Annotated in this window: 101 protein-coding genes; 40 read left to right on the top strand and 61 right to left on the bottom strand. The window is 60.2% G+C overall.

Features of this window, described 5'->3' with window-relative positions:
- Positions 1-154: 154 nt before the first annotated feature.
- Entirely contained in the window at positions 155-967 is an 813-nt protein-coding gene (gene tcdA / locus FBY01_RS06930) for a tRNA cyclic N6-threonylcarbamoyladenosine(37) synthase TcdA (RefSeq protein ID WP_010462854.1), read from the bottom strand.
- Between the two features lie 217 nt (positions 968-1184).
- On the opposite strand from tcdA, the gene FBY01_RS06935 reads away from it, so the two are divergent.
- The 4 genes from FBY01_RS06935 to FBY01_RS06950 all read left to right on the top strand — a co-directional run bounded on the left by FBY01_RS06935 (position 1185) and on the right by FBY01_RS06950 (position 6386).
- A complete protein-coding gene (locus FBY01_RS06935; RefSeq protein WP_010462855.1) occupies positions 1185-3776 on the top strand; it encodes a glycosyltransferase in 2592 nt (863 codons plus the stop codon).
- Positions 3777-3972: 196 nt separating this feature from the next.
- The gene (gene dapE, locus FBY01_RS06940) at positions 3973-5124 is read left to right on the top strand and encodes a succinyl-diaminopimelate desuccinylase (protein WP_010462857.1); all 1152 of its coding nucleotides are present in this window, start codon (positions 3973-3975) and stop codon (positions 5122-5124) included.
- Positions 5124-5933, top strand: coding sequence for a putative RNA methyltransferase (locus FBY01_RS06945; protein ID WP_010462859.1), 810 nt, complete (start codon positions 5124-5126; stop codon positions 5931-5933). The genes dapE and FBY01_RS06945 overlap by 1 nt, the downstream gene beginning before the upstream one ends.
- Before the next feature lie 75 nt (positions 5934-6008).
- Positions 6009-6386, top strand: coding sequence for a hypothetical protein (locus FBY01_RS06950; RefSeq protein ID WP_010462860.1), 378 nt, complete (start codon positions 6009-6011; stop codon positions 6384-6386).
- A gap of 121 nt (positions 6387-6507) precedes the next feature.
- Here the strand turns inward: FBY01_RS06950 and FBY01_RS06955 are convergent, their stop codons facing one another.
- Entirely contained in the window at positions 6508-6717 is a 210-nt protein-coding gene (locus FBY01_RS06955) for a cold-shock protein (protein ID WP_010462862.1), read from the bottom strand.
- 167 nt (positions 6718-6884) lie between these two features.
- Here FBY01_RS06955 and plsB point away from each other — a divergent pair, with 167 nt between their 5' ends.
- From plsB to FBY01_RS06970, 3 genes are all read left to right on the top strand, one after another.
- On the top strand, positions 6885-9386 hold the full coding sequence (gene plsB, locus FBY01_RS06960) for a glycerol-3-phosphate 1-O-acyltransferase PlsB (protein ID WP_077748320.1): 2502 nt from the start codon (positions 6885-6887) through the stop codon (positions 9384-9386).
- Positions 9387-9463: 77 nt separating this feature from the next.
- Positions 9464-9838: a YbaY family lipoprotein gene (locus tag FBY01_RS06965; protein WP_145306821.1), complete on the top strand. Its 375-nt coding sequence runs from the start codon at positions 9464-9466 to the stop codon at positions 9836-9838.
- Positions 9839-9866: 28 nt separating this feature from the next.
- Positions 9867-10556, top strand: coding sequence for a DUF4197 domain-containing protein (locus FBY01_RS06970; RefSeq protein WP_010462869.1), 690 nt, complete (start codon positions 9867-9869; stop codon positions 10554-10556).
- A 69-nt stretch (positions 10557-10625) separates the two neighbouring features.
- Here FBY01_RS06970 and FBY01_RS06975 read toward each other — a convergent pair whose 3' ends face one another.
- The 3 genes from FBY01_RS06975 to FBY01_RS06990 form a co-directional block, all read right to left on the bottom strand.
- The gene (locus tag FBY01_RS06975; protein WP_145306823.1) at positions 10626-11015 is read right to left on the bottom strand and encodes a DUF6124 family protein; all 390 of its coding nucleotides are present in this window, start codon (positions 11013-11015) and stop codon (positions 10626-10628) included.
- 546 nt (positions 11016-11561) lie between these two features.
- Positions 11562-14627: an efflux RND transporter permease subunit gene (locus tag FBY01_RS06985; protein ID WP_145306825.1), complete on the bottom strand. Its 3066-nt coding sequence runs from the start codon at positions 14625-14627 to the stop codon at positions 11562-11564.
- A gap of 6 nt (positions 14628-14633) precedes the next feature.
- Positions 14634-15734 carry an efflux RND transporter periplasmic adaptor subunit gene (locus FBY01_RS06990; RefSeq protein ID WP_077748316.1) on the bottom strand — a complete coding sequence of 367 codons (1101 nt, stop codon included), beginning with the start codon at positions 15732-15734 and terminating at the stop codon, positions 14634-14636.
- A gap of 93 nt (positions 15735-15827) precedes the next feature.
- On the opposite strand from FBY01_RS06990, the gene FBY01_RS06995 reads away from it, so the two are divergent.
- Entirely contained in the window at positions 15828-16472 is a 645-nt protein-coding gene (locus FBY01_RS06995; protein ID WP_083374923.1) for a TetR/AcrR family transcriptional regulator, read from the top strand.
- A gap of 108 nt (positions 16473-16580) precedes the next feature.
- Here FBY01_RS06995 and FBY01_RS07000 read toward each other — a convergent pair whose 3' ends face one another.
- Positions 16581-17363, bottom strand: a complete 783-nt coding sequence (locus tag FBY01_RS07000; protein ID WP_010462878.1) for a class I SAM-dependent methyltransferase — start codon at positions 17361-17363, stop codon at positions 16581-16583.
- A gap of 93 nt (positions 17364-17456) precedes the next feature.
- Here FBY01_RS07000 and FBY01_RS07005 point away from each other — a divergent pair, with 93 nt between their 5' ends.
- Positions 17457-18077: an energy transducer TonB gene (locus FBY01_RS07005; RefSeq protein WP_077748315.1), complete on the top strand. Its 621-nt coding sequence runs from the start codon at positions 17457-17459 to the stop codon at positions 18075-18077.
- 16 nt (positions 18078-18093) lie between these two features.
- On the opposite strand, the gene FBY01_RS07010 is transcribed toward FBY01_RS07005, so the two are convergent.
- The 7 genes from FBY01_RS07010 to ppc all read right to left on the bottom strand — a co-directional run bounded on the left by FBY01_RS07010 (position 18094) and on the right by ppc (position 25425).
- On the bottom strand, positions 18094-18789 hold the full coding sequence (locus tag FBY01_RS07010) for an extensin family protein (protein ID WP_145306827.1): 696 nt from the start codon (positions 18787-18789) through the stop codon (positions 18094-18096).
- Positions 18790-18791: 2 nt separating this feature from the next.
- Complete coding sequence (locus FBY01_RS07015; protein ID WP_145306828.1) at positions 18792-19613, bottom strand: oxaloacetate decarboxylase; 822 nt, start codon at positions 19611-19613, stop codon at positions 18792-18794.
- Between the two features lie 33 nt (positions 19614-19646).
- Positions 19647-20507, bottom strand: coding sequence for a DUF72 domain-containing protein (locus FBY01_RS07020; RefSeq protein ID WP_145306830.1), 861 nt, complete (start codon positions 20505-20507; stop codon positions 19647-19649).
- Positions 20507-20812 (bottom strand): hypothetical protein, encoded by a 306-nt coding sequence (locus tag FBY01_RS07025; protein WP_010462890.1) that lies wholly within the window; start codon positions 20810-20812, stop codon positions 20507-20509. The genes FBY01_RS07020 and FBY01_RS07025 overlap by 1 nt, the downstream gene beginning before the upstream one ends.
- A 278-nt stretch (positions 20813-21090) precedes the next feature.
- A complete protein-coding gene (gene tsaB, locus FBY01_RS07030; protein ID WP_010462892.1) occupies positions 21091-21765 on the bottom strand; it encodes a tRNA (adenosine(37)-N6)-threonylcarbamoyltransferase complex dimerization subunit type 1 TsaB in 675 nt (224 codons plus the stop codon).
- Between the two features lie 93 nt (positions 21766-21858).
- Positions 21859-22506, bottom strand: coding sequence for an adenylate kinase (gene adk / locus FBY01_RS07035; protein ID WP_010462894.1), 648 nt, complete (start codon positions 22504-22506; stop codon positions 21859-21861).
- A 288-nt stretch (positions 22507-22794) separates the two neighbouring features.
- Positions 22795-25425 carry a phosphoenolpyruvate carboxylase gene (gene ppc, locus FBY01_RS07040; protein ID WP_010462897.1) on the bottom strand — a complete coding sequence of 877 codons (2631 nt, stop codon included), beginning with the start codon at positions 25423-25425 and terminating at the stop codon, positions 22795-22797.
- A 214-nt stretch (positions 25426-25639) separates the two neighbouring features.
- On the opposite strand from ppc, the gene FBY01_RS07045 reads away from it, so the two are divergent.
- From FBY01_RS07045 to FBY01_RS07055, 3 genes are all read left to right on the top strand, one after another.
- On the top strand, positions 25640-25984 hold the full coding sequence (locus tag FBY01_RS07045; RefSeq protein ID WP_010462899.1) for a hypothetical protein: 345 nt from the start codon (positions 25640-25642) through the stop codon (positions 25982-25984).
- Positions 25985-26360: 376 nt separating this feature from the next.
- Positions 26361-26774, top strand: a complete 414-nt coding sequence (locus tag FBY01_RS07050) for a DUF4398 domain-containing protein (RefSeq protein ID WP_077748311.1) — start codon at positions 26361-26363, stop codon at positions 26772-26774.
- Between the two features lie 55 nt (positions 26775-26829).
- Positions 26830-27618, top strand: a complete 789-nt coding sequence (locus FBY01_RS07055; RefSeq protein ID WP_083374928.1) for an OmpA family protein — start codon at positions 26830-26832, stop codon at positions 27616-27618.
- 195 nt (positions 27619-27813) lie between these two features.
- Here the strand turns inward: FBY01_RS07055 and FBY01_RS07060 are convergent, their stop codons facing one another.
- From FBY01_RS07060 to FBY01_RS07130, 15 genes are all read right to left on the bottom strand, one after another.
- A complete protein-coding gene (locus tag FBY01_RS07060) occupies positions 27814-28143 on the bottom strand; it encodes a hypothetical protein (RefSeq protein WP_010462905.1) in 330 nt (109 codons plus the stop codon).
- Positions 28140-29054, bottom strand: a complete 915-nt coding sequence (locus FBY01_RS07065; RefSeq protein ID WP_145306832.1) for an alpha/beta hydrolase — start codon at positions 29052-29054, stop codon at positions 28140-28142. The genes FBY01_RS07060 and FBY01_RS07065 overlap by 4 nt, the downstream gene beginning before the upstream one ends.
- 148 nt (positions 29055-29202) lie before the next feature.
- Positions 29203-30480, bottom strand: coding sequence for a flavohemoglobin expression-modulating QEGLA motif protein (locus FBY01_RS07070; RefSeq protein ID WP_010462909.1), 1278 nt, complete (start codon positions 30478-30480; stop codon positions 29203-29205).
- Positions 30481-30516: 36 nt separating this feature from the next.
- The gene (locus FBY01_RS07075) at positions 30517-31077 is read right to left on the bottom strand and encodes a hypothetical protein (protein ID WP_010462911.1); all 561 of its coding nucleotides are present in this window, start codon (positions 31075-31077) and stop codon (positions 30517-30519) included.
- Between the two features lie 157 nt (positions 31078-31234).
- On the bottom strand, positions 31235-31951 hold the full coding sequence (locus FBY01_RS07080) for a TetR/AcrR family transcriptional regulator (protein ID WP_010462913.1): 717 nt from the start codon (positions 31949-31951) through the stop codon (positions 31235-31237).
- A gap of 102 nt (positions 31952-32053) precedes the next feature.
- The gene (lysS, locus tag FBY01_RS07085) at positions 32054-33556 is read right to left on the bottom strand and encodes a lysine--tRNA ligase (protein WP_010462916.1); all 1503 of its coding nucleotides are present in this window, start codon (positions 33554-33556) and stop codon (positions 32054-32056) included.
- A 101-nt stretch (positions 33557-33657) separates the two neighbouring features.
- Positions 33658-34753, bottom strand: a protein-coding gene (prfB, locus tag FBY01_RS07090) for a peptide chain release factor 2 (RefSeq protein WP_102593528.1) whose coding sequence is annotated in 2 segments (ribosomal slippage) — positions 33658-34680 and positions 34682-34753 — 1095 coding nt in all. Because the reading frame shifts where the segments join, the coding sequence is not laid out codon by codon here.
- Positions 34754-35024: 271 nt separating this feature from the next.
- Positions 35025-36026 (bottom strand): diguanylate cyclase domain-containing protein, encoded by a 1002-nt coding sequence (locus tag FBY01_RS07095; protein ID WP_010462924.1) that lies wholly within the window; start codon positions 36024-36026, stop codon positions 35025-35027.
- Positions 36027-36074: 48 nt separating this feature from the next.
- Positions 36075-37085: a chemotaxis response regulator protein-glutamate methylesterase gene (locus FBY01_RS07100; RefSeq protein WP_010462926.1), complete on the bottom strand. Its 1011-nt coding sequence runs from the start codon at positions 37083-37085 to the stop codon at positions 36075-36077.
- Entirely contained in the window at positions 37082-39376 is a 2295-nt protein-coding gene (locus tag FBY01_RS07105) for a hybrid sensor histidine kinase/response regulator (protein WP_145306834.1), read from the bottom strand. Before FBY01_RS07105 ends, FBY01_RS07100 begins: the two co-directional genes overlap by 4 nt.
- The gene (locus tag FBY01_RS07110) at positions 39373-40056 is read right to left on the bottom strand and encodes a chemotaxis protein CheW (RefSeq protein WP_145306836.1); all 684 of its coding nucleotides are present in this window, start codon (positions 40054-40056) and stop codon (positions 39373-39375) included. Before FBY01_RS07110 ends, FBY01_RS07105 begins: the two co-directional genes overlap by 4 nt.
- The gene (locus FBY01_RS07115) at positions 40053-41312 is read right to left on the bottom strand and encodes a protein-glutamate O-methyltransferase CheR (RefSeq protein ID WP_145306838.1); all 1260 of its coding nucleotides are present in this window, start codon (positions 41310-41312) and stop codon (positions 40053-40055) included. Before FBY01_RS07115 ends, FBY01_RS07110 begins: the two co-directional genes overlap by 4 nt.
- The gene (locus FBY01_RS07120; RefSeq protein WP_145306840.1) at positions 41309-41845 is read right to left on the bottom strand and encodes a chemotaxis protein CheW; all 537 of its coding nucleotides are present in this window, start codon (positions 41843-41845) and stop codon (positions 41309-41311) included. The genes FBY01_RS07115 and FBY01_RS07120 overlap by 4 nt, the downstream gene beginning before the upstream one ends.
- Positions 41845-43467 carry a methyl-accepting chemotaxis protein gene (locus FBY01_RS07125; protein ID WP_010462936.1) on the bottom strand — a complete coding sequence of 541 codons (1623 nt, stop codon included), beginning with the start codon at positions 43465-43467 and terminating at the stop codon, positions 41845-41847. The genes FBY01_RS07120 and FBY01_RS07125 overlap by 1 nt, the downstream gene beginning before the upstream one ends.
- 263 nt (positions 43468-43730) lie before the next feature.
- A complete protein-coding gene (locus FBY01_RS07130; protein ID WP_145306842.1) occupies positions 43731-44453 on the bottom strand; it encodes a tellurite resistance TerB family protein in 723 nt (240 codons plus the stop codon).
- 176 nt (positions 44454-44629) lie between these two features.
- Between FBY01_RS07130 and FBY01_RS07135 the strand changes: the two genes are divergently transcribed.
- The 8 genes from FBY01_RS07135 (at position 44630) to FBY01_RS07175 (ending at position 54707) form a co-directional block, all read left to right on the top strand.
- Positions 44630-45544 (top strand): LysR family transcriptional regulator, encoded by a 915-nt coding sequence (locus FBY01_RS07135; protein ID WP_010462940.1) that lies wholly within the window; start codon positions 44630-44632, stop codon positions 45542-45544.
- 99 nt (positions 45545-45643) lie between these two features.
- Positions 45644-47131, top strand: coding sequence for a gamma-aminobutyraldehyde dehydrogenase (locus FBY01_RS07140; protein WP_077748302.1), 1488 nt, complete (start codon positions 45644-45646; stop codon positions 47129-47131).
- Between the two features lie 82 nt (positions 47132-47213).
- On the top strand, positions 47214-48365 hold the full coding sequence (gene ydcS, locus FBY01_RS07145) for a putative ABC transporter substrate-binding protein YdcS (RefSeq protein ID WP_145306844.1): 1152 nt from the start codon (positions 47214-47216) through the stop codon (positions 48363-48365).
- A 235-nt stretch (positions 48366-48600) separates the two neighbouring features.
- Positions 48601-49638 (top strand): ABC transporter ATP-binding protein, encoded by a 1038-nt coding sequence (locus tag FBY01_RS07155; protein ID WP_010462946.1) that lies wholly within the window; start codon positions 48601-48603, stop codon positions 49636-49638.
- 1 nt (position 49639) lies between these two features.
- Complete coding sequence (locus FBY01_RS07160) at positions 49640-50587, top strand: ABC transporter permease (protein ID WP_077748299.1); 948 nt, start codon at positions 49640-49642, stop codon at positions 50585-50587.
- On the top strand, positions 50577-51401 hold the full coding sequence (locus FBY01_RS07165) for an ABC transporter permease (protein ID WP_042932340.1): 825 nt from the start codon (positions 50577-50579) through the stop codon (positions 51399-51401). The genes FBY01_RS07160 and FBY01_RS07165 overlap by 11 nt, the downstream gene beginning before the upstream one ends.
- 169 nt (positions 51402-51570) lie before the next feature.
- Positions 51571-52995, top strand: coding sequence for a gamma-aminobutyraldehyde dehydrogenase (locus FBY01_RS07170; protein ID WP_077748298.1), 1425 nt, complete (start codon positions 51571-51573; stop codon positions 52993-52995).
- 227 nt (positions 52996-53222) lie between these two features.
- Complete coding sequence (locus tag FBY01_RS07175; RefSeq protein ID WP_010462954.1) at positions 53223-54707, top strand: APC family permease; 1485 nt, start codon at positions 53223-53225, stop codon at positions 54705-54707.
- Between the two features lie 50 nt (positions 54708-54757).
- Here FBY01_RS07175 and FBY01_RS07180 read toward each other — a convergent pair whose 3' ends face one another.
- Positions 54758-55384, bottom strand: a complete 627-nt coding sequence (locus FBY01_RS07180; RefSeq protein ID WP_145306846.1) for an RloB family protein — start codon at positions 55382-55384, stop codon at positions 54758-54760.
- A gap of 2 nt (positions 55385-55386) precedes the next feature.
- On the bottom strand, positions 55387-56637 hold the full coding sequence (locus tag FBY01_RS07185) for an ATP/GTP-binding protein (protein WP_102593534.1): 1251 nt from the start codon (positions 56635-56637) through the stop codon (positions 55387-55389).
- Positions 56638-57078: 441 nt separating this feature from the next.
- Here FBY01_RS07185 and FBY01_RS07190 point away from each other — a divergent pair, with 441 nt between their 5' ends.
- Complete coding sequence (locus tag FBY01_RS07190; RefSeq protein WP_145306848.1) at positions 57079-57588, top strand: Bro-N domain-containing protein; 510 nt, start codon at positions 57079-57081, stop codon at positions 57586-57588.
- A gap of 58 nt (positions 57589-57646) precedes the next feature.
- On the opposite strand, the gene FBY01_RS07195 is transcribed toward FBY01_RS07190, so the two are convergent.
- On the bottom strand, positions 57647-57832 hold the full coding sequence (locus FBY01_RS07195) for a hypothetical protein (RefSeq protein ID WP_010462962.1): 186 nt from the start codon (positions 57830-57832) through the stop codon (positions 57647-57649).
- A 391-nt stretch (positions 57833-58223) separates the two neighbouring features.
- Here FBY01_RS07195 and FBY01_RS07200 point away from each other — a divergent pair, with 391 nt between their 5' ends.
- Entirely contained in the window at positions 58224-59849 is a 1626-nt protein-coding gene (locus FBY01_RS07200) for a glucan biosynthesis protein D (RefSeq protein ID WP_077748293.1), read from the top strand.
- Between the two features lie 181 nt (positions 59850-60030).
- On the opposite strand, the gene FBY01_RS07205 is transcribed toward FBY01_RS07200, so the two are convergent.
- The 3 genes from FBY01_RS07205 to FBY01_RS07215 all read right to left on the bottom strand — a co-directional run bounded on the left by FBY01_RS07205 (position 60031) and on the right by FBY01_RS07215 (position 63723).
- The gene (locus FBY01_RS07205) at positions 60031-61137 is read right to left on the bottom strand and encodes an NADH:flavin oxidoreductase/NADH oxidase (protein WP_083374943.1); all 1107 of its coding nucleotides are present in this window, start codon (positions 61135-61137) and stop codon (positions 60031-60033) included.
- 267 nt (positions 61138-61404) lie between these two features.
- Complete coding sequence (gene recJ / locus FBY01_RS07210) at positions 61405-63114, bottom strand: single-stranded-DNA-specific exonuclease RecJ (protein ID WP_077748292.1); 1710 nt, start codon at positions 63112-63114, stop codon at positions 61405-61407.
- A 66-nt stretch (positions 63115-63180) separates the two neighbouring features.
- Entirely contained in the window at positions 63181-63723 is a 543-nt protein-coding gene (locus tag FBY01_RS07215) for a YaeQ family protein (RefSeq protein ID WP_008151638.1), read from the bottom strand.
- Positions 63724-63870: 147 nt separating this feature from the next.
- Here FBY01_RS07215 and FBY01_RS07220 point away from each other — a divergent pair, with 147 nt between their 5' ends.
- Positions 63871-65070: a CaiB/BaiF CoA-transferase family protein gene (locus FBY01_RS07220; RefSeq protein WP_145306850.1), complete on the top strand. Its 1200-nt coding sequence runs from the start codon at positions 63871-63873 to the stop codon at positions 65068-65070.
- On the top strand, positions 65018-65977 hold the full coding sequence (locus tag FBY01_RS07225) for a TIGR02285 family protein (RefSeq protein WP_083374946.1): 960 nt from the start codon (positions 65018-65020) through the stop codon (positions 65975-65977). The genes FBY01_RS07220 and FBY01_RS07225 overlap by 53 nt, the downstream gene beginning before the upstream one ends.
- A gap of 169 nt (positions 65978-66146) precedes the next feature.
- On the opposite strand, the gene FBY01_RS07230 is transcribed toward FBY01_RS07225, so the two are convergent.
- The 11 genes from FBY01_RS07230 to ffh form a co-directional block, all read right to left on the bottom strand.
- Complete coding sequence (locus FBY01_RS07230; protein WP_010462977.1) at positions 66147-66434, bottom strand: DUF3509 domain-containing protein; 288 nt, start codon at positions 66432-66434, stop codon at positions 66147-66149.
- A gap of 162 nt (positions 66435-66596) precedes the next feature.
- Complete coding sequence (locus tag FBY01_RS07235; RefSeq protein WP_145306852.1) at positions 66597-67952, bottom strand: transporter substrate-binding domain-containing protein; 1356 nt, start codon at positions 67950-67952, stop codon at positions 66597-66599.
- Positions 67953-68073: 121 nt separating this feature from the next.
- Complete coding sequence (gene thrC / locus FBY01_RS07240) at positions 68074-69483, bottom strand: threonine synthase (RefSeq protein WP_010462981.1); 1410 nt, start codon at positions 69481-69483, stop codon at positions 68074-68076.
- A 109-nt stretch (positions 69484-69592) separates the two neighbouring features.
- Positions 69593-70897: a homoserine dehydrogenase gene (locus tag FBY01_RS07245; protein ID WP_010462982.1), complete on the bottom strand. Its 1305-nt coding sequence runs from the start codon at positions 70895-70897 to the stop codon at positions 69593-69595.
- A 133-nt stretch (positions 70898-71030) separates the two neighbouring features.
- Positions 71031-71762: a bifunctional protein-disulfide isomerase/oxidoreductase DsbC gene (gene dsbC, locus FBY01_RS07250; RefSeq protein WP_010462985.1), complete on the bottom strand. Its 732-nt coding sequence runs from the start codon at positions 71760-71762 to the stop codon at positions 71031-71033.
- A 314-nt stretch (positions 71763-72076) separates the two neighbouring features.
- Positions 72077-72973 carry a site-specific tyrosine recombinase XerD gene (gene xerD / locus FBY01_RS07255; RefSeq protein WP_010462986.1) on the bottom strand — a complete coding sequence of 299 codons (897 nt, stop codon included), beginning with the start codon at positions 72971-72973 and terminating at the stop codon, positions 72077-72079.
- Positions 72974-73072: 99 nt separating this feature from the next.
- On the bottom strand, positions 73073-73423 hold the full coding sequence (gene rplS / locus FBY01_RS07260; protein WP_003175895.1) for a 50S ribosomal protein L19: 351 nt from the start codon (positions 73421-73423) through the stop codon (positions 73073-73075).
- 45 nt (positions 73424-73468) lie between these two features.
- Complete coding sequence (trmD, locus tag FBY01_RS07265) at positions 73469-74242, bottom strand: tRNA (guanosine(37)-N1)-methyltransferase TrmD (RefSeq protein ID WP_154503229.1); 774 nt, start codon at positions 74240-74242, stop codon at positions 73469-73471.
- The gene (gene rimM, locus FBY01_RS07270) at positions 74224-74760 is read right to left on the bottom strand and encodes a ribosome maturation factor RimM (RefSeq protein WP_123719424.1); all 537 of its coding nucleotides are present in this window, start codon (positions 74758-74760) and stop codon (positions 74224-74226) included. The genes trmD and rimM overlap by 19 nt, the downstream gene beginning before the upstream one ends.
- Positions 74761-74765: 5 nt before the next feature.
- Positions 74766-75017: a 30S ribosomal protein S16 gene (gene rpsP / locus FBY01_RS07275; RefSeq protein WP_010463010.1), complete on the bottom strand. Its 252-nt coding sequence runs from the start codon at positions 75015-75017 to the stop codon at positions 74766-74768.
- Positions 75018-75266: 249 nt separating this feature from the next.
- Positions 75267-76643, bottom strand: coding sequence for a signal recognition particle protein (gene ffh, locus FBY01_RS07280; protein ID WP_145306854.1), 1377 nt, complete (start codon positions 76641-76643; stop codon positions 75267-75269).
- A 210-nt stretch (positions 76644-76853) separates the two neighbouring features.
- Here ffh and FBY01_RS07285 point away from each other — a divergent pair, with 210 nt between their 5' ends.
- From FBY01_RS07285 to FBY01_RS07295, 3 genes are all read left to right on the top strand, one after another.
- Complete coding sequence (locus FBY01_RS07285; RefSeq protein WP_042932342.1) at positions 76854-77666, top strand: inner membrane protein YpjD; 813 nt, start codon at positions 76854-76856, stop codon at positions 77664-77666.
- Between the two features lie 12 nt (positions 77667-77678).
- Positions 77679-78911 (top strand): transporter associated domain-containing protein, encoded by a 1233-nt coding sequence (locus FBY01_RS07290; protein ID WP_145306856.1) that lies wholly within the window; start codon positions 77679-77681, stop codon positions 78909-78911.
- 309 nt (positions 78912-79220) lie between these two features.
- Positions 79221-80534, top strand: coding sequence for an MFS transporter (locus FBY01_RS07295; protein ID WP_010463018.1), 1314 nt, complete (start codon positions 79221-79223; stop codon positions 80532-80534).
- 104 nt (positions 80535-80638) lie between these two features.
- On the opposite strand, the gene purT is transcribed toward FBY01_RS07295, so the two are convergent.
- The 5 genes from purT to FBY01_RS07320 form a co-directional block, all read right to left on the bottom strand.
- A complete protein-coding gene (gene purT, locus FBY01_RS07300; RefSeq protein WP_102595431.1) occupies positions 80639-81820 on the bottom strand; it encodes a formate-dependent phosphoribosylglycinamide formyltransferase in 1182 nt (393 codons plus the stop codon).
- A gap of 99 nt (positions 81821-81919) precedes the next feature.
- The gene (locus FBY01_RS07305) at positions 81920-82387 is read right to left on the bottom strand and encodes a VUT family protein (RefSeq protein ID WP_077748287.1); all 468 of its coding nucleotides are present in this window, start codon (positions 82385-82387) and stop codon (positions 81920-81922) included.
- 226 nt (positions 82388-82613) lie between these two features.
- Positions 82614-82829: a DUF1289 domain-containing protein gene (locus tag FBY01_RS07310; protein WP_010463023.1), complete on the bottom strand. Its 216-nt coding sequence runs from the start codon at positions 82827-82829 to the stop codon at positions 82614-82616.
- The gene (locus FBY01_RS07315; RefSeq protein WP_007944857.1) at positions 82826-83350 is read right to left on the bottom strand and encodes a gamma carbonic anhydrase family protein; all 525 of its coding nucleotides are present in this window, start codon (positions 83348-83350) and stop codon (positions 82826-82828) included. The genes FBY01_RS07310 and FBY01_RS07315 overlap by 4 nt, the downstream gene beginning before the upstream one ends.
- A 54-nt stretch (positions 83351-83404) precedes the next feature.
- Positions 83405-84004 (bottom strand): CoA pyrophosphatase, encoded by a 600-nt coding sequence (locus tag FBY01_RS07320; protein ID WP_010463027.1) that lies wholly within the window; start codon positions 84002-84004, stop codon positions 83405-83407.
- Between the two features lie 218 nt (positions 84005-84222).
- On the opposite strand from FBY01_RS07320, the gene FBY01_RS07325 reads away from it, so the two are divergent.
- From FBY01_RS07325 to nagE, 7 genes are all read left to right on the top strand, one after another.
- Positions 84223-84774: an NUDIX hydrolase gene (locus FBY01_RS07325; RefSeq protein ID WP_145306858.1), complete on the top strand. Its 552-nt coding sequence runs from the start codon at positions 84223-84225 to the stop codon at positions 84772-84774.
- 64 nt (positions 84775-84838) lie between these two features.
- Complete coding sequence (locus FBY01_RS07330) at positions 84839-85342, top strand: murein L,D-transpeptidase family protein (RefSeq protein WP_083374948.1); 504 nt, start codon at positions 84839-84841, stop codon at positions 85340-85342.
- A gap of 445 nt (positions 85343-85787) precedes the next feature.
- Entirely contained in the window at positions 85788-86519 is a 732-nt protein-coding gene (locus tag FBY01_RS07335) for a GntR family transcriptional regulator (protein ID WP_010463034.1), read from the top strand.
- Between the two features lie 31 nt (positions 86520-86550).
- On the top strand, positions 86551-87657 hold the full coding sequence (gene nagA / locus FBY01_RS07340) for an N-acetylglucosamine-6-phosphate deacetylase (RefSeq protein WP_077748285.1): 1107 nt from the start codon (positions 86551-86553) through the stop codon (positions 87655-87657).
- Positions 87650-88660 carry an SIS domain-containing protein gene (locus FBY01_RS07345; protein ID WP_010463037.1) on the top strand — a complete coding sequence of 337 codons (1011 nt, stop codon included), beginning with the start codon at positions 87650-87652 and terminating at the stop codon, positions 88658-88660. The genes nagA and FBY01_RS07345 overlap by 8 nt, the downstream gene beginning before the upstream one ends.
- Positions 88661-88695: 35 nt before the next feature.
- Positions 88696-91212, top strand: a complete 2517-nt coding sequence (gene ptsP / locus FBY01_RS07350; RefSeq protein ID WP_145306860.1) for a phosphoenolpyruvate--protein phosphotransferase — start codon at positions 88696-88698, stop codon at positions 91210-91212.
- Positions 91213-91258: 46 nt separating this feature from the next.
- Positions 91259-92974, top strand: coding sequence for an N-acetylglucosamine-specific PTS transporter subunit IIBC (gene nagE / locus FBY01_RS07355; RefSeq protein ID WP_010463041.1), 1716 nt, complete (start codon positions 91259-91261; stop codon positions 92972-92974).
- Between the two features lie 81 nt (positions 92975-93055).
- Here the strand turns inward: nagE and FBY01_RS07360 are convergent, their stop codons facing one another.
- Both FBY01_RS07360 and purL read right to left on the bottom strand, forming a co-directional pair.
- On the bottom strand, positions 93056-93367 hold the full coding sequence (locus tag FBY01_RS07360) for a YqfO family protein (RefSeq protein WP_145306862.1): 312 nt from the start codon (positions 93365-93367) through the stop codon (positions 93056-93058).
- A 5-nt stretch (positions 93368-93372) separates the two neighbouring features.
- Entirely contained in the window at positions 93373-97269 is a 3897-nt protein-coding gene (gene purL / locus FBY01_RS07365; RefSeq protein WP_077748283.1) for a phosphoribosylformylglycinamidine synthase, read from the bottom strand.
- 274 nt (positions 97270-97543) lie between these two features.
- Here purL and mltF point away from each other — a divergent pair, with 274 nt between their 5' ends.
- Complete coding sequence (mltF, locus tag FBY01_RS07370) at positions 97544-99004, top strand: membrane-bound lytic murein transglycosylase MltF (protein WP_010463047.1); 1461 nt, start codon at positions 97544-97546, stop codon at positions 99002-99004.
- Between the two features lie 129 nt (positions 99005-99133).
- Here the strand turns inward: mltF and pdxJ are convergent, their stop codons facing one another.
- The 8 genes from pdxJ to lptF form a co-directional block, all read right to left on the bottom strand.
- Positions 99134-99880, bottom strand: coding sequence for a pyridoxine 5'-phosphate synthase (gene pdxJ / locus FBY01_RS07375; RefSeq protein ID WP_145306864.1), 747 nt, complete (start codon positions 99878-99880; stop codon positions 99134-99136).
- A 47-nt stretch (positions 99881-99927) separates the two neighbouring features.
- The gene (gene recO, locus FBY01_RS07380) at positions 99928-100611 is read right to left on the bottom strand and encodes a DNA repair protein RecO (protein WP_145306866.1); all 684 of its coding nucleotides are present in this window, start codon (positions 100609-100611) and stop codon (positions 99928-99930) included.
- A 166-nt stretch (positions 100612-100777) separates the two neighbouring features.
- Positions 100778-101680 carry a GTPase Era gene (era, locus tag FBY01_RS07390; protein WP_010463054.1) on the bottom strand — a complete coding sequence of 301 codons (903 nt, stop codon included), beginning with the start codon at positions 101678-101680 and terminating at the stop codon, positions 100778-100780.
- On the bottom strand, positions 101673-102362 hold the full coding sequence (gene rnc, locus FBY01_RS07395) for a ribonuclease III (RefSeq protein WP_010463056.1): 690 nt from the start codon (positions 102360-102362) through the stop codon (positions 101673-101675). Before rnc ends, era begins: the two co-directional genes overlap by 8 nt.
- Before the next feature lie 184 nt (positions 102363-102546).
- Positions 102547-103401 carry a signal peptidase I gene (gene lepB / locus FBY01_RS07400; protein ID WP_010463058.1) on the bottom strand — a complete coding sequence of 285 codons (855 nt, stop codon included), beginning with the start codon at positions 103399-103401 and terminating at the stop codon, positions 102547-102549.
- Between the two features lie 5 nt (positions 103402-103406).
- Positions 103407-105206, bottom strand: coding sequence for a translation elongation factor 4 (lepA, locus tag FBY01_RS07405; protein ID WP_042932348.1), 1800 nt, complete (start codon positions 105204-105206; stop codon positions 103407-103409).
- A gap of 170 nt (positions 105207-105376) precedes the next feature.
- On the bottom strand, positions 105377-106438 hold the full coding sequence (gene lptG, locus FBY01_RS07410) for an LPS export ABC transporter permease LptG (RefSeq protein WP_077748280.1): 1062 nt from the start codon (positions 106436-106438) through the stop codon (positions 105377-105379).
- On the bottom strand, positions 106431-107549 hold the full coding sequence (lptF, locus tag FBY01_RS07415; protein WP_077748279.1) for an LPS export ABC transporter permease LptF: 1119 nt from the start codon (positions 107547-107549) through the stop codon (positions 106431-106433). The genes lptG and lptF overlap by 8 nt, the downstream gene beginning before the upstream one ends.
- Positions 107550-107856: 307 nt before the next feature.
- Between lptF and FBY01_RS07420 the strand changes: the two genes are divergently transcribed.
- The 5 genes from FBY01_RS07420 (at position 107857) to rlmF (ending at position 114613) form a co-directional block, all read left to right on the top strand.
- Positions 107857-109347, top strand: coding sequence for a leucyl aminopeptidase (locus FBY01_RS07420; RefSeq protein ID WP_010463067.1), 1491 nt, complete (start codon positions 107857-107859; stop codon positions 109345-109347).
- Positions 109348-109407: 60 nt separating this feature from the next.
- Entirely contained in the window at positions 109408-109836 is a 429-nt protein-coding gene (locus tag FBY01_RS07425) for a DNA polymerase III subunit chi (RefSeq protein ID WP_102593949.1), read from the top strand.
- Positions 109837-109844: 8 nt separating this feature from the next.
- A complete protein-coding gene (locus FBY01_RS07430; RefSeq protein ID WP_010463070.1) occupies positions 109845-110231 on the top strand; it encodes a hypothetical protein in 387 nt (128 codons plus the stop codon).
- A 265-nt stretch (positions 110232-110496) separates the two neighbouring features.
- Positions 110497-113343 (top strand): valine--tRNA ligase, encoded by a 2847-nt coding sequence (locus FBY01_RS07435; protein ID WP_010463073.1) that lies wholly within the window; start codon positions 110497-110499, stop codon positions 113341-113343.
- 247 nt (positions 113344-113590) lie between these two features.
- Entirely contained in the window at positions 113591-114613 is a 1023-nt protein-coding gene (gene rlmF, locus FBY01_RS07445) for a 23S rRNA (adenine(1618)-N(6))-methyltransferase RlmF (RefSeq protein WP_010463074.1), read from the top strand.
- A 207-nt stretch (positions 114614-114820) separates the two neighbouring features.
- Here rlmF and FBY01_RS07450 read toward each other — a convergent pair whose 3' ends face one another.
- Positions 114821-115102, bottom strand: coding sequence for an HU family DNA-binding protein (locus FBY01_RS07450; protein WP_007905514.1), 282 nt, complete (start codon positions 115100-115102; stop codon positions 114821-114823).
- Positions 115103-115343 lie beyond the last annotated feature (241 nt).

The raw sequence follows: 115343 nt of genomic DNA on the forward strand, positions 1-115343 counted from the left end.
CTGGCCAGAGTGATGTTTGCCCTGATGAAAAACCAAACCGAATACAAGCCAAATTCTATGTTTGGGTGTTCCCCCCAAACATAGAATCTCCCACATTGGAACGCGTTCCCCTGTGGGAGCGAGCCTGCTCGCGATGAGGCCGACAACTGCAACCTTAAACCTCAGGCTTGACCCGATCCGCCGGCCGCCGTACACCCGCCACAATTTTATCCACAGCCTTGGTCGCCGCGACCATGCCGAACGTCGCCGTCACCATCATCACTGCGCCAAACCCGCCGGCGCAGTCGAGCTTCACGCCATCGCCGACAAAACTTTTCTGCAAACAGATGCTGCCATCCGGTTTCGGATAGCGCAGTTGCTCGGTCGAAAACACGCACGGCACGCTGTAATGACGCGTCACGGTACGCGAGAAGCCGTAGTCACGGCGCAGGGTCGAGCGCACTTTCGATGCCAACGGGTCATTGAAGGTGCGGTTCAAGTCGCAGACCTGGATCAGTGTCGGGTCGATCTGCCCGCCTGCCCCGCCGGTAGTAATGATCTGGATCTTGCGGCGCTTGCACCAGGCGATCAGCGCTGCCTTGGCATTCACGCTGTCGATGCAATCGATCACGCAGTCGATGTTTGGCGTGATGTACTCGGCCATGGTCTCGCGCGTCACAAAATCCGCCACCGCGTGCACCGTGCAGTCCGGGTTGATCCCGCGTAACCGCTCTGCCATCACTTCGACTTTGGGTTTGCCGACAGTGCTGTCCAGCGCGTGCAGTTGGCGGTTGGCGTTGCTGACGCAAACGTCATCCAGGTCAAACAGCGAAATCTCGCCGACGCCACAACGGGCAATGGCTTCCGCTGCCCAGGAACCGACGCCACCGACACCGACGATGGCCACATGGGCTGCGCGCAGACGCTCCAAGCCTTCGATGCCATACAAACGGGCGATGCCTGCAAACCGCGGATCTTCTGTACTCATGACCATTACCCTAAAAACCGGCGCGCATTATAGGGCCAGACAGCGACAAGATCTAAGTTCCCGCGACAAGTGTAAGAACTTATGCGAAACGGGATTGCCAAACGTAGGGCATTTCCCTGTCAGCTATACGCTCAGGGAATGCCCGGTGTAGGATGCGCGCCCCTTGGCACACGCCGACCGGTCCTTCGTTCCACAGCCTTTGGAACCTGAAATAGCTATGTCATCGCGTAAATTTGGACTCAACCTGGTCGTGGTGCTCGCCATCGCCGCCTTGTTTACCGGCTTCTGGGCGCTGATCAATCGCCCGGTCACCGCCCCCAACTGGCCCGAACAGATCTCCGGCTTCTCGTACTCGCCGTTCCAGCAAGGCCAGTATCCGCAGAAGGAGCAGTACCCGACCGACGATGAAATGCGTCGCGACCTGGAGATCATGAGCAAGCTGACGGACAACATCCGTACTTACTCGGTCGACGGCTCCCTGGGAGACATTCCCAAACTGGCGGAAGAATTCGGCTTGCGGGTCACCCTCGGTATCTGGATCAGCCCGGACGAGGAACGCAACGAGCGTGAGATCCTGCGCGCCATCGAACTCGCCAATACCTCCCGCAGCGTGGTTCGCGTGGTTGTAGGCAACGAAGCGATCTTTCGTAAGGAAATTACCGCCGCAGAACTCAGCATCATTCTGGATCGCGTCCGCGCGGCAGTGAAAGTGCCGGTCACCACGTCCGAGCAATGGCACGTCTGGGAAGAAAACCCGAGCCTGGCCAAGCACGTCGACCTGATCGCCGCCCACGTCTTGCCGTATTGGGAACATGTGCCGATGGAGCAATCCGGGCAGTTCGTACTCGACCGTGCCCGTGATCTGAAAAAGATGTTCCCGAAAAAACCGCTGTTGCTGTCGGAAGTCGGCTGGCCGAGCAACGGCCGTATGCGCGGTGGCGCCGATGCGTCGCCGGCAGACCAGGCGATTTACCTGCGCACGCTGGTCAACAAGCTCAACCGCCAGGGTTTCAACTACTTCGTGATCGAAGCGTTTGACCAACCGTGGAAGGCCAGCGACGAAGGTTCGGTGGGCGCTTACTGGGGTGTTTTCAACGCCGCGCGCCAGCAGAAATTCAACTTCGAAGGCCCGGTTGTCGCGATTCCGCAATGGCGCGTGCTGGCGGTCGGTTCGGTGGTCCTGGCGCTGCTGTCCCTGACCCTGCTGATGATCGACGGCTCGGCGCTGCGTCAACGCGGCCGTACCTTCCTGACCTTTATCGCCTTCCTCTGCGGATCGGTGCTGGTGTGGATCGGTTACGACTACAGCCTGCAATACAGCACCTGGTTCAGCCTGACGATAGGATTTCTCCTTGCCTTGGGCGCACTCGGGGTCTTTATCGTATTGCTGACCGAGGCGCATGAACTGGCCGAAGCGGTCTGGACCCACAAGCGGCGGCGCGAATTCCTGCCGGTGGTGGGCGAATCGGACTACCGACCGAAAGTGTCGATTCACGTCCCTTGCTACAACGAGCCGCCGGAGATGGTCAAACAGACCCTCAACGCCCTGGCCAACCTCGACTATCCGGACTTCGAAGTCCTGATCATCGACAACAACACCAAGGACCCGGCGGTCTGGGAACCGGTGCGCGATTACTGCGCAACCCTGGGCCCGCGTTTCAAGTTCTTCCACGTCGCGCCACTGGCCGGCTTCAAGGGCGGCGCGCTGAACTACCTGATTCCGCACACCGCCAAGGATGCCGAAGTGATTGCGGTGATCGACTCGGACTACTGCGTCGACCCGAACTGGCTCAAGCACATGGTGCCGCACTTCGCCGACCCGAAAATCGCCGTGGTGCAGTCGCCGCAGGATTACCGCGATCAGAACGAAAGCACGTTCAAGAAGCTCTGCTACGCGGAATACAAAGGCTTCTTCCACATCGGCATGGTCACCCGCAACGACCGTGACGCGATCATCCAGCACGGCACCATGACCATGACCCGACGTTCGGTGCTCGAGGAACTGGGCTGGGCCGACTGGTGCATCTGTGAAGACGCCGAGTTGGGTCTGAGGGTGTTCGAAAAAGGCCTGTCGGCGGCGTATTACCACACCAGCTACGGCAAAGGCCTGATGCCCGATACCTTTATCGACTTCAAGAAACAGCGTTTCCGCTGGGCTTACGGTGCGATTCAGATCATCAAGCGTCATACCACCAGCCTGCTGCGCGGCAAAGGCAGCGAGCTGACCCGTGGCCAGCGTTACCACTTCCTCGCGGGCTGGTTGCCGTGGGTAGCGGACGGCATGAACATCTTCTTCACCGTGGGCGCCCTTTTGTGGTCGGCGGCGATGATTATCGTGCCGCAGCGGGTCGATCCGCCGTTGCTGATTTTCGCCATCCCGCCGTTGGCGCTGTTCGTATTCAAGGTGGGCAAGATCATCTTCCTCTACCGCCGTGCGGTGGGGGTCAACCTCAAGGATGCGTTCTGCGCGGCGCTGGCCGGGCTGGCGTTGTCGCACACCATCGCCAAAGCAGTGCTGTACGGTTTCTTCACCAGCAGCATTCCGTTTTTCCGCACACCAAAGAACGCCGATAACCACGGCTTCTGGGTGGCGATTTCGGAGGCGCGCGAAGAGGTGTTCATCATGCTGCTGTTGTGGGGTGCGGCGCTGGGGATTTACCTGGTGAACGGCATGCCGAGCAACGACATGCGCTTCTGGGTGACCATGTTGCTGGTGCAGTCGCTGCCGTACCTGGCGGCGCTGATCATGGCGTTCCTGTCTTCGCTGCCGAAACCGGTGGCCGAAGCCGCGACCGCACCGGCTGTCTAAATCAGTACAGATGCACTAAACGGCGGCCAATGGCCGCCGTTTTGCTTTAAGATAACCGCCATTTTGCGCGCCTTGCCTCAATTCCTGTAGGAGCGAGGCTTGCCCGCGAATGAAGCGACTCGGTGTAACAGATACACCTCACTATCGTTCTTCGCGGGCAAGCCTCGCTCCTACAAATAAAGCTCCGGAGTCTTACATGACGGCCCACGCCGACCTTTCGCCGACCCTTCAACTCGCCATCGACCTGATCCGCCGTCCGTCCGTGACGCCGGTCGACGCCGATTGCCAGAAGCAGATGATGCAGCGCCTGGGCGATGCCGGTTTCACCCTGGAGCCGATGCGCATCGAAGATGTGGATAACTTCTGGGCGACCCACGGTAAACACGACGGCCCGGTGCTGTGCTTCGCCGGACACACCGACGTGGTGCCGACCGGCCCGGTGTCTGCCTGGCAGATCGACCCGTTCAACGCGCTGATTGACGAACACGGCATGCTCTGCGGTCGTGGCGCGGCCGACATGAAAGGCAGCCTGGCCTCCATGACCGTGGCCGCCGAGCGCTTCGTCGCCGACTACCCGGATCACAAGGGCAAGGTCGCGTTCCTGATCACCAGCGACGAAGAAGGCCCGGCGCACCATGGCACCAAGGCCGTGGTTGAACGCCTCGCCGCGCGCAAGGAACGTCTGGACTGGTGCATCGTCGGCGAACCATCGAGCACTACATTGGTGGGTGACGTGGTCAAGAACGGCCGTCGCGGTTCACTCGGTGCCAAGCTGACCGTTCGCGGTGTGCAAGGTCACGTGGCGTATCCACACCTGGCGAAGAACCCGATCCACCTCGCTGCCCCGGCTCTGGCCGAACTGGCCGCCGAGCATTGGGACCACGGCAACGATTTCTTCCCGCCGACCAGCTTCCAGATTTCCAACGTCAATTCCGGCACCGGCGCGACCAACGTGATTCCGGGCGACCTGGTGGCGGTGTTCAACTTCCGCTTCTCCACCGAGTCCACCGTTGAAGGCCTGCAAAAGCGCGTCGCCGACATCCTCGACAAACATGGCCTGGACTGGCACATCGACTGGGCATTGTCCGGCCTGCCGTTCCTGACCGAGCCGGGTGCATTGCTGGATGCCGTGGCGTCGAGCATCAAGGACATCACCGGGCGCGAAACCAAAGCCTCCACCAGCGGTGGCACCTCCGACGGGCGCTTCATCGCAACCATGGGCACCCAAGTGGTTGAACTGGGCCCGGTCAACGCGACGATTCACCAGGTCAACGAGCGTGTACTGGCCGCCGACCTCGATGTGCTGACCGAAATCTACTACCAGACCCTGATCAAGTTGCTCGCCTGATGCTCGCCTGCCCGATCTGCAGCGAACCGCTCAACGCGGTGGACAACGGCGTGGCCTGCCCCGCCGGGCATCGTTTCGACCGTGCGCGGCAGGGTTACCTGAATCTGCTGCCAGTGCAGCACAAGAACAGCCGCGACCCTGGGGATAACCTCGCCATGGTCGAGGCCCGTCGCGACTTCCTGAACGCCGGCCATTACGCGCCGGTGGCCAAGCGCCTGGCCGAACTGGCCGCGCAGTACGCGCCCCAGCGCTGGCTGGACATCGGTTGCGGCGAGGGTTACTACACCGCGCAAATTGCCGAAGCCCTGCCCAATGCCGATGGTTATGCGCTGGACATCTCCCGGGAAGCGGTCAAACGCGCCTGCAAACGCAACCCGCAGCTGACCTGGTTGATCGCCAGCATGGCCCGGGTGCCGTTGGCCTCGGGGAGCTGCCAGTTTCTCGCCAGCGTCTTCAGTCCGCTGGATTGGGAAGAAGCCAAACGCCTGCTCAGCCCCGGCGGCGGCTTGATGAAAGTCGGGCCGACCAGCGGCCACCTGATGGAATTGCGCGAGCGGCTGTATGACGAAGTCCGTGAATACACCGACGACAAGCATCTGGCCCTGGTGCCGGAAGGCATGGCGCTGCAACACAGCGAGACCCTGGAATTCAGACTGACACTTTCAAATGGCCAGGATCGCGCCAACCTGCTGGCCATGACGCCACACGGCTGGCGTGCCAGTGCCGAACGCCGGACGGCGGTCATCGAGCAGGCGGAGCCGTTCGAGGTCACCGTGTCGATGCGCTACGATTATTTCGTACTTCAATAATTTTTGGTCTTGAGCAACAGCTTGAGGCCGGCTAAATCCGCGAATGGATTTTTCAAGACCGCAGTGAGGACATCCATGCGCCAACCCGATATCGAGATTTACCTGAAAGACGCTGACGTCGACTACAAGGCCGTTGCAGACTGGCTTAGCGAAGCGTTGGGCCAGTGCAGTGAATGGGTCAAGAAGGGCCAGACCTACAAGTGCAAGGCCGGGAACGTGTCGGTCACCTGGCTGCCCAAAGCCGTGGGCAAATGGAACAGCCTGTTCCTGGACAGCGACCAGACCCCGTGGGAAGACGACATCGCCTGCGCCCGCGCCGCGTTTGCCGCACTGAATGTCGAAGTGCGTTGCGCACCGGGCAGCTGGGTTGAGGAAGAAGGTGAAGAAACGGCCGATCGCTGGATGCGCATCAGCGCTGACGGTGAAGAAGAAATCATCTGGAAAACCGCGTAATCCACGTTCCCACAAAACCTGTAGGAGCGAGGCTTGCCCGCGAAGCTTTTAGCGCCAGTGATGACGCCTTCGCGGGCAAGCCTCGCTCCCACAGGTTTTTTGTGTGATCTGAGGAGTGGGGTTACAAACCCACCACATCCTCTGCCTGCAAGCCTTTCTCGCCGGTCACCACGGCGTATTCCACCTGCTGACCTTCAGCCAGCGAGCGATGCCCTTCACCGCGGATCGCGCGGTAGTGCACGAACACGTCCACCCCGTCCTCGCGCTGAATGAAGCCGTAGCCCTTGGCGTCGTTGAACCACTTCACATTGCCGGTTTCGCGCGTAGCCATGAATCGATACCCCCTTCTTTTTATTGTTGAGGCGCCGAGTATATGACAGGCGCCAAAACTCTCAACTCAACTTTACTTACCCGCTTTTTTGCCGATTTTCGACGAATACGGCACACTATCGGCCGCCCGAGCAATTGCTTGGTTTTACTCACTCACGCAGAAGCCGTATGACCCGTTCCCCGTTCCGCCGTCTTGTTTTTGGCACCCTGCGCCGACTGCTCTATCTCTGGGTTCGCTCGGAGACGATCAACCAGTCGTCGTTCACCCTCAACCTCGACCGCAGTCGTCCGGTGTTCTACGTCCTGCAAAACCCTTCGCTGACCGACCTGGCCGTGGTCGACACCGAATGCAGCAAAGCCGGCCTGCCCCGTCCGGTGCTGCCTGTGTCGGTGGGTAATCTGGTGGAACCCGCCGCATTTTTCTACCTGACACCGGAGCCCGACTGGCTCGGCCGACAGGACAAACGTGGTGCGCCGCCCACCCTGACCCGCTTGGTCAGTGCCCTGAGCCAGAACGCCGCCGAAGACGCGCAGATCATTCCGGTCAGCGTGTTCTGGGGGCAGTCACCCGACAGCGAATCGAGCCCGTGGAAATTGCTCTTCGCCGACAGTTGGGCCGTTACCGGTCGCCTGCGTCGGTTGCTGAGCGTCATCGTGCTGGGGCGCAAGACCCGCGTGCAGTTCTCGGCACCGATTCACTTGCGAGAGCTGATCGACCACAACAAAGGCCACGAGCGCACGGTGCGCATGGCCCAGCGGATCCTGCGGGTGCACTTCCGCAACCTGAAAGCCGCGGTGATCGGCCCAGACATTTCCCACCGTCGCAACCTGGTCAAAGGCCTGCTCAATCAACCGCTGGTCAAGCAAGCGATCCTCGACGAAGCCGAGCGCGAGAACATCTCCCCGGAGAAAGCCAAGGCCCAGGCCCTGCGCTATGGCAACGAGATCGCTTCGGACTACACCTACACCGCGATCCGCTTCCTGGAAGTAGTGCTGAGCTGGTTCTGGAACAAGATCTACGACGGCATCAAGGTCAACCACATCGAAGGCGTGCAGAAAGTTGCCCAGGGCCACGAAGTGATTTACGTGCCGTGCCACCGCAGCCACATCGACTACCTGTTGCTGTCCTATTTACTGTTCCGCAATGGCCTGACCCCGCCGCACATCGCCGCCGGGATCAACCTCAACATGCCGGTGATCGGCAGCCTGCTGCGTCGTGGCGGCGCGTTCTTCATGCGCCGCACCTTCAAGGGCAATCCGCTGTACACCTCGGTATTCAACGAATACCTGCACACTCTGTTCACCAAAGGTTTCCCGGTCGAGTACTTCGTCGAGGGCGGCCGCTCGCGCACCGGGCGCATGCTGCAACCGAAAACCGGGATGCTGGCAATTACCCTGCGCAGCTTCCTGCGTTCATCGCGCATGCCCATCGTGTTCATTCCGGTCTACATCGGCTACGAGCGTGTGCTGGAAGGCCGAACCTACCTCGGCGAACTGCGTGGTGCGAGCAAGAAGAAAGAATCGATCTTCGACATCTTCAAAGTCATCGGTGCGCTCAAGCAGCGTTTCGGCCAGGTGGCGGTGAACTTCGGCGAACCGATCAAACTCGCGGAATTCCTCGACAGCGAACAGCCCGACTGGCGTAAACAGGAACTCGGCCCGCAGTTCAAACCGGCCTGGCTCAACGAAACCACCAACCGTCTCGGCGAAAAAGTCGCACAGCATCTGAACGAGGCGGCGGCGATCAACCCGGTCAACCTGGTGGCCCTGGCGTTGCTGTCCACCACGCGCCTGGCGCTGGATGATCGCGCCATGGCGCGGGTGCTCGATTTGTATCTGGCGCTGTTGCGCAAGGTCCCGTATTCGCCGCACACCACGCTGCCGGACGGCGACGGCCGGGCGTTGATCGAGCATGTGAAGGACATGGACCTGTTGTCCGAGCAAAGCGATGCCCTGGGCAAGATTCTGTATCTGGACGAGCAGAACGCCGTCCTCATGACCTACTACCGCAATAACGTGCTGCACATCTTCGCCCTGCCCGCTTTGCTCGCGAGTTTCTTCCAGAGCGCCTCGCGCATGAGCCGCGAACAGATCCTGCGCTACACCCGGGCGCTGTATCCGTACCTGCAATCGGAGCTGTTCATTCGCTGGTCGCTGGACGAGCTGGATGGCGTGATCGATCAATGGCTCGAAGCGTTCGTCGAGCAAGGTCTGCTGCGTTTCGAGAACGATGTCTACTTGCGCCCGGCGCCAAGCTCGCGACATTTTGTGTTGCTGACCTTGCTGTCGAAGAGCATCGCCCAGACACTGCAACGCTTCTACATGACCGTGTCCCTGCTGCTCAACAGCGGCCAGAACAGCATCAGCGCCGAAGAACTGGAAGACCTGTGCACCGTCATGGCCCAGCGCCTGTCGATCCTGCACGGGCTGAATGCCCCGGAGTTCTTCGACAAGAGCCTGTTCCGCCACTTCATTCAAACCATGCTGGATCTTGACGTGCTCAAACGCGACGAAGCCGGCAAGCTGAGTTATCACGAACTGCTGGGCGAACTGGCCGAAGGCGCGGCGAAAAGGGTGTTGCCGGCGGAGATTCGTTTGTCGATCCGTCAGGTGGCGTTGCATCGCAGCGAAGATGCGGCGGATCAGGTCGCCCCTCAGCCCGAGGCTTAATGTAATCCCTGTGGGAGCGAGCTTGCTCGCGCCCACATTGACCGGAGATCGGCGATGAAAAAACTCTCTTGTTGGCAATGACCACTTTATTGGGCGCCTGTCAAACGATGCAACCCGCCGCTAAAACCGCCCTCGATGGCGAAGTCTTCTACCTGCAACGCATTGCCCTGCCACCGAGCGCCACCTTAAGCGTCAGCTTGCAGGACGTGTCCCTGGCGGATGCGCCCGCCGTTATCCTCGACGAACAGAAAGGCCCGGTCAAAGGCCAGGTGCCGCTGCCGTTTCATCTGAGTTACGATCCGGCCCAGGTCAAACCCGGCCATCGCTACTCCGTCAGCGCGCGCATCGAAGTCGGCGGCAAACTGATGTTCATCACCACCGAACACCACGCCGTACAGCTGGATGGCAGCGATCCGCAGCCACTGAAAATCCGCGTCGACGCCATTCGCTAATGTCTCTTTTTTGAACAAGGAAGCCGCCATGCTCCGCCCTACCCTTCGCTTTGCCGGCCTGTGTGCAGGCTTGATGATCTCCGCCAGCGCACTGGCGCTGTCGCTCAATGACCTGTCGCAAAAAGACGCCACCGGTGGCCTCAAGGATGCCCTGACCCAAGGCGCGCAACTGGCCGTCAAACAACTCGGCACGCCAGGCGGCTTCAGCAACAACCCGGACGTGAAAATCGAACTGCCGGGCAAACTGGGCAAAGTCGCCAGCAAAATGAAACAGTTCGGCATGGGCGATCAGGTCACAGAGCTGGAAACCAGCATGAACAAAGCGGCCGAAACCGCCGTGACCCAGGCCCAGCCAATACTGGTGGATGCCGTGAAGAAGATGAGCGTCGATGACGCCAAAGGGATTCTCAGCGGCGGCAACGACTCGGCCACCCAGTACCTGAGCAAAACCAGCCGCGAACAGATTCGGGTCAAGTTCCTGCCGATCGTGAAACAAGCCACCGACCAGGTCGGCCTGGCCAAGCAATACAACACCTTCGCAGGCCAGGCAGCGACCATGGGCGTGCTGGATACCAAGAACGCCAACATCGAAAGCTACGTGACCGAGCAGGCACTGAACGGCTTGTTCGAGATGATCGGCAAACAGGAAGAAGCCATTCGCAAGAACCCTGCGGCGGCGGCGACGAGTCTGGCGAAGAAAGTCTTTGGTACGCTTTAATTCCAGGCAATTGAAACTCGCAAAAAAGCCCACTGGTCTTTACAGGTCAGTGGGCTTTTTCCGTTTGCGCTACTGGTGCGGATCAACCTGATCCAGAACGCGATTTACCGATAACTCCGCCAGCGAAATCATCTGTTGAACCGCCAACATAAGATTGCATGTCGGTCCGTTCAGACCGAAGGCTAACTCACTGGCCATCACATTTGCCGAAACGAGGGTTTCGCAGGCGTGAGCCAAAAGGGTTTCGGAATCAACGTTGGGGGCGATGACGAAAACCGAGCTGGGACGACGGTCAGCTTTAGCCTTTTTTTCGGGTGGTGGCGCCAAATAGTGATCAAGAGCGCGAATTGCCGCGTCGTGGAGTTTTTTGGAATCGAGAAAGGCGTAAGGGGAAACCGGGTCGGTTTCTTTTTCCAGTTCTGCTTCCGTGTCTGGAGGATTTGGGCTGTCTTTAATCATCGTGTAACTCCTGAAGTAGTGGAGCTGTCACCGTTCGCTGCGAAACGAACATAAGGTGGCAGCTGTACGCAGGTTCGCAGACCGGGACTTCAGGAACCCGGCAGACCCGAAGATCTCCCGCGCACAGCCGCCATAACACAGGCATAAAAAAACGCCCGCTTTCGGATGGTGGACGCTGTGCGTCTGAAGTTTAACCGGGCTGCGAAACCCGGTCGCTGCTTTTTGCAGCGACACCCAAAAGCCTAGAGATCGCGCTTCCGACAGACAACCTGAAAATTTCGTGGGAAGGTTCTGATGTTTTGGCAGATCTTTAAACATAGTCGCCTGCCAGATCGCCATCGCGGGCAAGCCCGCTCCCACAGGGTTTTGTGTCGTACACGGTATTTGTATTCAGAAGATTAACTGTGGGAGCGAGCCTGCTCGCGAAAGCGGTCGTCCATTTGCGAAATGTATTGCCTGACACGACGCCATCGCGAGCAGGCTCGCTCCCACAATTTAGAGCGGTGAACGTCAGCAAGAGAGCGGGCGGCCCGAAGGCCGCCGAGATTACACCGACTCTTTCTTGATCCTGAACCACGCCGCATACAACGCCGGCAAAAACAGCAATGTCAGCGCAGTCGCCACGATCAACCCGCCCATGATCGCTACCGCCATTGGCCCAAAGAATACGCTGCGGGACAGCGGAATCATCGCCAGCACCGCCGCGAGCGCGGTCAGCACAATCGGTCGGAAGCGTCGCACCGTGGCTTCGATGATTGCTTGCCACGGTTTGAGCCCGGCGGCGATGTCCTGCTCGATCTGATCCACAAGAATGACCGAGTTACGCATGATCATCCCGGACAGTGCGATGGTCCCGAGCATCGCGACAAAACCGAACGGCTGACGAAACACCATCAGGAACAGCGTCACGCCAATCAGACCCAGCGGTGCAGTCAGGAACACCATCACCGTGCGCGAGAAACTGCGCAGTTGCAGCATCAGCAAGGTCAGCACCACCACAATGAACAGCGGCACGCCGGCCTTCACCGAGTTCTGGCCACGGGCCGAGTCTTCCACCGTGCCGCCGACGTCCAGCAAGTAACCGTCCGGCAATTCGGCGCGAATCGGGTCGAGGGTCGGCAAGATCTGCTGCACCAGCGTCGCCGGCTGTTCCTTGCCGTAGATGTCGGCGCGGATCGTCACGTTCGGCAGGCGATTACGGTGCCAGATGATGCCTTCCTCAAAGCCATATTCCAGCGTCGCGACCTGAGACAGCGCGACGCTGCGGCCGTTGTCGGTCGGCACCGCCAGGCTCGGCAACAACGACAGTTCGGTGCGCTCATGCAGGGTGCCGCGCAGCAGGATCTCGATCAACTCGTTGTCTTCGCGGTACTGGCTGACGCTGGACCCCGTCAGGGAGCTTTGCAGGAACTTCGACAGGTTCGCCGTGCTCACGCCCAAGGCCCGGGCGCGGTCCTGATCGACGTTCAGGTAGACGACTTTGCTCGGTTCTTCCCAGTCCAGATGGACGTTCGCCACGTGCGGGTTCTCGCGAACCTTGGCCGCCACTTTGCGGGCCAATGCGCGGACTTCCTCGATGTGCTCACCGGTCACCCGGAACTGCACCGGGTAGCCAACCGGCGGACCGTTTTCAAGGCGTGTGACCCGAGAGCGCAAGGCCGGGAATTGTTCGTTGAGGGTTTCGATCAGCCAGGTGCGCAGGGTTTCACGCTCCTCGATGGTCTTGGCCAGGACGACAAACTGAGCAAAGCTGGCCGCCGGCAGTTGCTGATCCAGCGGCAGGTAGAAACGCGGCGAACCGGTGCCGACGTAGGCCACGTAGTTGTCGATACCGGCGTGATCCTTCAGCAAGGCTTCAAGGCGTTTGACTTCGTCGGCGGTGTTGCTCAGGGACGCGCCTTCGGCGAGTTTCAGATCGACCATCAATTCAAGTCGACCCGAGGCCGGGAAGAATTGTTGCGGCACAAAGCGGAACAGCACGATCGAGCCGATGAACAACACCACGGTCAGCACGATGACAGTTTTACGCCAGCGCACGCACCACTCCACCAAGCGCCTGACCCGTTGATAGAACGGCGTGCCATAAGGGTCGGGCTGACCCGTGCCATGTTTGGCGGCATGAATCTTCGCCAGGTCCGGCAGGAGTTTTTCCCCCAGGTACGGCACAAACACCACCGCCACAATCCAAGAAGCCAGCAACGCGATGGTCACCACCTGGAAGATTGAGCGCGTGTATTCCCCAGTGCCCGATTGCGCCGTGGCTATGGGCAAGAATCCGGCGGCGGTAATCAGGGTGCCGGTAAGCATCGGGAACGCGGTGCTGGTCCAGGCATAACTGGCGGCCTTGATACGGTCGAAGCCCTGCTCCATTTTGATCGCCATCATTTCCACGGCGATGATCGCGTCGTCGACCAACAAGCCCAAGGCCAGCACCAACGCGCCGAGGGAAATCTTGTGCAAGCCGATGCCTAGGTAATACATGCAGGCGAAGGTCATCGCCAACACCAGCGGAATCGCCAGCGCCACCACCATGCCGGTGCGCACACCGAGGGAGAAAAAACTCACCAGCAACACAATCGCCAGGGCTTCCACCAACACCTGAACGAACTCGCCGACACCGGTTTTCACCGCTGCGGGCTGATCGGAAACCTTGCGCAGCTGCATGCCGGCCGGAAGGTTTTTCTGGATGCGGTCAAACTCGATCTCCAGCGCCTTGCCCAACACCAGAATATCGCCGCCGTCCTTCATCGCCACGGCCAGACCGATGGCGTTTTCCGCCATGAAGCGCATTCGCGGCGCCGGTGGATCGTTGAAGCCGCGACGCACGTCCGCCACATCGGAAATACGGAAAGTGCGATCACCGACGCGGATCGGGAAGTTCTTGATCTCATCGACTGTCTGAAAATTCCCCGAGACCCGTAGCTGCAATCGCTCGCTGGTGGTTTCAAAGAACCCGGCGGTGGACACCGCGTTCTGCTCTTCAAGGGCTTGCTGCACCGCGGCCAATGGCAGACCGAGCGTGGCAAGTTTGACGTTGGAGAGTTCGATCCAGACCTTCTCGTCTTGCAGCCCGAGCAGATCGACCTTGCCCACATCCTTCACCCGCTGCAGCTGGATCTGAATGCGGTCGGCGTAATCCTTGAGCACCGCGTAATCAAATCCCTCGCCGGTCAGCGCATAGATATTGCCGAAGGTGGTGCCGAATTCATCGTTGAAAAACGGCCCCTGGATGCCCGGCGGCAACGTATGCCGAATGTCACTGACCTTTTTGCGAACCTGATACCAAAGGTCCGGTATTTGCACCGAATGCAGGGAGTCACGAGCAATGAACGTCACTTGGGATTCGCCCGGACGGGAGAACGACACGATGCGTTCGTATTCCCCGGTTTCCATCAGTTTCTTTTCAATGCGCTCGGTGACCTGGCGCGAGACTTCCTGCGCCGTGGCGCCCGGCCAGTTGGTGCGGATCACCATGGCCTTGAAGGTGAACGGCGGGTCTTCGCTCTGGCCGAGTTTGGTGTAGGAAAGCGCGCCGACGACAGCCAGCAAGAGCATCAGGAACAGTACGATCTGGCGATTGCGCAGCGCCCATTCGGAAAGATTGAAACCCATCGGGGATTACTCCTTGTCCGCCAGATTGACCACGCGGTTGGAGCGATCCACCGGGCGCACTTGCTGCCCTTCAAGCAAAACATGGACGCCAGCGGCCACCACCCAGTCGCTGGCATTCAGGCCTTCGAGCACCGGGACGGTTTTTTCGCCGAAGGCACCGACCCGGACCGGGGTTTTCTTCAAGGTATTGTTGGCACTGACGACCCAGACATAGGTCGCGCCGTTTTCCGCCGTCAGTGCCGATAGCGGTACGGACAGCGGTATCACGTCAGTTGTCTGGACGAACACCCGGGCGCTCTGGCCGAGTTCGGCCGGGACCTTGCCGCCGGTGAATGAAATCCGGGCAGCGAAGGTGCGGGACTTTGGATCGGCAGCGGGCGACAGCTCACGGATCCGCCCGGCAAAACGCTGATCGGGCTGGGTCCAGAGTTCTACCGAGACGGGCTGACCAACCTTGAAGCGGCCGAAGCTCTGCTCCGGCAAGCTGATCAACACTTCACGCTCGCCATCGGTGGCGAGGGTGAACACGGTTTGCCCGGCCGCCACCACTTGCCCTACTTCCACCGCACGCTTGGCCACCACGCCATCCTGGGGCGCTCGCAGCACCGCGTAGCTGGCCTGATTGGTCGAGACGTTGAATTCGGCTTTGATTTGCTTGAGGCGTGCTTCACCGGATCGGTAAAGGTTTTCGGCGTTGTCGTACTGCGAACGGCTGACCATCTGACGGTCCATCAGCGTCTTGTAGCGATCACGCTCGGCGCGCACCAGGCTCAGATTGGCCTCGGCGGCGGCCACTTGCGCACGGGTGGCTTCCAGTTGCAGGCGCACGTCCTGGGGATCGAGTTCGGCCAAAGGCTGATCGGCCTTGACCCGCTGCCCTTCTTCTACCAGTCGTCGACTTACCTTGCCGCCGATGCGAAACGCCAGGTCCGGCTCATAACGAGCCCGCACTTCACCCGGATAGCTTTCCATTGCCTGGGCCGAAGGCTCTGGCTGCACCACCATGGCCGGGCGGACAGTGATTTTCGGCGCCTCTTCGTGGCCACACGCAGACAATAGAAACGCCAGACACACTGGCAACGCGAGGGGCAAGGCATAGCGGAACATGGTGAAGGACCTTTCGCTAATGGTGCTTGGAATAATTATACTGGCGAGTATGTTATTAATAGCAAACTCACCAGTCCAGTATTAAAGCGAAGAATGTCGAACAATCTTTCAGCACCCAACGGCCCGGGCCGCCCCAAGGATCTGGCCAAGCGCCAGGCCATCCTCGATGCGGCGAAAATTTTGTTTCTGAGTAATGGTTACGCCAGCACCAGCATGGATGCCGTGGCGGCTGAAGCCGGCGTGTCGAAGCTGACGGTCTACAGCCATTTCAACGACAAGGAGACGCTGTTCTCCGCCGCCGTGATGGCCAAGTGCGAAGAGCAGTTGCCCACGCTGTTTTTCGAGTTGCCGGATGGCATTTCGGTAGAAACGGTGCTGTTGAACATCGCACGCGGCTTTCACCAGCTGATCAACAGCGATGAATCGGTGAACCTGCATCGGCTGATAATGGCCCTGGGCAGCCAGGACCCGAAACTTTCACTGATCTTCTTCGAGGCCGGGCCGCAACGCATGTTGCATGGCATGGAACGGTTGCTGACCAAGGTTGATCAGAGCGGCGCGTTGAGCATCGATAAACCGCGCAATGCGGCCGAGCATTTCTTCTGCCTGCTCAAGGGCGCGGGCAATTTCCGCTTGCTGTATGGCTGCGGAGAGCCGGTGACGGGCGATGCGGCCGAGGAACATGTACGGGAGGTGGTGGGGTTGTTTATGCGGGCTTATCGACCAGAGACAGCCTGATAAGGTTTGGTTGTCTGGTCTGGCGCCTTCGCGGGCAAGCCTCGCTCCGACAGGTTTAACACAGCCCCTGTAGGAGCGAGGCTTGCCCGCGAATGGTGCAACGCGGTCTTACGGCTTGAGCGCTTTCTTCGGATAAATGTCATACCGACTGGATTTGCCGTCCAGCGCATGACTGGGCTTGGGTCCGGCAATACACGGTGCCTTGCGCGGACGCTTGACCACCACCCGATGGCTGGCCAGTGCCAATGCGGCCTCGAGCAGTGCCGGCGCATCGGGATCATCGCCGACCAACGGCCGGAACAGACGCATTTCCTTCTTCACCAACGCCGTTTTCTCACGGTGCGGAAACATCGGGTCGAGGTAGATCACTTGCGGCGGCTCGCCTTCCCAGTTGCGCATGACCTCGATTGAGTTGCCTTTGAGCAACTTCATCCGCGCCACGATTGGCGCCACGTCGAAATCCTCCGCGCCACGGGCCAGTCCATCCTCAAGCAACGCGCCAATCAGCGGCTGACGCTCGATCAGGCTCATCTCGCAGCCAAGGCTCGCCAGCACGAACGCATCCTTGCCCAGCCCCGCCGTGGCATCCAGCACACGCGGACGCACGCCCTGGGCGATGCCCACCGCCTTGGCGATCATTTGCCCAGTGCCACCGCCGAACAACCGCCGATGCGCCGCGCCACCCTCGACGAAGTCCACCCGCACCGGCCCCGGTGCGTCCGGCCCCAGTTGTTGCAGCTGCAAACCTTGTTCGCCTACCTGCAAGGCAAACTCGCCGTCATCCACGTGCAAAGGCAAGCCCAGGCGTTCGGCCCACTGCTCGGCTTGTGGCTGGAACGCCGGGGCTGAGGCCTCGACGTGGATGCGGCAGGCCGCAGGTTGCTCAATCATGGGGAAACACGCTCAAAAAATTAATGATCGGCAAAAACGGCCGATAACAAAACTAACGAGCATTTTGCCAGAGCTGAGCGTCGACCGAGAAAAATGTCAGGCATTCAATCCACATCCGTAGGCTACATATCGCGTCATGGCGATTATGGCCTGCGAAATTCCCAGGCACTGAGCGGCGTCAGTCACCTGTGGCAGGATTTTTTTGCCCAGGCCCTGGCCGAACAGTCGACGGATGTGGTGCCGGCGTGTGGCACGTTTCCTCCGGTTGATCTCGAAAGCCCGGTGGAGCCGACCGTCGGCAGCGAACTGCTGGCGCACATCGTCAGCCAACGCGAATGCGATGTGAAAGAAACCGAAGTCAAACCACCCGAGCCGCTGTTCTTGCCGATTGCCGAGTTCGAAATGGACCTGGCCGACAAGCCTTTCCCGCCGTTCCCGGCTGAAGAAATCGTCGCCCAGCAGAAGCAACAAGACTTTGAAAGTGGCTGGGTGCGGCCGATCGTGCTCACCGCCGGTCAGCCTGCGCCAGAAGCCGGCCCGGCACCACAACCGCGTCCTCTGCACTTGCCGATCGCCGAATTCGAACTCGACCTGCTGGACAAACCGTTCCCGCCGTTCTCCCCCGAAGAATTGGTCGAGCAACAAAAACACTTCGATTTCGATACCGGCTGGGCTCGCCCGATCGTCCTGCAAAACCTGCGCATCGCCGCCTGACCTTCAACAAAAGCCCTCAGCGACACACCCACCACGGCCCGACATCGACATGAAAGTGATTGCGATGGGCGTCGTTGTAGTCCGGGCTCAACACCACACTGAACACGCCACAGGCGCCATCGCGGACCTGGCGCAGAAACTGGGCGTCCTGATTATCCTTGGGCCAATCCTTGAGCACGCTGATGGAGCGACCATCCGCCAGGCGGAAACCGGCGATGTCCAGCGCATCGGCGCTGGCGTGCTGGCTTCGCCTGCCGTTTTCGCGGCCATAGACGTTGCGACAGGCGAAGCTGCCAAGATGATCGACCCGGCTGACAGGCTGCCCATACACCGCTTGCGCGGCGGGTTGCAGGGCGTGGTGCTCGAACAGGGCAAACGACACCGCCAAACGGCAACTGGCGAGAAAGCTGCTGCTCAACGCCACATCGCCGCCCTGGACACGCAAGGTGTTGATCAATGGGCACGTCGCGCCGGGGCTGTCGGCCTGATGCGCAACACGTAAACCGGAGCTGCTCAAGGCCTGATCACACAATTGCGGATCATCGCGCAGGCGCATCAGTTTATAGCGCGTCAGAAAGTTCGGGGCGGCCTTCACGTCCAGCGGCGCCCAAGGGTTCCACTGGGGTGGCAGCGAGATCCAGCCGCGCCAGACGCTCACGCCCGCCGCACCGATCATTAACAGCATCAACAACAGCCACCACCGAAACCGCATCGTCAGCCTTTGAACAATTGATTGGCCTTGGCGTATGGCATCGACCGTGACGTGAACCCGAAGGTGCCCGACGTCTTGATCTCTTCGGCCGCGCGGAAAAACTCACCGTAGGCCGCCAAGGCCAGGGCCGAGCCGACGCTGATGCGTTTGACGCCCATCTCGCTCAATTGCTCCACCGTCAATTTGAGCCCCCCGGACATCAACACGTTGACCGGTTTCGGCGCCACGGCGCGGACCACCGCCAACACGTCTTCAGCGCTGCGCAGCCCCGGCGCGTACAACACGTCCGCGCCCGCTTCGGCGAACGCCTGCAAACGGCGAATGGTATCGGCCAGGTCAGGATTGCCGTGCAGAAAATTCTCGGCACGGGCGGTCAGCATAAAAGGGAAAGGAAGGCTGCGAGCCGCTGCGACGGCGGCTTCAATGCGCGCCACGGCATGTTCGAAACAGTAGATCGGCGCGTCTTCACGACCGGTGGCATCTTCGATCGAGCCCCCGACCGCACCGGCCGCCGCGGCCGCCAAAATGCTTTGTGCGCACTCAGCCGGGTCGTCCGCAAAACCGTTTTCCAGATCCACTGCCACCGGCAGATCGGTGGCCGCGACAATCGCTCGCACGTTCGCCAGCGTATCGTCGAGCGTCAACCCTCCATCAGGGCGTGCGTTGGAAAAGGCATAACCGGCACTGGTGGTCGCCAGTGCCTCGAAACCCAGGCTGGCGAGCATCTTCGCCGAGCCGGCGTCCCACGGATTGGGAATGACAAAAGCGCCCTCGCGTTCGTGCAGTGCTTTGAACGCCTGGGCTCGAAGGGTTTGCGCATCCATTGGCAGGCTCCTGGAAAGGGGAACGAATCCGCCTCAGAGCAGGCCAAGTTGCTCGGCGGCGGGTTCTCTGTATAGCTCAGGCAACGGCGGCAAGCCAGACAAACGCAGCATCAGTTTTGCGTGAAAACGTTGCGCCAGTTTGGCCGCCAGCAAGTTATCGGCAGTGTGCAGGAAGATGTAGGGCGTGCGGCCCTCTTCGATCCACAAAGCGATTTTCTCCACCCACGGCTCCAGGAACGGATCGTTCGCCTCAAGCTGCGGATGGCCGATGAAACGCACCTGCGGAAACTGGGTAAACGCTGCCGGACGTGGCGGCACCCTGGGCTTTTTCGACTGGGCGTGGAGGACCGAAGGATCGGTCGACGTGCAACTGAAAAGGGCTCGCGGATCAAGGCAGATGCGTTCTACGCCCCGATCCAGCAGCAGACGATTGAGCTTGCGCTCGCTATCGCCTTTGGCAAAGAACTCGTCATGCCGCACTTCAACGGCCAGCGGTCGCTCAAGTGCATCGATGAAGCCGGCCAGTTCGGGCAATCGGTGTGGCGTGAAGCTTTTCGACAGTTGCAGCCACAGGGGCGAAACCCGTTCACCGAGCGGGCTGAGCAATTGCAGGAAGGTGTCGGCGGCGGTCAGTTGCTCGCGCAGGTCACCGCCGTGGCTGATGTCGCCGGGAAACTTGGCGGTGAAGCGAAAGTGTTCGGGCATGATTTCGGCCCAGCGCTGCACGGTGCTGGCAGCCGGGCTCGCGTAGAAGGTCGTATTGCCTTCTACGGCGTTGAATACTTGGGAATAGAGATTCAGGAAGTCAGCGGGCTTGGCATCTGGCGGATAAAGATAATCGCGCCAGGCGTTTTCACTCCAGGACGGGCAGCCGAGGTAATAAGGCAGCCGCATCAGATGTACAGGTCGAGGCCCATTACATCGGTATCCCAATCGACAAAACCGGCGGTGCTCAAGTAACTGGCGAGTGCCGTGGCGACGCTTTTGCTCATGGCGCGGTGGTAGATCATGTCTTGCTGACGGGCCGGGAGATTGCTCAGGCGTTGCGCGGAAGCCTTGGCGGCACGGGCGGCCATTTGCTCTTCGGATGGGATTTCCAGCTCGCCGTCGATATCGACGTAGTCGTCATCCGCCACAGGGCCTTTGCGAGGCTTGCGCTTGAGGGGGTAGGACTGGGAGGAAAGGCCGTCTATACGCATAAGTACATGTCCGGTATCAGTAATGGCAGTTTAGTGGCACATAACCCACTTCGCAAACCACCGAGTGATAACTAGAACACAGAAATACGAAAAGGTTTAAAAGCCGGGGGATAAATCGACGATTGGCCGCAGTTGGAATGTTCATTGTGGCGAGGGAGCTTGCTCCCGTTCGGCTGTGCAGCCGTCGCAAAACCTGCCTACTCGGTGTTGCTGATGGAATCCTGGGGTCGCTTCGCAACCCAACGGGAGCAAGCTCCCTCGCCACAACAGCATTGGGATTAACGCGCTTTCGGCGTCGCCACTTTGTCGCGCAGATAAACCGGCTGAGCCTCGTCCGCCACGATTGCCTCTCCACGCGCCCAGGCAAACCGCGCCAGCGTCAGCAGGTCTTCGGCGTGCGGTAGCATGCCTGCATCCTGCCCACTCAGATTGACAGCGATGCGCTCGGCATACCCCCACCCCGTGCCGGCGCCGAACCATTCACCGCTGGCATCAGCCGGCAATGCGGCCACTTCCGGCGCCAACACCGCTTCATTGCCGACCAGGCGCATCTCCCCCGCCGTTTCGCGGTAGCACCCCCAATACACCTCATCCATGCGCGCATCGATGGCGGCTGCGACCTGGCTGACGCCGTGTTCGCGATAAGCCCGTTGTGCCAGTACCGCCAGGTTGGAGACCGGCAACACCGGGCGATCCAGCGCAAACGCCAGGCCCTGCACCACACCAATGGCGATCCGCACGCCGGTGAATGCGCCCGGCCCACGACCGAAGGCAATGGCATCAACCGCTTGCAGGGTGGTCCCGGCGTCGGCGAGCAACTGCTGGATCATCGGCAACAGCTTTTGCGCATGCAGGCGCGGGATCACCTCGTAATGGCTCGTGACCTTGCCGTCATGCAGCAAGGCAACGGAGCAAGCTTCAGTCGCGGTGTCCAGGGCCAGCAAGGTGCTCATCGATGTTTCCGTAAGAGAGGTCAGAAAAAGTGCGCCAGTATAAACAACTACGGCCCGCAAGCGGGCCGTAGAAGATGAAGCGATTCAGACTTTTCAGTTCAGCGCTTCAAGCACCTTGCCGGTAATCGCTTCAACCGAGCCAACACCTTCGATGTGGCTGTACTTCGGTTTGCCTTGAGCGGTGGACAGCTCCTGGTAAAACTTCACCAAAGGCTCGGTCTGAGCGTGGTAGACGGAGAGACGATGACGCACGGTTTCTTCGGTATCGTCTTTGCGCTGTACCAGCTCTTCGCCAGTGATGTCGTCCTTACCGGCAATTTTCGGCGGGTTGTAGACGATGTGGTACACGCGACCTGAAGCCTCATGCACGCGACGACCGGCGATACGCTGGACGATGTCCTCGTCCTTGACGTCGATCTCGACCACGTGATCCAGCTCGACGCCAGCTTTCACCAGGGCTTCAGCCTGGGGAATGGTGCGCGGGAAACCGTCAAACAGGAAACCGTTGGCGCAATCGGCCTGGCTGATGCGTTCCTTGACCAGATTGATGATCAGGTCATCGGACACAAGGCCACCGCTGTCCATGACGCTCTTGGCGATCAGGCCCAGCTCGGTGCCGGCCTTGACTGCGGCACGCAGCATGTCGCCGGTGGAGATTTGCGGGATGCCGAACTTTTCGGTGATGAACTTAGCCTGAGTACCTTTACCGGCCCCGGGAGCTCCCAGCAGAATGACGCGCATCGATGTGCTCCTCAATTTTTTATATAGATAACAACGGATTCGCCTCGTGGGGCCAATCTCAAAAACAGGGTCGTGACCGCCCAAACGGCCAAAGGCTGATCAAGATACACAGCAGGCCCGGACCACACAAGCCGCCGAAAGTCGGAGAAACCCGCGCCTTGCGTGACCTTGGGACGGGGTACTCCTAGTCGCAACCCCGTCATTAACTGTCGCTTGTCAGACCTTTTCAGCCCCTTGTCCACCGGCACCCGAAGCCGCGCCGGGTGCCTTCCCCCCACGACGAAAACCTTAGCCGGTATTTCGCAAACCGGCAGCAATCCCCGCCACAGACACCAGCAGCGCCTGTTCTACCGGGCTGCCCTGCGCCACTTCCTGTTGCCGCGAACGCGCCAACAGTTCGGCCTGCAATAGATGAAGCGGGTCGAGATAGGTGTTGCGCAAGCGGATGAATTCGAGGGTGTCTGGGCTATGTGCCAGTAGCTGAGACTGACCGGTCAACCCGAGGACCACAGCGCACGCCTGCGACAATAGGTCGCGTAAATGCGCACCCAAAGGGAGCAAATCCGGCTCGACCAGACGCTCATCGTAGGATCGGGCGATGTCGGCATCGGCTTTGGCCAGGACCATTTCCAGCATGTCGATGCGTGTACGGAAAAAAGGCCACTGTTCGCGCATCTGCCCCAGCAACTCGCCCTCGCCACGTTCCAGCGCCTTGCTCAGCGCCGCTTCCCAGCCGAGCCAGGCCGGCAACATCAGGCGCGTCTGGGTCCAGCCGAAGATCCATGGAATGGCGCGCAGGCTTTCAATCCCGCCAGCGCGGCGCTTGGCCGGGCGGCTGCCCAACGGCAAGCGACCCAACTCCTGCTCCGGGGTGGATTGGCGGAAGTACTCGACGAACTGCGGATTTTCCCGCACCACGGCGCGGTAAGCCTTGACGCCGTCGGCGGCCAATTCGTCCATCAAATGGCGCCACGCCGGTTCCGGTGGCGGCGGTGGCAACAGTGTCGCTTCCAGCACCGCCGCCAAGTACAGATTGAGGTTCTGCTCTGCGATGTCCGGCAGGCCGAATTTGAAACGAATCATTTCCCCCTGCTCGGTGGTGCGGAAACGTCCCGCCACTGAACCGGGCGGCTGCGACAGAATCGCCGCGTGCGCCGGACCACCACCGCGCCCCACGGTGCCGCCGCGACCGTGGAACAACAGCAGCTCGACTTGCTGCTCGCGGCAGATGTCGACCAAACGCTCCTGCGCCCGATACTGCGCCCAGGCCGCGGCGGTGGTGCCTGCGTCCTTGGCCGAGTCGGAATAGCCGATCATCACTTCCTGCGGCCCTTGCAGGCGCGAGCGATAGCCCGGCAGCAGCAACAGCTTTTCAATCACAGGGCCCGCGTTGTCGAGGTCGGCGAGGGTTTCGAACAACGGCACCACGCGCATCGGCCGCAATACGCCGGACTCTTTGAGCAACAGTTGCACGGCGAGCACGTCGGAAGCGGCACCGGCCATGGAGATCACATAAGAGCCGAGCGAGGCCCCGGGTGCCGCAGCAATTTCCCGGCACGTCGCCAGCACTTCGGCGGTGTCGGCCGATGGCTTGAAGTACGCTGGCAGCAACGGCCGCCGATTGTTCTGCTCACGCACCAGGAAGGCGATGCGCTCTTCCTCGCTCCAGTCTTCGTAGCGACCGAGGCCGAGGTAGTCGGTAATTTCAGTCATCGCCGCCGTGTGACGGGACGAATCCTGGCGCACATCGAGCCGCACCAGGAACAGCCCGAAGGTCACCGCCCGACGCAGGCAATCGAGCAATGGACCGTCAGCGATCACGCCCATGCCGCACTCGTGCAGGGAGTGGTAACACAACTCCAGCGGATCCAGCAGGTCGCGGTTGTTTTGCAGCACATCGGCCGGTGCCGGGGTGGTGGCCGTCAACGAAGCGTGCGCCCAGCTGCGCGTGGCCCGCAGGCGTTCACGCAACTGTTTGAGCACCGCGCGATAAGGTTCGGCGCTGTCCCCTGCCTTGGCTTTCAGTGCATCGCTGGCCTGTTGCATCGACAGTTCAGCGGCGAGGTGATCGATGTCGCGCACGTACAAATCCGCAGCCATCCAGCGCGCCAGCAGCAACACCTCGCGGGTCACGGCGGCCGTCACGTTCGGGTTGCCGTCACGGTCGCCGCCCATCCACGAGGCAAAGCGAATCGGCGCGCTTTCCAGCGGCAGATGCAGGCCGGTGGCGGCGTGCAGGGCTTTATCGGCCTTGCGCATGTAGTTGGGGATCGCCTGCCACAACGAATGCTCGATCACCGCGAAACCCCATTTGGCTTCGTCGACTGGCGTCGGGCGGGTGCGGCGGATTTCTTCGGTGTGCCAGGCTTCGGCGATCAGGCGCTGCAACTTCGCCTGGATCTGCTCGCGTTCGGCTGTCGTCAGGTCGCGATGATCCTGGGCGGCCAGTTGCGCGGCGATGGCGTCGTACTTCTGGATCAGCGTGCGGCGCGCCACTTCGGTCGGGTGCGCGGTGAGGACCAGCTCGATTTCCAGCCGTCCCAGTTGCCGGGCCAGGGATTCGGCGCTATGTCCCTCGGCACGCAGGCGCGCGAGCAGTTCCGGCAACACCCGTGCTTCAAACGGTGCCGGTTGCGACTCTTCCCGGCGGTGAATCAACTGATACTGCTCGGCGATATTGGCCAGGTTGAGAAACTGGTTGAACGCCCGCGCCACCGGCAACAACTCGTCTTCGCTCAATTGGTTGAGGCTGGCGCTCAGCTCGGCGTCCATCGAACCGCGACGGTCGGCTTTGGCGCCCTTGCGGATCTGCTCGATCTTGTCGAGAAAGCCGTCCCCGTACTGTTCACGAATGGTGTTGCCCAACAGCTCACCCAACAGGTGAACGTCCTCGCGCAAGCGTGCATCAATATCGGTCATCAGCAGTTCTCCAGCGAAAATCCGGGTGTCTATGAATGCCATGCTCTGTTAACAGAGAGTGCCGCTCTAAAGCGCTTCTTACAAGCAGACGACGAAGGGGCGGTAAACCTTATGGGTTCGAGCTAGTCTGAAGAGTAAGCCGTACAACGGCTTGCCGCCGGCCACTGGCGGACACTCACACGCCTGCCACGAGCAGGAGCGAAATGAGGTTTTTATGAAAATCCGCGAACTTGCCCAGCATTGGGAAGAAAACGCCAAGGGTCGCCTGACCGACACCGGTTACAGGATTCATCTGGACATGGAAGCGGCCGCACGGCTGGCGGCGATTACCGAGATGTATCCCAAACGCCAACCCGAAGAACTGCTTGGCGAACTGATCGGCGCCGCGCTGGAAGAGCTCGAAAAGAGCTTTCCATACGTGAAGGGATCGACCGTGGTGGCCACCGATGAAGAAGGTGATCCGCTGTACGAAGACATCGGCCCGACCCCGCGTTTTCTCGCGTTGTCCCGTCGTCACTTGCACGATTTGTCATCGAGCGATGACAAGCAGAAACACTGATCCCCCCGCCGAACCCTGTGGGAGCGAGCCTGCTCGCGAATGCGGTTGAACATTCAACATTTCTGTTGGCTGATACACCGCTAGCGAACAGGCTCGCTCCTACATTTAGCCTGCGTATCCCTTCGATAATTGCGTGTTCCCGAGCCTTGAAAAGGTCGGGCATACCGCTGCACATCGCCAAAGTTCCCGATTTAGAGCCTTGTCCGTTCGGTCAAAGTATTTTCGGGCGATAGGCCATCTTCTCTGAACTTTTGAAAAACCCCTCGGGTCACAGCCATTAACCACGCCTGGGACGGCCGTTTCAAAACACCCCCGGAAATTGACGGTTACGGCTCCTTGCCCAGCATGGATTTTAAGTTTTTCAGGAGTTACACCAATGGAGTTGAAGACCATGAAGACCCGAACTGCCAAATCCTCGTTCACCCACGTGCGTAGTCTGAAACTGGCTGCCCTGGCAATCGGCAGCAGCTTCGTACTGGCCGGTTGTGCTGGCAATCCGCCGACCGAGCAATTCGCCGTGACCCAATCGGCTGTGAATGGCGCCGTCAGCGCCGGCGGCACCGAGTTCGCCGCCGTGGAAATGAAGTCCGCGCAGGACAAGCTCAAGCAAGCCGAAATCGCCATGCACGACAAAAAGTATGCCGAGGCCAAAGTGCTGGCCGAGCAGGCTGAGTGGGACGCTCGCGTAGCCGAACGCAAAGCTCAGGCGATGAAAGCCGAACAAGCTGTGAAGGACTCTCAGAAAGGGGTTCAGGAACTGCGTCAGGAAAGCCAGCGCACCGTGCAGTAAGCGCGCATCCCGACACCAGACTTGAAGCTCTTATCGATAGAAAGGACGAATTATTATGCGTACACAATTGATGATCCCCGCTCTCTTGGCCGCAAGCGTTGCACTGGCTGCCTGCTCCACACCGCCTAACGCGAACCTGGAACAGGCCCGCACCAACTACAGCGGCCTGCAAGCCAACCCGCAAGCCAGCAAAGTGGCGGCACTGGAAACCAAAGACGCCAGCGATTACCTGGACAAGGCCGACAAGGCCTATATGGACAAGAAAGACCCGAACGAGGTCGACCAACTGGCTTATCTGACCAACCAGCGTGTTGAAGTGGCGAAGCAAACCATCGCCCTGCGCACCGCTGAAGCCAACCTGAAAAATGCTTCGGCGCAACGTGCCCAGGCGCGTCTCGACGCTCGCGATCAGCAGATCAAGCAGCTGCAGGACAGCCTCAACGCCAAGCAGACCGATCGCGGTACGCTGGTGACTTTCGGTGACGTGCTGTTCGCCACCGACAAAGCTGACCTGAAATCCAGTGGTCTGGTGAACATCAACAAACTGGCGCAGTTCCTTCAGGAAAACCCTGATCGCAAAGTGATCGTCGAAGGCTACACCGACAGCACCGGTACGGCTTCGCATAACCAGTCGCTGTCCGAGCGTCGTGCCAATTCCGTGCGCATGGCGCTGGTGAAGATGGGCGTTGATCCAGCGCGCGTCGTTGCGCAGGGTTATGGCAAGGAATACCCGGTTGCGGAAAACACCAGCACCTCGGGTCGTGCGATGAACCGTCGTGTGGAAGTGACCATTTCCAACGACAACCAGCCCGTGATGCCGCGTTCGGCGATCAGCTCGAACTAAGCTTCACCCGCTGAAACACAAAAGCCCCGCCTGAGTCGATCAGGCGGGGCTTTTTACGTCCGCAGTTCACACACCCCTTGTAGGAGTGAGCCTGCTCGCGATAGCGGTGTGTCAGACAACAGAAGTGTTGAATGCTAAACCGCTATCGCGAGCAGGCTCACTCCTACAAGGATCTTCAGTGAATGCAGGACCGGGTTACTGCTCCAGCTTCTGCGGAGTTTCTTCGCCCATGCAGCGCACGGCTTTTTTCTTGTTGTTGACCAAGACGCCCGTCAGGCCTTTCTGTTCAGTGTCAAACATCACCAGCACGCCATCGATGCACTGCGCCACTTGCGAGGCAGGCTCCAGGGAGACTTTGTAGTCCTCTCCCGGCACGGTCTTGATCATGGTGAAGTCGCTGAGCAGCAGCGCATCTTCCGGTTTGGCGAAGTGCAGGTAGCCGTAGAACCACAGGGCACCCACCGTGCCGAGGATGCTGCAGATACCGGTGATGATCAGCGGGATGGCGTTACGTTCTTCACTCATTGCGGACTCTCTGATGGTTCATCTTCTGAATTCGGGGGTGCCGGGTAGTTGGGGATTTCACCCAAGCGGCGCAGGCCGTTGAAATGCTGCGGGTCGTCGAGATAACGCAGCATGACCTTGCGCCAGACCGGGTCGGCAAATGTCTGCACATGACCACCGCGGGTCAATTGCAGCACGCGTGGCGGCGGCGCAGCTTGATACAGACGGATGCCGTTGGAAAGGGGCACGATCGGATCGTCGATGCTGTGGTAGATCAGTTTCGGTACGTCGTTGAGCTGCGCCATGGAGTTAATCGCGCTGTCACCGTCCGGCACTAGCCACGAGAGCGGCACCTGGAGCGCCCAGGTCAGCCAGGAATTGCTCAGGGCGAACCGGCCGATGCTGCGATAACTGGCGGGCACGCCGTCGAGGACGAAAGCCTTGAGTTGTTTCTGCCGTTCGGGATGTTGGACCAGGTAGTGAACCGCCATGGAACCGCCGAGGCTCTGGCCCAGCAGGATCAACGGCTTGCCTTTGACTTCCGGTGCCTGGTCGAGCCACTTGAACGCGGCGTCGATGTCCTGATATATCGCCGGCAGACTCGGTTCGCCTTCGGACAACCCGTAACCGCGATAATCGATCAACAGCACTTGATAGCCTTCCTCCGGCAACCACCAACTGCCGCCCAGATGCATCGGCAGATTGCCGCCATTGCCGTGCAGATGCAGCACCGTGCCCTTGACCTCGACACCTTTTTTCGCCGGCAGCCACCAGGCGTTCAACCTGAGGCCATCGGCGGTGGTCAGGGTCACTTCGCGGTAGTCGAGCTTGGCTTTTTCCGGGGTGAACAGCTGGCCGGGTTCGGGGTAGAACAGCAGGGAGCTGCAACCGCTCAAGGTCAGGAGAAGGCAAAGGATGCCGAGGATTCTCATCCGTTGAAACCTCGCAAGAATTGGAGTTGAAACACATTACCCTTTAGGAGTGAGCCTGCTCGCGAAGGCGGTGTGTCAGACAACATCAATGTTGAATGTTCGGCCGCTATCGCGAGCAGGCTCAATCCCACAGGGGATTTCGTGATCGTTAGAGAATGTTGGAGTAATCCGCTTCTATCCGGTCCAGGCTCAGGTGGTTGAGGAAGTTGGAGAAGCACATCCACGCCGACAGTGCGTTCAGGTCGCGGAACTGATCCGGCAAATACTTCGGCGGCACCACCAGCCCTTCGTCCACCAACTGACGCAAGGTACGCATGTCTTCCAGCGTGGTCTTGCCGCAAAACAGCAGCGGAATCTGTTCAAGCTTGCCCTTACGCACGGCCAACTGAATGTAGTTGTAAACCATGATAAAGCCCTTGAGGTAGGACAAGTCTTTGGTAAAGGGCAGGCCGGTCGGTATCGAACCACGGAACACCCGGCTGGCATTTCCGTAGCTTTCGGCCATTTCGAAGCCTTGCTCGCGGAAGAATTCGAAGACCTGCAAGAAGTCCGCGCCCTCCTCTACCATGTGAATGGCCCGGGTGCGGTTGGTCAGTTTGCGCAGGCGGCTCGGGTAGGACGCGAAGGTGATGATTTCCATCAGGATCGCCAGCCCTTCCTGGGTCACCGTCGACGACGGCGGGCCTTTGGACAGGAAGGTGCAGATCGGCTGGTTCAGCCCGTTGAGCGTGGTGCCGACGTGGACCAGCCCTTCATGAACTTCCAGGGCGCGCACGTCACGTTCGTTGAACATCGCGTCGGTGCGAATCTTGATGTAGTCGGCGCCGGCCGCCGCATCGGCGACAATGCCGTCGGACTCGAACACCCGAATGGTCTCTTCGGCCTCGCCAAACACTTTGCTCAGCCGGGTTTGCAACAAATGCACGGCATCCTTGGCGGTGAGGATTTTCGGCTCGTCCTTCAGGTCACCCCGGCCATCGATGTTGTTCAGGTAATCGGAGAGCATCAGGCCGAGGTCGGACAGGGTCGGGTCACCGGCATGGAACGCGTCGGACGCAGCGCCGTACAACTCCTGGGAAATCAGGCCGAAATCTTCGGTGCCGCGCGCTTCGAGCATGCGCACCACCATCCGGTATTCCTTGCACATGCGCCGCATGATTTGGCCGACCGGGTTGAACTGGCCGAGCTGACGGGTGATGTCACGCTCGATGTTCTGGAACTCCAGCTTCACTTTGCTGGAATCGAACGACAGCGGCCGATTGAGGTAATAATCGCGATCTACAGCGGGCATTTCCTTGCCCTTGGCCTTGAGGAACCCCTTGCGGATGCTGTCGTCCCACTTGACCGCATCGAGGACGCGAATCGGCGTCTGCGCCAGCACAATGCGATCGGACAAAATGCGTATCGTCTGCTGGTAATCGTCCACCCGAAACTCCTGTAGAAAAACCGTTAGGTGCTGGCTTTATTTAACGTTGGCTTTGGCCAGGCGCTGATAGCGCACGGCCTCGACGAAGACATCGGAATTGGCCGGGTCATCCAGGTAGGCAAAGACCTGATCCATGCTGCTATTGATCAATACGCCGTCGCCATCATCGGTCTGGAAACCTTCACCGCTCAGGACTTTTTGTCCGAGGGCTTGATTGATCTGTTCGAGATCGAGGTTGTAGACCACCAATTCGTGCTTATCGGTCAGTTCAAACCCGGCGATGATGAAATGCCCGCCGAACTGCGCCGGCACCTTCGCCGACAGGTACCAGCGGCTGCCGTGGCGCGACACCGTAAAGGGGTAGGCCTCGCGCTCTTTGGGTTTGGCCTTGAGGTAGCTGACCGCCTGGTAACGACTGTCGCCCAGACGGGTCAGCTCCAGGTTCATCGGCTCGCCCCAGGCGTTGGTGCTGGTCCATTTGCCGAGCAGACCTTTGGGCGCGGGGTCGCTGGCGGGCAGTGGGTCCCTGAAGGTCACCAGACAGCCACTGAGCAGCAGGAACGACAAGGCGATCACAACGACACGCCAGGCTTTCATTCAACACTCCCTATGAACACACAGCCCCGAATGGTCACCGACCTTGCAGGAGCGAGTTTTGCCCGCGAAGGCGTTGTGTCAGTCAACACATAGGTTGAATGTTATACCGCCTTCGCGGGCAAGCCTCGCTCCTACAGGGTCGAGTGCCCCGCAGGAATTACACCGACGCCAATACCAAATGCATGTAGCGGGTCAGGATGCCGAGCATTTCGGCTTCGGCGACAGGCTCGGCGTCGTTGAGCAGGCCCTGATATTCCATCCGTCCGATAATCGCCGTCAACACTTTGGCATCCTGTTGTGGTTCGCGCGAACCCAATACCTGGAAAAGCTGGCATGTGCCCTGGAGCAGAATCTGCTGATGTGAACGTACCAGCTCAGCAAGGCGCGGGTTCAGCAGCGCTTCCTGGCGGAACGCCTGTTCGGCCATCAAGTGCTCCCGACGGTTGATCAGCTGCCGGTGAACGTAGTCCGACATCAACCGCGCAATGTCGTCCGCCAGCTGCGAGCGCGACTCGGGGCTGCCGTCGCCGCTGACCACCATCTCGCGCAGCAGGCCCTCGTTATTGATCCACAACTTGGCCATGAACGCGGCGCTGCGTTCCACGTATTGGGCGAAGGTATCGGTGAGCAAGTCATCGATATCCTTGAAGTAATAAGTGGTGGCCGACAGCGGCACACCGGCCTCGGCCGCTACCGCTCGGTGACGCACGGCCCGCACGCCATCGCGCACGACAATGCGCATCGCCGCATCGAGAATGTCCTGTCGACGCTGCTCGCTGCCCTGTCGGCTGGCCTTGCGGCCCTGGTACTGAACGCTTTCAGCGACCGCAGTGGCGACGCCCGCTGCACCTTCTTGAGCAATTGCACGGTTCACGACAGGTATTCCTCTCTTACTTCAAAAGTAACCATTTGATACGTTTGTACCAGACAGGCAATAAAAAGCCGCCTGTTATAGGCGGCTTTTTTATTGAAACACTTACGCTTGTGGCCGCATGTGCGGGAACAAGATCACGTCGCGGATCGACGGTGAGTTGGTCAACAACATCACCAGACGATCGATACCGATCCCTTCACCAGCCGTTGGCGGCATGCCGTACTCCAGCGCGCGAACGAAGTCGGCGTCGTAGTGCATGGCTTCGTCGTCGCCCGCGTCCTTGTCGGCCACCTGCGCCATGAAGCGCTCGGCCTGGTCTTCCGCGTCGTTCAACTCGGAGTAGGCGTTGGCGATTTCACGGCCGCCGATGAACAGTTCAAAACGGTCGGTGACGCTTGGGTTGTCGTCGTTACGACGGGCCAGCGGCGACACTTCGAACGGGTACTGAGTGATGAAGTGCGGCTGCTCCAGCTTGTGCTCGACCAGTTCTTCGAAAATCATCACCTGCAACTTGCCCAGACCTTCGAAGCCCAGCACCTTGGCGCCGGCTTTCTTGGCGATGGCGCGAGCCTTCTCGATGTCCGTCAGGTCGTCAGCGGTCAGCTCGGGGTTGTACTTGAGGATCGAGTCGAACACCGACAGACGCACGAACGGTTCGCCGAAGTGGAACACTTTGTCGCCATACGGCACGTCGGTGCTGCCCAGGACCAGCTGCGCGAGTTCGCGGAACAGTTCTTCGGTCAGGTCCATGTTGTCTTCGTAGTCGGCGTACGCCTGGTAGAACTCCAACATGGTGAATTCAGGGTTGTGACGCGTCGAAACGCCTTCGTTACGGAAGTTGCGGTTGATCTCGAACACTTTCTCGAAACCGCCAACCACCAGGCGCTTGAGGTACAGCTCAGGCGCGATACGCAGGAACATTTCCAGGTCCAGCGCGTTGTGGTGCGTCTCGAACGGCTTGGCTGCTGCGCCACCCGGAATGGTTTGCAGCATCGGCGTTTCGACTTCGAGGAAGTCACGCTTCATCAGGAAGCTGCGGATGTGCGCGATCACTTGGGAACGAACGCGGAAGGTCTGGCGCACTTCTTCGTTGACGATCAGGTCAACGTAACGCTGACGGTAGCGCTGTTCGGTGTCGGTCAGGCCGTGGTGCTTGTCCGGCAGTGGGCGCAGCGATTTGGTCAGCAGTCGCACTTCGGTCATTTCAACGTACAGGTCGCCCTTGCCGGAACGGGCCAGGGTACCAACGGCTGCGATGATGTCGCCCATGTCCCAGGTTTTCACCGCGGCCAGGGTGTCTTCGGACAGGGTCTTACGGTTGACGTAGACCTGGATGCGCCCGGTCATGTCCTGGATCACCATGAACGAGCCACGGTTGAGCATGATGCGACCGGCAACCTTGACCGGGATTGCAGCCTCTGCCAGCTCTTCCTTGGTCTTGTCCGCGTACTGTTTCTGCAAGTCTTCGCAGTAGTTGTCGCGGCGGAAGTCGTTGGGGAAGGCATTGCCCTTGGCGCGCTCGGCAGCAAGCTTTTCCTTGCGCAGGGCGATCAGGGAGTTTTCTTCCTGTTGCAGGGCTTGCGGGTCGAGTTGTAGGTCGCTCATGTCTTTAAATATTCCATCAGGTTCGTTGCCCCCGGCATTCGCCGGGGTTCGCGGGCAAGCCTCGCTCCTACAGGGTCGTATTGACCCCCGCAGGGCGTGCGTTAAAGCCCTTGTTTCAAGCTGGCCACCAGGTATTCGTCGATATCGCCGTCGAGCACCTTGTCGCAGTCACTGCGTTCGATGTTAGTGCGCAAATCCTTGATTCGCGACGCATCGAGCACGTAAGAGCGAATCTGGTGACCCCAGCCGATGTCCGACTTGGTGTCTTCCAGGGCTTGGGAGGCGGCGTTGCGTTTCTGCACTTCCTGCTCGTACAAGCGCGCCCGCAACATTTTCATCGCGGTGTCTTTGTTGGCGTGCTGGGAGCGTTCGTTCTGGCAGCTGACCACGGTGTTGGTCGGTACGTGGGTGATACGTACGGCCGAGTCTGTGGTGTTTACGTGCTGACCACCGGCACCGGAGGAGCGGTAGGTGTCGATGCGCAGGTCCGACGGGTTGATGTCGATTTCGATGTTGTCATCGATTTCCGGCGACACAAACACGGCCGAGAACGAGGTGTGGCGGCGGTTGCCGGAGTCGAACGGGCTCTTGCGCACCAGACGGTGCACGCCGATCTCGGTGCGCAGCCAGCCAAAGGCGTATTCGCCCTTGATGTGGACCGTGGCGCCCTTGATCCCGGCGACTTCACCGGCCGACAGTTCCATGATGGTCGCGTCGAAACCGCGTTTGTCAGCCCAGCGCAGGTACATGCGCAGCAGGATGTTGGCCCAGTCCTGGGCCTCGGTGCCGCCGGAGCCGGCCTGGATGTCCAGGTAGGCGTTGTTGGCGTCCATCTCACCGCTGAACATGCGACGGAATTCGAGTTTTTCCAGCGACTCGCGCAGGCGCTCGACTTCGGCAGCGACGTCATCGACGGCGGCCTGGTCTTCTTCTTCGGCGGACATCAGCAGCAAATCTTTGGCATCGGCCAGACCGCTGTGCATTTCGTCGAGGGTTTCGACGATCTGAGCCAGCAGCGACCGCTCGCGGCCCAGTTCCTGAGCGTACGACGGGTTGTTCCAGACAGCCGGATCTTCAAGCTCGCGATTGACTTCAGTCAGACGCTCATGCTTTTGATCGTAGTCAAAGATACCCCCGAATAGTTTCGGAGCGCTCGGACAGGTCCTTGATACTGTTAAGGATCGGGTTGATTTCCATGGCGGGCAGCACTCGTTGGCGAACTTTTGAAAGCCGGCGAGTATAACGTAATCAAGCTGTCACGGCAGCCCGCCTGGCGGCTTTAGGGGCGAATGATTAAAGCGGACGCCGAGTAATCTGTGGCGAGGCAGCTTGCTCTCGTTGTACTGCGCAGCAGTCCCCTTCTTTTTGCGCAGAAGAGGGGCCGCTTCGTGGCCCAGCGGGGCAAGCGCCCTACCCACAGGGGGTATTTGCCATCCAAGCGATCAATATTCGCAATTTCGGTCGTCCGCTACTCGATGCCCACCTGATTGCGCCCATTGTTCTTCGCCAGGTAAAGCCCCTTGTCCGCCGCCGAGATCAGTTGCCGGCAATCGCTGCCCGGCTGCGGGATCATGGTCGACAGGCCGATGCTGATGGTCAGGCCAGAGCCTTCGCTGGGGACAATGTGCGGAATCTTCAGCGCTTCCACCGTGAGGCGGAGTTTTTCCGCCACCAGCCGCGCCCCGCCCGGCGTGGTATTGGGCAACACCAAGGCGAACTCTTCCCCGCCGTAACGGGCTGGCAGGTCCGAGGGCCGGGCGCTCGCGTCGCGAATCGCGGTCGCGACTTTACGCAGGGCTTCATCGCCTTCGAGGTGGCCAAAGCTGTCGTTGTAGGACTTGAAGTAGTCGACATCGATCATCAGCAGCGACAGCTGGCTCTGATCACGCAGGGAGCGGCGCCATTCCAGCTCCAGGTATTCGTCGAAGTGCCGACGGTTCGAGAGCCCGGTCAAGCCGTCGGAGTTCATCAACCGCTGCAACACCAGGTTGGTGTCGAGCAACTGCTGCTGGCTGACCCGCAACGCGCGGTAGGCCGCATCCCGCTGCAACAGCGTCATGTAGGACCGCGAGTGGTAGCGAATTCGCGCCACCAGCTCGATGTTGTCCGGCAGCTTGACCAGGTAATCATTGGCCCCGGCCGCGAACGCCGCGCTCTTGATCAGCGGGTCTTCCTTGGTCGACAGGACAATGATCGGAATGTTCTTGGTCGCTGGATGATTACGGTACTCACGTACCAGGCTCAGGCCGTCCAGCCCGGGCATCACCAGATCCTGCAGGATCACCGTTGGCTTGATGCGGATCGCCTGCGCAATGGCCTGGTGTGGATCGGCGCAGAAGTGGAAGTCGATATTGTCTTCATTCGACAACCCGCGACGCACCGCCTCGCCGATCATCGCCTGATCGTCCACCAGCAACACCATGGCGGCGTTTTCGTCGGTCTTGAAGTCGTCGAGCTGTAGGTCAGTCATGTGCGGTCACCTGAATACTGCTTGGGCCAGGATTGCTGCGAAAAGTCTTCATTTTGGGAAAATCTCCAGCAATCGTGGCGCTATCTTGTCCAGTGGGCGAACTTCCACGGCGGCGTCGATGGCCGCTGCCGCTTTCGGCATTCCGTAAACCGCACTGCTTTGTTGGTCCTGCGCGATGGTCAGGTAGCCCTGTTGGCGCATGAGTTTAAGCCCCTGCGCGCCGTCGCGTCCCATGCCGGTGAGCAATACGCCCACGGCATCGCCATTCCAGTAACTGGCCACGCTCTCGAAAAACACGTCGATCGAGGGCCGATAGATCTCGTTGACCGGTTCGGCGGTATAGGCCAGCGTGCCGTTTTTCAGCAAGCGAATATGGTGGTTGGTGCCCGCCAGCAACACTGTGCCGGCCAAAGGAGGCTCGCCTTCCTGAGCCAGGCGCACCTTCAGGCCGCTGGCGCTGCTGAGCCATTCGGCCATGCCGGCGGCGAACACCTGGTCAACATGTTGCACCAGCACGATCGCGGCCGAAAAATCCCGTGGCAGCCCTTTCAGCAAGACTTCCAGCGCTGCTGGTCCGCCTGCCGACGAGCCGATCGCAATCAGGCGCTGGCGCGAGGCCGAGCTACGCAGCGGGCTGGGGGCCGATCGCTCACGATTGCCCTTGTCACCAATCAGCCAGCCGATGTTCATGATCTTGCGCAACAACGGCGCTGCGGCCTCCTGGGCATTGCCGGCACCGAGGGCCGGGGTGTCGACCACGTCCAGCGCACCGTGGCCCATGGCCTCGAACACCCGGTGCACGTTCTGCTGACGGTCAACCGTGACAATGACGATGGCGCAGGGAGTGTCGGCCATTATCCGCCGGGTGGCCTCGACGCCGTCCATCACCGGCATGATCAGGTCCATCAGGATCAGGTCCGGGGTATTTTCGGCGCAACGCTGCACCGCCTCCGCGCCATTGCCGGCGACCCAGACCACTTCATGCGCCGGTTCGAATGCCAGGGCGCGGCGCAGGGCCTCAACCGCCATGGGCATGTCGTTGACGATCGCTATTTTCATGCCCGCGCTCCTCCGATGAGCTCAACCACTGCATCAAGCAGGGCGTCGTCATGAAAACTGGCTTTGGCTAGATAATAGTCGGCTCCGGCGTCCAGTCCACGACGACGGTCTTCTTCGCGGTCTTTATAGGACACCACCATAACCGGCAGCGATTGCAGGCGATTATCCTGGCGCAGTAAAGACACCAGTTCGATGCCGTCCATGCGCGGCATATCAATGTCGGTGATCAGCAGATCGAAATCCTCCGAACGCAGCGCGTTCCAGCCATCCATACCGTCGATCGCTACGGCCACGTCGTAGCCGCGATTGAGCAGCAACTTGCGCTGCAACTCGCGAACGGTCAACGAATCGTCGACCACCAGAATCCGTTTGCGGGCCGCTTCGACGGCCTGGCTGCCCTGACGGGCAATCCGCTCCAGACGCCCGGTGTTGAGCAGCTTGTCCACCGAGCGCAGCATGTCTTCGACGTCGACGATCAGCACGACCGACCCGTCGTCGAGCAAGGCCCCGGCGGAAATGTCCTGCACCTTGCCCAGACGTTCGTCCAGCGGCAATACGACCAATGTCCGCTCGCCGATAAACCGCTCGACCGCCACCCCGTAAATCGCCTCGCGCTCGCGGATCACCACGACTTTCAGGGTTTGCTGACTGCTCGCACTCGCCGGACGCTGCAACAGCTGACTGGCAGCGACCAGCCCGACATGCCGGCCTTCGTACCAAAAGTGCTGGCGCCCTTCGACCTGAACAATGTCCGCCGGCTCCAGGTCGCACATGCGCTCGATGTGCGCCAGCGGGAACGCATACGCCTCGTCACCGACTTCCACCACCAGACTGCGCACCACCGACAGCGTCAGCGGCACTTCGAGATGAAAGCGGCTGCCCTCGCCTGCGGTCTGCTCCAGCACCACCGCGCCGCGTAACTGACGGACCATGTGCTGAACCGCGTCCAGGCCGACACCGCGCCCGGACACTTGCGTGACCGTGTCGCGCAGGCTGAAACCCGGCAGGAACAGGAACGTCAGCAACTCTTCTTCACTGAGCTGCGCGGCAGTTTCAGCCGGGGATAATTGCCGCGCGATGATGCTGCGACGGACCTTTTCCAGATCGACGCCGTGACCGTCATCGCTCAATTCCAGCACCAGCAGACCGGCTTGATGAGAGGCGCGCAGACGAATCAGCCCTTCTTCAGGCTTGCCGGCGAGCAAACGCTGCTCGGGGGATTCGATGCCGTGATCGACAGCGTTGCGCAGCAAATGCGTCAGCGGCGCTTCGAGCTTTTCCAGGACGTCGCGATCGACCTGGGTTTTCTCGCCCTCGATCTCCAGCCGCACCTGTTTACCGAGGCTGCGACCGAGGTCGCGGACCATGCGCACTTGCCCGCTCAACACGTCGGCAAACGGCCGCATGCGACAGGCCAGCGCAGTGTCGTACAAGACCTGCGCCCGCTGACTGGCCTGCCAGGCAAACTCGTCCAGTTCGGCGTTTTTTTCCACCAGCAATTGCTGCGCTTCGGCCAGCAGCCGCCGGGCATCGCCCAGGGCCTCCTGAGCTTCGAGGCTCAAGGCATGTTCCTTGAGGTGGACGTTGAGGTTTTCCAGCGCCCGCAGGCCATTGTTCTGCATGCGCTTGAGGCGTTGCATCGTGGCCAGGTGCGGCTTGAGTCGCTGGGTTTCCACCAGGGACTTGCTCGACAGATCGAGCAGGCTGTTCAGGCGTTCGGCCGTGACGCGCAACACGCGTTCGCCATTTTCAGTGGTGCGCCGGAGCTTTCTCGGCGGTTCGACGGGTGGCGGTTCGGCGACCGGAATCAGTTCCTCGACTATGGGCGCGAGTGCTTCAGGCTCCGGCTCGGACTCGGTCATGAACGGGGCGATCGGCGTGCTGATCGGCGCGGCCAGCGCATTTGGATCCAGCAACCGCGCCATCAGTGCCACATAGGCCTCGATATCCGCCGATTCGGGATTGTTACTCGGCGTCGCAATGCGCATCAGCAAATCAGTGCCTTGCAGCAAGGCGTCAATGTGCTCGGGCCGCAGGTACAGGCGCCCTTCCTGCGCGCTGACCAGGCAATCTTCCATCACATGGGCGACGCTGACGCCGGCATCAACCCCGACAATCCGCGCCGCGCCTTTGAGCGAGTGAGCCGCGCGCATGCACGATTCGAGGTGATCGGCCTGGGTCGGATCGCGTTCCAGCGCCAGAAGACCTGCGCTCAGCACCTGGGTCTGGGCTTCGGCTTCGAGGCTGAACAGCTCCAGCAACGAGGCATCGCGCATTTGCTCGGGGGTCATGTGAGGCTCCGGGTCACGGCGGACAATAGCTGTTCTTCATCCAGCCAACGCAGGCTGCGACCCTTGAATTGCAACACGCCCCGGGTGTATCTGGCGCTGGCTTGGGTGCCGGACTGCGAGGCGGCCTCGAGAATGCGTTCGTCGATGGCGTGAATCCCGTCCACTTCGTCCACCGGCACCACCACTGGCCCGCCGTGGGCGGCGATGATCAGCATCCTCGGCATCACGCGCGCGCCTGACGTCACGCTGGCAGTGCCATCGAGACCGAGCAGTTCCACCAGCGACAGGCACGCCACCAACGCACCGCGCACATTCGCCACGCCGAGCAAGGCCCGAGAGCGCTGGTGCGGCAACGAATGAATCGCTTGCAGCGGTGCCACTTCGACCAGGCTGCGAGTGGCCAGGCCCAGCCATTCTTCGCCAAGCCGAAACATCAGCAGCGAGCGGGTTTTCACGTCGATTTCCACCGACACCGAGACCTGCTCGCGATCGTCCTGTTGCAAGGCGTAGCGGTCGAGCAAGCGCGTGGCCGCGGCGGAATACACCGCGCAGTTGCGGCAGTGAATGTGTTCGATCAGCAGCGGGCAGGACTTGTCGCCGTGGATTCCGATGCGGTTCCAGCAGTCATCGATGGCCTGGGCATCTTCATGGGTGAGGCTCAAAGTGTCGGAGGCGTTCATCGTTTACGCTCACTGTCGGCGGCGCGTTCGCTGCGGGCGGCGCGGTCCTGCAATCTTTTCGCACCCGCCGTGTCGCCCTGGGATTGCAGCAAGGCTGCCAGGTGCATCAACGCGTCGGGATGTTGCGGTTCGAGGTACAGGGCCTTGCGATAAAACCCTTGGGCTTCGAGGGCTCGGCCAGCGACATCGCTGAGTAACCCCAACCAATAAAACACCTGGGCCACAGGCTCGTGGCTGCGCAAATAACCTTCACAGGCGGCGCGAGCTTCGGCACTTTTGCCTTCGTTGGCGAGGGCAGCGATGTTGGCCAGCAAGGCGGCAGCGTCCGAAGCTTTTGGCGTGACGGCCGGCGGTGTGAGCGTTGCGAACGGACGATGGCGCACGGGCGGCGGAGTCACGCTACGCACCGGCTGACGCACTGGCAGCGGTGTCGGAACAAAGACTGGCAGAGGCTCGGGCGCACGCTGACGACTGAAGGCAAACGACTGCGGGATGCCAATCGAGCGCATGCCGAATCGACCGAGCAAACTGCCTTCGGCCGGGCCGATAAACAGCACGCCGTCGACATGGGTCAGGCGCTTGAGCACTTCGAAGACTTGTTGCTGGGTAGGCAGATCGAAATAGATCAGCAGGTTGCGGCAGAACACAAAATCATAGGGTAGCTCGCTGGCCAGCAGCGCCGGATCCAGCAGATTGCCGACTTGCAAACGCACCTGTTCAAGCACTCGCTCGTTGAGGCGGTAGCCGTCTTCTTCGGCGCTGAAATGCCGCTCGCGAAATTCGATGTCCTGGCCACGAAACGAATTCTTGCCGTACAGCGCACGCTTGGCTTTTTCCACCGACAGCGGGCTGACGTCCATGCCTTCGACCTTGAACTGATGCGGCTTGAGTCCGGCATCGAGCAAGGCCATGGCGATGGAGTACGGCTCCTCGCCCGTGGAGCACGGCAGACTGAGAATCCGCAGCGCGCGCATGTAATTGATGTCGGCTAAACGTTGGATGGCCAGTTTCGCCAGGGTTGCGAAGGATTCCGGGTAGCGGAAGAACCAGGTCTCGGGAACGATCACCGCTTCGATCAACGCCTGCTGTTCGTCCTGCGAACCTTGCAATGTGTGCCAATACTCATCGGCCGTCAGCACCCTGGAGGCGGTGCTGCGCTGGCGCACCGCGCGCTCGATGATTGCCGGCCCCACCGACGTCACGTCGAGGCCGATGCGTTCCTTGAGGAAATCGAAGAACCGCTGATCGCTGCTCATGGCCCATCCTCAAGCAGCGCCGTGGCCAGAGGTGGCGAAGGAAACAGCAGCGCGCGCACCTGTTCATCGAGCAGATCGGCCACCCGCACCCATTGCAGCAAGCCTTGGGCATCTTCACGGACCGGCCCCAGGTACGGCGCCTGGCGATTGTCCAGGCCATAGGGCTTAAAGTCCGCCGGATTGCAACGCAAGGTGTCGGTGGCCTGCTCAAGAATCAGTCCGAGCAACTGTGAAGGCGTCTGCTCGTCCGGCCAATAGTGCACCAGCACCAGCCGTGTGCTGGTGCGCGATTGCGCCGGTTCGCCAAAGGTCAGCGCGCTGAGGTCGATCACCGGCACCACCGTGCCGCGATAGGCAAACACCCCGGCGACCCAGTCAGGCGCCTTGGCAATCGGCTTCAATGGCAGGCGCGGCAGCACCTCGGCCACCTCGCGCGCCTGCAAGGCATAACGCTCGTTGCCGATGCGAAACAGCAGAAACAACGCGTGTCTGGCCGGCATCACCGTGCTGTGTTTGGCCGCGAGTTCGCTCATCAGACTTTGAATCGCGAGACGCCGCCCCGCAGCCCGACGGCCACCTGGCTCAGCTCGTCAATGGCGAAACTGGCCTGGCGCAGGGACTCGACGGTCTGGCTGCTGGCATCACCCAACTGCACCAGCGCGTGGTTGATCTGTTCGGCGCCGGTGGCCTGCGCCTGCATGCCTTCGTTGACCATCAACACCCGCGGCGCCAGCGCCTGAACCTGGTGGATGATCTGCGACAACTGCTCGCCGACCTGTTGCACTTCAGACATGCCGCGCCGCACTTCTTCGGAGAACTTGTCCATGCCCATGACCCCGGCCGACACCGCCGACTGGATTTCACGGACCATTTGCTCGATGTCATACGTGGCCACGGCGGTCTGGTCCGCCAGACGCCGCACTTCGGTGGCGACCACGGCAAACCCGCGCCCGTATTCACCCGCCTTTTCGGCTTCGATCGCGGCATTCAGAGACAGCAGATTAGTCTGATCGGCGACTTTGACGATGGTCACCACCACCTGGTTAATGTTGCCGGCCTTCTCGTTGAGGATCGCCAGTTTGGCGTTGACCAGATCGGCCGCGCCCATCACCGAGTGCATGGTCTCCTCCATGCGCGCCAGGCCTTGCTGCCCGGACCCGGCCGCGACCGAGGCCTGGTCGGCGGCGGTGGAGACTTCGGTCATGGTGCGCACCAGATCACGGGAGGTGGCCGCGATTTCGCGGGACGTCGCGCCGATTTCGGTGGTGGTGGCGGCGGTTTCGGTGGCGGTGGCTTGTTGTTGCTTGGAGGTGGCGGCGATTTCGGTCACCGACGTGGTGACCTGGACGGAGGAGCGTTGGGCCTGGGACACGAGCGAGGTGAGTTCGGTCATCATGTCGTTGAAGCCGGTTTCCACGGCCCCGAATTCGTCTTTGCGTTCCAGGTTCAGACGGCCGCTGAGATCACCAGTGCGCATAATTTCGAGGATCTGCACAATCCGGTTCATCGGCGCCATGATCGCGCGCATCAACAGCAAACCGCAGAGGCCGGCGGCCAATACCGCGACCAACAGGGAAATGCCCATGATGACTTTCGCGGTGATCACGGCGTCATCAATGGCCGCGATGTCCTGGTCGGCGACCGCTTTGTTTTCGCGGATGATGTCATTGAGCTTCATGCGACCTGCGGTCCAGGCCGGGGTCAGTTGCTCGTTGAACAGTTTGATCGCGTCGGCTCCCTGATTGCGCTTGTGCAAGTCGAGCACAGCGGCCAGGACCTTGTTGTAATCGGCATGGAGTTTTTCAAAAACGGCGTATTCGACCTTGTCTTCATCCGTGGTGACGGTGGCCTGGTAATTCTTCATTTGCTCCTGCAGATGAGCTTCGAAGCTTTTGAAGCTGTCGGCTTCTTCTGCGCTGAAACCCTGCCCCTCTTTCAAACCGAGCATCTCCTGGGTTCGAAGGTACGTGTCGACCCAGGCACTGCGAACCATCGAGCTGTAATACAACCCGGGCAACGCGTCCTCACGCACACTGGCTTCGCTGACCTCAATCTTCAAGAGCCGCGAATAGGAGACAACCACCATCAACAACATGATGGCGATAATCACCGCAAAGCTCGCCAAGATGCGTTGGCGCAACGTCCAGTTCTTCACGGGTCAATCCTCGGGCGATTCAAATGCCGGAGAGTATAGCTGAGGGTGTTTCATTTATAAGACGGGTGTCATGCTTCTATTTCGTCGCGATGAAAGCGAATTGGCAGGCGCGTGCGGTGAATGGATCACGGGATGAGAGAAGCAAACGCCTTCGCAAGCAGGCTCGCTCCATTGACCGGGTTGATCAATCGAACGCGGTCCTTTGTGGGAGCGAGCCTGCTCGCGAAAAACGATGACACGGTTTAACTGACCTGACTGCGCAATTAAAGGGAAGCCTGCCGCACCTGCTTTTCCAGCTCCGCCTTCAATCCCGGCTCCAGCTTCAACTGCCGTGCCAGTTCATCCAGGTAGGACTTCTCCATGAAGCTCTCCTCATCCACCAGCATCACGCTGGCGATGTACATCTCAGCCGCCATTTCCGGGGTGCTGGCCGCGCGGGCGACTTCCGTCGGGTCGAGCGGCTTGCTGAGTTCGGCATGCAGCCACTGCTGCAATTCCTGATCGTTGTCGAGCTTGGTGAATTCGCCTTCGATCAATGCACGCTCGCGATCATCAACGTGGCCATCGGCTTTGGCCGCAGCCACCAATGCCTTGAGAATCGCCTGGCTGTGCAACTCAACCTGCGCAGGTGGCAGGCGGTCGAGCGTCTGCGGCTCGGTCTTCGGCGCGGTGCCCTGCTGGGCCTGCCAGTTGCCGTAAGCCTTGTAGGCAATCACGCCGAGCGCCGCGAGACCACCGTAGATGGCGACTTTGCCGCCGACATTGCGGGCCTTTTTGCTGCCGAGCAACAGGCCCATGGCACCAGCCGCCAAGGCACCACCGCCCGCGCCGGAGAGCAAACCGCCGAGGCCGCCCGAACCACCGCTGCCACCGAGCAATCCGCCCAATCCACCGTTGGACGACTTGTTTTGATTTGCGCCGGCCTTGTTCTGCATCAGGTCCTGACCGGACTTGAGTAGTTGATCGAGCAATCCACGCGTATTCATTTTGCCGCCTCCACGAAAGGGGTTAACCGGACACATAAGGCCACCAGCCTAGAACGAAAGTGCCCGGCGACCGGGGACGAGAGTGCTTCTGGATGTTGCCTGAAAAAAACTGGCCATCGATTAAAGCGATATACACTTAAGCGAATCTATAAAAACCGCCCACCGGGTAACTCCCCATGATGACCTTGCGTCAGATCCGTCACTTCATCGCCGTGGCCGAGACCGGATCGATCTCCGCCGCCGCGCAAACCGCGTTCATTTCCCAATCAACCTTGACCCTGGCGATCCAGCAACTGGAAGAGGAGATTGGCGTCGGCCTGTTCAACCGACACGCCAAGGGCATGAGCCTGACCCATCAGGGCCACCAATTCCTGCGCCAGGCGCACCTGATTCTGGCCACGGTGGACAACGCCAAACGCAGCCTGCAACAAAGCACCGATCAGGTCGCCGGGCAGCTGATCATCGGCGTGACCAGCCTGGTGGCCGGTTATTACCTTGCGGATTTGCTCACCCGTTTCCAGCGCGCCTATCCCAACGTTGAAATCCGGGTGATGGAGGACGAACGCCCATACATCGAACATTTGCTGGTCAGCGGTGAGATCGATGTCGGCGTGCTGATCCTGTCCAACCTCGAAGACCGCCATGCCTTGCAGACTGAAGTGCTGACTCATTCGCCCCACCGGTTGTGGTTGCCGGCCCAGCATCCGTTGCTGGAACACGACAGCATCAACCTTGCCGATGTGGCCCGCGAGCCGCTGATTCAGCTCAACGTCGACGAAATGGACCGCAACGCCCACCGCATGTGGAGCGGTGCCGGGCTGCAACCGCGCATCACCCTGAAAACCGCGTCGACGGAAGCCGTTCGGAGCCTGGTGGCCGCAGGCCTGGGTGTATCGATCCAGCCTGACATGACCTACCGACCCTGGTCACTGGAGGGCGACATCATCGAAGCCCGCCCGATTGCCGACCTGAGCCAGACCCTCGACGTCGGCCTGGCATGGCGTCGTGGCACGGCGCGTCCGGCGTTGGTGGACCCGTTTTTGACCGTGGCCCGCGAACAACCCCACGGCGGGCGCAAGCCATCTATTTAATCGAACGCCACCTTCAGTATTTAGAATTTGTCGACCTCGGGCCCGCGCACTAGTCTTGCTCCATCAATAAGACGGCCGGGCCCAGTCACTGGGAGCACCATGGCCACACAAGAAAAGAGAACCCGAAAAATGGCTGGCGCGCAGACCCCGTTGTTCACCGCGTTGTTGATCGATGGCGAATTGGTCGCGGGTCAGGGTTTTGTCGAGCCGATCCTCAACCCCGCCACCGGGGAAGTGCTGACTCACATCGCCGAAGCCAGCACCGAGCAAGTCGAAGCCGCCATCCTTGCCGCCCACCGCGCCTTTGCCGGCTGGTCGCGGACCACACCGCAGCAACGCTCGAACCTGTTGCTGGACATCGCCAACGCCATCGAAAAACAAGCCGACCTCCTCGCCCGACTCGAATCCCTGAACTGCGGCAAGCCGTTGCACCTGGCCCGTCAGGACGACTTGAGCGCGACGGTCGATGTGTTCCGTTTTTTTGCCGGTGCCGTGCGTTGCCAGACCGGCCAGCTCAGCGGCGAATACCTGCCGGGCTACACCAGCATGGTCCGGCGCGATCCGATTGGCGTGGTCGCCTCGATTGCGCCGTGGAACTACCCGATCATGATGGCCGCGTGGAAAATCGCCCCGGCCCTGGCCGCTGGCAATACGCTGGTGTTCAAACCGTCCGAACACACGCCGCTGTCGATTCTGGCCCTGGCGCCGGCGTTGGCCGAGATCCTTCCACGTGGCGTGATCAACATCGTCTGCGGCGGCGGTGAAGGCGTCGGCAGCCACTTGGTCAGCCATCCCAAAGTGCGCATGGTGTCGCTGACCGGCGATATCGTCACCGGGCAGAAAATCCTCCAGGCTGCAGCAAAAACCCTCAAGCGCACGCACCTTGAGCTCGGCGGCAAAGCGCCGGTGATCGTCTGCAACGATGCCGACATTCAAGCCGTGGTCGAAGGCGTGCGCACTTACGGTTATTACAACGCGGGGCAGGATTGCACCGCGGCTTGCCGGATTTATGCACAGGCCGGGATTCACGACCGCCTGGTGGCGGAACTCGGCGCGGCGGTCAGCAGCCTGCGCTTTGCCGGTAAACGCGACGCCGACAACGAAATCGGCCCGCTGATCAGCACCCGCCAGCGCGACCGCGTGGCCAGTTTCGTCGAGCGCGCCCTCGGCCAGCCGCACATCGAGCGGGTGACCGGCGCGGCGGTGCATTCCGGTGCCGGCTTCTATTACCAGCCGACGCTGCTGGCCGGTTGCAAGCAGAGCGACGAGATCGTCCAGCGCGAAGTATTCGGGCCGGTGGTCACCGTGACCCGTTTCGATCAGCTCGAACAAGCCGTGGACTGGGCCAACGATTCGGAATACGGCCTCGCCTCCTCCGTCTGGACGCAGAACCTCGACAAGGCCATGCAGGTCGCGGCGCGGTTGCAGTACGGCTGCACCTGGATCAACAGCCATTTCATGCTGGTCAGCGAAATGCCCCACGGCGGCCTCAAGCGGTCCGGGTATGGCAAAGACTTATCCAGCGATTCGCTTCAGGACTACAGCGTGGTGCGGCACATCATGGCGCGCCACGGACAGCATCTCTGACTACGCTAATAACAAGCCGCTAACGGCATGCTTCACCACGTTCACAACTGCCCCGACCATAATTAAAGAAGAGGGAATCCCCATGTTCGTGCACAAGACCGCACTGCTCAGTGCAATCACCACGGCGCTGCTGGCCAGCGCCAGTCTCCAGGCCGCCGAACCACTGAAAGCCGTCGGTGCCGGCGAAGGCCAGCTGGATATCGTGGCGTGGCCCGGCTACATCGAACGTGGCGAAAGCGACAAGGCCTACGACTGGGTGACCGGTTTCGAGAAGGAAACCGGCTGCAAGGTCAATGTGAAGACTGCGGCGACTTCCGATGAAATGGTCAGCCTGATGGCCAAGGGCGGTTATGACCTGGTGACGGCGTCGGGCGATGCCTCGTTGCGGTTGATCGTCGGCAAGCGTGTGCAGCCGATCAACACGGCGTTGATTGCGAACTGGAAAAGCCTCGACCCACGCCTCAAAGATGCGCCGTGGTACGTGGTCAACAAGCAGACCTACGGCACCCCGTATCAGTGGGGCCCGAACGTGCTGATGTACAACACCAACGTATTCAAAACTGCGCCGACCAGCTGGGGCGTGGTGTTCGATGCGCAGAACCTGCCGGACGGCAAACCGAACAAGGGCCGCGTGCAGGCTTACGACGGCCCGATCTACATCGCCGACGCGGCGCTGTACCTGAAGACCACCAAGCCGGAACTGGGCATCAAGGACCCGTACCAACTCACCGAAGCCCAGTACAAGGCGGTACTCGATCTGTTGCGCGCCCAGCAGCCGTTGATCCATCGCTACTGGCACGACACCACCGTGCAGATGAGTGACTTCAAAAACGAAGGCGTGGTCGCGTCCAGCGCCTGGCCGTATCAGGTCAACGGCCTGATCAACGAGAAACAACCGATCGCCTCGACCATCCCGAAAGAAGGCGCCACCGGTTGGGCCGACACCACGATGTTGCACGCCGAAGCCAAGCACCCGAACTGCGCTTACAAATGGATGGACTGGTCACTGCAACCGAAAGTCCAGGGTGATGTGGCGGCCTGGTTCGGTTCGTTGCCAGCAGTGCCAGCGGCCTGTACCGGCAGTGAATTGCTGGGTGCCGAAGGCTGCAAGACCAACGGCTTCGACCAGTTCGAGAAAATCGCCTTCTGGAAAACCCCGCAGGCTGAAGGGGGCAAGTTCGTGCCTTACAGCCGCTGGACCCAGGACTACATCGCGATTATGGGCGGCCGCTAACACACCGGCCCCTGTGGCAAGGGAGCTTGCTCCCGCTGGGTGGCGAAGCTGCCCCAAAACCAGTTAATGCGGTCTATCAGAGAGACCGCATCAGTCCTTTTGGGAGTGCTGCGCACTCCAGCGGGAGCAAGCTCCCTCGCCACAATAAGTTTTCCAACCAGAAAGTTGATTCAGATTTTTCAGAAGTCCAGGCAGGGCCGCTGTGACGGCCCTCGCCTTTTTGGAGCACCGCACCATGACGCTTGCAGTCCAGTTCACCAACGTTTCCCGTCAGTTCGGCGAAGTGAAGGCCGTTGACCGGGTTTCCATCGATATCCAGGACGGCGAGTTCTTCTCCATGCTGGGCCCTTCCGGCTCGGGCAAAACCACCTGTTTGCGCCTGATCGCCGGTTTCGAACAACCGAGTGCAGGCTCCATCCGTATTCATGGCGAGGAAGCCGCCGGGCTGCCGCCATATGAGCGTGACGTCAACACGGTGTTTCAGGATTACGCGCTGTTCCCGCACATGAACGTGCTCGACAACGTCGCCTATGGCTTGAAAGTCAAAGGCGTCGGTAAAGCCGAACGGCAGAAACGCGCCGAAGAAGCCCTCGACATGGTTGCCCTCGGCGGTTACGGCGAGCGCAAACCGGTGCAACTGTCCGGCGGCCAGCGCCAGCGTGTGGCCCTGGCCCGCGCCCTGGTCAATCGCCCTCGCGTGCTGCTGCTCGACGAGCCGTTGGGCGCTCTCGATCTGAAGCTGCGCGAACAGATGCAGAGCGAGTTGAAGAAGCTGCAACGCCAGCTCGGCATCACCTTTATCTTCGTCACCCACGACCAGACTGAAGCGCTGTCGATGTCCGACCGTGTGGCAGTGTTCAACAAAGGACGCATCGAGCAGGTCGACACCCCGCGTAACCTGTACATGAAACCGGCCACCACGTTCGTCGCGGAATTCGTCGGCACGTCCAACGTGATTCGCGGCGATCTGGCCAAGCAATTGAGTGGCAATCCACAGCCGTTTTCGATTCGCCCGGAACACGTGCGTTTTGCCGAAGGCCCGCTGGCCAGCCACGAGATTGAAGTCAGCGGCTTGCTCCACGACATTCAGTACCAGGGCAGCGCCACGCGCTATGAACTGAAACTGGAAAACGGCCAGACCCTGAACATCAGCCAGGCCAACGTGCAGTGGCTGGACGTCAGCGCCCAGCACCAGACCGGGCAACGCATCAGCGCACGCTGGGCGCGCGAGGCGATGGTCCCGCTGCACGACAACGTTGTCGGTGGGGTGTGAGATGACCAGCGTGGCTATCCCTCAAACCCCGGCCGGCGGTTCGCCGCTGCGCAGGTTTTCCAACCTGCTGTACCGCCGACCGAATTTTTACCTGTCGCTGCTGCTGGTGCCGCCGCTGCTGTGGTTCGGTGCAATTTATCTCGGCTCGCTGCTGGTGCTGCTGTGGCAAGGCTTCTACACCTTCGATGACTTCACCATGGCGGTCACCCCCGACCTGACCCTGGCGAACTTCGCAGCGCTGTTCCAGCCGTCGAACTTCGACATCATCCTGCGCACGCTGAGCATGGCCGTCGCCGTGTCGCTCGCCAGCGCGATCGTCGCGTTCCCGATTGCCTATTACATGGCGCGTTACACCACTGGCAAAACCAAGGCGTTTTTCTACATCGCGGTGATGCTGCCGATGTGGGCCAGTTACATCGTCAAGGCGTATGCCTGGACCTTGCTGCTGGCCAAGGGCGGCGTCGCGCAGTGGTTCGTTCAACACCTGGGGCTGGAGCCGGTGTTGCAATTCGTGCTGGGCATTCCCGGCGTAGGCGGCAGCACTTTATCGACCTCGCACCTGGGCCGTTTCATGGTGTTCGTCTACATCTGGCTGCCGTTCATGATCCTGCCAATCCAGGCTTCGCTGGAACGTCTGCCGCCGTCGTTGTTGCAAGCGTCTGCGGACCTGGGTGCCAAGCCACGCCAGACCTTCATGCAGGTGATTCTTCCGCTGTCGATTCCAGGCATCGCGGCTGGTTCGATCTTCACCTTTTCGCTGACCCTGGGCGACTTCATCGTGCCGCAGCTGGTGGGCCCGCCGGGCTACTTTGTGGGCAGCATGGTTTACGCGCAGCAGGGTGCAATCGGCAACATGCCGATGGCCGCGGCCTTCACATTGGTGCCGATTGTGTTAATCGCCATTTACCTGACTATCGTCAAACGACTGGGGGCCTTCGATGCACTCTGACTCTTCATCACAGGGGCAGGCTTCTATCGGATTAAAAATCGCAGCCTGGGGCGGGTTGGTGTTCCTGCACTTTCCGATCCTGATCATCTTCCTTTACGCCTTCAACACCGAAGAAGCGGCGTTCAGCTTTCCACCCAAGGGCTTCACCCTGCATTGGTTCAGCGTGGCGTTTTCTCGGCCCGATGTACTGGAAGCGATCAAGTTGTCGGCCGAAATCGCCGCCATCGCGACACTGATTGCGATGGTCCTCGGCACCCTCGCGTCGGCGGCGTTGTACCGGCGGGATTTCTTCGGCAAGCAAGGCATCTCGTTGATGCTGATCCTGCCGATTGCGTTGCCCGGGATCATCACCGGGATCGCGTTGCTGGCGACCTTCAAGACACTGGGGATCGAGCCGGGGATGTTCACCATCATCGTCGGCCACGCGACCTTCTGCGTGGTGATCGTCTACAACAACGTCATCGCCCGTTTACGCCGCACTTCGCACAGTTTGATTGAAGCGTCGATGGACCTCGGCGCCGACGGTTGGCAGACCTTCCGTTACATCGTCCTGCCGAACCTTGGCTCGGCGCTGCTGGCCGGCGGCATGCTCGCGTTTGCGCTGTCGTTCGACGAAATCATCGTCACCACCTTCACCGCCGGCCATGAACGCACCCTGCCGCTGTGGCTGCTCAACCAGCTCAGCCGCCCACGGGACGTGCCAGTGACCAACGTTGTCGCGATGCTGGTGATGATGGTGACCATGCTGCCGATTCTCGGTGCTTATTACCTGACCCGGGGCGGTGAGAGCGTGGCGGGTAGCGGCGGGAAATAACCGAATAACCACTGAAGGAACCGAATCTCTGTAGGAGTGAGCCTGCTCGCGATAGCGGTCATACAGTCGACATCACTGTTGAATGTCAGTCAGTCATCGCGAGCAGGCTCACTCCTACATTTAGAGCCGGTTCAGACAGAAAAATAAAAGTGTTAGTGAGGACAATGCCATGCAAACCAAACTCTTGATCAACGGCCAACTGATCGACGGCGACGGCCCCGCCCAACCGGTGTTCAACCCGGCCCTCGGCCGTGTGCTGGTGGAAATCAACGAAGCCAGCGAAGCCCAGGTCAATGCCGCCGTGCAAGCCGCCGACAGCGCCTTCGAAAGCTGGTCGCAAACCACGCCGAAGGAACGCTCGCTGCTGCTGCTCAAACTCGCCGACGCCATTGAAGCCCACGGCGAAGAGCTGGCCAAGCTGGAGTCGGACAACTGCGGCAAACCCTACAGCGCTGCGCTGAACGATGAGATCCCGGCGATTGCTGACGTGTTCCGTTTCTTCGCCGGCGCCAGCCGTTGCATGAGCGGTTCGGCGGGCGGCGAATACTTGCCCGGCCACACCTCGATGATCCGCCGCGACCCGGTTGGCGTGATCGCCTCCATCGCGCCGTGGAACTACCCGCTGATGATGGTCGCCTGGAAAATCGCCCCGGCCCTCGCCGCCGGTAATACCGTGGTGCTCAAGCCGTCAGAACAAACCCCGCTGACCGCGCTGCGTCTGGCGGAACTGGCGTCGGAAATCTTCCCGGCCGGCGTGCTCAATCTCGTCTTCGGCCGTGGTCCTACCGTTGGCAGCCCATTGGTCACGCACCCGAAAGTGCGCATGGTCTCGCTGACCGGCTCGATCGCCACCGGATCGAACATCATTTCCAGCACCGCCGACAGCGTCAAACGCATGCACATGGAACTGGGCGGCAAGGCCCCGGTGATCATCTTCGACGACGCCGACATCGACGCCGCCGTGGAAGGCATTCGCACCTTCGGCTTCTACAACGCTGGCCAGGATTGCACCGCCGCTTGCCGCATCTACGCGCAGGAAGGCATCTACGACAAATTCGTCGAGAAGCTTGGCGAAGCGGTCAGCAGCATCAAGTATGGGTTGCAGGATGACCCGTCGACCGAGCTGGGACCGCTGATCACTGCGCAGCACCGTGACCGAGTGGCCGGTTTTGTCGAACGTGCCGTGGCGCAACCGCATATCCGCCTGGTCACCGGTGGCAAGTCTGTGGAGGGGAATGGTTTCTTCTTCGAGCCGACGGTGCTTGCGGACGCTCAACAAGACGACGAAATCGTCCGTCGCGAAGTGTTCGGGCCCGTGGTGTCGGTGACCAAATTCACCGATGAAGCGCAGGTGCTGGGTTGGGCAAACGATTCGGACTACGGCCTGGCATCGTCGGTCTGGACCTCTGACGTCGGTCGCGCGCATCGCTTGTCTGCCCGCTTGCAATACGGCTGCACCTGGGTGAATACGCACTTCATGCTGGTCAGCGAAATGCCCCATGGCGGTCAGAAACTGTCTGGCTACGGGAAGGACATGTCCATGTATGGGCTGGAGGATTACACCGTTGTGCGGCATGTGATGTTCAAGCATTAAAAGCTTCGCGGGCACGCCTCGCTCCTACAGGTCGCCGCAGTACCTGTAGGAGCGAGGCTTGCCCGCGAAGGCATCACCACGGTTTCAAGGTCGAAACCGGCACCAAGCACCACTAGGGTTCAACGCCAGAAAACCAAAACAATAACCACCGATCCGGGCAGCGCCTCCAAGGCCCCGCCACGGTTTCGGACATCCGAAATCTGCCGATTTTCCGGAGCTGACACACCATGAGCGCATCACCCGAACTCTCTGTAGCCGTTGCCGACAGCGACGCCGAGCAGCTACGCAAGCTGGGTTACACCTCGAACTTCAACCGCAGCATGAGCCTGTGGGAAAACTTCGCCCTGGGCTTCACTTACCTCTCCCCGGTCGTCGGGGTTTATACCCTCTTCGGCCTGTGCCTGGCCGCCGGTGGACCGCCGATGTTCTGGGCTTATTTACTGGTCGGTTGCGGCCAGTTGCTGGTGTGCCTGATCTTCGGTGAAGTGGTCTCGCAGTTCCCGATTTCCGGCGGCGTGTACCCCTGGGCTCGTCGCTTGGTGGGCAAGCGCTGGGCGTGGATGGTCGGCTGGATCTACTCCATCGCCCTGTGCGTGACCATCGCTGCCGTTGCCGTCGGTGCCGGTCCGTACCTGGCCGCGATGATGGGCTTTGAACCGAGCAATAACACCAACATCGTCATCGCGCTGTTCCTGACGCTGTTCGCCACCCTGGTCAACCTCAGCGGCACCAAAATGCTGGCGCGGATCGCCATGTTCGGCTTCCTTTGCGAGCTGGTCGGCGCAGTGATCGTTGGCGTCTACCTGCTGATCTTCGAGCGTCACCAGTCGATCAGCGTGTTGTTCAACACCTTCGATATCAGCATTGACGGCTCGTATTTGCCGGCCTTCCTCACCGCCTCGCTGGCGGGGATGTTCCTGTACTACGGCTTCGAGGCCTGCGGCGACGTGGCCGAAGAAACCCCGAACCCAAGCAAGCAGATTCCGGTGGCCATGCGCATGACCATCTACATCGGCGGCATCGCGGCGATGTTCGCCTGCCTGGCGCTGATCCTCGCCGTGCCGGACATGCAAGCGGTAATCAACGGCACCGACAAAGACCCGGTCACCACCATCCTCAACAACGCCTTCGGCCCGGTCGGCTCGAAAGTGGTGATGGGTGTGGTGATGATCTCCTTCATCTCCTGCGTCATCAGCCTACAAGCGGCGGCGAGTCGTCTGCTGTACTCCTACGCCCGAGATGAAATGGTCATTGGCAGTTCACTGCTGAAGAAGATTTCTCCTACGACCCAAGTGCCTGTGGCTGCGCTGTTCGTGTCCGGCGTCCTGCCGGCCCTGATCATCATCCTCGGCTTCTTCCTGCAAGATGCGGTGGCCACCATCGTCAGTTTCGCGGCGATCGGCATCTACCTGGCGTTCCAGATGATCGTCCTCGCCGCGCTATACGCACGCCTGAAAGGCTGGAAACCAAGCGGCAAATTCACCCTCGGCGGTTGGGGTTGGGCGGTGAACGTCGGCGCGCTGGTTTACGGTGTCGGCGCGATCATCAACATGGCCTGGCCGCGCACACCGGATGCGGCGTGGTACATCAACTATGCGATGGTGTTGAGTACAGCGATCGTTATTGGGTTGGGGTTGTTGTACATGTGGTTGGCCAAGCCGTATGACCACGGGACTGCGCCGGCGGGGGATGCGTGGAAGGTTAGTCGGTAATTGATTTCGCCCCGGGGCTGGTTGTGGCACCGGGGCGAGTTGTTACGAAGTTAGATCGATTGAGGCGCGGAAAGGACTTCAAACTCATCCATCAACAGATGGATTTCAGTACTTGGATTGAGCTCACCGCTGTTAACAGCATCGAGAAGAATTCGAGGAGCAAGTACCCTCGCTGTATTGAAAGGCTCTCCCTTCAACAGATCAAAATGACTGACATTTTTACCCTTCTCATAATTCTCCATCAGAGGTTGGCCCCTAAGACTCTTGGTAACAAGTTCGCCAGGGGATTTTCCACCTGCAGCAGCGAATGGCTTTCTGTTGTAGCCAAAGTGCAGTAGCAACCAAAACTCGAAACAGGGAAAAGACGCTATCACTTTTATCTTGGGATGCGGTTTTGCCAAGTCGACCGCACGGTCGAAGCAAAGGTGAGTGTCACGGTCCAAGGCACAAAAAACCTTATCGAAGTTTCTTTGCCGTGCAATTGCTCTTTCGACAATCCCGCTAGGATGAGTCACGCCGCAATGGGCAACTTCAACCTGAGCATTGGCACGAAAGTGAAAGGCCGCATCCTCCAGATATTGCTTACCTGACTGACTGTCCTCACAAAGGATCAGCACCTTGGGTTGCGGTTTGAACCGTGATTTCTTTCGATCAAATAAGCGTGTCGTGCGCACCATGGTCACCTCCGCCTGATCAACGGCAAACCACGGTAACGGCCTTCGAAGTACCGCTTCTCGACGTCTTCTCCCTCGCGCCCATCAAAATCGTGAACGGAAAAAAGACAGGTTGCGCCGTTGGCATCACGCTCGGTGATCCAGAATTGATCGCGCCGCAGCGTTTGGGTATCCATTAGATGCGTGTCGTGAGTCGTGAAAATCAGCTGGGTGTTCTGCCCGCTGTCCAGATGTTTTCCAATCAGATCAGCCACTATTGCTGGATGAAGGCTGCTGTCCAACTCATCGACGGCCAGTATCCCGCTCCCGTCTGTGTGATTGATCATGAACCAGGGCAACCAGAATCCAATCAGGTTTTTTGTGCCACCAGACTCTTCTGAAAAATCAAACTCCGCATCTCCAAGATGACTCGTGTGCGTCAGGGTCACTTTGTCTTTTCGCGCCGCGGCGAAGAATTCTTTGAGCGTGAGTTTTCTGCTGGCTGGAGCAGCGTCTGCATCAGAATTGAGCTGAATGTCCGAGACTGGAATATCTACCTCTAGTAGAAAGTCTCTCAAGTTGCACGTGTAGTCCGATGCCATCTGAAGAAACCGGATGGAGGCTGCCGACAACCCCATCATGTTGTTCTGCTCGATGACGAGAAGCCCGGATTGAAACCAGCTAAAAGGCTCTCGCAACTGCGTCAGCTCTTCGCTGCTGTTCGCGACGGCCTGTGCAATGAACAACATCTTCGGGCTGGTCAAACGCCGCCAGGCATTGTGAACCTCTTTTCCTCCGTCAAGGCTTGAGCCAAACACGTACTGCTCACCCTCCTCCCCCAAACAACGCTGGTATAACAGCGTCTCCTTTCCTTTCGGATAAGAGACGAGGTGTTCCTCGATGATTCGCTGCGCCGTCATTCGCAGTAAAAACCGATAGCGGAGTGAGCCTTGAATAAAGTTGTATTCGAAACAACTTGGCTCGTCGTTAAGCTGCGGGTCAAAACGAAACGGGGAAACCGGTAGCGATTCCTCATTTGAGGTCGGAGGCGCAGCGAGCAAGCTTCCCATAATTCCCATCGCCCGGATCAGCGACGATTTACCCGACGCGTTCGGCCCGTATATCGCAGCGATCTTCAGTAAGTCCGGCAGTTTTTCTCCATTCACCGGCGACTTGAAAAGGTTGCGCTTTTTGCTCAGGCGCGGCGTTGCTGCCATGGACAGGGTTTGCTTGTCACGGAAGGAGCGGTAATTGGAAACTGAAAATTCGATCAACATGTAGCAAACCTACAGTTCGTTCCTGAAAGCGGAAAAAACTATAGGAAAAACCAGGGCGACGATGCTGCTTCAGCGCACTTCAGGCAAAAACAGGAAATTCCTACAGATCAAGCCTTCCGGTGAAGACTCCAATTCCTACAACGCGCGGCGCCAGAGTAGACTTGGCGCCGCGAGCGCCTGAACGATAGGCTTTACCTCGTCGCTGCCAAATCAGCGACCCGGTGTCGAAGCCGGTAAATCATCAACATGGCGCATCCGCGCCCCCATATGAACTGGGGCAATTTTTTGCCTTTCAGTTTTGCTTTATGGTGGGCCGTGTGGCGCGGGCCTCTTGGCTTGCATGTTGATCGAGAATGTCCCGACTTCGAACGCCGCACGGTCCGCCACCCATAATCTGTCGAAGGATTAGTGGCGGCTCCCTTTTCAACATGGAGTCGAAAAATGCTCAAGCACCCGCTAAATCCGTCTGAAACCCATCCTCATTTCATCCCTACCGTCTTCACCCGCCACAACCGCTTCCTCCACGCCTTCATGCAGGACAACCAAGCCTGGTTCTGCGTCCAGGACCTCGGTCGCTTGATGGGCCGTCCGCTGGACCAACGTCTCACCCTGAAACTCGATCCCGATCAACGCCGATACGTCTGGTTGCTGAAGGATGGCAAAACCGTCGAATCGTTGATGGTCAGCGAATCGGGAATGTATGCATTGCTAGTCCACCATTTCATCCCGGAAAACCGAAACCTGCGTCAGTGGCTAAGCAACGAAGTCATCCCGACGCTGCGTGAGTCGAGAGCGGCTGTGGATAACATTCCAAGCCTGAGTTCGTTGCAGTGGGCAGGCATCTCGGTGCCGCTGCTGCACTGGCAGCATCAAGCCTGGATCAAGTGGCGCGACATGCCGGATCTGATGCAGGCACAGCGACCGTTCACGATCGTGGGCACTTGCAGTTGAAGGCAGGGTGAAAAATGAAAAAGGGGCAGACTTTACAGTCCGCCCCTTGGCTTAGCGCTCAAAACCGCGAAACACTCCGCATCGCATCCACCAGATACCGCATCGCAATCCGGTCGTTTTCCGACAACTCGCGATACCGCTCCAGCAGCTTCATTTCGTCCGAACTGAGGCGATGCCTTCGCCGCCCGGTGGCCAGGCAAGGGAAGATTCCCAACATTTCTGTGATGCCTTGTACTTTCGTCATGGACGATGTCCTTCTATAAGCCCGAGAAAACTTCAAAAACCGCATCGCCCTATCCTTTTATTAGCCGCCGGCCTGAAGGGCAGAAACCGGTCATGAACACAGGATAGGAACATTCGCGGCGCTGAAAAGCGGTTTTTAGAGTAATTAGTCAAAAAAAGCAGAAATGCCCTATAAATCAGAAAGTGCTGTCGGAAAAATTCACCGACATGTCTTGTTTCATTGCCGCATCATCAAAGTGCTACCAATCATTTTTTCTCTGCAACCGAACGGTTTAAGCTATTTGTTATCTGTTTAAAGTCCGTTGCGTTTGGCCGAAGGCATGTCCGAACCGATATTTTTGATCCAGCACGTGCCAGGAACGGCGCGGGATTGTTCACGACAGGTTGTACTTATGCATCGCAGGAATTTGCTCAAAGCGTCCATGGCCATCGCTGCCTACACCGGTTTGTCGGCCACCGGCCTGCTCGCCTCCCGTGCCTGGGCGGCCAGCGGCACCGCTGATGGCGCAGCCCAGGCGTTCGATTTCGAGACGCTGAAGATTCAGGCCAAGCAACTCGCCGGCAATCGCTATCAGGACACCAAGCAGGTGCTGCCGCCGACGCTGGCGACCATGACGCCGCAGAATTTCAACGCGATCCGCTACGACGGCAACCACTCGCTGTGGAAAGACTTGAACGGTCAGCTGGACGTGCAGTTCTTCCACGTCGGCATGGGCTTCAAGCAGCCGGTGCGCATGTACAGCGTCGATCCCAAGACCCGCCAGGCCCGGGAAGTGCATTTCCGCCCTTCCCTGTTCAACTATGAAAAAACCACGGTCGACACCAAGCAGCTCACCGGCGACCTGGGGTTTTCCGGGTTCAAGCTGTTCAAGGCCCCGGAACTGGACAGACACGATGTGTTGTCCTTCCTCGGCGCCAGTTATTTCCGTGCGGTAGACGCCACCGGCCAGTACGGTCTGTCGGCCCGCGGCCTGGCCGTCGATACCTACGCCAAGAAGCGTGAGGAATTCCCGGACTTCACCAAATTCTGGTTCGAGACCCCGGGCAAGGACAGCACCCGCTTTGTGGTCTACGCGCTGCTGGATTCGCCGAGCGCCACTGGCGCCTATCGATTTGACATCGATTGCCAGGCCGAACGCGTGGTGATGGAGATTGACGCCCACATCAACGCGCGTACCGCCATCGAACAACTGGGCATCGCACCGATGACCAGCATGTTCAGCTGCGGCACCCACGAGCGCCGCATGTGCGACACCATTCACCCGCAAATCCACGACTCGGATCGCTTGGCCATGTGGCGCGGTAACGGCGAGTGGATCTGCCGTCCGCTGAACAACCCGGCGACCCTGCAGTTCAACGCCTTCGCTGACACCGACCCGAAAGGTTTCGGCCTGGTGCAGACCGATCACGAGTTTGCCAATTATCAGGACACCGTCGACTGGTACAGCAAGCGCCCGAGCCTGTGGGTAGAACCTACTACCGCGTGGGGCGAAGGCTCTATCGATCTGTTGGAAATTCCTACGACCGGCGAAACCCTCGATAACATCGTCGCGTTCTGGACCCCGAAGAAGCCGGTCGCGGCCGGTGATTCCCTGAACTACGGCTACAAGCTCTACTGGAGCGCCCTGCCACCGGTGAGCACGCCGCTGGCGCGGGTCAATGCGACCCGTTCGGGCATGGGCGGGTTTATCGAAGGTTGGGCGCCGGGCGAGCATTACCCGGAAGTCTGGGCTCGACGCTTTGCCGTGGACTTCAACGGTGGCGGCCTGGATCGCTTGCCGGAAGGCGCGGGGATCGAGCCCGTGGTGACCTGCTCGAACGGCGAGGTGAAGGACTTCAACGTGCTGGTGCTGGATGACATCAAGGGCTATCGGATTACCTTCGATTGGTACCCGACCAATGACAGCGTGGCGCCGGTTGAGCTGCGGTTGTTCATTCGCACTAATGACCGGACGTTGAGCGAGACCTGGTTGTACCAGTATTTCCCGCCAGCGCCGGATAAGCGTAAGTACACCTGATAACAAGAGGTTGTCCGGGCCGGCCTCTTCGCGGGCAAGCCTCGCTCCTACCAAGGCATGCGATCAACTGTAGGAGCGAGGCTTGCCCGCGAAGACGGCCTGACAGACGACAAATGTTTCGGCACAGAAACACAAAAGCCCCGATCACAGCGATCGGGGCTTTTTGCTTTTACAGCCGAATTCAGTCACGCAAATCCGACTCATGAATCGGCTGATCCCGATGCGTCGCCCGCTGATACTGCGCCGGCCAGATCGCCTTGCGACCGCCCAGGTCATCATCGGCATGCAGCGGCCAATACGGATCGCGCAACAGTTCCCGCGCAAGGAAGATGATGTCCGCCTGGCAGGTACGCAAGATGTGCTCGGCCTGGGCCGGCTCGGTAATCATTCCTACCGTGCCGGTGGCGATGCCTGACTCCTTGCGCACCCGTTCGGCAAAGCGGGTCTGGTAACCCGGCCCTGTAGGAATTTCGGCGTTGGCCGCCGTCCCCCCCGACGAGACGTCAATCAGGTCCACACCCAGATCTTTCAGGCGCCGCGCCAACTCCACAGTTTCATCAGGGTTCCAGCCGTCTTCCACCCAATCGGTGGCCGACACTCGCACAAACACCGGCAACTCCTCAGGCCAGACCGCACGTACCGCTTCGGTGACTTGCAGCACCAGCCGAATCCGGTTCTCGAACGAGCCACCATATTGATCGCGTCGCTGATTGCTCAGTGGCGAAAGAAACTGATGCAGCAGGTAACCGTGAGCGGCATGGACTTCGACCACTTTGAAACCGGCAGTCAGCGCTCGCTTGGCTGAGGCGACAAAGGCCTGAATGACCTCAGCAATCTCGCTTTCATCCAGCTGCTTCGGAGGGGTGTGCTGCGGGTCGAAAGCAATCGGCGACGGCCCTACCGGCACCCAGCCGCCGTCTTCGGGTTTGACGCTGCCATGCTTGCCGATCCACGGCCGATGGGTGCTGGCCTTGCGCCCGGCGTGCGCCAGTTGAATACCGGCCACCGCGCCCTGAGCGGCGATGAAGCGCGTGATGCGTTGCAGGGGTTCGATTTGTTCGTCATTCCACAAGCCGAGGTCCTCGGCGGTGATGCGCCCGTCGGCCGTGACCGCCGTGGCTTCAGTAAAAATCAGGCCGGCCCCGCCGACGGCGCGGCTGCCGAGGTGGACCAGGTGCCAGTCATTGGCCAGCCCATCGACGCTGGAGTACTGGCACATCGGTGATACGGCAATGCGGTTGAGCAGGGTCAATTGACGAAGGGTATAGGGTTCAAGCAGCAGACTCATGGGGCACCTCTCGAATCAGTGGGCAGGCTCCAGGGTTCTGTTTGAAAAGTCGACGAGTGACAGGAAAAAGGCGCAGCACCCGCCCCCGCGGGCAAAAATTGGACAAGACGTCACAAGGATAATCAAGCAGTGCTTAGAGCCTAGTCGACATCGGGGGATGAGGGAGGGTTCCGAGGGATTCGGTGTCAGAAAGATCGCTGTCGCTAGCAGGCTCGCTCCTACAGGGTTTGTGCAAATCCTGTAGGAGTGAGCCTGCTCGCGAAGGGCTCAACGCGGTTCGATATGGGCAATCATCAGCTGCACCGTCTCGTTACCACGAAACTCGTTGAGGTCGAGTTTGTAGGCCAATTCCACCCACTTGATGGTCGGATTCGGCCAAATGTCGCGGTCGATGCCGAAGGCAATGCCATCGAGCTTCACCGAGCCACATTCGCTTCTGAGCACCACTTTGAGGTGTCGCTCGCCGACGACGCGCTGCTCAACCAACTGAAACACGCCATGAAACAAAGGTTCAGGGAAGTGCTGCCCCCAAGGCCCGGCATGGCGTAGCGCACGGGCCAGTTCGAGATGGAATTCTTCGACCGCCAAAACCCCGTCCGACAGCAGACGCCCGGTCAGGTCTTCTTCGCGCAATTGCCGGCGCACTTCAGCGTCAAAGGCCTCGGCGAACAACGGAAAATTTGCTTCCGGCAAGGTCAGACCGGCCGCCATGGCGTGGCCGCCGTACTTGCTGATCAGGTTCGGATGCTGCGCGGCCACCACACTCAAGGCATCACGAATATGAAAGCCCTGAACCGAACGCCCCGACCCTTTGAGCAAACCATCGCCAGCATCGGCAAAGGCAATGGTCGGACGGAAATAGCGCTCTTTCATACGCGAAGCGAGGATGCCGATGACGCCCTGGTGCCACTCGGGATCAAACAGGCACAGGCCGAACGGCATCGATTCGACCGGCAAATCCTTGAGCTGAGCCAGCGCTTCACGCTGCATGCCCTGCTCAATGGATTTGCGGTCCTGGTTCATACCATCGAGCTGCACGGCCATTTCCCGCGCCAACCCGGCGTCGTCGGTGATCAGGCATTCGATGCCCAGGCTCATGTCATCCAGGCGTCCCGCCGCATTCAGGCGCGGGCCGACAATGAAGCCCAGGTCGGTTGAGGTGATGCGTGCCGGTTCGCGCTTGGCGACTTCGAGAATCGCCTTGATGCCCGGACGGGCGCGGCCGGCGCGAATCCGCTCCAGGCCCTGGTGCACCAGAATCCGATTGTTGGCATCCAGCGGCACCACGTCGGCGACGCTGCCCAGCGCCACCAGGTCCAGCAGCTCGCCAATGTTCGGCTGCGGCGTGCTCGCGTACCAGCCGAGGCTACGCAAGCGTGCGCGCAGGGCCATCAATACATAGAAAATCACCCCGACGCCGGCCAGTGCCTTGCTCGGAAATTCGCAACCCGGCTGGTTCGGATTGACGATGGCATCGGCTAACGGCAGTTCGTCGCCGGGCAAGTGGTGGTCGGTGACCAGCACGCTCAGGCCTGCCTTTTTCGCTGCCGCCACGCCTTCGACGCTGGAGATGCCGTTGTCCACCGTAATCAGCAACTGCGGCGTGCGCGTCAGCGCCACCTCAACGATTTCCGGGGTCAGGCCATAGCCATACTCGAAGCGGTTCGGCACCAGATAATCGACATGTGCCGCGCCCAGCAGCCGCAAACCCAACACGCCCACGGTACTGGCGGTCGCGCCATCGGCGTCGAAGTCGCCGACAATCAGAATCCGCTGGCGCTGTTCCAACGCCGTGACCAGCAAATCCACCGCCGCATCCATGCCCTTTAGCTGCTGGAACGGGATCAACCGCGCCAGGCTCTTGTCCAGTTCCGCCTCGGATTGCACGCCACGCGCCGCGTAAAGACGCGTCAGCAGCGGCGGCAGATCGCCGAGGAATGGCAGGGTGTCGGGCAACAGGCGAGGTTCGATGCGCATGGGGTGACAGGGGCTTCTCTTGAATACATAGGATAAAACCGGATCAAACGGACAAACGGCGAAAAATCAGCCGCGCTCGCCGCTCAGCCACTGCAACTGGACTTCATGCTGACCCCGGTCGTCGGTGACGAAAATCGTCCCTTCGCTGATCATCACGTCCCACTTGATAACGCGGGGCATGTCTTTGGCCAGGGTTTCCAGGACGTCCTGAGGCACGGCTGCGATGTGTACGTTTTTCAGGTTCTTGATCGCGGGGATCACTTTGGTTTCCCAGACGCGCAGACTGCCGTAAGCCAACAGGCTGGTGCGCTCGGTACGGCGCGAGCACCAGGTCAGGCGATCGGCGTCCGGCTGGCCGACTTCGATCCAGTGCAGGACACGGTCGTCCAGGCTCTTTTCCCACAGGGCCGGTTCATCCACGTCTGACAGACCGCGACCGAACGACAGTTGCTCGTTGTACCAGAAGGCGTAGGCCAGCAGCCGCACGGTCATGCGCTCTTCGGTTTCCGAAGGGTGACGGGCGATGGTCTGCTTCACGCTCTCGTAGACGCTGCGGTCGAGGTCGGTGAGGTTCAGTTCAAACTTGTAGGTCGTGGACGGCTGGGCCATGAACGGGCTTCTTGATACGAGGAAAGGCGGCAAGTCTAACCGATGCAGTAGGCAATCAACGAATAGAAGGCGATCAACCTTGGTCGTCTGACGTTGGGCTATGTTAAAAGGCTATATCCGCTCAGCCTTTGTCCTACAGGATCCAGCATGCCGCTCACCGCCAAACCGCTCTCAGGTCTGAAAGTCATCGAATTGGGCACCTTGATCGCCGGCCCGTTTGCCTCGCGCATTTGCGGTGAATTCGGCGCCGAAGTAATCAAGATCGAATCCCCCGACGGCGGCGATCCGCTGCGCAAATGGCGAAAACTCTACGAAGGCACCTCGCTGTGGTGGTTCGTCCAGGCCCGCAACAAAAAATCCCTGACCCTGAACCTGAAACACCCTGACGGCCTGGCAATCCTGAAAAAGCTGCTGGCCGAAGCGGACATCCTGATCGAGAATTTTCGCCCTGGCGTGTTGGAAAAACTCGGCCTGGGCTGGGACGTCTTGCACGCCCTCAACCCGAAACTGGTGATGGTACGGCTGTCGGGCTTCGGCCAGACCGGGCCGATGAAGGATCAACCCGGTTTTGGCGCCGTTGGTGAATCCATGGGCGGCCTGCGCTACATCACCGGTTTCGAAGACCGGCCACCGGTGCGCACCGGGATTTCCATCGGTGACTCGATTGCCGCGCTATGGGGTGTGATTGGCGCACTGATGGCGTTGCGTCACCGCGAGGTCAACGGTGGCCAGGGCCAGGTGGTGGACGTGGCGCTGTATGAAGCAATCTTCGCCATGATGGAAAGCATGGTGCCGGAGTTCGATGTGTTCGGTTTCATTCGCGAGCGCACCGGCAACATCATGCCAGGCATCACGCCCTCCTCGATTCACACCAGCGCCGACGGCAAGCATGTGCAGATAGGCGCCAATGGCGATGCAATCTTCAAACGCTTCATGCTGGTCATCGGTCGCGAAGACCTGGCCAACGACCCGGCGCTGGCCAGCAATGATGGCCGCGACAGCCGCCGTGACGAGATTTACGGGGTGATCGATCGCTGGGTCAATTCGCAGCCGCTGGACACCGTGCTCACGCAGCTGAATCAGGCCGATGTACCTGTCAGTCGGATCTTCAGCGCCGAAGACATGTTCAGTGATCCGCAGTATCTGGCCCGGGAAATGTTCCTGCAGGCCAAGCTGCCGGACGGCAAAGACTTCAAGATGCCGGGGATTGTGCCGAAACTCTCTGAGACACCCGGCGATTGCGCATGGGTCGGGCCGCAGTTAGGCGAGCACAACGCGCAGGTACTCAACGATCTTGGTTACGACCCGCAACAGATTGCCAAGCTGCGCGAAGACGGGGCCATCTAAGCTGAAACGCCTGCTTTCAACAGCCATTCACAACACCCGCAACTGGCGTACAGCGGCGGTATTGGGGCTATTGGCCGCGCTGGCGACACCCGTTTGGGCACAACCCAAAGCGACGCTGAACTGGTTACTCCGCGACTTGCCACCCACGATGATCTTTGAAGGTCCGAAAAAAGGTCAGGGGATTGTCGATCAGATCCTGCCGCTGTTGATAGCCGGGATGCCGCAATACGAGCACACCCTGATGCGAGTCAACCGGGCCCGCGCCATGCAAATGCTCCGCGAAGAATCGTTTACCTGCGATCCGTCGCTGGTCTGGACCAAAGAGCGCGAACAATGGATTGCGTTCTCCATTCCGGCCTTCCGCGCGGTGAGCAATGGACTTGTCGTCCGCCGGGAAGACCGCGCGCAGCTGGATCCTTTTCTGATCGACGGCGAAGTCGATCTTGCGGCTTTGCTGGCCAGTGGCCAAAAGAAAATCGGGGTCGTCGCCGAGCGCAGTTACGGCCAAGTCCTCGACACGCTGCTGAAACTGGCGCCACCGGACGCACTGGCTCCCCATTACGGCAACGATGCCCTTGCCAGTCTGTTGCAGATGCAGCGACTGGGCCGTTTGCAAATGGTTCTGGGGTACTGGCCGGAAATTCGCTATCAGGCTAATCGAGAGCACATCGCCGACGATCAGCTGGAATTTTACCCGGTGAAGGGCACGGGCAAATACCTGTCGGGGCACATTGGCTGCTCCGGAACAGTCCAGGGCCGCAAGGCCATCCAAGAGATCAATGAACTGTTACGCACCCTGCCCCATGAGCGACTGGACCAGCTGTACGCTGAGTGGCTGGACCCAGAAAGACGCAACGACTACCTGAAAGAAGCCAAAGCCTTTTTCGAGAATCAGGCTGGGCAATGACAAATCGCAGGCAAAAGAAACCCCGAGAAGTGGGGAGACGACTCGGGGTTAAACGTGGCCTACATAAAGACCAGTGGCAGCAAGCTACAAGCACCGGAGCACAATGCTTGATCCTGCTGTTACATGGTCTGACGACCTGAGCGCAGGAAGGTTCCCACAAAAGAACAATTCAATTTCGACTGGCCAGGACCTTATCCTGAGCCGCATTGCGCAGCGCCGCGATGACGCAGGGTTCCAGCCGTCCTTCGGCAATCAGCACGTCGCGGTGCAAGCCGTCGACGACATCCGTCAGCAGACGGTAATCGGTTAACTGGGCTTGATTGAACGCCCGTTCGACCACGATCGCGCCGGTCGCATTCTTCAGTGTCACCAGGCATTCGCCATGGGCGCCCGACGGGGTCAGCTTGACCTGATACGGGCTCAGAGCCTCACCGAGCAATAGACTGATACTTTCCATCTCGATCACCACTCAATAGTCCGAAAACAAAGTGCCTGGGGTGTGTTCACAGTAAATGACCACCGACCCGAGAAGAAAGTTCTGGATTCCAGGTGCAGACGCGTCGGCGTCCCTGGTCGATAGAGCATGCACGGAAAAGATGACAGGGAAAAAACAGCCTGTTCACAGGTGCCTTGTCCGGTGACCGATATCAGTCCATCCCCCCAGCAACCCTCGCAATTGGCCGTCGACGCTGTAGAACGGCACCGTCCATTGGTAGATGTCCCTGACCCCGTTGTTGAACAGCAATTGACGTTCACTGAAGCGTGGCTTTCGAGTCTCCATCTGCGCCATGAATTCGGCATGCAGCAGCGCTGCGGTTTCCGCCGGCAGGACATTGAGCTCAACCAGCCGTCGCCCTTGAACCTGGTCAAAACGGGTGCAGAGGCTCTCCTCATAACTTTTGTTGCACATGATCAAACGCCCTTGCAGATCACGAACAAACATCGGATCGGGCATGGCGTCGATCAACGCATGCTGGAACGCAAGCTGATCGCCCAGCCCCTTCTCAGCGTCTGCGCGCTGCTTGATCAGTGCCGCGAGCCTGCGATTCCAGAGCAAGGAAAGCAGACCGAACAGGCTGACGATAAACATGCCCCAGCAAAACCAGTGAGTCAGCTGCCGCCAGCGAGAAGGTGACTCGACGGGCGCGATACCGCTGAGCCATTTCAGGCGAATGGCCCGCAAGTCGGCCGCAGGAAAGGCCTCAAGCGCCTTGTTGAGAATGCTCAGCAGCGGCGACTGGCCTTTGCGTACCGCGAGGTGATCAGCCTCCCACTTGCCCTCCACGGCGCGGCCGACCTTGAGTTGCCCCAATGGATAGAGCTGCGCCCCGATTTCATTTTCGATGGTGGCAAAGGCTTCACCACTTTCAACCAGCGCCCTGGCCTCGGCGTAAGTCTTGACCGTGCGCAACTCTATCGCCGGGTAGTCGCGGCGAATCGTGCCTTCGAGTGCGTGCCGGGCCGGCAACACCAGCACTCTTTTCGCCAACTGCGCCAGGGAGTGCACGACCGGTGCGTCTGCCCGTCCGACAAACACCCATCCAGCGCCACCGAACGCATGACTGAAATCCAGGAACGCCTTACGCTCGTCATTCATCGCCAGCGTTGTGCTCATGTCCGCCTCGGCACTTTCCAGACGCCCGAGCAGTTGGTCGGTGGAAAACGACTCCTCGTGAACAAACTGCAAACCCGTCATGGCACTGATGCGATTGAGCAGATCGTTGTTCAGACCGCTCCACTGACCGTGTTCATCCTTGAACAGATAAAGCGGGTATTGCACCGACGAGACGATGACTTGCGGATGCTCGGCAACCCACCTCAGTTCCTGAGCATCCAGTTCGATGATTGCGCCGACGCCCGCCCCCCTGGACTCGGGCGTCGCCAATTGCGCGGCCGTCCCTGCTTGATCCAAGCCCAGGACGCCGATCAAAAACATCCAGCACACGGCTGGTTTGAACCCTCTGAAAAACCGCATTACCACTTCCTTCGCAATCAACTCGCCCATCCTTTCTGGGGCGAAAACACGACAAGTGTGGCATGCAGAAATGAGAAAGCCCGTCAGGAGACGGGCTTCAAAATGTGACAGCTTTGAGTGGTTACAGCGGCTTGCCGCGGTTGCCATGCTGACTGACAAAGGCCTGCACGGCTTTCAAATCATTCGGCAACACGGTGCAACGCTCATTTCGCTCGAACAAATCAGAAAGATGTGCAGGTAGTTCAAGCGCTTTTCCTACGCCGGCTTTCTCCACTGCATCCGGGAATTTGACCGGATGGGCCGTGCCGAGGATCACCATTGGAATATCCAGGCTGCGACGGCATTCGCGCGCGGCCTTCACGCCGATGGCGGTGTGCGGATCCAGCAGTTCGCCGGTTTGCTCGTAGACTTCGGCAATGGTTTCGCAGGTTTGCGCGTCATCCACGGCCAGGGAATCGAACAATTTGCGGGCTTCGGTCCAGCGTTCCTGTTCGACGCTGAAACCGCCGCCCTGCTTGAAGCTGTCCATCAAACCGGCAATCGCTGCGCCGTTGCGACCGTGCAGATCGAACAGCAGACGCTCGAAGTTCGACGACACCATGATGTCCATCGACGGCGACAACGTGGCGTGCAGGGTTTCCTTGACGTACTGGTTGCCGCTCATGAAGCGGTGCAGGATGTCATTGCGGTTGGTGGCGACGATCAACTGGTTGATCGGCAGGCCCATGTTGCGTGCCAGGTAACCGGCGAAGATGTCGCCGAAGTTGCCGGTCGGCACCGAGAACGATACCGAGCGCGCCGGGCCGCCCAACTGCAGGGCTGCGTGGAAGTAGTAAACGATCTGGGCCATGATCCGCGCCCAGTTGATCGAGTTCACCGCCACCAGACGCGTGCCCTTGAGGAAGCTCTGGTCAGCGAAGCTGGCCTTGACCATTTCCTGGCAGTCATCGAAGTTGCCTTCGATGGCGATGTTATGGATGTTCTCGCCGAAGATGGTGGTCATCTGGCGACGCTGCACTTCGGACACGCGGTTATGCGGGTGCAGGATGAAGATGTCGACGTTTTCGCAGTGCTTGCAGCCTTCGATGGCGGCCGAACCGGTGTCACCGGAGGTCGCGCCGACGATGACGACGCGCTCGCCGCGTTTTTCCAGCACGTAGTCGAGCAGACGACCGAGCAGTTGCAGGGCGAAGTCTTTGAACGCCAGGGTCGGGCCGTGGAACAGCTCGAGCACCCATTCGTTGCCATTCAGCTGACGCAACGGTGCCACGGCGCTGTGCGAGAACACACCGTAGGTTTCTTCAAGGATTTTTTTGAAATCGGCATCAGGGATGCTGCCGGTAACGAACGGGCGCATCACCCGGAAGGCCAGCTCGTGATACGGCAGGCCAGCCCAGGAAGCGATTTCTTCCTGGGTGAAACGTGGCAGGTTTTCCGGGACGTACAGACCACCGTCGGTGGCAAGACCGGCCAGCAGGACATCTTCGAAATTCAGGGCCGGTGCCTGGCCGCGGGTACTGATATAACGCATAGGGGCAAACCTTTGGTTTGAGCTTCAAGTCTCAAGCTACAAGCGGCAAGTAAAAGCCAGAGTGCCTTTGACTTGTCGCTTGAAGCTCGCAGCTTGCCGCTGCTTTTGTTTAGTTCAGGTGCTCGACGCGGATCCGGACGACCGGACCGACCACGCCTGCCAGGGCTTCCAGCGCGGCGATCGCGTCGTTCATGTGCTGTTCCAGCACACGATGAGTCAGCAGGATCATCGGCACCAGACCGTCATGCTCTTCGACTTCTTTCTGCATGATCGATTCGATGTTGATGCCACGCTCCGACAGGATGCTCGCGACCTGGGCCAGTACGCCCGGATGGTCTTTCGCCTGAATGCGCAGGTAGTAAGCACTTTCGCACGCTTCGATCGGCAGGATCGGGTGCGCCGACAACGAATCCGGCTGGAAGGCCAGGTGCGGCACACGGTTTTCCGGGTCGGAGGTCATGGCGCGAACCACGTCCACCAGGTCGGCGATCACCGACGAAGCCGTCGGCTCCATGCCGGCGCCCGCGCCGTAGAACAGGGTCGAACCGGCCGCATCACCGTTGACCATCACCGCGTTCATCACGCCGTTGACGTTGGCGATCAGGCGATCGGCCGGGATCAACGTGGGGTGCACGCGCAACTCGATACCGGACGCGGTGCTGCGAGCGACGCCGAGGTGCTTGATGCGATAACCCAGCGCTTCGGCGTAGTTCACGTCAGCGGTGGTCAGCTTGGTGATGCCTTCGGTGTAAGCCTTGTCGAACTGCAGCGGGATGCCGAAGGCGATGGAGGCCAGGATCGTCAGCTTGTGGGCCGCGTCGATGCCTTCAACGTCGAAGGTCGGATCGGCTTCGGCGTAACCCAGGGCTTGCGCCTCGGCGAGTACGTCTTCGAAGGTGCGACCCTTCTCGCGCATTTCGGTGAGGATGAAGTTGCCGGTGCCGTTGATGATCCCGGCGACCCAGTTGATGCGGTTGGCGGACAGGCCTTCACGGATCGCCTTGATCACCGGAATGCCACCGGCCACAGCCGCTTCGAACGCCACGATCACGCCTTTCTCACGTGCCTTGGCGAAAATCTCATTACCGTGAACGGCGATCAGTGCCTTGTTCGCGGTGACCACATGCTTGCCATTCTCGATGGCCTTGAGTACCAGCTCGCGGGCAACGGTGTAGCCGCCCATCAGCTCTATAACGATGTCGATCTCAGGGTTCGTGGCCACTTCGAAGACATCGTTGGTAATCGCAATACCGGTCGTTTGGAACTGAGGCTTTGGCGTGCGCATGGCAATTTGTGCCACTTCGATTCCACGCCCGGCACGACGAGCAATTTCCTCGGCGTTGCGCTGAAGTACGTTGAAGGTACCGCCACCGACGGTCCCTAACCCACAGATGCCTACTTTGACCGGTTTCACTGTGAACTCCCCATAAAACGGCCGACTCAAGGCCGGCCGTGAAAACAGCCGCATACTCGCGGCTCTCTATTAATGGCCCGGCAAATGGTACCGCCGGACCATGATCGTCAAAGGCTGGCCGTGACGATGCGAATTATTTCGCGCCCAGCGCCAGTTTGGCGACTTGTGGCGCAGGCTGGTAGCCCGGAATGACCTGACCGTCAGCCAAAACGATGGCCGGTGTGCCGTTCACGCCGATCGACTGACCGAGGGCGAACTGCTTGGAAACCGGGTTATCACACTTGGCGGCCTTGATTTCCTTGCCGTCGACCATTTTGTCCATGGCAGCTTTCTTGTCTTTCGAGCACCAGACCGCTTGCAACTGTTCGTCACCCGGCGAGCCCAGGCCCTGGCGCGGGAACGCGACGTAACGCACTTCGATGCCGCGCTTGTTCAGCTCAGGCACTTCGGCGTGCAGTTTGTGGCAGTACGGGCAGGTGGTGTCGGTGAACACGGTGATGTGCGATTTGGTTTCGCCGATCGCCGGGTAGACCACGGTTTCTGCAACCGGGATGGCGTTGACCAGTTTGGACACGCCCAGGCGTTCGGTCTTCTCGGTCAGGTTGACCGGCTTGCCGTCCTTGAGCTGGAACAGGTAGCCCTGCACCACGTATTGGCCGTCGGCGCTGGCGTAGAGCACGCGGCTGCCTTGCAGTTTGACTTCATACAGGCCCGGCAACGGACTGGCGGAGATGCTTTCTACCGGTACTTCCAGCTGGAGATTTTCCAGGCTTTTACGAATGGCTTTGTCGGCCGCGTCATCGGCGACGGCAAAGGTACTGACCAACGCAATGGCTGCGGCGGCGAAAATCTGGGTCAGACGCATGAGAACTCCTGAAGGCGGACAAATGGGACGATCAGAACGCCCGTGCCGAAACACCGGGTCATAACCGCCCATCGTGCAAACCGGCAAAGCCTACCACATAAGGCTCCTGTGGCCGAATGCGCCTGACGCAACACACATAATGGTGCGTATCTGATAACACGTGTTGTGGCGAGGGAGCTTGCTCCCGCTCGACTGCGCAGCAGTCGTAAAACAGGCACCTCGATTTTCCTGATTAGCCGTGGTCCATAGTTTTGGGATCGCTTCGCGCCCCAGCGGGAGCAAGCGCCCTCGCCACCGGTGATTTGTTCCATCCGTCAGCCGCGCGGGTGGTGTTTGGCGTGCAAGTCCTGCAAGCGTGCGCGGGCGACGTGGGTGTAGATCTGGGTGGTCGACAGGTCGCTGTGGCCGAGCAGCATTTGCACCACCCGAAGGTCCGCGCCGTGGTTGAGCAGGTGCGTGGCGAACGCATGGCGCAAGGTATGCGGCGACAGCGACTTGCCGATCCCGGCGACCTTGGCCTGGTGCTTGATGCGATGCCAGAAGGTCTGGCGAGTCATCTGCTCACCGCGCTGGCTGGGGAACATGACATCGCTGGGACGTCCGCCGAGCAGTTCCTGGCGGCCATCGCGCATGTATCGCTCGACCCAGACAATCGCCTCCTCGCCCATCGGAACCAGGCGCTCCTTGCTGCCTTTGCCCATGACCCGCAGCACGCCTTGACGCAGATTGACCTGCTCCAGCGTCAGGCTGATCAACTCCGTCACCCGCAAGCCGCACGCATAAAGCACTTCGAGCATGGCGCGGTCCCGCTGACCGATAGCTTCGCTCAAGTCCGGCGCCTTCAGCAGCGCTTCCACGTCTGCTTCCGACAGAGACTTAGGCAAAGGCCTACCGAGTTGGGGCATATCGACGCGCAAGGTCGGATCGACCGCGATCAGCTTTTCCCTGAGTAGATAACGATAAAACCCACGCACACCGGAGAGGAATCGCGCCGTTGAACGGGGTTTGTAGTTTTGTTCCAGACGCCAGGCCAGGTGATCGAGGATCAACTCGCGGCCGGCGTTGATCAGCTCCAGACCCTTTTCCTGCAACCAGCCATTGAACAAGGCCAGGTCGCTGCGATAGGCATCGCGAGTGTTATCGGAAAGACCTTTTTCCAGCCACAGCGCGTCGAGAAATTGGTCTATCAATGGATGATCGATGGCGGGCATATAAGCTCAGGCAAGACCGACAGTACGGTCACGAAAGATAAATCGCAGGCAACAAAAAAGCAGCCCGTAGGCTGCTTTTTTCTGCATCGGAAGCTGGACTTAAGCCAGTTTTTCCTTGATGCGAGCTGCTTTACCGGACAGGTCACGCAGGTAGTACAGCTTGGCTTTACGTACGTCACCGCGACGTTTAACGGCCATGCTGTCGATTTGCGGGCTGTAGGTCTGGAAAGTACGCTCTACGCCAACACCGTTGGAGATTTTACGAACGGTGAAAGCACTGTTTACGCCGCGGTTACGCTTGGCGATAACAACACCTTCGAACGCTTGCAGACGCGAACGGTCGCCTTCCTTCACTTTCACCTGAACGACAATGGTGTCGCCCGGGGCAAAGGTAGGGATCTCTTTGGTCATCTGCTCTGCTTCGAGTGCAAGGATGATTTTGTTAGTCATGCTGTGCTCCTAAGGTAGATCGTCGGATCTACCATCGATACGTTGTTAACTATCGTCCCGCTCGCGGATGTATTCCTCGAGCAGCTTCTTCTCTTCTCCAGAAAGCGAGCGGCTTTCCAGAAGATCGGCGCGTCGTTCAAAGGTCCTACCAAGGGACTGCTGTAAACGCCAACGCCGGATATGCGCGTGATTGCCACTTAGCAATACGTCGGGAACACGCTGATCCGCATACACCTCCGGTCGGGTGTAGTGCGGGCAATCCAGCAAACCATCCGTAAAGGAATCTTCCTCGGCGGAGTCCGCATGCCCTAAAGCTCCAGGCAGCAGTCGTGTAACCGCATCGATCAGGACCATCGCCGGCAGCTCGCCGCCAGACAATACATAGTCGCCAATCGACCACTCTTCATCGACATGAGCTTCAATAAAACGCTCGTCAATGCCTTCATAGCGGCCGGCAATCAGGATCAATGCATCCAGATTCGCCAACTCGCGTACCGCCGACTGAGTCAGTTGACGGCCTTGGGGGGACAGGTAAATCACCTTCGCCGCCTCCCCGGCTGCTGCCTTGGCCTGAACCAGAGCATCTTCCAGGGGCTTGATCTTCATCACCATGCCCGGACCACCGCCAAATGGGCGATCGTCCACAGTGTGATGCCGATCCGTCGTGTAGTCTCGCGGATTCCAACAGGTGAGCTGCAACAGCCCCTGTTTCACCGCACGACTGGTGATGCCGTACTCGCTGATGGCGGAGAACATCTCGGGAAACAAACTGATCACTTCTACGCGCAAGTTAGCCACGCTTAGAAGTCCGCATCCCATTCCACCTTCATCTCGCCTGCGGCAAGGTCGACGGCCAACACGCATTGCTCCGTATAGGGCAACAGGCGTTCGCGATCATCCAGGCTACCAGCGCAAGGCTTGACCACCATTACATCATTGGCGCCGGTTTCCAGAAGATGATCGATTTTCCCGAGCAATTGCCCGAGTTGATCAATAACCTTCAGACCTTCCAGCTGGTACCAGTAGTACTCGCCGTCGGTCAATTCAGGGAACAGGTTGCGCGGCACGCAGATCTCATAACCGGCCAGAAGACGAGCTTCTTCACGATCATCAAGACCCTTGAGCTTTGCGACCAGGAACTTGTCGCTCCCACGTCCGCTGACCAGCTCGACCTGTTTCACATTGCCTTCGCGCTTGAGCGTCCAGGTTTTGTACTGCAACAGGTTTTCAGTCGGATCAGTAAAGGAATAAACCTTCACTTCGCCGCGAACGCCATGAACAGAATAAATCTTGCCGATAACGATCAAATCATCAGCAATGGCAGGCGTCGCGTTCATATTGCTCAGGCCGCAGCCTTAGATGCATCCTTCAACAACTGAGCAACACGCTCAGAAGGTTGTGCACCAACGCTCAGCCAGTAGGCTACGCGCTCTTGGTTCACGGACAGACGGACTTCTTGACCACGAGCAACAGGGTTGAAGAAACCAACCTGTTCCTTGTGCGAACCGTCGCGCGGGTTGCGGCTGTCGGTTACGGTCAAGTGGTAAAACGGGCGCTTTTTGGAGCCGCCAAGGGCAAGACGGATTGTTAGCATGTGAACATCGTTCCTGTAGTCGGTGCTGCAAATCTAAAGGCACAGCGGGCATAGGTGCCCGAAAGGCCGCATATTCTAAGGAATATCCGGACTTTTGCAAATGTCTTTTTCCGGCGGCCTTCCGGTCGCCATCAAGATTTGCTATAGAGCCGTCGTTGAAAACGGCCAGTCAGCTCCCGCCAAGTGCGGGTTTGCTGGAGATCCCACTTCCGTGTGGGCTGCGCAAGAGCAAGCCCTTGCGCGAATTCTTTACATTTTCGGCATGCCGCCGCCGGGCAACATTCCGCCCATACCGCGCATCATTTTGGCCATTCCGCCTTTGGCGGAGAATTTCTTCATCATCTTCTGCATCTGCTTGTGCTGCTTGATCAAGCGACCGATGTCCTGCACCTGGGTGCCGGAACCCATGGCGATCCGGCGTTTGCGCGAACCGCTGATCAGCTCAGGGTCGCGGCGCTCGGCCGGGGTCATGGAATTGATGATGGCTTCCATCTGCTTGAATTGTTTCTCTGCCGCGCCCTGGGCATTGCCCATCTGCGCCAGATTGACGCCGCCGATGTTCGGCAGTTTGTCCATGAGGCCACCGAGGCCGCCCATGTTCTTCATCTGTTGCAGCTGATCGCGGAAGTCTTCGAGGTCGAAGCCCTTGCCCTTCTTCAGCTTCTTGGCCAGTTTGTCGGCCTTGTCCTTGTCGAGGGTCGCTTCCGCCTGCTCGATCAGACTGAGCACATCGCCCATGCCGAGGATGCGCGAAGCAATACGCTCAGGGTGGAACGGTTCGAGCGCATCGCTCTTCTCGCCCATACCGATGAACTTGATCGGCCTGCCGGTGATGGCGCGAACCGACAGTGCGGCACCGCCACGGGCATCGCCGTCGACCTTGGTCAGGATCACACCGGTCAGCGGCAAGGCGTCGCCGAAGGCCTTGGCCGTGTTGGCGGCGTCCTGGCCGGTCATGGCGTCGACCACGAACAGGGTTTCGACCGGGTTGATCGCGGCGTGCAAGGCCTTGATCTCGCCCATCATCTCTTCGTCGATGTGCAGACGACCGGCGGTATCAACGATGACCACATCAATAAACTTGAGCTTTGCTTCTTTTATAGCCGCTCGCGCGATGTCGACCGGCTTCTGGCTCAGGTCGGACGGGAAGAAGGTGACGCCAACTTCACCGGCGAGCATTTCCAGCTGCTTGATCGCCGCCGGACGGTAAACGTCCGCGGACACGACCATGACCGACTTCTTCTTGCGCTCCTTAAGGAAACGCGCGAGTTTGCCGGCGGTGGTGGTTTTACCCGCCCCCTGCAAACCGGCCATCAGGACCACGGCCGGCGGAACGGCGCTCAGGTTCAAGTCTTCGTTGGCGGCGCCCATCAGGCTTTCGAGTTCGGCCTGGACGATCTTCACGAAGGCCTGGCCCGGCGTCAGGCTGCGAGACACCTCGGTGCCGACGGCGCGCTCCTTGACCGAATTGACGAAGTCTTTCACCACCGGCAAGGCGACGTCGGCTTCGAGCAACGCCATGCGCACTTCGCGCAGGGTGTCTTTGATGTTGTCCTCGGTCAGCTTGGCCTTGCCGGTGACATGGCGCAGCGTCTGCGAGAGACGGTCGGTTAAGTTTTCAAACATTGCGCGATCCTTTCAGGCCCTGTGTAGACCGGGATAATGGCGGCCCAGACCGGAATAAACATGTGCTCGGCGAGCCTGCGGCGTGGGCAGGTCGCGGATTATAGCGAAGACTGCGTCTGGCGGACACCTCGTCGTCAGGTTGCATGGTCTTTCGTGCTGCGGGGGTTCTATGCCAAACTCAGCGCCTTTCGGGCTTGCCTAACAGGATTTATGCTCCCCTTGTCACCCAGTATGCTGACTACCCTCGCCGCCGCCTGCTTATATGCCGCTGCGACTATCTATCAAGGCACTCGCCTGGCCACTGGTGCCAAGGCGAACAAACGCCTGCTGGTCACGCTTGGCGTGCTTGCCGTGCTGGCTCACAGTGCCAGCCTGTTCGCCCACCTGCTGACCCCGATCGGCCTGGGACTGGACTTTTTCAGCGCCGCCAGCCTGATTGCGGCGGCGGTCATCGCCCTGACCCTGCTGGCCTGTTCGCGGATCCCGGTGGAAAACCTGCTTATATTGTTGTTCCCGCTTGGTGCCGCCACGGTGCTGCTGGCGCAGTTCGCCCCTGCCGGCACGGTGCAGGTCATCGACGAAGAGCCGGGCATTCTCGCGCACATCCTGCTGTCGATCCTCGCTTACGGCATGTTCACCATCGCGATGTTTCAAGCCTTGCTGCTGCTGGTGCAAGACCATCAGCTCAAGCACAAACACCCGTCGGGCCTGATCAAGAACTTCCCGCCGCTGCAAACCATGGAAAGCCTGTTGTTCGGCTTCCTCTGGGCCGGCTGGACACTGCTGTCGTTATCGCTGCTCTCTGGCTGGCTGTTTGTCGACAACCTGTTTGCCCAGCATCTGGTGCACAAAACCTTGCTGGCTTGCCTGGCCTGGATCGTCTTCAGCGTGCTGCTATGGGGCCGTAACCGCCTCGGCTGGCGCGGACACAAGGCCATTCGCTGGACCCTCGCCGGTTTCTGCCTGCTGATGCTGGCGTACTTCGGCAGCAAGCTGGTCCGTGAATACATCCTGCACATCTGACGGGCGGCATTAATGGACGACTTGCCCATAGGGCCGATGCTCGCGGTATTGGCCCTGCTGATTTTATGGTCGGGGCTGTTTACCGCCATCGAATCCGCACAACAGCACTTGCTGGCCCAGCGCACCGCCTCGCGTTCCAGCGACAAACCGGTCGCGAAGCTCAGCTTCCCGCTCAACAGCCTGATCTTCTGCAATACCCTGTGCCGCGCACTGGCAGTGGTCATCAGCACCTTGCTGGCGATCTTCATCTGGGCGGAAAACGGCCCGTGGATTGCCTGCCTGGGCGCCGGGATCGCACTGCTGGTGTTCGCCGACTACCTGCCGCGCGCCCTCGCCGTGCGCTATCCCGACGCCGTCCTGGCCCTGGGCAACACGCTGCTCGGTGCGCCGCTGAAAATCATCTACCCGGCCGCCTGGCTGCTCAATGGCTTCACCCGGCTGCTGATGCGACCGTTTGCCCGCAAGGTCAAGGTGGTGCAACAGAGCGAAGACGAGAGCCCCAGCGAGCGCAAGGACGATCACGAAGCCGTCTGCCGCCCTCACCCGCTGACGGGCATCCACGCGCTCGACAACATCACGGTCAACGACATTCTGGTGCCGCGAAGTGACGTCGACGGGATCAATCTCGACGACTCCCTCGCAGAGATCGTCGAGCAACTGCGCAACAACAAGCGCACCCGCCTGCCGGTGTTTCACAGCGACATCAATCAGGTCGAAGCCGTGCTCAATACCCGGCAGATCCGCCACTTGCTACCCGATGCGAGCCTGACCCTGGAAGCGTTGCTGGCCGCCAGCCACGAACCGTACTTCGTGCCGGAAAGCACGCCGTTGCAGCTGCAACTCTTGAATTTCCACAAGCAGCAGCGGCGCCTGGGCATGGTGGTCGACGAGTACGGCGAAGTGCTTGGCATCGTGACCCTGGAAGACATTCTCGAAGAAATCGTCGGCGAATTCGAAAGTCAGCACAGCCTGGACAACCCGCACATCCACCCGCAGGCCGATGGCCGACTGATGATCGAAGGTGCGGCGTCGATTCGCGAATTGAACAAGAGCCTGGGCTGGCACCTGCCCAGCGACGGCCCGAAAACCCTGAACGGCTTGGTGACCGAGGCACTGGAGACCATTCCGGACAGTGCGGTATGCCTGAAGATCGGGCGTTATCGGCTGGAAATTCTGGAGACAGAAGACAATCGGGTTACTCAGGTTTTGATCTGGCATACCAGCTCCGTTCCGACAGTGATTTGATGTCGGACAAATAACACCGTGGCGAGGGGGCTTGTCGGAACGCCCCCTCGCCACAAAGACCTCGCCAATCCCAAGCCCCTTGTTAGATCGTTAGCCACCTTCCTATAATCGAATCCGCTTACCCAAGCCCCGGCCGAACCACGTGCTTACCCCGCACGCAACAGGTTCCGGCCAGACCATCGGCACTTTCCGCACCACACCGACGACTGTTCCTACCTTGAACAGCGGCCGCGCCTCACTCCCACATCCCTGGGTGTTCGACCATAATAATTCGCTCCACTGGGGCACATGACTGTCAGGGATAACCGCATGACGACCAGCACGACTTATAGCGACGCGCCTACCCAACCGACGAACTCCGCCACCCGCGTGGCCACGGCGAGTTTTATCGGCACCGCCATCGAGTTTTACGACTTCTACGTCTATGCCACCGCTGCGGCGCTGGTGATCGGTCCGGTGTTCTTTCCGCAGACCTCCGGCACCGCCCAGATGCTGTCGGCGTTCCTCACCTTCGGCATCGCATTCCTTGCCCGCCCCTTGGGATCGGCGCTGTTTGGGCACTTCGGTGACCGCATCGGGCGCAAATCGACATTGGTCGCTTCGCTGCTATTGATGGGTGTGTGCACCACGTTGATCGGCGTATTGCCGGGTTACGACAGCATCGGAGCCTGGGCGCCGATCCTGCTCTGCGTGCTGCGGTTCGGCCAAGGACTGGGGCTAGGCGGCGAATGGGGCGGTGCGGCCCTGCTGGCGACGGAGAATGCGCCGAAGGGCAAGCGCGCCTGGTTCGGCATGTTCCCGCAGCTCGGTCCCTCGATTGGCTTTCTGGCGGCTAACGGTCTGTTCCTGACCCTCGCCATGACCCTGAATGACGAGCAGTTCCGCTCTTGGGGCTGGCGGATTCCGTTCCTGCTCAGCGCCGCGCTGGTGATGGTGGGCCTGTATGTGCGCCTCAAACTCCACGAAACCCCGGTGTTTGCCAACGCCATGGCACGTCAGGAGCGAGTGAAGATCCCGCTGGTCGAGCTGTTCAGCCAGTACTGGGTACCGATGTTGCTGGGGGCAGGGTCGATGGTCGTGTGCTACGCGCTGTTCTACATCTCGACGGTGTTTTCATTGAGCTACGGCGTGTCGACACTCGGCTACAGCCGCGAAACCTTCCTTGGGCTGCTGTGCTTCGCCGTCCTGTTCATGGCCGCCGCCACGCCGTTGTCAGCCTGGGCCAGCGACCGCTACGGGCGCAAACCGGTGCTGATCATTGGCGGCGTCTTGGCGATCCTGTCGGGATTCTTGATGGAACCGCTGCTGACCCAAGGCTCGACCTGGGGCGTGGCGCTGTTCCTGTGCATCGAGCTGTTTCTGATGGGCGTGACGTTTGCACCGATGGGCGCGTTGCTGCCGGAGCTGTTTCCAACGCATGTGCGGTATACCGGCGCGTCCGCAGCCTACAACCTGGGCGGAATCGTCGGGGCCTCGGCAGCGCCGTTTTTCGCGCAGAAACTGGTGGCGATGGGCGGTCTGAGTTATGTCGGAGGGTATGTGTCTGGGGCGGCGGTGCTGAGCTTGATTGCGGTGCTGTGCCTGAAGGAGACGCGGCATAACGATTTGAATCGGGTGACCTGAAGCAGAAGCATCGCCAGCAGGCTGGCTCCCCCATGGAAATTGGGTGTACACAAAATCTGTGACCAACCAATAACCCTGTGGGAGCTAGCCTGCCGCGCCTCGGTTTACAGCTCTACCACGACAGCCTGAGAAGCACGGGTTGCCTTGGCACGAGCCGCTTCGATCGACTCATCCCGCGCCAACGCCACGCCCATCCGGCGCTGGCCATTGACCTCTGGTTTGCCAAACAGACGCAGCGCCGTATCCGGTTCGCTCAACGCAGCACCGAGGTTGGAGAACGCAGTCTGGGTCGACTGCCCTTCCACCAGAATCACCGCCGACGCCGATGGCCCGAACTGGCGAATCAACGGAATCGGCAGGCCCAGGATCGCCCGTGCGTGCAGCGCGAACTGCGACAGGTCCTGGGAAATCAGGGTGACCAGACCGGTGTCATGCGGGCGCGGCGACACTTCGCTGAACCACACCTGGTCACCTTTGATGAACAGCTCGACACCAAACAGGCCACGACCGCCCAGTGCTTCGGTGACGGCTTTGGCAACGCGCTCGGATTCGGCCAGGGCAATCGGGCTCATGGCTTGTGGCTGCCAGGATTCCTGATAGTCGCCCTTCTCCTGCCGGTGACCGACGGGTGCGCAGAAGGTCGTGCCGCCGACGTGACGCACGGTCAACAGAGTGATTTCGTAGTCGAAGTCGATAAAGCCTTCGATGATCACGCGACCTTTACCGGCGCGGCCACCTTCCTGAGCGTAATCCCAAGCGGATTTCACGTCATCGGCGCTGCGCAGCAGGCTCTGGCCTTTGCCCGACGAACTCATCACTGGCTTGACCACGCACGGGAAGCCCAGATCCTGGACGGCCTTGCTGTAGTCCTCGAAAGTGTCGGCGAAATGGTATGGCGAGGTCGGCAGGTCCAGCTCTTCGGCGGCCAGGCGACGGATGCCCTCACGGTTCATGGTCAGCTGCGCGGCGCGAGCGGTCGGGATCACGGTGAAGCCTTCGGCTTCCAGCTCCACGAGGGTCGCGGTGGCGATGGCTTCGATTTCCGGCACGATGAAGTGCGGCTTTTCGGCTTCGATCACGGCACGCAGGGCGGCGCCGTCGAGCATGTTGATAACGTGGCTGCGATGCGCAACTTGCATGGCCGGCGCGTTGGCGTAACGGTCGACGGCAATCACTTCAACGCCCAGGCGTTGCAGCTCGATTACCACTTCCTTGCCCAACTCACCACAGCCACACAGCAATACGCGGGTCGCGGTTGGCGACAATGGAGTTCCGATACGGGTCATCTCAGGTCCTCAAGAAGCGGATCATCGAGGGTCGCGGCGCCTGGCGCGCTTCCCATGGGGAGAAAGCGCGGCATTTTACATGAACCGCAAGGTTTGGCTTCAGCTGGCAACAGCCTGTTTGCGCAAGCGCCAGGCCATGATCAGCCACACGACCGTCACGCCGGCGAACTTCGAGCCCATGGCGGTAAGGATTACGGCCGGGGTGAAAGCATCGATCATGCCGAAGAAGATGAAGGTGTCGAGGGGAATGCTCAGGGCCGAACTTATCCACAGGCGATCGTGCAACGGACGCTTGGTGATGCTGAACACCAGCCAGTCGATGCATTCGGACACCGCGAAGGCCGTGGCGCTGGCCAGCGCGATGGACGGATCGGAGGTGACATAGGACAGGACCAACGCTGCGAGCATCGCCGCGATCGCGCCGTGGCCGAAGCGGGTTTGCACCATGTCGCGCAGGACAAACACCAACCCGCCCCAGGCCGACCAGATGATGTCCAGGTGCGGGGCGGTGGAGAAGGCGTAGTTGATCAGCACGACGCTGCTGATATAGGCGATCAGGAAGAGCATGAGGTGGCGGGATACCTGTCAATTTGGCGCACAGATTACCATCTCGGCTTTACAAATAACCTGTGGCGAGGGCGCTTGCTCCCGCTGGGTCGCGCAGCGGCCCTGAAGTCAGGGGGCGCGGTGTGTCAGGTTGAATGTGTTTGTCAGCTATGGGGCTGCTTCGCAGCCCGGCGGGAGCAAGCTCCCTCGCCAAAAAAACCTCATCAGCCACAAAAGCTCACAAGGCTCAGGAATCGGATCTGGAAGGCAACATCCAGATCAACCCGCTCGACTTGGCCCGCTCATGGCACAGCCCCAACACCCTGCGGCGTTCTTCGTTGTCCATGCGACTCCAGCGCGTGATTTCTTCGACCGTGCGCTGACACCCGGTGCAAATATCATCTTCGTCCAACGCGCAGATGTTCACGCATGGCGAGAGGACCGGTCGTTCGGTGGCGTTCATTCTTCCTGCTCGACCAGATCACGGGCGTAACGCTGCGAATTGTGCACATAGTGCGCGGCGCTGGCCTCCAGCATTTTCTTTTGCTGCTCGGTCAGTTCACGGACCACTTTGCCGGGCGAGCCCATGACCAGCGAACCGTCGGGAATCTCCTTGCCCTCGCCGATCAGCGAGTTGGCGCCGATGATGCAGTTCTTGCCGATTTTCGCGCCGTTGAGAATCACTGCATTAATACCGATCAGGCTGTAATCGCCCACGGTGCAGCCGTGAAGCATGGCGTTGTGGCCGATGGTCACGCCGGTGCCGATGGTCAGCGGGTAGCCCATGTCCGTGTGCATCACCGTGCCGTCCTGGACGTTGCTGTTCTTGCCAATCAGGATCAATTCGTTGTCGCCACGCAACACGGCGTTGAACCAGACGTTGGCGCCCTCTTCCAGTTTGACCTTGCCCACCAGCACGGCATTGGGTGCAACCCAGCTCTGCGGATGGGTTTCGACGCGGGCATCGCCCAGGCGATATTTCATCTTGTTGTCCTCAAGGCTCAGGCAGCCGCGGTTCACGCCATACGAACGATGGCTTCAAGTATTGATAAAGCTTTTGGGCGGGTGGTGCAGGCTGATGTCGGCGTCATAGAGCAGGTTGATCAACTCGACAATCATGATTGCCGTCAGGCCCCAGATTTTATACTCGCCGTAACGATAACTCGGCACGTACCAACTGCGCCCCTGGTAATCGATGCGGTGGGTGTGTTCCCTTGGGTCCTCACGGAAAAACTCCAGAGGCACACTGAACACGGCGGCGATCTCGGCATCGTTGGCCAGGTACTCGACAAAACCCGGAATCACTCCGACATACGGCGTGACCTTGATGCCATGCAGGGAGATCAACGGGCTCAGCGGGCCGATCACCTCGACCAGCCCCGGTGGCAAGCCGATTTCTTCTTCGGCCTCCCGTAGCGCGGTGAAAATCAAGTCAGGGTCTTCGGGGTCGCGCCGCCCACCCGGGAAGGCGACTTCACCGCCATGGGTCGAGAGCCCGCTGGCGCGCAGGGTCAGAACCAGCTCCGGTTCGTCACTACGGGTGATGGGTACCAATACCGCGGCTTCGGGGAAACGTTTGTCGGTTTCCATTGTGCGTGGGGTGTGGTTGCTTACTCGATGCAGTAGCTCGTCCAGCATGAGTCTTCTCGATCTGTTGGCCGTAGGGTCTGTTGACGTTTGCTGACGAACCGCGTTGCGCGCCAACGCAGTTCGTCAGCAAACGTCAACAGACCCTATGCATCATGCACCAATCGAACCGGCCGCCCAACCCCATAACCACTGCATGTCGCTAAACGACAACTTGCCGACAGACACCGCCGCACGCCAAGATAGGCGCAGCATTCAGGAACCCCAGCATGAAATTTTGCAGTCAGTGCGGTAACCCGGTCACCCAACGCATTCCCGAAGGCGACTCGCGCCTGCGTTTTGTCTGTGACAGCTGTCAGGCGATTCACTATCAGAACCCCAATATCGTCGCCGGCTGCGTGGCGACCTGGGGCTCGAAAGTGTTGCTGTGCCGACGCGCCATCGAGCCTCGGCTCGGTTACTGGACCCTGCCCGCCGGTTTCATGGAAAACGGTGAAACCATCGAGCAGGCGGCCATTCGCGAGACCGCTGAGGAAGCCTGTGCGCGGGTGCGCAACCTGAGCATCTATACGTTGATCGACGTGCCGCACATCAGTCAGGTGCATGTGTTCTTTCGCGCGGAGCTGGTGGACCTGGATTTTTCTGCCGGCCCCGAGAGCCTGGAAGTGCAGCTTTTCGACGAAGCCGACATCCCGTGGTCCGAGTTGGCTTTCCGCACGGTGGGTCGTACCTTAGAATGCTTCTTCGCTGACCGGCGGACCGAGGTCTACCCCGTGCGGTCCGAGTCGATCCCGCCGCTTGCTCAGCCTGCCATCACCTAAAGCTCCTGGCTCCAGAATCACCTATAACTAAATAGTCGCGACACCTTTCAGGGATATCGTTTCAATGCGCTGGTTGCTTGCCGTGGTTTGCTTGTCGTTCGTCACTCTGTCACAGGCTTCCGTTGCGGAAACCCTGAACGGCAAAGTCATCGAAAAAGTTTTGGTGCTCAAATCCGCCCACCAATTGCAATTGATCAATGACGGCAAGCCGCTCAAGACCTACCGCATTTCCCTGGGCAGAAATCCGAAAGGCCAAAAGCTGATGGAAGGCGATAGACGCACGCCTGAAGGTTTTTACTGGCTGGACTGGCGCAAGGTCAGCGATAAATTCAATCTGTCGATGCACATCTCCTACCCCAACATCAGCGACGCTGCCCGCGCCCGGCGTGAAGGCGTCGATCCGGGTAGCATGATCATGATCCATGGCACACCAGATACCGAAGAAAACCCGGAAGACCTGTTCCACACCCTGGACTGGACCGACGGCTGCATTGCCATGCGCAACATGGACATGCGTGAGGTCTGGGGCCTGGTGCCGGATGGCACGATGATCGAGATTCGGCCGTAACCCCTTTACCTGTGGCGAGGGAGCTTGCTCCCGCTGGGCTGCGAAGCGGCCCCAAAAAATGACCTGACACCGCATTCGCTGATTTCAGGACTGCTTCGCAGCCCAACGGGAGCAAGCTCCCTCGCCACAAAAGCACCGAGTCCTTCTTCTTAGCGCTACCTTCGGTCGCTCCTCGAAAAATAAATTCAAAAGATCGCAGCCTGCAGTAATGACTGCCGGGAAGATACCAATCTCCCCGGCAAGCGTTACCCCAGGCTGCGATCTTTGCGCTCAAAACCCCCACCTCTAATACCACTTGACACCAAACCCCATTTCCCGCACTCAACAGGGCCGCCTTTCCCACGCCAACGGCAAAGTACTGGCATTGACATGGTATTCAAGTGGTATTAATTTTCGGCCATTCGCGGAACACAACACTCCAATATCCGCATCGGACATCCCTGACATGAATGACCTCCAGGCCCTACGCCCTGACGACACCCAGCCCACGCCCCTCTACCTGCAACTGGCGCGCAATCTGGAAGCGGCGATCCATGCCGGGCAGTGGAAAGCCGAGCAGGCCATGCCTTCGGAGCGCAACCTCAGCGAGCTGCTGGGCATCTCCCGCGTCACTGCCCGCAAGGCACTGGAAGTCTTGTTCGAACAGGGTCTGATCCGCCGCAACCAAGGCTCCGGCACGTTCATCACGCCGCGCCTGGAACAACCGCTGTCGCGCCTCTCGGGTTTCAGCGAGATGCTGCGCCTCAAGGGCTTCGTTCCCGGCTCGCAATGGCTGGAACGCGAGATCACCCCGCCGACCCACGAAGAACTGATCCGCCTCGGCCTCTCGCCCAACGACAAGGTCGCGCGGCTCAAACGTCTGCGCAAAGCCGACGACACGGTGATGGCGATCGAGATGAGCACCCTGCCCGCCTCGATCATTCCCAAGCCGCAAGCGGTGGGTGATTCGCTCTACGAATACCTCGACGGCATCGGCAAACCGATCGTCCGCGCCTTGCAGCACATCCAGGCGATCAACGCCTCGGACGAATTCGCCGCCCTCGTCGGCATCGCCCCCGGCACCGCCATGCTGCTGATGACCCGGGTCGGCTACCTGGAAGACAACACGCCAATCGAAGTCACCGACACCTACTGCCGCAACGACTACTACGACTTTGTTGCAGAGCTTCGTCGCTAACCCGCTTCGCCGCTAAAACCGAGAACCGATCATGTCCGAAGACAACATCCTCACCGCCCACGGCTGGGTTCGCGGCCGGCTGATTCACGAACACGGCAAGGTCATGTCCATCGAAGGCGTGCCGTGCGATCCGGCCGACAACGACTTGCCCTATCTGCTGCCCGGCTTCATCGACCTGCACGTCCATGGCGGCGGCGGCAAGGACATCATGGAAGGCGCAACCGCCTTCGAAACCATCAGCAAGACCCACGTGCGTTTCGGCACCACGTCGCTGCTGGCGACCACCATGACGGCGCCGCCGGAGGAGATTTCCAGCGTGCTCAAAGCCGTCGGCGAGTTCTGCGAGCAGCGGCCGGAAGGCTGCGCCCGGGTGCTCGGCGTGCACCTGGAAGGCCCGTACATCAACCCCGGCAAACTCGGCGCCCAGCCGAACTTTGCCCACACCGCGCTGATGGCCGAAGTCGAGGACTACCTCACGCTGGCACCGATCCGCGTGATCACCATCGCCCCGGAAATCGCCGGCCACGATGCCTTGATCCGCACCCTCAGTGCGCGCGGTATCCGCATGCAGATCGGTCACACGCTTGGCAGTTATGAGGAAGGCGTCGCCGCGCTGGCGGCCGGCGCCAGCAGTTTCACTCACCTCTACAACGCCATGAGCCCGCTGCATCACCGCGAGCCGGGCATCGTCGGCGCGGCGCTGGCCCACGCCAAATACGCGGAGCTGATCCCGGATTTGCTGCACGTGCACCCCGGCGCCATGCGGGTCGCCCTGCGCGCGATCCCGTGCCTGTATTGCGTCACCGATTCCACCGCCGCCGCCGGCATGCCGGACGGCGAATACAAGCTCGGCAGCCACACGGTCACCAAGTGCCTGGGCGGCGTGCGTTTGCCCGACGGCACCCTGGCCGGCAGCACACTGACCATGGATCAGGCCCTGCGCAACCTGGTGAAAATCGGTCTGCCGATCGCCGAGGCGTCGCAACGTCTTTCGCAATTCCCCGCCGATTACCTCGGCCTCGAAGAACGCGGTCGCCTGCAACCTGGCAGCTGGGCCGACTGCGTGCGACTGGATCGCTCACTCACACTCACCGCCGTCATGGTCGAAGGAGAAGACATTGACTTCAAAAATGCTTGAAGAGGCGCTGTCCTCGTTCGAGGCCGTGCAAGCCCAACTGCAGCAACTCGACCCGCAGATGATCGAGATCGCCGGGCGCCTGCGCCGTCAGCCGCCGCAAGTCGTGATGACCGTCGCTCGCGGCAGTTCAGATCATGCCGCCAGTTACTTCGCCTACCTGACCATGCAGCAACTGGGCTACCCGGTGGCGTCGCTGCCGATGTCGGTGGTGACCATGCTGCAAGCACCATTGAAGGTCAGCGGCCAAGTGGCGTTCGCGTTCTCGCAGTCGGGGCAAAGTCCGGATCTGGTGAACAGCCTGCGCCTGTTACGCAAACGCGGGGCCCTGAGCATTGCCCTGGTCAACGCCGAAAGCTCGCCGCTGGAAGCCGCGTGCGAATTCAGCCTGCCGCTGTGCGCGGGAACGGAAAGCAGCGTTGCCGCCACCAAGAGTTTCATCGCCACCCTCAGCGCCAGCGCCCGTCTGATCGCCCACTGGAAAGAAGACGTGGAATTGCTCGAAGCCGGCAACGCCTTGCCGGAAGGTCTGCGCGAGGCGGCGCAACAGGATTGGAGCCTGGCCATCGACGCCCTGCGCGATTGCCAACGCTTGATGGTAATCGGCCGCGGTGCCGGTTTTGCCATCGCTCAGGAAGCAGCCCTCAAGTTCAAGGAAACCTCGGCGATTCAAGCCGAAGCCTTCAGCAGCGCCGAAGTGCGTCACGGCCCGATGGCATTGATCGACGAGAATTATCCCTTGCTGATCTTCGCTCCACGGGGTGCCGAGCAGGCCGGTTTGCTGAGCCTTGCTGCCGACATGCGCCAGCGCGGCGCTCGCGTTCTGCTGGCGGCACCGGACGACATTGCCGAACGTGACCTCACGCTGACCCGCGCCGAACACCCGGCCCTGGACCCGATTCTGGCGATCCAGAGTTTCTACGTCATGGCCGCCGGTTTGGCCGTGGCCCGTGGCATGGACCCGGACCAGCCGCGGCATTTGAGCAAAGTGACGCGCACGCATTAAGTCCGCCCCGAACGATTTCCTGATGAGACCGAGCCATGCATAACAACAATAAAGAGCTGACCCTCAGCGCCCCGCTCAGCGGTCCGGTGCTCACGCTCGCCAAAGTCCCGGACCCGGTGTTCGCCAGCGGCGCGATGGGCGACGGTATCGCGATCGATCCACTGAACGACACCCTTCACGCCCCCTGCGCCGGCGTCGTGGTGCACGTAGCCCGTAGCGGTCACGCCGTCACCTTGCGTGCCGACAACGGTGCCGAATTGCTCCTGCACCTGGGCCTCGACACCGTCGAGTTGCAGGGCGAAGGCTTCTCGATGCTGGTCAAGGAAGGCGCCCGCGTCAGCAATGGCCAACCGTTGCTGCGCTACGACCTGGACAAGGTCGCGCAGCAGTGCAAAAGCCTGGTCAGCCTGATGATCCTGACCAACAGCCAGGAGTTTCAGGCGCGGCCCATCACGCTGAAATCGGTCAAAGTCGGCGACCCGCTGCTGCACATCATTCGCCGGGCGGCGCCGGGCGCCCAGGCAGAGCCGGACCTTTCGGCTGAAGCGCATTTCGGCCACGTGCGCATCGCTCATCGCGGCGGTCTGCATGCTCGCCCTGCGGCGCTGATTCGTCAGACCGCACAAGGGTTCAAGAGCAAATCGCAGCTGCATTTCGCTGGCAAATCGGCGACCTGTGACAGCTTGATCGGGCTCATGAGCCTGGCCGTCGGCGAGCAGGATGAGGTTCAGGTCAGCTGCCAGGGCCCGGACGCCGAGGCGGCATTGCAAGCGTTGCTGATCGCCTTGTCCACGGCGTTGGCCGAAGACAGTCATGCCGCTGCGCCTGCGCCGATCACCCGACGCACTCGGACTGCCGAAGCGGGTGTGCTGCACGGTGTTTGCGCCGCGCCCGGTCTGGTCGCTGGCCCCTTGTTTCGCTTGAATACCATCAGCCTGCCGGTGGATGCCGGCCACCACGTTCCCGAGCCACAGCTGCACGCCCTCGATACCGCACTGACCGTCGTGCGCGGCGAAATCGAGCACACCCTGGCCCAGGCCAGGAAACACAAAAACACTGACGAAGAAGCGATTTTCACCGCGCACCTCGCCTTGCTCGAAGACCCGGCGCTGCTGGACGCGGCCAACGCCTGCATCGCTCAAGGCATGGCCGCGACGCACGCCTGGAGCCAATCGATCGACGTGCAGTGCGACGTCCTTCAACAACTCGGCAGCGCGTTGCTGGCCGAACGCGCCAACGATCTGCGCGACCTCAAGCAACGGGTGCTGCGTGCCCTGCTCGGCGAAGCCTGGCATTACGACGTACCGGCCGGCGCCATCGTCGCCGCCCATGAGCTGACGCCGTCGGACTTGCTGCAACTGAGCGAGCAAGGGGTCGCCGGGTTGTGCATGGCCGAGGGTGGCGCGACGTCCCACGTCGCGATTCTGGCGCGGGGTAAAGGTTTGCCGTGCCTGGTGGCGCTGGGTTCGGCGCTGCTGGATCAGGCACAAGGCCAGGCGGTGGTGCTGGACGCCGACGGTGGTCGGCTCGAATGGGCGCCGACGGCCGAACGCCTGGCCGACGTGCATCAGGCGCAACGCGATCATCAGCAACGCCGTGCGCTTCAACAATCGCAGGCTCATACCCCGGCACTGACACGCGATGGCGTGCACATCGAAATCGCCGCCAATGTCGCGTCCAGCGCAGAAGCGGCCGATGCGCTGGCCAACGGCGCCGATGGCGTCGGTCTGCTGCGCACCGAGTTTCTGTTTGTCGACCGCAACACCGCGCCGGACGAACAGGAGCAACGCCTCGCCTATCAAGCCGTGCTCGACGCCATGGGTGACAAGTCGGTGATCATCCGCACCATCGACGTTGGCGGCGACAAGCAACTCGACTACCTGCCATTGCCGGTCGAAGCCAATCCGGTGCTCGGCTTGCGCGGCATTCGCCTGGCTCAGGTGCGGCCGGAATTACTCGATCAGCAACTGCGCGCACTGTTGCACGTCAGCCCGCTGTCGCGCTGCCGGATCCTGTTGCCGATGGTGACCGAGGTCGATGAGTTGCTGCACATCCGCCAGCGCCTCGATGCGTTGTGCCTTGAACTCGGGGTAAATGAACGCCCGGAGCTGGGGGTGATGATCGAAGTCCCGGCCGCTGCGCTGCTGGCCGAGCAGCTTGCAGAGCATGCGGACTTCCTGTCCATCGGCACCAACGATTTGTCGCAGTACACCCTGGCGATGGACCGCGACCACGCCGGCCTCGCCTCGCGCGTCGACGCCATGCACCCGGCCCTGCTGCGGCTGATCGCCCAGACCTGCGCCGGCGCGGCGGTGCATAACCGTTGGGTCGGCGTCTGCGGCGCACTCGCGTCCGATCCGCTGGCCACGCCGGTCCTGATCGGCCTGGGCGTCAGCGAGCTGTCGGTCAGCCCGGTGCAGATCGGTGAAATCAAGGATCGCGTGCGCCACCTCGACGCCGCGCAATGCCGAAGCGTCAGCCACGACCTGCTCAAGCTGAGCAGCGCCGGGGCGGTGCGTCACGCCTGTCACCAGCAATGGCCTCTGAGCTGAACAACTACAACACCTCTCAAACAAAAAGAGCACAGGGAGAACCGCCATGTACCAATATTTCATCGAGGGCCTGCAACGTCTCGGCCGCGCGTTGATGCTGCCGATCGCGATCCTGCCGATTGCCGGCCTGTTGCTGCGTCTGGGCGACACCGACCTGCTGAACATCGCCATCATCCATGACGCCGGCCAGGTGATCTTCGCCAACCTGGCGATGATCTTCGCCATCGGCATCGCGGTCGGTTTCGCCAAGGACAACAACGGCACCGCAGGCCTCGCCGGGGTGATTGGTTACCTGGTGATGATCTCCACGCTCAAGGTGCTGGATGCGAGCATCAACATGGGCATGCTCGCCGGGATCGTCAGCGGCTTGATGGCCGGCGCGCTGTACAACCGTTTCAAGGACATCAAGCTGCCGGAGTACCTGGCGTTCTTCGGCGGACGGCGCTTCGTGCCGATTGTCACCGGCTTCGCCGCCGTCGGTCTCGGCGTGATCTTCGGTTTGATCTGGCCGCCGATCCAACACGGCATCAACGGTTTCGGCGCACTGATGATGGAGAGCGGCAGCATCGGCGCCTTCGTCTTCGGCGTGTTCAACCGGTTGCTGATCGTCACTGGCCTGCACCACATCCTCAACAACATGGCGTGGTTCGTCTTCGGCAACTTCACCGACCCGACCACGGGCGCCATGGTCACCGGCGACCTGTCGCGCTACTTCGCCGGTGACCCGAAGGGCGGCCAATTCATGACCGGCATGTTCCCGGTGATGATCTTCGGCCTGCCCGCCGCCTGCCTGGCGATGTACCGCAACGCCCTGCCGGAACGCCGCAAAGTCATGGGCGGGATCTTCCTGTCGATGGCGCTGACTTCCTTCCTGACCGGCGTCACCGAACCCATCGAATTTGCGTTCATGTTCCTCGCTCCGTTTCTGTTTTTGCTCCATGCGCTGCTGACGGGGTTGTCGATGGCGATCACCAATGCGCTGAACATCCACCTGGGTTTCACCTTCTCGGGCGGCTTCATCGACATGGTGCTCGGCTGGGGGAAATCCACCAACGGCTGGTTAGTGGTGCCGGTAGGCTTGGCGTATGCGGTGGTCTATTACGGGGTGTTTGATTTCTGCATTCGCCGCTTCAACCTCAAGACGCCAGGGCGTGAAGAGGTGCCGACGGGTGACAAGATTGTGGTCACCGAGAATGAACGAGCCGGGGCATACATCAAGGCACTGGGCGGGGCACAGAATCTGATCACCGTCGGGGCATGTACCACGCGGTTGCGGCTGGACATGGTGGATCGCAACAAGGCCAACGATGCGGAGTTAAAGGCGCTGGGGGCGATGGCGGTCGTGCGTCCCGGCAAGGGCGGGAGCTTGCAGGTGGTGGTCGGGCCGATGGCGGACAGCATTGCCGATGAAATTCGTCTGGCGATGCCGGCGCTGGGTCGTGCGCTGGTGTCCTCTCCTCCCGCGGTGATCGATGCACCGAAACCTGCGGCGGTGGCAAATGCAGAAGCGCAGCAATGGCTGGATGCCTTGGGCGGTGGGGACAACGTGCTGCAGATGGATTGCGTGGCCATGACCCGGATTCGACTGCACCTGGCGGATGGCAAAGCGTTGTCAGAGAGTGATTTGAAGGCGCTGGGTTGTCAGGGAGTCAGCCAGCTGGAAGGCGGCATCTGGCACCTGCTGGTTGGTGACAAGGCGCCGAGTTTGAATGGCGCGTTGGAGGCGTTGGTCAATCGCAGTGAGGTGAGTGCCAAGGTTTAATTTGATAGGGCGTCATTCCCGCTACACATAAAAAACCCGCTGATCTGCATCAGCGGGTTTCTTTTACAGCGGCCAGAAAGATCAGAAATCCTCCAACCGCCACACTTCATAAGCCGGCGTCTCATAGGGATGGCTGAGTTTCAGCGCGGCCACCACGGCCACGATCAACTCATCCGCCACCACCAGCTCAACCTTCCATTCCTCAACCTGCTCGACCTGCCCCGCTCCCCCAATAAACGGCTGACTGCCGTCCAAAGGCCGAAACTGGCCTAACCCAAGCACCTGCCACGCGCAATGATCATAAGCCCCGATCCGCCCGCCACCGGCGGCGAATACAGCACTCTTGACCAACTCGACATGGCTGGCCGGAACAAAAAAGCTGAGCTTGTACACAGCCCTTAGTTCACCCAGACGCGCGCATTACGGAACATACGCATCCAAGGAGCGTCTTCGTTCCAGTCTTCCGAACGCCACGAGTTCTGCACAGCGCGGAACACGCGTTCCGGGTGCGGCATCATGATCGTTACGCGACCGTCGCGGCTGGTCAAACCGGTGATCCCGCGCGGCGAGCCGTTCGGGTTGGCCGGGTAGTTTTCGGTGACCTTGCCGTGGTTGTCGACGAAACGCATCGCCACGCAACCCGACAGATCGGCTTCCAGCAACGCTTCTTCGCTGGCGAACTCGGCATGACCTTCACCGTGAGCGATGGCGATCGGCATGCGCGAACCGGCCATGCCTTGCAGGAAGATCGAGTTCGACTCCTGAACCTGAACCATCGCCACACGCGCTTCGAACTGCTCGGAGCGGTTGCGCACGAAGTGCGGCCAGAACTCGCTGCCCGGGATCAGCTCGTGCAGGTTGGACATCATCTGGCAACCGTTGCACACGCCGAGGGTGAAGCTGTCGTTGCGTTCGAAGAAGCCCTGGAACGCATCGCGAGCACGGCTGTTGAACAGCGCGGACTTGGCCCAGCCTTCACCGGCACCCAATACGTCGCCGTAGGAGAAACCGCCGCAAGCCACCAGACCCTTGAACTCGTTCAGGTCGACACGGCCGGCCAGAATGTCGCTCATGTGCACGTCGATCGCGTTGAAACCGGCGCGGTCGAACGCGGCCGCCATTTCCACCTGACCGTTGACGCCCTGCTCACGCAGCACGGCAACCTGTGGGCGGATGCCTTTCTTGATGTAAGGCGCGGCGACGTCCTGGTTGACGTCGTAGCTCAGCTTGACGCTCAGACCCGGGTTGTCTTCTTCCAGCAGCACGTCGAACTCTTGCTCGGCGCAGTCGGCGTTATCACGCAGACGCTGGATCTGGTAGCTGGTTTCAGCCCACTGACGTTGCAGCAGACGACGCTGACCTTCGAACACGGTTTCGCCGTTGAAGGTGATGTTGATCTGGCCGTTGTTCATCGGCTGACCGATCACCGACACGCACTCGCCCAGACCGGCAGCGCTGAACTGCGCGAGGATGTCCGGCGTGGCGTCCTGGCGAACCTGGATCACGGCACCCAGTTCTTCGTTGAACAGGATCGCGGCGATGTCGGCAGAAGTTTCAGCCAGACCGTCGAGGTTCAGGCTCAGACCACAGTGACCGGCGAACGCCATTTCCACGGTGCTGGTCAGCAGACCACCGTCGGAACGGTCGTGGTAGGCCAGCAGGTGACCGTCGGCATTGAGGCCTTGGATCACGGCGAAGAAAGCTTTCAGGTCTTCGGCATCATCGACGTCCGGCGCTTGCGAACCGAGCTTGCCGTGAACCTGGGCCAGGATCGAGGCGCCCATGCGGTTCTGGCCACGGCCCAGGTCGATCAGGATCAGGTCGGTGGTGCCCTTGTCCATGCGCAGTTCCGGGGTCAGGGTCTGACGGATGTCAGCCACTGGCGCGAAACCGGTCACGATCAGGGACATCGGCGAGGTCACGGTCTTGTCGACGCCTTCGTCGTTCCAGCGCGTGGCCATGGACATGGAGTCCTTGCCCACCGGAATGGTAATGCCCAGGTCCGGGCACAACTCCATGCCGACCGCTTTCACGGTGTCGTACAGACGCGCGTCTTCACCCGGGTGACCGGCAGCGGACATCCAGTTCGCCGACAGTTTGATGTCGGAGATCTTGTTGATGCGCGAAGCGGCAATGTTGGTCAGGGTTTCGCCGATGGCCATGCGGCCCGACGCCGGAGCGTCCAGCAGTGCCAGCGGAGTACGCTCGCCCATGGCCATGGCTTCACCGGTGTAGACGTCGAAGCTGGTGGCGGTGACGGCAACGTCAGCCACCGGAACCTGCCATGGGCCGACCATTTGGTCACGGGCCACGAGGCCGGTGATGGTGCGGTCGCCGATGGTGATCAGGAAGCTTTTGCTCGCCACGGCCGGGTGATGCAGCACGCGCTCGACGCAGTCGGCAATGTCGAGGGTCGACGGATCGAAATCGTCGCCCAGTTCGTTTTCACGAACGGCCGAACGGTGCATGCGCGGGGCTTTGCCCAGTAGCACTTCCAGCGGCATGTCCACCGGGCTGTTGCCGAAGTGACTGTCGGTGACCGTCAGTTGCGGCTCAGCAGTCGCTTCGCCAACCACGGCGAACGGGCAACGCTCACGTTCGCAGATCGCCTGGAAGCGTTCGAAGTCGGCCGGGCCGACCGCCAGAACGTAGCGTTCCTGGGATTCGTTACTCCAGATTTCGTGCGGGGCCATGCCCGGCTCGTCGTTTGGAATGTTGCGCAGTTCGAAGCGGCCACCACGGTCGCCATCGTTGACCAGTTCCGGGAAGGCGTTGGACAGACCACCCGCGCCGACGTCGTGGATAAAGCTGATCGGGTTTTTGTCGCCCAGTTGCCAGCAACGGTCGATGACTTCCTGGCAGCGACGTTCCATCTCAGGGTTTTCGCGCTGTACCGAAGCGAAGTCCAGGTCTGCCGAGCTGGTGCCGGTGGCCATGGAGGAAGCTGCGCCGCCGCCCAAGCCGATGAGCATTGCCGGGCCGCCGAGGACGATCAGCTTGGAGCCAACGGTGATCTCGCCTTTCTGTACGTGTTCGGCACGGATGTTACCCATGCCGCCGGCCAGCATGATCGGCTTGTGGTAACCGCGAACCTCGTCGCCACGCGGGGTGGTGATCGACTGTTCGAAGGTACGGAAGTAACCGGTCAGGGCTGGACGGCCGAATTCGTTGTTGAACGCGGCGCCACCCAGTGGGCCTTCGATCATGATGTCCAGCGCAGTAACGATGCGCTCAGGCTTGCCATACGGCACTTCCCACGGCTGTTCAAAGCCCGGGATCTGCAAGTTGGAGACGGTGAAACCGGTCAGACCGGCCTTTGGCTTGGCGCCACGACCGGTAGCACCTTCGTCGCGAATCTCGCCGCCACTGCCGGTGGACGCGCCCGGGAACGGGGCAATCGCGGTCGGGTGGTTGTGGGTTTCGACTTTCATCAAGATGTGCACCGGTTCCTGCACCGCACCGTACTGGCGGGTTTCAGGGTCCGGGAAGAAACGGCCGGCGACGTTACCGACGATCACCGAAGCGTTGTCCTTATAAGCCGACAGAACGCCTTCGCTGTGCATCACGTAGGTATTCTTGATCATGCCGAACAGGCTTTTTTCCTGGCTCTGACCGTCGATGTCCCAACTGGCGTTGAAGATCTTGTGACGGCAGTGCTCGGAGTTCGCCTGGGCGAACATCATCAGTTCGATGTCGTGAGGATTGCGCTTCAAGCCGACGAAGGCGTTGACCAAGTAGTCGATCTCGTCTTCGGCCAGGGCCAGGCCCAGCTCGGTGTTGGCTTTTTCCAGCGCGGCGCGGCCGCCACCCAGCACGTCAATCGCGGTCAGCGGTTTCGGCTCGGCGTGGCTGAACAGGCCGGCGGCTTGTTCGAGGTTGCCCAACACGATTTGAGTCATGCGGTCGTGCAGACCGTCCGCAATCAGTTGCGCGTCGGCGTCACTGAACTGACCGGCCACGTAAAACGCGATGCCGCGTTCCAGGCGCTGGATCTTGCTCAGGCCGCAGTTGCGAGCGATGTCGCTGGCCTTGCTGGACCATGGCGAGATGGTGCCGAAACGTGGCAACACCAGGAACAGACGACCGGTCGGCTCTTGTACCGGAACACTTGGGCCGTACTTCAGAAGGCGCGCGAGCACCTGCTGTTCGTCGCCGGTCAGGACGCCGGTGACTTCGGCGAAGTGAGCGAATTCAGCATACAAGCCGCTGACAGCCGGGACCTTCTGGCTCAGTTGCTCAAGGAGTTTGCTGTGGCGAAAGGCAGAAAGGGCAGGAGCGCCGCGCAGGATCAACATCTTCGGGACAGCCTCGGGAAGGGGTGTGCTTTGAGGCCGTGCATTCTAGCCTAAACCGCCCGCGACATCACCCGAAACGGTGCGCGCGGGTGCACCCGAACGTCGGGCCGGGCATTTGCACCTTAAACAGCGGTTCGCCGAGGGTTATTTTTTATGTCACAAATTACCGTTCGGGCCCATTCCTGCGGGCTCCAAGCGGGTTTTACGCTGTCTAGCAGACAAGCCCTTCGCTGTCGAGATATGGCGCTCGTGGTCCTTTGCGTATACTGCGCAGATGTTTTCCCCAACGGCTTTGCGTCCGCGGTTCGCCAAATGGCTGATCGCAACCGGACTCTTCCTGATGCTCAGTGGCTGTGTTGATAAACCCAACACGCTGGAGCGCGTAAAGGAGGATGGTGTGCTGCGGGTGGTTACCCGAAACAGCCCCGCCACCTACTTTCAGGATCGCAACGGTGAAACCGGCTTCGAATACGAGCTGGTGAAGCGCTTCGCCGACGATCTGGGGGTGGAACTCAAGATCGAGACCGCCGACAACCTCGACGACCTGTTCAATCAGGTGGGCAAGCCTAACGGCCCGGTGCTGGCTGCTGCCGGTCTGGTCAGCAGCGAGAAACGCAAACAACAGGTGCGGTTTTCCCACTCCTATCTCGAAGTCACCCCACAGGTCATCTACCGCAACGGCCAATCGCGGCCGACCGATGCTGGCGACCTGGTCGGCAAGAAGATCATGGTGCTCAAGGGCAGCACCCACGCCGAGCAATTGGCGGAGCTGAAAAAGAAATACCCCGGCATTGAATACGAAGAGTCCGACGCCGTTGAAGTCGTCGACTTGCTGCGAATGGTCGATGAAGATCAGATCGACCTGACCCTGGTCGATTCAAACGAAGTCGCGATGAACCAGGTCTACTTCCCCAACGTGCGAGTAGCCTTCGACCTCGGTGACTCCAGCAACCAGAGCTGGGCGGTGGCCGCTGGCGACGACAACAGCTTGCTCAACGAGATCAATGCCTACCTCGACAAGGTGAAGAAAAACGGCACCTTGCAACGCCTGAAGGACCGCTATTACGGGCACGTCGACGTACTGGGTTACGTGGGCGCCACCACCTTCGCACAACACTTGCAGCAACGCCTGCCCAAGTACGAGCAACACTTCAAGGCCTACGCCAAGAAAGAGAAAGTCGACTGGCGCCTGTTGGCGGCCGTCGGTTATCAGGAGTCATTATGGCAAGCCGCGGTCACGTCCAAGACCGGCGTTCGCGGGCTGATGATGCTGACCCAGAACACGGCGCAGGCCATGGGCGTGTCCAATCGCCTCGACCCCAAGCAAAGCATCATGGGCGGCGCCAAATACCTGGCCTACATGAAGGATCAGCTGGACGAATCGATCCAGGAGCCGGATCGCACCTGGTTTGCACTGGCGGCCTATAACGTCGGCAGCGGCCATCTGGATGACGCGCGCAAACTGGCGGCGAAAGAAGGCCTGAACCCGGACAAGTGGCTGGACGTGAAGAAGATCCTGCCGCGCCTGTCAGAGAAGAAGTGGTACAGCAAGACGCGTTATGGCTACGCCCGGGGCGGCGAGCCGGTGCACTTCGTGGCGAACATCCGTCGTTACTACGACATCCTGACGTGGGTCACGCAGCCTCAGCTTGAAGGCAATCAGGTGGCTGAAGGCAACCTGCATGTGCCGGGGGTCGACAAGACCAAGCCGAATCAGGAAACCCCGCAGCTTTAAATCTGGGTTGCTTTTGAGGACGCCTTCGCGGGCAAGCCTCGCTCCTACAGGGCCGGTGTCGTATGCAAAGTTGCGGCACAACACGGACCTGTAGGAGCGAGGCTTGCCCGCGAAGGCAGCACCTCGGTCTCAGCCCTTCAAGGCCGCAGCCAAAATCAATGCTTTCATCTCGGACACCGCCGACTTGAACCCGACAAACAACGCATGCGCCACCAGCGCATGGCCGATGTTCAGTTCGTTGATGCCCTTGATCGCGGCCACCGCTTCAACGTTGTGATAATGCAGGCCGTGGCCGGCATTGACGATCAGCCCCTGAGCCAGGCCAAACGCTACGCCATCCGCCACACGCGTCAGCTCTTGCGCCACGTCGGTCGGTGTCTCGGCATCGGCATAACGACCGGTGTGCAACTCGATAGCCGGCGCACCCACACGACGGGACGCTTCGATCTGCCGCTCGTCTGCATCGATGAACAGCGACACCTCACAGCCAATCTTCGACAGGCGATCCACCGCCGCCTTGATCCGCGCCTCTTGCCCTGCCACGTCCAGGCCACCTTCGGTGGTCAGTTCCTGACGGGTTTCCGGGACCAGGCAAATGTGCGCCGGGCGGATGCGCTCGGCGAACACCATCATTTCTTCGGTGACGCCCATTTCGAAATTCATGCGGGTTTGCAGTACATCCTTGAGCAACAGCACGTCGCGCTCCTGGATGTGTCGACGGTCTTCGCGCAGGTGCACGGTGATGCCGTCAGCCCCCGCCTCTTCCGCGTCCAGCGCTGCCTTGACCGGATCCGGGTAACGAGTGCCCCGGGCCTGACGCAGAGTGGCAACGTGGTCGATGTTCACGCCAAGAAGAATGCGATTGCTGGTGGTCACGGAAGCGCTCCTGAATTTAAAGATTCGGCGCACAGCATACGGGGAGACTACGGCTTGCGAAACAGCTCGCGACTGACCAGCGGACGACCGCCCAAGTGAACAGCCAATGCCTGACGCATCAGACGCTTGGCGGCGGACAGCGCACCGGGTGCGGTCCAGTCAGCCTCAGCCATGGCCAACAGCTCGGTGCCGTTGAACAGACCGGGTTGCAGCAGATAGACCTGCTCCAGGCCAGCATCCACTTGCAAACGATACAGACCGTCCGGAGCAATGGGCTCGCCGTGGATGTCGGTGGTCAGGGCAAAACCGTAACCGAGATCGTCGAGCAGGCGCCACTCGAAGGATCGCAGTAACGGCTCCAGCGGTCGGCCTTCGGCCAGCGCCAGCAACGTCGCAGCGTAGTGATCAAACACGCTTGGGTGCGGGTCTTCGGCGGGCAGCAAGCGGATCAGCAGTTCGTTGAGGTAGAGGCCGCTGAACAGCGCCTCGCCGTTGAGCCAGGTTGAAACACCGGCGGCTTCCATTCGCCCAACGTTCTTCAGCTCACCCCGCCCGCGAAACTCCACTTCCAGCGGCACGAAGGGCCGCGCCAATGTCCCGGCCTTGCCCCGCGCGCTGCGCAACACCGCCCGTAGCCGACCTTGCGGCGTGAGGAAGTCCACCAACGCACTGCTTTCGCGGTAGGCGCGGGAGTGGAGGACGTAGGCGGGTTGGCCAATGGGCTGGGACATGGAATTCTCAATGAAGAAACGCGATCTTATAAACAACCAGAAACCAATGTGGGAGCGAGCCTGTTCGCGATTGCGGTCTGCCAGTCAACAGTGATGTTGAATTTCAGGTCCTCATCGCGAGCAGGCTCGCTCCCACAGGGGTTCTTCGGTGTATCTGGATCCGGTGTTACAGGTCGCCGTAGCCCAGCGAACGCAATGCGCGCTCGTCGTCGGACCAGCCGCCTTTCACTTTCACCCACAGGTTAAGCATGATCTTGGAGTCGAACAGCAATTCCATATCCTTGCGCGCCTCGGTGCCGATGCGCTTGATGCGCTCGCCCTTGTCGCCAATGATGATTTTCTTCTGGCCGTCACGCTCGACAAGGATCAAGGCATGGATGTGCAGGGTTTTGCCCTGCTGCTTGAACTCTTCGATTTCGACGGTGATCTGGTACGGCAGCTCGGCACCCATCTGGCGCATGATTTTCTCGCGCACCAGTTCTGCGGCGAGGAAACGGCTGCTGCGGTCGGTGATCTGGTCTTCCGGGAAGAAGTGATCGTTTTCCGGCAGGTAACCGGCAATCACCCGCTCCAGCGCTTCAAGGTTGTGCCCGTGCTGGGCCGAGATCGGCATGATCTGCGCGTTCGGCAGCTGCTCCTGCAACCAGCTCAGGTGCGGCATCAGTTCGGCTTTGTCTTCGATGCGATCGGTCTTGTTCAGCGCCACGATCAGCGGGCCGGTCACGTACTGGACGCGCTCGAGGACCATCTGGTCTTCGTCGGTCCACTTGGTGCGATCCACCACGAAGATCACCACGTCGACGTCTTTCAACGCCGCCGAGGCGGTCTTGTTCATGTAGCGGTTCAGGGCCTTTTCGCCGCCCTTGTGCATGCCCGGGGTGTCGACGTAGACAGCCTGGATGGCGCCTTCGGTCTTGATGCCCAGCATGTTGTGGCGGGTGGTTTGCGGCTTGCGCGAGGTGATCGCCAGTTTCTGACCCAGGATGTGGTTCAGCAGCGTGGACTTGCCCACGTTGGGACGGCCGACGATGGCAACATAGCCACAGCGAGTTGCAGTTGAATCAGTCATTGCCATTCTCCACACCCAGGGCAATCAGTGCTGCGGCGGCCGCTACCTGTTCGGCAATACGACGACTCACACCCTGACCTCGGCTTTTTTCATTCAGTAAGGTGATTTCACATTCGACGAAGAACGTCCGGCAATGCGGCTCACCCTGGATATCCACCACTTCGTAACGCGGCAGCTCGCACCCACGCGATTGCAGGAATTCCTGCAGGCGGGTTTTTGGATCTTTGTTGGTGTCGACCAGCGTCAGGCCTTCGAACTCACCCGCCAGCCAGGCCAGCACGCGTTCGCGCGCCATGTCCATGCCAGCGTCCAGGTAGATCGCACCGATCAACGCTTCGAGGGCATCGGCCAGAATCGACTCGCGACGGAACCCGCCGCTTTTCAACTCACCGGAGCCCAGGCGCAGGTATTCGCCCAGATCGAAACCGCGGGCCAGTACGGCCAGCGTCTCACCTTTCACCAGGCGTGCGCGCAAACGCGACAACTGGCCTTCACGGGCCAGCGGGAAGCGATCGAACAGCGCCTCGCCAGCGACGAAGTTGAGGATGGCATCACCGAGGAATTCCAGGCGTTCGTTGTTGCGCCCGGCAAAACTGCGGTGAGTCAGGGCCAGGACCATCAGCTCCTGATCCTTGAAGGTGTAGCCGAGCTGACGCTCTAGACGGCTTAAGGAGACGCTCACGGTTTACCCACGCTGAGTTCGTGGCTGGATTCCACCGCCATGGCCGTGATACGACGCAGGCTTGGGACAATTAACGCTGTGTTCAAAAATTACGTCCTGAATATCGTTGTTTTCATGCCTCTGGCGCCGATTGTGCCGACTCCAGAAATGCATTCGGCGCTGTGTTCAACAGCGCCGTGTGTGATTACTTGATCAGGCCAACCCGCGAGAAATTCGGCAGGTGACTGAGTTTGGGTTCCGGCCAGCTCATCCAGACTGCGAAGGCCTTGCCGACGATATTCTTGTCGGGAACCATGCCCAGCAGATCCTTGGGAATGCTCGGATCGTCCCAGTAGCGACTGTCGTTGGAGTTGTCGCGGTTGTCGCCCATCATGAAGTAGTGCCCGGCCGGCACGGTCCATGAACGGTCCGGCGATGCGCGATAGCGGCTCATCTCCTTGCGAATCAGGTGCTCGGCGACACCGAGTTTTTCCTTGTAGAGCTCGGCACTGCCCAACGTGCCCGGCTCGGAGCCGACCAGTTGTTCGGCAATCGATTCACCGTTGACGAACAGACGCTTGTCGGCGGTGTAGCGAATCTGGTCACCCGGCAGGCCCACCACACGCTTGATGTAGTTGACGTTCGGATCGCTCGGGTAGCGGAACACCATCACATCGCCGCGCTGCGGATCACCGACTTCGATGACTTTCTTGTCGATCACCGGCAAGCGGATCCCGTAAGAAAACTTGTTCACCAGAATGAAGTCGCCGACGTCCAGGGTCGGTTTCATCGAGCCGGAAGGAATCTGGAACGGCTCCACCAGGAACGAACGCAGCACCAGCACGATGAACAACACCGGGAAGAACGACTTGCCGTATTCGACCAGCAGCGGCTCTTTGTTCAGTTTCTCGACGACCACCATGTCAGCCTGGCTGACACTCCCCTGATAGGAGTTGATGGCAGCCCGGCGCCGGGGCGCCAGGAACAGTAGATCGAGCAACGCCAACAGGCCGCAGACGAACACGGCGATGACCAGCAACAGCGGGAAATTTAGTGACATAGGACCTAACTATCCAACCTGAGCACCGCAAGGAAGGCTTCTTGTGGAATTTCCACGTTGCCGACTTGCTTCATGCGTTTCTTACCGGCCTTTTGCTTTTCAAGCAGTTTTTTCTTACGGCTAACGTCACCGCCGTAGCATTTGGCCAATACGTTCTTTCTGAGTGCCTTGACGGAGGTCCGCGCAATGATCTGCCCGCCAATGGCGGCCTGGATCGCGACGTCGAACATCTGGCGCGGAATCAGTTCTTTCATCTTCTCGGTCAACTGGCGACCTTTGTAGTGCGCGTTATCCTTGTGCACGATCAGCGCCAGGGCGTCGACCTTGTCACCGTTGATCAGCACATCCAGTTTCACCAGATTAGCCGACTGGTAACGATCGAAATGATAATCCAGCGAAGCATAGCCGCGACTGGTGGACTTCAGACGGTCGAAGAAGTCGAGGACCACTTCGTTCATCGGCAAATCGTAGGTCACCTGGACCTGCGTACCGAGGAACAGCATGTCGTGCTGCACGCCACGCTTCTCGATGCACAGGGTAATGACGTTGCCCAGGTGCTCTTGCGGCACAAGAATATTGGCCCGCACGATCGGTTCACGCATGTCTTCGATCGAGGACAGGTCTGGAAGCTTCGACGGGTTATCGACGTAAATCGTTTCACCGGTTTTCAGCAACAGCTCGAAAATTACGGTCGGCGCCGTGGTGATCAGGTCCAGGTCGTACTCGCGCTCCAGGCGCTCCTGGATGATTTCCATGTGCAGCATGCCGAGGAACCCGCAACGGAAGCCGAAGCCCAGAGCGTCGGAGCTTTCCGGGGTGTACTGCAGGGACGAATCGTTGAGCGTGAGCTTTTGCAGGGCTTCACGGAAATCTTCGAAGTCGTCGGAGCTGACCGGGAACAGGCCGGCATAGACCTGCGGCTGGATACGTTTGAAGCCTGGCAGCACGTCAACGTCCGGCGTGGAGCTCAGGGTCAGGGTGTCACCGACCGGTGCACCGTGAATGTCCTTGATGCCGGCAATGATGAAGCCCACTTCGCCGGCTTTCAGGTCAACGGTGGCGGTGTGTTTCGGGTTGAAGACACCGACGCTGTCCACCAGGTGGATCTTGCCGGTGGACTTGACCAGGATCTTGTCGCCCTTCTTCACACGACCGTGACGCACGCGGACCAGGGAAACGACGCCCAGGTAGTTGTCGAACCAGGAGTCGATGATCAACGCTTGCAGCGGATCTTCGTAGTTGCCGGTCGGCGCAGGAATGGTGTGAACCAGGCGTTCGAGCACTTCGTCGACACCCAGGCCGGTCTTGGCACTGCACTCGACCGCATCGGTGGCATCGATGCCGATGATTTTTTCGATTTCTTCTTTGACGCGGTCCGGATCGGCCTGCGGCAGGTCGATCTTGTTCAGGACCGGCATGACTTCAAGGCCCTGCTCGATCGCCGTGTAGCAGTTGGCTACAGACTGCGCTTCAACGCCCTGACCGGCATCGACCACCAGCAACGCGCCTTCACAGGCCGCCAGCGACCGGCTGACTTCGTAGGTGAAGTCAACGTGGCCCGGGGTGTCAATGAAGTTCAGCTGGTACTTGATGCCATCGCGAGCGGTGTAATACAGGGTGACGCTGTGGGCCTTGATGGTGATCCCGCGTTCACGTTCCAGGTCCATGGAGTCCAGCACCTGGGCTTCCATTTCGCGCTCGGCAAGGCCGCCGCACATCTGGATGAAGCGATCGGCCAGCGTCGACTTGCCATGGTCAATGTGGGCGATGATGGAGAAATTGCGGATATGACTCAAATCACTCACGGATCAACACTCAAAAAGGCTGCAGGCATAGCCCGCCGAAAAATAGCCGGGAATTGTACCTGATCCACGGCGCAAGCGTCACGTTCGCAGGTCAGACGGCACCTACAAAAACGCCCCGGTCTTGCGACAGGGGCGTTTTTTATCACCAGCGAGGTCGGGGAACGCCCTGATCAGCCGGCTCGGCGCAACAGCCAGACACCCGCCAGGGCACAGACACCGGCCGGAACCAACACCGCAAACAGCGGCGAAAAACCGAACACCAGGCTCGAAGGCCCCAGCAAATCCTGGACGATGCGGAAGGTGAAGCCGACCAGCACGCCAGTGAAGACCCGCTGACCAAGGGTCACCGAGCGCAATGGCCCGAAGATGAAGGAAATCGCCATCAGTACCAGCGCGGCGGTCACCAGCGGCTGTAACACCTTGACCCAAAATGCCAGCCAGTAACGGCCGTTGCTCAGGCCCTGGTCAGCCAGGTAGTGGATGTAACCCCACAGACCGCTGATCGACAGCGTGTCAGGCGACATCACCACCGTGCTCAGCAGTTGCGGACTCAAGGCAACATCCCAACGCTCTTCCGGTGCAGTGACCACTTCGGTGCTCTTTTCATGGAACAGCGTGGTGGTGACGTCGCTCAACTGCCAGTGATCCTGATCGAACTTCGCCCGCTTGGCGAAGCTGGACGACAGCATATGACGCTCATTGTCGAAACGATAACGGGTGACGCCGTACAGCAGACCGTTCGGCTGCACAGAGTTGACGTGAATGAACTCGTCACCCTGGCGATGCCACAAGCCATGCTTGGCGCTCTGTGCATCGCCGCCACCCTGAGCCAGGGAACGGTTGGCCTGAGCGGTGACTTCGGTGGCCGGCGCGACGTACTCGCCGATCAGCACCCCCGCCACCATCAGCACCAGCATCGGCTTCATGACGGCCCAGACGATCCGGCCGACCGACACACCGGCGGCGCGCATGATCGTCAGTTCGCTGTGGCTGGCCAGGCTACCAAGGCCGATCAGGCAACCGATCAGTGCCGCCATCGGCAACATGTCGTACAAACGACGGGGCGCGGTCAGCAAGACGTAGCTCAAGACGTCCACCAAGGTGTAGGTGTCGCTGACCTCACTCATCTCATCGATGAAGGCAAACAGGGTCGCCAGGCCAAGGATAATCCCCAGCACCGCCAGGATGGCTACGAATACGCTGCTACCAATGTAGCGATCGAGCTTAACCACGAGCCACCTCCAGCGCACTGCGGCGACTCGCCATCTTCAAGCGCAACGGCTCCCAGTAGAGCAAGCCCAGGCCAATGGCCAGGAAGATGCCGTGAACCCACCACAACCCCAGCGCCGGCGGGATCTTGCCTTTTTCGAGGGCGCCGCGCGCGGCAATCAGGATGCTCAGGTAAGCCATATAAAGAAGAATCGCCGGCAGCAGCTTGAGGAAACGGCCTTGACGTGGATTGACCCGCGACAGCGGCACCGCCATCAAGGTCACGATGAACACCAGCAACGGCAGGGACAGGCGCCATTGCAGTTCAGTGCGCGAACGAATGTCATCGCTGCCGATCAAGGAACGGGTGGTCATTGCATCGCGGTCGGTGACTTCGTCGCTGACGTCCGGCTTGGGCAGCAATACGCCGTATTCCTCGTACTTGATCGCCCGGTAGTCGGCCTGCCCCGGGTTACCGTCGTAGCGATAGCCGTTGTCGAGAATCAGGTAGCGATTGCCGTCAGGGCGGATTTCCTGACGACCCTTCTCGGCCACCAGCACGGAGATCCCGCGATCCTTCTTATCGGACGAGACGTTCTTTTGCGAAATAAACACGCCACCGAGGTTGATGCGATCATCCGACAGCGTTTCGGTGTAGGTCACCCGAGTCCCGTCACGTAGCGCCTGGAAGCGACCCGGCTCAAGGGTATCGAACTCGGTCAGCGCATCCTGCTTGTTCAGCAGCAACTGGAACTGATTGGCACCTTGTGGCGCCAGGCTCAGACTCAGCCAGGCCACGACCAGCGCAACCAGCGTGGCCGGAAACAGCGTCATGGCAAACAGACGTTGCTGGCTCATGCCGGTGGCCGACAACACGGTCATTTCGCTTTCAAGGTACAGGCGACCGTAGGCCAGCAGGATCCCGAGAAACAGGCCCAACGGCAGGATCAGTTGCAGGAAACCTGGCAGACGAAAGCCCATGATCAGGAACAGGGAGCCCGGATCCAGCAGGCCCGAGGCCGCCTGGGCAAGGTATTTGATGAAGCGCCCACTCATGATGATGACCAGCAGCACGGCGCTGACGGCGCTCAAGGTCAACAGGACTTCGCGGGACAGATAACGGAAGACAATCAAACCAGACACTCCAGGGTTGTCAGGCTAAGGCGGCCAAACAAGCAAACGTATCAGACAGCCCGCAGGGCAGAGCCGCCGAAAAAGTTGGCGCATTATCCTGTGATTGGGTGCGCCTGTCACTGCGCATGCTCAAGCAGGCGGGTAATGCGTTGAAGATCGTACAACCGAGGGTTGTCAGGCGCAGGGAGCGAGGTTCAAACTGCGGCCTTTGTCGCGGGCCGTGACCTGCGTCTTTCTATCTATAAGCAAGCGTCTGTGCGCCGCCGTTTTGCCCGCGCACGTTGACCATTCATTCAGGGACCCGGACATGGAACTGGTTGTAAAGAGCGTTAGCCCAGAAACGTTGAAGACCGCCACTCTGGTGGTCGCCGTCGGCGAAGGCCGCAAGCTCGGCGCCGCTGCCAGACAACTCGACGAACTGAGCGGCGGCGCCCTCAGCGCTGTACTCAAGCGCGGCGACCTGGCCGGCAAAGTCGGCCAGAGCCTGCTGCTGCACAGCCTGCCGAACCTCAAGGCCGAACGTGTTCTGCTGGTCGGCGTGGGCAAGGACGAAGAGCTGGGCGACCGCCCGTTCCGTAAAATCATCGCCGGCGTCCTCAATACCCTTAAAGGCCTGGGCGGCACCGACGCTGTTCTGGCGCTGGACGAAATCGTGGTCAAGGGCCGCGACAGCTACGGCAAGACCCGCCTGCTGGCCGAAACCCTGGTGGATGGCGAATACACCTTCGACCAGTTCAAGAGCCAGAAAGCCGAACCTCGCGCCCTGAAGAAAATCACCCTGGTGACCATCAAGGCGGCACAGGCCGAAGTCGAGCGCGCTGTGGCCCACGCCACTGCGATTGCCAACGGCATGGCATTCACCCGCAACCTGGGCAACCTGCCGCCGAACATCTGCCACCCGACTTTCCTTGGCGAACAAGCCAAGAACCTGGGCAAGGAATTCAAGACCCTGAAAGTCGAAGTCCTCGATGAGAAGAAGATCAAGGACCTGGGCATGGGCTCGTTCTACGCCGTGGGCCAGGGCAGCGCCCAGCCACCGCGCCTGATCGTCATGCAATACAACGGCGGCAAGAAATCCGAGAAACCTTACGCACTGGTCGGCAAAGGCATCACGTTCGACACCGGCGGCATCAGCCTCAAGCCTGGCTTGGGCATGGATGAAATGAAGTACGACATGGGCGGCGCAGCCAGCGTGTTCGGCACCCTGCGTGCCGTGCTCGAGCTGAAACTGCCGATCAACCTGGTGTGCATCCTGGCGTGCGCCGAGAACATGCCGAGCGGCAATGCTTCGCGCCCGGGCGACATCGTCACCACCATGAGCGGCCAGACCGTGGAAATCCTCAACACCGACGCCGAAGGCCGTCTGGTGCTGTGCGATGCCCTGACCTACTCCGAGCGCTTCAAGCCGCAAGCCGTGATCGACATCGCGACCCTGACCGGCGCTTGCGTCGTTGCACTGGGCGCGCACACCTCCGGCCTGCTGGGCAACAACGACGAACTGATCGCTCAACTGCTAAGCGCCGGCAAGTCCGCCGACGACCGCGCCTGGCAACTGCCGCTGTTCGATGAGTACCAAGAGCAGCTGGACAGCCCGTTCGCCGACATCGCCAACATTGGCGGCCCGAAAGCCGGCACCATCACCGCCGCCTGCTTCCTGTCGCGCTTCACCAAGAACCTGAACTGGGCGCACCTGGACATCGCCGGCACCGCATGGACCAGCGGCGGCAAGGACAAGGGCGCCACTGGCCGTCCGGTTCCGTTGCTGACCCAATACCTGCTGGACCGCGCCAAAGCCTGAAACCGATGACCTCGGGCTGCGTTGCTTTCGAGTAACGCAGCCCCGGGCTCAGGAACCGCAATGACCAAAGTCGACTTCTATGTCCTGCCCAGCGCCGATCCGTCGGCACGGCTGGATTTTGCCTGCAAGCTCACCGAAAAAGCCTGGCGCATGGGCCACCGCATTTACCTGCATTGCAGCGATGCCGCCCAACGCGAGGATCTCGACGCGCGTTTGTGGGCCTTCAAGGGCGAAAGCTTCGTGCCTCACGGTCCTGCCGAAAGCGAGCCGGATAGCTTGATTGTCCTGGGTCTTGGTGATGACTGCGGTCCGCATCAGGATCTGCTGGTCAACCTTGCCCTGAAAGTCCCGGCCTTTGCCAGCAAGTTCGCCCGTGTAGCGGAAGTGGTGGTGGAGGATCCGACGATTCGAGCGGCCGCGCGGGAGAGTTTCCGTTTCTATCGCGAACAGGGCTATCCTCTGCAAGATCACCGTTTACAGCGACTCTGAGCATTCCGATGGACACTCCAAAACCGCAACAAAAGTCCGCGCACCTGCTGGATGACCTCGAGTCGATCCGCCAACTGCTCGGCGATGACAACCTGCAACCGCCGCTGCTGACCGACACGGTCATCGAAGGTGACCAGGAACAGATTCCCATGCTGTTCGACTCCGTCAGCGCTGCGCCGCAGACCGTCGAACCGACACCGCCCGCCCCTGCCGCGCAACCGGCACCCGCGGCCAGCAAAGGCCCCGATGCCTTGCTGCACCTGGACAGCGAACTGCGTGCGGCAGCGCTGTTGATCATGCAAGACGTGATCGACGACTTCGCACCGCATATCGAAACCGAGATCAAGCGCCGGCTGGATGCGCGGATGGAACGGTTGCTCAGCCAGTACGAATAACACTGAGTCGAGCGGGCGTCTGTGGCGAGGGAGCTTGCTCCCGCTCGGTTGCAAAGCAACCGCAGAACCTGAACACACGGTGTACCTGACACACCTGACTTGTTGTTGTCGGGGCCGCTTCGCGCCCCAGCGGGAGCAAACTCCCTCGCCACAGGATCATTCCACATTTGATCTGCGCCCGGTCTGCCCCTGCTCGCCCTCTGCCCCATGCCCCGCTATACTTGCCGGCTTTTCCTGAATAAATGCCAATAGGGTCCCGCCGCGCATGGATAAGACCTACCAGCCGCACGCCATTGAAACTTCCTGGTACAACACTTGGGAGTCAGAGAATTACTTCGCCCCGCAAGGCGCGGGCGAGTCCTACACCATCATGATCCCGCCGCCGAACGTCACCGGCAGCCTGCACATGGGTCACGGCTTCAACAACGCGATCATGGACGCCCTGATCCGTTTCCGCCGCATGCAGGGTCGCAACACCCTGTGGCAGCCGGGTACTGACCACGCCGGTATCGCCACGCAGATGCTGGTGGAACGCCAACTCGAAGCCCAGGGCCAGAATCGTCACGATCTGGGCCGGGAAAAATTCCTCGAGAAAGTCTGGGAGTGGAAGGATCAGTCCGGCGGCAACATCAGCCGTCAGATCCGCCGCCTCGGCTCGTCCGTCGACTGGAGCCGCGAGCGCTTCACCATGGACGACGGCCTCTCGGAAGCCGTTAAAGAAGCGTTCGTGCGTTTGCACGAAGACGGCCTGATCTATCGCGGCAAGCGCCTGGTCAACTGGGACACCAAGTTGCACACGGCGATTTCCGACCTCGAAGTGGAAAACCACGACGAGAAAGGTTTCCTGTGGAACCTGAAATACCCGCTGGCCGATGGCGCCAAGACGGCCGAAGGCAAGGACTACCTGATCGTCGCGACCACTCGCCCGGAAACCATGCTCGGCGACGCCGCCGTCGCGGTTAACCCGAACGACGAACGCTACCAGGCCCTGATCGGTAAATTTGTCGAGTTGCCGCTGGTCGGCCGCCGCATCCCGATCATCGCCGACGATTACTGCGATCCTGAATTCGGCACCGGTTGCGTGAAAATCACCCCGGCCCACGATTTCAACGACTACGAAGTCGGCAAGCGCCACAACCTGCCGCTGCTGAACATCTTCGACAAGAACGCCGCTGTACTGCCGGCCTGTCAGGTGTTCAACCTCGACGGCACGCTCAACGAAAGCATCGACGGTACGCTTCCGGCCGAATACGCCGGTCTGGACCGTTTCGAAGCGCGCAAGCAGATTGTGGCCGCCTTCGATGCCGCTGGTTTGCTGGTCAGCGTCGACGATCATGCCCTGAAAGTACCGAAAGGCGACCGCTCCGGCACCATCATCGAGCCGTGGCTGACCGACCAGTGGTACGTCTCTACCAAGCCATTGGCCGAGCCGGCCATCGCTGCGGTTGAAGACGGCCGCATTCAGTTCGTGCCGAAACAATACGAAAACATGTATTTCTCGTGGATGCGCGACATCCAGGATTGGTGCATCAGCCGTCAGCTGTGGTGGGGCCACCGGATTCCGGCCTGGTACGACGAGTCGGGCAAGGTCTATGTCGGTCGCGACGAAGCCGAAGTGCGTGCCAAAAACAACCTCGGCCCGGACGTTGCGCTGCAACAGGACAACGACGTTCTGGATACCTGGTTCAGTTCGGGCCTGTGGACTTTCTCCACGCTCGGCTGGCCTGAGCAGACCGAGTTCCTGAAGAAATTCCATTCCACCGATGTGCTGGTGACTGGCTTCGACATCATTTTCTTCTGGGTCGCCCGGATGATCATGCTCACCATGCACCTGGTGAAGAACGAAGACGGTACGCCGCAGGTTCCGTTCAAGACCGTTTATGTTCACGGTCTGGTCCGCGACGGCCAGGGCCAGAAGATGTCCAAGTCCAAGGGCAACGTCCTGGACCCGCTGGACATCATCGACGGTATCGAGCTCGAAGAGCTGGTGCAGAAGCGCACCTCCGGCATGATGCAGCCGAAACTGGCGAAGAAGATCGAGAAGCAGACCCGCGAAGAGTTCGCCGACGGCATCGCCAGCTACGGCACCGACGCCCTGCGCTTCACCTTCTGCTCGCTGGCGTCCACCGGTCGCGACATCAAGTTCGACATGGGCCGCGTAGAAGGCTATCGCAACTTCTGCAACAAGATCTGGAACGCCGCGCGTTATGTTCTGGACAAGGGCGAAGACTGCGGCCAGAACGGCGAGGCTTACGAACTGTCGCTGGCGGACCGCTGGATTATCTCGCAGCTGCAACGCACCGAAGCCGAAGTAACCCGTCAGCTCGACCAGTTCCGCTTCGACCTGGCCGCACAAGCCTTGTACGAGTTCATCTGGAACCAGTATTGCGACTGGTACCTGGAACTGTCCAAGCCTGTGCTGTGGGACGAAAACGCCCCGGTCGAACGTCAGCGCGGCACCCGCCGCACCCTGGTTCGGGTGCTGGAAGTTGCCCTGCGCCTGGCGCACCCGTTCATGCCGTTCATCACCGAAGAAATCTGGCAGCGCGTCGCGCCGCTGGCCGGTATCGAAGGCAAGACGATCATGCTGCAACCTTGGCCCGTGGCCAATGAAGCGCGCATCGATCAAGGTGCCGAAGATGACATCGAGTGGCTGAAGACGCTGATGCTCGGCACGCGCAACATTCGCGCCGAGATGAACATTGGCCCGGGCAAGCCGCTGAACCTGTTCCTGAAGAACGTCAGCGCCGAAGACCAGCGTCGTCTCACCGAGAACGAAGCCCTGCTGAAGAAGCTGGCTCGCCTCGAATCGATCACGGTGTTGGCTGCCGGCGAAGAAGCACCGCTGTCCGCCACCGCACTGGTGGGCGAGATGGAAGTGCTGGTGCCGATGGCCGGCCTGATCGACAAGGACGCCGAACTGGCACGCCTGGACAAGGAAATCCTGCGTCTGCAGGGCGAAGTTCAGCGGGTGGGCGGCAAGCTGTCCAATGCCGGTTTCGTCGACAAGGCTCCGGCCGAAGTCATCGAGAAAGAACGCGCCAAACTGGCTGAGGCTGAACAGGCTTTGGGCAAGTTGGCCGAGCAACATGCGCGGATTGCCAGCCTGTAACGGTCAATCGCGATGAAAAAGGGAGGCCAAGGGCCTCCCTTTTTTATGCCCGCCACATTCCCCCCATACACCGCAAACCGCTTCCTGTAGGAGCGAGGCTTGCCCGCGAAGGGGCCGTCATGTCTGGCATTGAGGTGGTACACAGATCGCTTTCGCGGGCAAGCCTCGCTCCTACAGGATCCCCACGCGGCTATCGACTGTGGGACAATACCCGCCACTTTTAGCCATACCCGAATCGACCACGCCCATGAACGCCCCCCGCACTCCAAGACCTGCGCGCAAGAAGCCCGACACCGCGACACCGGCCAAAGCCGTTGAGCCGCGCGAAAAGGCCAGCCTGCACCCGCGCAACCGCCATCAGGGTCGCTACGACTTCCCGGCGCTGATCAAAACCACGCCGGAACTGGCGAAGTTCGTGATCATCAACCCCTATGGCAAGGAAAGCATCGACTTCGCCAGCCCGGATGCGGTGCGGGTGTTCAACCGGGCGCTGCTCAAGTCGTTCTACGGTATCGCCCATTGGGATATCCCGGCCGATTACCTCTGCCCACCGGTTCCGGGCCGTGCCGATTACGTGCACTTCCTGGCCGACCTGCTCGCCAGCGTCAACGACGGCGAAATCCCTCGTGGCGCACCGGTCAAAGTGCTCGATATCGGCATGGGCGCCAACTGCGTCTATCCGTTGATCGGCTACAGCGACTACCGCTGGCACTTCCTCGGTTCGGAAATCGACCCGACTGCGGTGGCTGCGGCCAAAGCCATCGTGCAATCCAACGGACTGAACAAAGCCATCCAGTTGCGTCAGCAAAGTAATCCCAAGCACATTCTGCTGGGCTTGCTGGAACCCGGCGAACGCTTTGACCTGACCATGTGCAACCCGCCGTTCCATGCTTCGATGGACGAAGCGACCAAAGGCAGCGAGCGTAAATGGCGCGCCCTGGGCCGCGCCGATCCTAAACGCAAACTGCCGGTGCTGAACTTTGGCGGTCAATCGGCAGAATTGTGGTGTGAGGGTGGCGAAGCACGGTTTGTGACGCAACTGATCGCCGAGAGTGCGCACTTCCAGCACAAGGTCTTGTGGTTCAGCACGTTGGTGTCAAAGGCTTCTAACCTGCCTTCGATCCAGACGGCGCTGAAAAAAGCCGGTGTTCTGGAAAGCCAGGTCGTGGAAATGTCCCAGGGGCAGAAGCAAAGCCGCTTCGTCGCCTGGACCTTCCAGACCAAGTCCGAGCAGCAGGTCTGGCGCGAACGTTGGGCTCGCAAGAGCTGAGTCACTGACCACCGCAGATCAACTGTAGGAGTGAGCCTGCTCGCGATAGCGGCGTGTCAGTTAACGATGATGTCGACTGATGCAGCGCCATCGCGAGCAGGCTCACTCCTACATGGGGTTAGCGGTGTTTTCAGGTCAGTCACTGAATCACAGACACAAAAAAGCCGTGCCCGGATTGCTCCGGAGCACGGCTTTTTTTACTGCGTCTTACTTGTTAACAGCGTCGGTCAGGCCTTTGGCCACAACCAGCTTGATAACTTTCTTGGCAGCGATTTCGATGGCAGCGCCAGTCGAAGGGTTACGGCCGGTACGGGCTGGACGCTCAGTCACTTTCAGTTTGCCGATACCTGGCAGAGTGATTTCGCCGCCGTTTTCCAGCTGATCGGCAACGATTTGGCCCAGTTGGTCCAGAGCGTTACGCGCGGTGGTTTTTGGCGCGTCGATAGCTTCAGCGATGTCGGCGATCAGTTGGTCTTTAGTAAGAGCCATGTAGTGTTCCTTCCCTATCAAATTCATATGGATTGCAGAGTGCAGTGTCAGCCATCGAGCCCGATCTTCTGGATCTGGCACCCTCGGCCAATAACCACTGGATCGGGGTTATAGATACCGAAATCAGGGTTTGGTTCGACCTGACAAATGCTGAATGCACGCTTAACGCAGTGACTTCGCGTAAGACGGGGCAAAACTAGCACAGAGACGGGGAAATATCCGCCTCTAGCTACCCATTTGG

This window comes from Pseudomonas sp. SJZ077, from assembly GCF_007993905.1.
GTDB lineage: Bacteria > Pseudomonadota > Gammaproteobacteria > Pseudomonadales > Pseudomonadaceae > Aquipseudomonas > Aquipseudomonas mandelii.

Excerpts from the sequence above, each read along its gene's own strand:
- tcdA (WP_010462854.1), bottom strand. The coding sequence starts at position 967 with ATGAGTACAGAAGATCCGCGGTTTGCAGGCATCGCCCGTTTGTATGGC.
- FBY01_RS06935 (WP_010462855.1), top strand. The coding sequence starts at position 1,185 with ATGTCATCGCGTAAATTTGGACTCAACCTGGTCGTGGTGCTCGCCATC.
- dapE (WP_010462857.1), top strand. The coding sequence starts at position 3,973 with ATGACGGCCCACGCCGACCTTTCGCCGACCCTTCAACTCGCCATCGAC.
- FBY01_RS06945 (WP_010462859.1), top strand. The coding sequence starts at position 5,124 with ATGCTCGCCTGCCCGATCTGCAGCGAACCGCTCAACGCGGTGGACAAC.
- FBY01_RS06950 (WP_010462860.1), top strand. The coding sequence starts at position 6,009 with ATGCGCCAACCCGATATCGAGATTTACCTGAAAGACGCTGACGTCGAC.
- FBY01_RS06955 (WP_010462862.1), bottom strand. The coding sequence starts at position 6,717 with ATGGCTACGCGCGAAACCGGCAATGTGAAGTGGTTCAACGACGCCAAG.
- plsB (WP_077748320.1), top strand. The coding sequence starts at position 6,885 with ATGACCCGTTCCCCGTTCCGCCGTCTTGTTTTTGGCACCCTGCGCCGA.
- FBY01_RS06965 (WP_145306821.1), top strand. The coding sequence starts at position 9,464 with ATGACCACTTTATTGGGCGCCTGTCAAACGATGCAACCCGCCGCTAAA.
- FBY01_RS06970 (WP_010462869.1), top strand. The coding sequence starts at position 9,867 with ATGCTCCGCCCTACCCTTCGCTTTGCCGGCCTGTGTGCAGGCTTGATG.
- FBY01_RS06975 (WP_145306823.1), bottom strand. The coding sequence starts at position 11,015 with ATGATTAAAGACAGCCCAAATCCTCCAGACACGGAAGCAGAACTGGAA.
- FBY01_RS06985 (WP_145306825.1), bottom strand. The coding sequence starts at position 14,627 with ATGGGTTTCAATCTTTCCGAATGGGCGCTGCGCAATCGCCAGATCGTA.
- FBY01_RS06990 (WP_077748316.1), bottom strand. The coding sequence starts at position 15,734 with ATGTTCCGCTATGCCTTGCCCCTCGCGTTGCCAGTGTGTCTGGCGTTT.
- FBY01_RS06995 (WP_083374923.1), top strand. The coding sequence starts at position 15,828 with ATGTCGAACAATCTTTCAGCACCCAACGGCCCGGGCCGCCCCAAGGAT.
- FBY01_RS07000 (WP_010462878.1), bottom strand. The coding sequence starts at position 17,363 with ATGATTGAGCAACCTGCGGCCTGCCGCATCCACGTCGAGGCCTCAGCC.
- FBY01_RS07005 (WP_077748315.1), top strand. The coding sequence starts at position 17,457 with ATGTCAGGCATTCAATCCACATCCGTAGGCTACATATCGCGTCATGGC.
- FBY01_RS07010 (WP_145306827.1), bottom strand. The coding sequence starts at position 18,789 with ATGCGGTTTCGGTGGTGGCTGTTGTTGATGCTGTTAATGATCGGTGCG.
- FBY01_RS07015 (WP_145306828.1), bottom strand. The coding sequence starts at position 19,613 with ATGGATGCGCAAACCCTTCGAGCCCAGGCGTTCAAAGCACTGCACGAA.
- FBY01_RS07020 (WP_145306830.1), bottom strand. The coding sequence starts at position 20,507 with ATGCGGCTGCCTTATTACCTCGGCTGCCCGTCCTGGAGTGAAAACGCC.
- FBY01_RS07025 (WP_010462890.1), bottom strand. The coding sequence starts at position 20,812 with ATGCGTATAGACGGCCTTTCCTCCCAGTCCTACCCCCTCAAGCGCAAG.
- tsaB (WP_010462892.1), bottom strand. The coding sequence starts at position 21,765 with ATGAGCACCTTGCTGGCCCTGGACACCGCGACTGAAGCTTGCTCCGTT.
- adk (WP_010462894.1), bottom strand. The coding sequence starts at position 22,506 with ATGCGCGTCATTCTGCTGGGAGCTCCCGGGGCCGGTAAAGGTACTCAG.
- ppc (WP_010462897.1), bottom strand. The coding sequence starts at position 25,425 with ATGACCGATATTGATGCACGCTTGCGCGAGGACGTTCACCTGTTGGGT.
- FBY01_RS07045 (WP_010462899.1), top strand. The coding sequence starts at position 25,640 with ATGAAAATCCGCGAACTTGCCCAGCATTGGGAAGAAAACGCCAAGGGT.
- FBY01_RS07050 (WP_077748311.1), top strand. The coding sequence starts at position 26,361 with ATGGAGTTGAAGACCATGAAGACCCGAACTGCCAAATCCTCGTTCACC.
- FBY01_RS07055 (WP_083374928.1), top strand. The coding sequence starts at position 26,830 with ATGCGTACACAATTGATGATCCCCGCTCTCTTGGCCGCAAGCGTTGCA.
- FBY01_RS07060 (WP_010462905.1), bottom strand. The coding sequence starts at position 28,143 with ATGAGTGAAGAACGTAACGCCATCCCGCTGATCATCACCGGTATCTGC.
- FBY01_RS07065 (WP_145306832.1), bottom strand. The coding sequence starts at position 29,054 with ATGAGAATCCTCGGCATCCTTTGCCTTCTCCTGACCTTGAGCGGTTGC.
- FBY01_RS07075 (WP_010462911.1), bottom strand. The coding sequence starts at position 31,077 with ATGAAAGCCTGGCGTGTCGTTGTGATCGCCTTGTCGTTCCTGCTGCTC.
- lysS (WP_010462916.1), bottom strand. The coding sequence starts at position 33,556 with ATGAGCGACCTACAACTCGACCCGCAAGCCCTGCAACAGGAAGAAAAC.
- FBY01_RS07095 (WP_010462924.1), bottom strand. The coding sequence starts at position 36,026 with ATGACTGACCTACAGCTCGACGACTTCAAGACCGACGAAAACGCCGCC.
- FBY01_RS07100 (WP_010462926.1), bottom strand. The coding sequence starts at position 37,085 with ATGAAAATAGCGATCGTCAACGACATGCCCATGGCGGTTGAGGCCCTG.
- FBY01_RS07105 (WP_145306834.1), bottom strand. The coding sequence starts at position 39,376 with ATGACCCCCGAGCAAATGCGCGATGCCTCGTTGCTGGAGCTGTTCAGC.
- FBY01_RS07110 (WP_145306836.1), bottom strand. The coding sequence starts at position 40,056 with ATGAACGCCTCCGACACTTTGAGCCTCACCCATGAAGATGCCCAGGCC.
- FBY01_RS07115 (WP_145306838.1), bottom strand. The coding sequence starts at position 41,312 with ATGAGCAGCGATCAGCGGTTCTTCGATTTCCTCAAGGAACGCATCGGC.
- FBY01_RS07120 (WP_145306840.1), bottom strand. The coding sequence starts at position 41,845 with ATGAGCGAACTCGCGGCCAAACACAGCACGGTGATGCCGGCCAGACAC.
- FBY01_RS07130 (WP_145306842.1), bottom strand. The coding sequence starts at position 44,453 with ATGAATACGCGTGGATTGCTCGATCAACTACTCAAGTCCGGTCAGGAC.
- FBY01_RS07135 (WP_010462940.1), top strand. The coding sequence starts at position 44,630 with ATGATGACCTTGCGTCAGATCCGTCACTTCATCGCCGTGGCCGAGACC.
- FBY01_RS07140 (WP_077748302.1), top strand. The coding sequence starts at position 45,644 with ATGGCCACACAAGAAAAGAGAACCCGAAAAATGGCTGGCGCGCAGACC.
- ydcS (WP_145306844.1), top strand. The coding sequence starts at position 47,214 with ATGTTCGTGCACAAGACCGCACTGCTCAGTGCAATCACCACGGCGCTG.
- FBY01_RS07155 (WP_010462946.1), top strand. The coding sequence starts at position 48,601 with ATGACGCTTGCAGTCCAGTTCACCAACGTTTCCCGTCAGTTCGGCGAA.
- FBY01_RS07160 (WP_077748299.1), top strand. The coding sequence starts at position 49,640 with ATGACCAGCGTGGCTATCCCTCAAACCCCGGCCGGCGGTTCGCCGCTG.
- FBY01_RS07165 (WP_042932340.1), top strand. The coding sequence starts at position 50,577 with ATGCACTCTGACTCTTCATCACAGGGGCAGGCTTCTATCGGATTAAAA.
- FBY01_RS07170 (WP_077748298.1), top strand. The coding sequence starts at position 51,571 with ATGCAAACCAAACTCTTGATCAACGGCCAACTGATCGACGGCGACGGC.
- FBY01_RS07175 (WP_010462954.1), top strand. The coding sequence starts at position 53,223 with ATGAGCGCATCACCCGAACTCTCTGTAGCCGTTGCCGACAGCGACGCC.
- FBY01_RS07180 (WP_145306846.1), bottom strand. The coding sequence starts at position 55,384 with ATGGTGCGCACGACACGCTTATTTGATCGAAAGAAATCACGGTTCAAA.
- FBY01_RS07185 (WP_102593534.1), bottom strand. The coding sequence starts at position 56,637 with ATGTTGATCGAATTTTCAGTTTCCAATTACCGCTCCTTCCGTGACAAG.
- FBY01_RS07190 (WP_145306848.1), top strand. The coding sequence starts at position 57,079 with ATGCTCAAGCACCCGCTAAATCCGTCTGAAACCCATCCTCATTTCATC.
- FBY01_RS07195 (WP_010462962.1), bottom strand. The coding sequence starts at position 57,832 with ATGACGAAAGTACAAGGCATCACAGAAATGTTGGGAATCTTCCCTTGC.
- FBY01_RS07200 (WP_077748293.1), top strand. The coding sequence starts at position 58,224 with ATGCATCGCAGGAATTTGCTCAAAGCGTCCATGGCCATCGCTGCCTAC.
- FBY01_RS07205 (WP_083374943.1), bottom strand. The coding sequence starts at position 61,137 with ATGAGTCTGCTGCTTGAACCCTATACCCTTCGTCAATTGACCCTGCTC.
- recJ (WP_077748292.1), bottom strand. The coding sequence starts at position 63,114 with ATGCGCATCGAACCTCGCCTGTTGCCCGACACCCTGCCATTCCTCGGC.
- FBY01_RS07215 (WP_008151638.1), bottom strand. The coding sequence starts at position 63,723 with ATGGCCCAGCCGTCCACGACCTACAAGTTTGAACTGAACCTCACCGAC.
- FBY01_RS07220 (WP_145306850.1), top strand. The coding sequence starts at position 63,871 with ATGCCGCTCACCGCCAAACCGCTCTCAGGTCTGAAAGTCATCGAATTG.
- FBY01_RS07230 (WP_010462977.1), bottom strand. The coding sequence starts at position 66,434 with ATGGAAAGTATCAGTCTATTGCTCGGTGAGGCTCTGAGCCCGTATCAG.
- FBY01_RS07235 (WP_145306852.1), bottom strand. The coding sequence starts at position 67,952 with ATGCGGTTTTTCAGAGGGTTCAAACCAGCCGTGTGCTGGATGTTTTTG.
- thrC (WP_010462981.1), bottom strand. The coding sequence starts at position 69,483 with ATGCGTTATATCAGTACCCGCGGCCAGGCACCGGCCCTGAATTTCGAA.
- dsbC (WP_010462985.1), bottom strand. The coding sequence starts at position 71,762 with ATGCGTCTGACCCAGATTTTCGCCGCCGCAGCCATTGCGTTGGTCAGT.
- xerD (WP_010462986.1), bottom strand. The coding sequence starts at position 72,973 with ATGCCCGCCATCGATCATCCATTGATAGACCAATTTCTCGACGCGCTG.
- rplS (WP_003175895.1), bottom strand. The coding sequence starts at position 73,423 with ATGACTAACAAAATCATCCTTGCACTCGAAGCAGAGCAGATGACCAAA.
- trmD (WP_154503229.1), bottom strand. The coding sequence starts at position 74,242 with ATGGGATGCGGACTTCTAAGCGTGGCTAACTTGCGCGTAGAAGTGATC.
- rimM (WP_123719424.1), bottom strand. The coding sequence starts at position 74,760 with ATGAACGCGACGCCTGCCATTGCTGATGATTTGATCGTTATCGGCAAG.
- rpsP (WP_010463010.1), bottom strand. The coding sequence starts at position 75,017 with ATGCTAACAATCCGTCTTGCCCTTGGCGGCTCCAAAAAGCGCCCGTTT.
- ffh (WP_145306854.1), bottom strand. The coding sequence starts at position 76,643 with ATGTTTGAAAACTTAACCGACCGTCTCTCGCAGACGCTGCGCCATGTC.
- FBY01_RS07285 (WP_042932342.1), top strand. The coding sequence starts at position 76,854 with ATGCTCCCCTTGTCACCCAGTATGCTGACTACCCTCGCCGCCGCCTGC.
- FBY01_RS07290 (WP_145306856.1), top strand. The coding sequence starts at position 77,679 with ATGGACGACTTGCCCATAGGGCCGATGCTCGCGGTATTGGCCCTGCTG.
- FBY01_RS07295 (WP_010463018.1), top strand. The coding sequence starts at position 79,221 with ATGACGACCAGCACGACTTATAGCGACGCGCCTACCCAACCGACGAAC.
- purT (WP_102595431.1), bottom strand. The coding sequence starts at position 81,820 with ATGACCCGTATCGGAACTCCATTGTCGCCAACCGCGACCCGCGTATTG.
- FBY01_RS07305 (WP_077748287.1), bottom strand. The coding sequence starts at position 82,387 with ATGCTCTTCCTGATCGCCTATATCAGCAGCGTCGTGCTGATCAACTAC.
- FBY01_RS07310 (WP_010463023.1), bottom strand. The coding sequence starts at position 82,829 with ATGAACGCCACCGAACGACCGGTCCTCTCGCCATGCGTGAACATCTGC.
- FBY01_RS07315 (WP_007944857.1), bottom strand. The coding sequence starts at position 83,350 with ATGAAATATCGCCTGGGCGATGCCCGCGTCGAAACCCATCCGCAGAGC.
- FBY01_RS07320 (WP_010463027.1), bottom strand. The coding sequence starts at position 84,004 with ATGCTGGACGAGCTACTGCATCGAGTAAGCAACCACACCCCACGCACA.
- FBY01_RS07325 (WP_145306858.1), top strand. The coding sequence starts at position 84,223 with ATGAAATTTTGCAGTCAGTGCGGTAACCCGGTCACCCAACGCATTCCC.
- FBY01_RS07330 (WP_083374948.1), top strand. The coding sequence starts at position 84,839 with ATGCGCTGGTTGCTTGCCGTGGTTTGCTTGTCGTTCGTCACTCTGTCA.
- FBY01_RS07335 (WP_010463034.1), top strand. The coding sequence starts at position 85,788 with ATGAATGACCTCCAGGCCCTACGCCCTGACGACACCCAGCCCACGCCC.
- nagA (WP_077748285.1), top strand. The coding sequence starts at position 86,551 with ATGTCCGAAGACAACATCCTCACCGCCCACGGCTGGGTTCGCGGCCGG.
- FBY01_RS07345 (WP_010463037.1), top strand. The coding sequence starts at position 87,650 with ATGCTTGAAGAGGCGCTGTCCTCGTTCGAGGCCGTGCAAGCCCAACTG.
- ptsP (WP_145306860.1), top strand. The coding sequence starts at position 88,696 with ATGCATAACAACAATAAAGAGCTGACCCTCAGCGCCCCGCTCAGCGGT.
- nagE (WP_010463041.1), top strand. The coding sequence starts at position 91,259 with ATGTACCAATATTTCATCGAGGGCCTGCAACGTCTCGGCCGCGCGTTG.
- purL (WP_077748283.1), bottom strand. The coding sequence starts at position 97,269 with ATGTTGATCCTGCGCGGCGCTCCTGCCCTTTCTGCCTTTCGCCACAGC.
- mltF (WP_010463047.1), top strand. The coding sequence starts at position 97,544 with ATGTTTTCCCCAACGGCTTTGCGTCCGCGGTTCGCCAAATGGCTGATC.
- recO (WP_145306866.1), bottom strand. The coding sequence starts at position 100,611 with ATGTCCCAGCCCATTGGCCAACCCGCCTACGTCCTCCACTCCCGCGCC.
- era (WP_010463054.1), bottom strand. The coding sequence starts at position 101,680 with ATGACTGATTCAACTGCAACTCGCTGTGGCTATGTTGCCATCGTCGGC.
- lepB (WP_010463058.1), bottom strand. The coding sequence starts at position 103,401 with ATGTCACTAAATTTCCCGCTGTTGCTGGTCATCGCCGTGTTCGTCTGC.
- FBY01_RS07420 (WP_010463067.1), top strand. The coding sequence starts at position 107,857 with ATGGAACTGGTTGTAAAGAGCGTTAGCCCAGAAACGTTGAAGACCGCC.
- FBY01_RS07425 (WP_102593949.1), top strand. The coding sequence starts at position 109,408 with ATGACCAAAGTCGACTTCTATGTCCTGCCCAGCGCCGATCCGTCGGCA.
- FBY01_RS07430 (WP_010463070.1), top strand. The coding sequence starts at position 109,845 with ATGGACACTCCAAAACCGCAACAAAAGTCCGCGCACCTGCTGGATGAC.
- FBY01_RS07435 (WP_010463073.1), top strand. The coding sequence starts at position 110,497 with ATGGATAAGACCTACCAGCCGCACGCCATTGAAACTTCCTGGTACAAC.
- rlmF (WP_010463074.1), top strand. The coding sequence starts at position 113,591 with ATGAACGCCCCCCGCACTCCAAGACCTGCGCGCAAGAAGCCCGACACC.
- FBY01_RS07450 (WP_007905514.1), bottom strand. The coding sequence starts at position 115,102 with ATGGCTCTTACTAAAGACCAACTGATCGCCGACATCGCTGAAGCTATC.